The organism is Shinella sp. NM-101 (genome assembly GCF_021401195.1).
Classification (GTDB): Bacteria; Pseudomonadota; Alphaproteobacteria; order Rhizobiales; family Rhizobiaceae; genus Shinella.
This window is the reverse complement of the sequence record NZ_JACBFT010000016.1, coordinates 1-106,226: the sequence shown is the minus strand read 5'-3', so window position 1 is coordinate 106,226 and position 106,226 is coordinate 1. Positions and strand designations below refer to the sequence as shown.

Genomic DNA, 106,226 nt, shown 5'->3' with positions numbered 1-106,226 from the left:
CGGGCCGCCCTCAAAGCGGCCCTTTTGCAATGCAAAAACTATAACGCGGGGTGGAGCAGCCCGGTAGCTCGTCAGGCTCATAACCTGAAGGCCGCAGGTTCAAATCCTGCCCCCGCAACCATCTTTACTTGCGATCCACCCCGCCCACCGGCGGGGTTTTTCGTTTGGGCGGAAATCATAAGGATTCCAGCGAGATCGCCCTGGACGTCGATCTCCACCTTACCTTCGACAGGGGTCAGCAAAATCCTGTCCACGAGAGAGCGCAGGATGTCCGCTGCCTCTATCCGCGTCTCTTCCTCTTCATCCTGCAAGGCCTCGTAGAGCTGCTGGACGCGGTTGCGATATTGCAGCGCCATGGAGGGATGGAGAAGTGGAGGCGGCTCTTCGGCTTCGGCTAGGAACAGCGCCAGCTCCTTCTTCCGGGCTTCCAGCAGGACCATCTTCGCGTTGATCGCATCCGCTGCGCCGCCCTTGAGGATCAGGTTGAGCAGTGTATCGAGCTCCCGGTCGATCCTGGCGACCTCCGCCTCGGCCGCGGCGATCCCCGCGCGGCCTTCCATGCGCAGCCGGTTCATTTCCTGGGTGAACACCTCGCAGAACCGGGCGAACAGTTCGGGATCAACGAGGCGGGTCCGGAGCGCGTTGAGCACCCGTGCTTCGAGTTCCTCGCGCCGGATGTTGACGCGGTTGTCGCAGGTTCCCTTGTTGCGCGCTGTCGAGCAACCGATCAATGTGGCTGAGATCGCCGAATAGCCGCCCCCGCAGCAAGCGCAACGCGTGAGGCCGGAAAAGAGATACCTGGGTCGGCGGCGATAGTTCATCTTGCGGATATCGGCGACACCGCTCTCGTCCCTCTCCGTCCGGTTTTCGCCCTGTCGCGCCTTCACGGCCTTCCAGAGATCGTCGTCGAGTATGCGCAGCTCCGGCGCCTCCTGAACTACCCAATCGGATTCGGGATTGGGGCGAGCCTGGCGCTTGCCTGTATCGGGGTCCTTCACGAAGCGCTGGCGGTTCCAGACGATCTTGCCGACATACATCTCATTGTTGAGGATGCCGTTCCCCCGCTTGGGGTTGCCGTTGATCGTGCTGAAGCCCCAATCTCCGCCGGACGGGGCGGCGATACCCGCCTTGTTCAACGCGAAGGCTATGGTCTTGGCCGACTTGCCGGCGGCATAGTCGCGGAAGATGCGGCGGACGACTTCGGCTTGAGCCTCGTTGATCGTGCGGTCTCCGCGGATCGGTTCGCCGTTGGCGTCGAACCTCTTTACCACGTCATAACCGTAGGAATTGCCGCCGCCCGATTTTCCGGCCTCAACACGGCCACGCTGCCCGCGGCGGGTCTTGTCGGCCAGATCCTTCAGGAAGAGCGCGTTCATCGTGCCCTTGAGCCCGACATGCAACTCGCTGATCTCGCCCTCCGACAGGGTGAGCATCTTCACGTCGGCATAGCGCATGCGCTTGTAGATGCCGGCGATGTCTTCCTGATCCCGGCTGATCCGATCCAGCGCCTCGGCCATGACCAGGTCGAAACGGCCGCGGCTGGAATCCATGATCAGCGCCTGGATGCCAGCGCGCTGGATCATGCTGGAGCCGGAAACGGCGTGGTCAGAGTATTCCTCGACAATGGTCCAACCCTGCTTCTCAGCATGAAGGCGGCACATCCGAAACTGGTCGGCGATGGACGCGTCGCGTTGACTGTCGGACGAATAGCGGGCGTAGATCGCGATCTTCAATGCGCGTCTCCTCTCTGCATCAAGAGGCGCGCTTCCCCCGTCGCCTCGTCGCCTTCACTTCCTCCGCGTAGCATTCCCGCGCAGCTTGCCGCGCCAAAAAGTCCACCAAACGCAAAAGCCGCGGGTCGGGATCGCCACGAGGAGTAAAGGTAAGTTCCGGTTCGTTGAGCAGAAGAGATTCGAGCAGCTCTTCGCGCTCGCTTCTCTTCATTTTCGCCGGAGTATGGGTTGATCGCACGCTCATGCCCGGTAGAGTTTGCCGGATATGAAGTATAAGCAACTGAAAACACGATAGAATGCTCGGCGACTATTGCTGTGTTCCGGCGTATGCTGGCGCGGCGCGGCGTACGTCCGCGCGCTGTGGCATAGCGAAATAACCTGTTCGCTTTTGTCTCCGAACCGACCATCGGTCGCACCGAGATGGCATTTTTCAGATCGCTCAACATGAACGCCATCGTAGCGTATTGCGTTTTACGATACAATCTCTTATCATGCGGTCAAGGAGAAAATTTATGGCCGCCAATGCCGAACGTAAGGAATATCCAATCTCGATGCGACTGCCGGAAGCGGATGTCGCGATGATCGATCGCGCGGCAACGCTGCGTGGGCGCTCGCGAACCGACTTCGTGCGTGACGCTGCGGTGCGTGCGGCCGAAGAAGTCGTCATGGAACAAAGCCTGATCCGCATGAGCCCGCAAGGGTTCGCCGGATTCATAGAGGTTCTCGCCGCCCCGGCAGCTCCGGTTCCCGAAATGGTCGAACTGGCCAGGCGGCCGGCGCCCTGGGAAGCCGGTTATGAGCCCAAGCGGTAAATCGTGGCGCTATCGGCTCCCGAACCACTCACCGCCACGCATGACGTGTCGGAGTTCTCCTGTGGAAACCCGACGCTTGATCACTGGCTGAAGACACGCGCTCTGTCCAATCAGCAGAAGGGTTTCACGGCCGTTCTCGTTGTTCACGAGGCTGGACGTGTCGTCGGCTACTACGGTCTTGCTCCGACCGCCGTTGTCCCGGGAGTGCTGCCGCGCTCGATCCGCACTGGTCAGCCGCCCGATCCGGTCCCCTGCCTTCTTCTCGGCCAGCTTGCCACCGATACGGAATGGTCGGGGCGCGGCATTGGCACGGGCCTGGTAAAGCATGCGCTTCAGCGCTGCGTTCAGGCCGCAAGTCTGATCGGCGGGCGCGCGCTGATGGTCAACGCCGTGGATAATGAAGCCGCGCAGTTCTGGCAACGGCGTGGTTTCCTTCCCACGCGGGACGATCCGCTTGTTCTTTTCCGCTCGATGGCCGCGATCGCAGCCTCACTCGCTGACGCCCAAACCGGCATTTAGCGGATGCGGGGACGCGCACCATCACGGTACTCCGGCGCCAGATCCGCGCGGCCTGCTGCCGAGCCCGTTCCGGGGCCGGACCTTGTCGGACGGTCACGCCAACATCGGCGAGATAACGGTGAAAGGCAAGAATTTCCGGTGAAATCACATTCTGTACTTGTTATCGTTTGAGGTAATATCGCGAAATCGGCTTAATACAGTACATGACGTCAAACCCTCCAACGAAGCATCACTATATTCCAGCGTTTTACCTGAGAAGATGGGCGGGTGGCGACGGCAAGGTCACGGAGTTCACCAAACCGCGTCATGACATCGTCGCGAGAAGGATCATGCCTGATCGCACCGGGTATCAGGAGCGCCTGTATGAACTGAAGGGCTTTGAGCCGAGCCTTGCGCAGCAGGTTGAAGAAAAGTTTTTCAAGCCGCTCGATACCTGGGCGTCCAACGCGCTCACCATGCTCGAACGACACGGCCACCAGGCGCCTTGGGACAGCCATAGCCGCTCGGCGTGGACGAGGTTTCTCCTGTCGCTGCTGCTGCGTTGCCCCGAGGATATCGAGGCTTTCAGGGAATGGTGGCACGAGGATTTCAGCCGCACCGACGCTGACGCTGAAGCGCGCTATCAGGCTGCGCGCGGCGCTGAAGATCCAGAGACCTTTGCCGAGTTCCTCGCCGGCCAACCGCTAGGCATCAAGGAACGCCATCAGTTCCAGGTCTTCTATTCCCTGGTCGACCACGACAGCGTTGGCGGCAAAATCAACGAAATGGACTGGCGCGTGCTGCAATCACCGCCAGCCGCCCCCGCATTCCTGACCTCCGACCGCCCGATAATCAGGACGAATGGCCTCGATCAGGAGGGTGACCATATCGCGCTGCCGATTGGTCCGCGCCTTCTCTTCATCGCCTCCCATGATCGCGGCTTTCTCGATGGAGTCCTGCGCACAAACCAGATCGCTCTCGTGAAGGAATGCAATCGGCAGGTCGTCGAAGGCGCATCGCGGTTCGTCTACGGCATGGATCAGAATCAGGCGCGCTTCATTCAGAACCGCTTCGGCAGGACGCCACAGCCGCGTCTGATGGAAAGCATCGTTCAACGGCGACGAGACGAAGCGGCGCGTCAGGCCAAATAGCGTGTTCGAACTAGGAGTGTCATAATGGGGGGAACAACAAGAATGAATTTCCTGAATCTGGACGACAAGGAACTCGATCAACACATCTATCGCATCATGCCGCAGGAGTACGTTTTCACGCTGTTCAGCGACAGCCAGAACGTCCTGAGCAAGATCAGCAATTGGAAGGATAAGTTTGAGAATTTCCAGCTCAACCTCGGCGGAACGTTGGATGGAGAACGGTTCGATTACGGTTTCAAGGATGATTTCGTCGGCCAATGCTGGACGCGGCACAGCCTCTCGGAAGCGATGTGGGGAATTTATGCGAACGATCCGAGTAAGAGGTATCTGCGTATCCGTTCGACGCCACGCAAACTGCTGACATCGCTTGCCGCAGCTCACCCTCGCATGCCTCAAGACACCTGTTTTGTAGGCGCCGTCAGCTATGAAACCGAGCCGGTCCTGAAGGAATATCTGGCCAACAACGGACGCCTGGAAATCTCGGCACGAGGACTCGTCCGATCGCTTCTTCTCAAGCGTCGGGCCTTCAAGCACGAGGCCGAAATACGCTTGCACCACTTCGGCGATGCGGGCAACTGCGATCCCCGCGGTCTTTATCGGTATCCGGTCGACCCTCACGATATGATCACACAGATCATGGCCGATCCGAACCGGGATCGACGGGGCTGGAAGGCCGACAGGGCGGCAATCGCGAAAGCGACGGGCTTCTCGGGCCAGATCAAACGTTCGAAGATCTACGATCCTCCCGGTTGGGATATCCCCGCCTTCACCTCTTGAAGCCTTCGGCCTGAGGCAGTCGCTGTTTTCATGGCGCCGAAACGGATACCACGGTGGTGCGATTCGCTCCCGTTGATCAGGCGAGCGCCTCAACGCCCCAAATCGAGGTGTCCGGGAACAACCCCTTTTCTGCGATTGCGGCGAGCGCCGCCGGCACGTCCGGCACGAAGAGCACCACGGCAAGATCCGTCATGGCGCGTGAGCAGCATACGTAGAAAAGACGCCGGGTGCGATCGAGGACCGTCTCTTCGCCAGCCTCAATCCGGGCTTGGTCATTCTCAGAAAGCGGTACGTAGCCGAAGTATTTCCCGTAAGAGTATTGGTGGAACGCCGCCTCCTCGTCATCCACCACGACGAGGACCCGCTCGAACTGCGCTCCCTTCACCCCGTGGTGCGTCGCGAACGGCGACTCCTCGGTGAAGTAGCGGCGGTACGCCCAGAGCTCGTTGACGCTACAGGCGAGTAAAGCCTGAACATTTGCGAAGCCGCTGCTACCGTCGTCCACCGGCCCGTCAACGAGATGCGGTCCGAAGCGGTCATCCAGTCGAAGCAGTTCCGTATCGTGGACGTGCCGCATTACCGCGCCGACTGTCGCTTGCGAACCGTCAGCAAGCATCGCTACAAGGTGATCGACCGCATGCTGCAGTCCTGTCAGCACAGCCGCCGCTGGCTGGCCACGCAGGCGATCGGGCTGGAGCTTGGGGCTGGCAAGACGCAGGATCGACATGACCGTAAAGCGGTCGCCTTGCCGAACTGCCGAGACGATCGGCAGGATCTGTTGCGCTATAGGTCGAAGCGGCCAGGCGGAGCCGTCAGCGATTCCTTCGGCAAAGCTGGTCGGGGCGTGATCGTTGAGCGCAGAGTAGAGGCTCGGAAAGCCGAGCCGGACGGCGGCCATCCGGTGAACCAAGACCAGCAGCCTGACATCGCCCTCGGAGACATCGCTCAGCCAAAGCTCGTCTTCGGTTTGCGCTGCGAGCCATGCACGAACCGCGGCGAGGCGAGCGCTTCGCTGATGGTCGGCCGGCAGAACGAACAGGTTGGCCGTGCCAACCACGGGCTGTTCTACTTCGCCGACCTTGATCCGGCGTCCACGTGTCTGGACGAGACCGTCGCCGCCGGCGCGGATGGCGTTGACGACCGCGAGAACTGACGTCGGGCAACGAAAATTCTCCGGCTTGCTGATGTTTGCCCAGCCTTCGTCAAGCGGAACAGCGCCGCTGCCGCTCATATAGATCTTCTGCATCGGATCGCCGAAAAATCCGACACACAATCTAGGCTGCTCGGCTGCGATCGAGCGCAATGCCTCGACAACTTCCGGGTTGGTGTCCTGGCTTTCGTCGACAAAGATGAATGGGAAACGGCTGGCGATCACTCTGCGCAACAGTGGATGCGCGCCGACACAATAGGGCGTCAGTTTGAGGACGTCATCATGACCCAGAATACCTTCGGCATAGCTGCTGCCAGTGCCGTAGGTGAACCTATCCACCGACGCAATCGCGCCCAACTGAGCCTCGAGTTCGGCGATCTCGATCTCTAACCGCGCCTTGGTTCGTGGCTGCGTGCGTGGCTTTTCGTAATGCGCTCGCCGCTCGGCGATCTTCTCCTCGATTCTGACGCCAACCCAGGTTGCAATGTCGCTTTGGAACGGCCGGATCACCGACCACAGGAAGCTATGGATCGTTGAGATGTGGAATAGCGGCGAGACGCCGACATCCTCAGAAATCTCGCCGGCAGCGACTTCTGTATAGGTGATGCAGGCGATCTGCTGCCCCGCGCGACGCAGAGAAGGGCCACGGGTTCGAGCGAGATGGTCAAGGGCCTTGATCAGCGAGGTTGTTTTGCCGGAGCCGGCCCCTGCGACCATCACGAAGGAACGGGGAACTTCTCCATCAAGACAGGCACGAACCTCGACGTCCGCGGGTGTGTCCGGGCTGCCGATGCGACTGGTCATGCGGCAAAACCGTTGCCAGCGGCGGACACGGCGAGGTGGACGGCGCCTTCAGCGCCAGTGTCGCCGTGCTCGCCGTCAGCCCCACCATCGCTGCCTTCGTCTTCGCTCTCGTCCTCGTCATCAGGTTCCGGTTCGGGTGGCGCGATTTCACCCTCCAGCCAACGTAGCCCTTCTGCGATATATTCCGGCACAATCCACTTGGTCGGATCCTCAGCTAGCAACGCCAGAGCAAAGTCGGTCTTGCTGAAACTCTTCGCCTGAACGCGCTTGTGGATACGGCTGACGAGCTCAGCCAGCGTCTTTTCGTCGTTCTTCGCGATCCTCAACTGAAGCAGCCGGCGATCCTTGTGCTGGCACCACTCGAGGTTCTCAAGCGCGAAAGCCTCCTCAAGCGTTCGTCCTGCGAGCGCGGCCGTATCGTGACCCCAACTGACGTCAGTGCGGCATTGATAGGCAACCCGAACAAGCGCGTCATCGTCATTCACACGAGCCTGAGTCTTGTCGTCGGCCGTCGCATCCCAGAGCGCCTCGACGGTCCCGCATTTAGGCAGCCATTGCAGCAACGTCTGATTGGAGGTCGCCGCGCCTGGATGCCCGGCAATGCAGGCCTTGCCCGGCTTGTCGCCCGCCGCTGGCGCCGCCTCTTCGCCTTCATCATCCTCGTCAGCGGCGCCGAGATCGGGCTCCTCCTGTGCGGCAGCCTCACTCTGTTCCGTGGGCCCACCAGCTTGGCCTACGACGGCGTCTTCGCCTTCGGCCAAGACCGCTGGACCGAACACACTGTCAAGGTCGGTTATTATGAGGGTGGTGAGGCCGAGAAATTCGATCAGCGCCTTGAAGCGGTAGCCGAAAGCGCCACCAATCTCTAGAATGGTGAGATATGTCGATTGCAGTCGCGGAGCAGCAGTCTCGATCATTTGCGGCAGCAATAGCCGTTCGACATTGCCCTCAACGAGCACGGCGGCGTCTGCGAAGAACAGATCGCAATGCGCGAGCTTGAGGTAGCGTTCAAGGAAGGTGCGAATATCCGGGGCGGTGCTGTCGTAGAATGCAGAAAGGTTGAGCACGTCGGACGTCGACTCGGCGTTCGCGCGCGAACGCCGAAAATAGCGGATCGGCCGAAAGCCTCGCTCGTAGAGGATATGGGTCGAGTGCGTGGTGACGACGACCTGGCTTGTGTAAGCGGTCCGGTCGACACCCTTGAGCGCGAGGATGTCCATCACCTTGCGAATGAAAGCTTGCTGGAGCTGCGCGTGCAGGTGCGCCTCTGGTTCCTCGATGAAGATCAGATGGACCGGCGGACGGTTTTCTTCGATAGCCAGCCATTGCGCATGGAGGTCGAGCAGTTCAACGACCATAAATATGAGGTTCTTGAACCCTAACCCGTTGTAGCGGTCAGGCAATGTCGGGGGATCGGCCGCACCATCGTCTGGGCCGAGCGCATAGTGGACCAAGGCCGCATCACGGCTGCTCATGATCTGTGCCGGATCGAGCGCGGAGCGGATCATCATGCGAGGGTTGGAGAGTCCGGGATATCCGAGCTTCGATAAGCTCTTCAAGGTCGGCTCAAACACTCTCTCCAGATGCTGGTTGAGCGCGATCTCCGATTGAGCCAATGCGCGAAGCGCCTCGAGGTCGTCACCCTTCTGCTCAAGATTGCGCCCGTAGAAGCGGCTGAGGACTCGCGACAGGTCCTCGGCCCGACCTCCTCCAGCGCTGTCGGACAGGTGACGCTGGGCGTCCAGGAAATCGATGCGCAGGATGCTGTTGAGAATTTCGCGGCCGCTGCGATCCCGACCCGCAAGCGACGAGGGTATGTAGCCGTCCTCGGCGACCATGTCGGTGTCGAACCGCGCCGGATCAAGCACAAAGTAGCGCAGCTCATATTCATCATGCAGAGTATCGCGCAGATAATCACGAAGGTGTCGTGGCGCCGGGTCAAACACCGGAGCGCCGTTCGCATCTTTCTCGACTGCAGCGAGCGCGCGCTCGCGGGCCTCAATGAAACGGTCACGTGTCGCGTCAGGGTCTATCGGCGCATAGGCAACACGCATCCCGACGAGGGTGCTGTCCCAAGCGAGACTAGGCAGCAGGTCAATGGCACGATGAACATCCTCCGCCCCGATTTCCAGCCAAATATCGACTTCCATGGTCGGCAACGCCAGACTGTCGTCGCCCGCACCGAATGCCACGATCCCCGGCCATAAATCCGCGCTGAAATCATGGATGTTGAAACGGCCATGGCCGGTGAAGAGCTGGAGTGCGTGGCCGACGGACGTCTTGCCACTATTATTAGCGCCGACGAAGATGGAAATATCAGATGCGAAGTCGATAACAACATCTTGTAGCCGTCGAAAGTTGCGGACAGCAAGCTTCCTTAAATGCATCGTTCCCGCCCTCCCGATTCGTGCTCGCCGGAATCCAATGTAACTTGATCTAACAGCTATTTGTGCTCTGCTCTATGAGCTTTTAGCAGAAGATCGAGTGCCGACCACGTTCCGGTTCGCCGAAGTTAGAGTAAACAATCGGCCTCTCACATTGGTGGATTTGCGTGCCCACGAGACTTCTCAAATCATAGCAGAGACCGCGTGGCCATTTCGCAGCCGAGCAGCAGCAGGCAAATCAGGAAGCCGCGGCGAAAGGCGAGCGGGCTGATCCGGTTGCGAACGCGCTGCCCCGCCCACATGCCCGCCAGCGCTGGCAAGACTGCGAGCGCCGATAGCGAGAGACGATCGGCCTGGAATGCCCCATGCGCGCCAAGTCCGATGGCGAGCGCGATCGTCGACACGGTAAACGAGAGGCCGAGAGCCTGCACGAGGTCGTCCTTCGACAGACCAAGCGCCTGGAGATAAGGAACTGCCGGGATGACGAAAACGCCGGTTCCCCCCGTCACGGCTCCTGTGATAGCGCCGATCAGCGGTGACAGCCACGGCTCGGTACGGCGCGGAACTCTGATCTGGCGCGCGAACAGTGTATAGGCCGCATAGACGACGAGCGCGATGCCGAGAAACGCTGTCGTAAGCTTTGTGTCGCCGCCGGCGATCCATGTCGATCCGAGCACGGTTCCCGCGACGACAGCCAGCATCATCGGCCAGAGCCGCCGCAGGAGCGGGACGAAGTTCGGGCCGGCCAGGAGCTGCCAGACATTGGTGACAAAGGACGGCACGATCAGCAGGCTTGCGGCCGCTAGCGGCGAGACAAGGGCACCAAGCACGCCCATCGCCACGGTAGGCAACCCCATGCCGGTGACGCCCTTGACGAGGCCGGCCGCGAAGAAGGTCGCAACGACTGCGGCCAGTAACGGTGTGGAAAGATCAAACATTGCCCATGACTGTCGAGCGGACGTCTTCGCGCAATGCGGAAAGACCGATGCGTGACTTCGGCTATGCCGAAGGCAAAAATGCGACTATACGTTCAGCATGCGTTTCGACCTGATTGATCTGCGCCTTTTCCTGGCCGTCGTCGATGCCGGTAGCATCACCCATGGCGCGGCCGATGCAGGGATGTCGCTGCCGGCTGCCAGCGAGCGGTTGCGCGACATGGAGGCCGCAGGCGAGGTCCTGCTGCTCCAGCGCGGCCGGCGGGGCGTCAGTCCGACCGAAGCCGGCGAGGCGCTCGCCCACCATGCGCGCACGATCCTGCATCAGATGGCGCAGATGCGCGGTGAGATATCCCGCTACGCCAAGCGAATGCGCGCAAGCGTCCGCATCTTCGCCAATACGGCGGCGGTTACGGAATTTCTGCCCGCACGGCTCGCGCCCTGGATGGCAGCCCATCCACAGATCGACATCGAACTGAAAGAAAGGCAAAGCTCTGAGATCGCGCGCAGCGTTGCCGCGGGCTTTGCCGAAATCGGTATCCTGTCCAGCGCCGCCGAGATCGCCGACCTCATATCGCACCCCTTCGCCATCGACCGGCTGGTAGCCGTCTTCGCGCTGGACCATGATCTTGCGAAAAAGCCCCAGCTTCGCTTCGCCGATCTGCTCGATCATCCTTTCATCGCCTTGGCGGACGGAGCTTTGCAACAGCACCTAGAGATGCAGGCTGGCCAGCTTGGGACGAAGTTGAAGTTGCGCGTAGCGCTTCGCAGTTTCGAAGGTATCTGCCGAATGGCCAGCGAGGGCGTCGGCGTCGGCATCGTACCGGAAACGGCAGCGCGGCGCTTGAGGCGATCCGCACGTATTGCAATGGCTCGGCTTCAGGACGGCTGGGCGACGCGCGAACTGTCCGTTTGTGTTCGCAGCGAAGCGGAGCTGACCGCGCCCGCGCGCAGTCTGTTCGAGCATCTGACATCGGCAACGCACGCCTGATGGGCCGTGATGGACATCATCTCAAGCCAGGCCCTCCAGCTCGAGCGCCTGCTTCACCGCCAGACGTTCCAGCACCTTGTTCATCAGCTGTGCCCAGTTCGGCCAGCTCGTGTCCATCTCAAGACCGATCCGCCGGCCCCAAAGCCAGAACACGACCAGATAGGCATCGACGACCGTGTATTGGCTGGGCACTGCCCATTCGCGGCCATCGGACAGGATATGGTCGATATGATCGTAGGCGGTGAGGATGTTCTCCATCCCCTTGCTCTTCACTGCCTCATGGAGCGCCGGATCGGCCACGAACCGGTGCGGACGCCAGAGCTGGCCATAGCCGATGCCGTGTAGATCGATCGAGATCCAGCTCAGCCATTCCAGGCATCGGGCTTCACCGGCCGGATCGGCAGGCAGCAGTTTCGCCTCGGGATGGCTTCGAGCAAGAAACAACAGGATGGCGACGGCTTCGGTTAAAAGGTCCGGTGCGCCTCCAGCGCCACCGGGAACGCCTGTCAGCGCCGGCACGCGGCCTTTCGGGTTGAGCGCCAGATAGTCCGCCGTCGTCGTGCCTTCGCCGTTTTTGGCTGAGCGGACCTCGGCCTCGTAAGGCTCGCCAATCTCCTCCAGCACGATGTGGATAGCGAGCGAGCAGGCGCCGGGCGAGTAAAAGAGACGGTGCATGAAAACCTCCCGTTCAAGGATCGATGACGTGGCCGCGCCATGGATTTCGGCCGTCGCGAAGCCACAGAAGCGTCTCCAGCCAGAAGCCGGAGGCATGGCTGTCGTGGAACAGGCCGAAATGTCCGACCGTGTCGCGGCCAAAGTCCGACGGCCGTAGCAGCACCGCGATTCGCTCGGCGCTGCCGGTGTAGTATTTCAACGTCCGGCGAATGGCGGCCGGCGTCCCAAGCTCGTCGTCGGACATGGCCACTGCCAGGATCGGCGCCGTGACGGCAGCCATGCGGTCGAGCGCGCCCCGCCTCACCGCGCGCGGATGGCTATGCTCGAAACGCGGCCGGCGAAAACTCCATTCAAGAGCGACGCCAGCCGGCAGGTCTTCCAGCCAACCCAGCCGGCGGCCGGGAAAATAGCCAAAGGCAAGTGTCAGCGCGGGCATCGCGACATGCCATTTGAGAAACAGGTGGAGCCGCCGATGCAAGGCGTAGTCGCCCCACCAGGCATATTGGGCGCCAACGGTCAGCATGCGCTCGATGCGGCGAGCACTCGCAGCGAGTCCCGGCAGGAAGCCGCCGACGCTGTGCCCGACCACCAGCACTCTGTCATGACGACCCTGCTGCTCTATGAACCTGATGGCGGCTTCAAAATCCAGCTCGCCCCAGTCACGCCAGCGATAGCCGCAGCCATGCAGACGGACGGGCCGCGACAGCCCGATGCCGCGATAATCATAGGTCAGCACGTCGAATCCGTGCTCCACGAGGAAACGGGCATAGCGATGGTAATAGCGCGCGAGCACCCCGGTTGCAGGATTGATAATGACGGTCCCCATAGGGTCCGCTTGCCGGACCCGCCAGAGATGGCCGGCAAGCAGAACACCGTCTGGTGAGGAAAGCTCGACCGGCTGTCCTTCAATAAGAGTGGTGTTTGAAGACGGGTTACGCATGCCGGAAGGATAAACGTGTAGGCCGGTTGAGTATATTCACTAGTCGGTATACATTCGGGCATGGCTAGATCACTGAGACCGACACGCGAGCGCATCATTGAGGCAGCCGGGAAGCTGTTCCACGCGGAAGGCATCCGCGCCGTGAGCGTCGACGCGGTCGCCGAAAAGGTCGGGCTCACGAAGCGAACGCTCTATTATCACTTCCGCAGCAAGGACGACCTGATCGCCGCCTATCTCGAAACGCGCGACCAGCCGAACCTTGCGTTGTTCCAGCACTGGTTCGCCGAGACCGAGGGCAACACGGCGGACAAGGTGCAAGGCATTTTCCGCAATCTGGCGGCGTCTGCGCGGCATCCCAAGTGGAAGGGGTGCGGGTTCCTGCGCACTTCGGTCGAGCTCATCCACCTGCCGGGACATCCGGCGATCCTCGCGGGCCGCGCGCACAAGAAGCGGGTCGAGGACTGGCTCTGCGTCGTGCTGGAGGAAATCCGGGCCCCCGACGAAGCGCGCCGTCTCGCGCGGCAGATCGTTCTTCTTCTCGATGGCGCATTCGCCGTCGTGCTTCTGCACCGGGACACCAGCTATATGGACAGCGCCGGCGAAGCGGCTGCGCAATTGGTCCGCGGCTGATGCGAATGAACGAGTCGCAGGTCCGTCGAGATTGGCCTGCCGACTTGCGGCGATTTGGTCGAGAAGCTACGGCAGGAGGACCTGCGCATCGCTTTTGATCTGCTCATAGACGGGTTGGCGGATGCGGTTTCGGCTTGAGTAACCGTTTTCGGATACCTCGCCTGAAGGGCGTAATTACTGATAGTCGGCTTTGCGTTTTCCCGGGTTTACGATCCGATAGAACTTTGGGGGAAAGTCTTCCCCCTGGCCGGCGCCGAAGTCGCCGGCACACCCCCTTCTGCGGGGAGACCCCGCAACGCCCCCCGAGAGTCAGAGTGCGGACTGGGTTAGCCGTGACGGGTTGAGGGCTGGGAGAGAGGCTCCCGGCGCCCGTCGCGGAGAACCGCGATGTCCAGACATGACCGCACCCCTCGCACCGGCTCCGACCGGACGAACCTTTACGACGAAATCACCGACAAGATCATCGCCGACCTCGAGGCCGGGCGCTTCCCGTGGGTGCAGCCCTGGGGCAAGGCCGAGGCCAAAGCCCCGCTTGGGCTTCCGAACAACGCCAGCACCGGCCGCGCCTATAGCGGCATCAACATTCTCATCCTCTGGGGCGCAGTCGTACAGCATGGCTTTCCCGGTCAGGGCTGGCTCACATACCGTCAGGCGGCCGCGCTTGGCGGAAATGTCCGCAAGGGCGAGCACGGCACCACCGTCGTCTATGCCGACCGCTTCATCCCCGAGGACGAGAAGCGGCGGGCGCGCGAAAGCGGCGAGGAAGCCCAGGCCATACCTTTTCTCAAGCGGTTCACCGTGTTCAACACGGCCCAGTGCGAGGGCCTGCCCGACGACATCACCGTTGCCGCGCCGCTCCCGCCGCCCGGCCTCATCGAACCGACGGTCGAGGCTCTCATCAAGGCGACCGCCATTGACTTCCGCATTGGTGGCGATCGGGCCTTCTACATGCCTACGCTCGACTACGTGGCCGTGCCACCGCCGCAAGCCTATTTCGAGCCGATCAACTGGCACAGGACCGCGCTCCACGAGATCGGCCACGCCAGCGGCCACCACAGCCGGCTGAACCGCGATCTCTCCGGTTCCTTTGGAACCAGGAAGTATGCGTTCGAGGAGCTCGTGGCCGAGATGAGCTCCGCCTTCTGCTGCGCCTCGCTCGGCATCGTCCCGACCGTACGACACGCCGATTATATCGGATCGTGGCTGGAGGTGCTACGCGAGGACAATCGCGCCATCGTCCGCGCCGCCTCGCAGGCCAGCAGAGCGGCCGACTGGATCTTGTCCTTCCTTCCCGAGACCGATGCTCCCGCCGCCGGCGCAATCGACAGAAGGGCGGCGTGATGCGTTTTCGTCGCTGGCATCGGTCCGCACCCTATGGAGACACGTCGCGTAAACGCGCGGCATTTCTCCGCAAGCAGCGCCTCCAACGCGAGGCGCTGCCGCTTTTCGCCGAAGAGATCGCCGCCGGTCAGCTCTCCGTCGACGAGGAAATGGCCCGTCGAGCTGTCTGGTGGGACGAGGCCGAACGCGAGCGCCGCCGTCAGCGCGCTGCCTGGTGGCGCAAGGGCCGCGCTCGGCTCTTCGCGCTTCCGGACACGCTGCGCGCGCGGGTGCGCGAGATCTGGCGGGCCTGCCCGTATCCGGCCGATCCGGCGAGCTTCGCCGATTTCCTCCATCAAATCGCGGTCGGGAAGCTAAACCCCTGGCGGCCACCATGGAAATTCCATGAGGACCGCGAGGCGCGGATCACGCGCGACCCGGCGACGTTCGACCAGGCCTTCCGCCAGATCGGCCGCAGACAGAAAGGCGACGGGCCGAAGACCACACCGGCCGACGAGCTGCTGTTCTGCGGGAATCTCGGCTCAGGCATCATTTTCTTGCGGTCGCGTGTCCGACCGATTGAGCGCCACGAAAGCTTCTACGTCTCCTACAGCCACCGCCCAAGCGTCTCCAACGACAGGGGCGGCCACTTCGTCGAGATCGAGGTGATGGGGGAGTGCTCGGATGCGGAGCTGTCAACAATAAAGCGGATCGCACAGGCCGCCGATACGCGCCTTGTCGTCATCCGTCGTGCAGCGCGCAGGATCCAGGCCACGGAGGGGGGCGGCCACCTCACACCGAGCCCGCCTTAGCCGCCGGAGAGGAAGAGGGGGGATGGGGATTTATGACGGGTTTAGGGCTGAGAGAGAGGCTCTCGGCGCCCGTCACGGAGTAGCCACCATGGCCCGAGCCAAGAAGAAGCCTGCCCTCGAACTGATCGAGTTCTCGCGAGCGCGCGACATTCCCTTCAACCGCATCCGTTTGTCCCACGACAATGTGCGCGAAACCGATGTCGAAGCCGGTCTCGACGATCTCGCCTATGACGTCGAACGACGCGAAGATCTGATCCAGGGCATCAACGTCCGCGCCATCCTCGATGCCGACGGCAACGAGACCGGAGATTTCGAGACGCCGGCCGGCGGCCGCCGTTTCCGCGTCATCGCCCGGCTGGTGGAGAGGGGCCGCTTCCCCGCCGATGGTCTGGTTCCCTGCATCGTCAAGAAAGCCAACGCCAAGACATCGGCCATCGACGACTCGCTCGCCGAGAACACGTTCCGGCTCGCGCTTCATCCGCTCGACCAGTTCAAGGCATTCAAGCGGATGGTCGACGGCGGCATGACCAACGCCGAGGTCGCGAGTGCTTATTTCACCACGGAGCGCTATGTGGATCAGCGCCTTGCACTGGCGAAGGTCTCGCCCACGCTCCATGCCGTCTATACAGAGAACAGCATGACGCTGGCGATGCTCGAGTCGTTCACCGCGCACCCGGATCACGCACGGCAGGAACAGGTCTGGGACGCCGTCCGGCAATCCCACCATCGCGAGCCCTGGCGCATTCGCAACATGCTGACCGAGACCAGCGTTCCCGCATCCGACAAGCGGGTGCTCTTCATCGGCCTCGACACCTATGTGGCGGCCGGCGGGCCGGTTCTGCCGCGTTACCTCTTCGACGATGAGGAAGACGGCTGGCTCGACGATGTGCCGCTTCTCGATCGCCTCGTCGCCGAAAAGCTTAAAGGGGTCGCTGCGGCGGTGGCCGCCGAAGGCTGGAAGTGGGTCTCGGCGGACCTCTATCTTCCATACGGCCATCAGTATGGGCTGCGACCCATCCCGGGCGAAATCGATGATTTGACCGAGGAAGAAAATGCGGCCTTCCTGGCGCTGCGCGACGAACACGCCGACCTCGAAGACAAATATCATGCGGTCGACGAACTGCCGCGCGAAATCGACTATCGTCTTGCGGAGCTTGAAAAGCAGATCGAGGCCTTCGAGCGTCGCCGGGTTATCTACGACCCCGCCGAGATTGCCATCGCCGGCGTCTTCGTCACTGTCGATGAGGATGGCGAGCTCGTTGTCGATCGCGGCTGGGTCCGTCCCGAGGACGAGCCGACCGCGTCCGTCGAGGGCGAAACGCCGGAGATCGAGGGCGACGGGGATGCCGACGGCGTGACCACGTCCGATGTCCAGCACGCCGTGATCACCGTCGGCGGTCAGCCGGTCGAGTTCGACGAGGAAGAGGACATGATCAGGCCTCTTCCCGAGAAGCTCGTCGCCGAGCTGACGGCACACCGCACCGTTGCGTTGAGCGACGCCGTGGCCGCCAATCCGCATATCGCCATGACGGCGCTGCTGCATCGTCTCGTACGCGACCGCTTCAAGCGGTCTCCGAGAGGCGCGACCGTTCAGGTCGAGGTTCAGGAAGTCTACTTCCGCGAACAGGGCATCGATCTCAAGAACAGCCCCTATGCGAAGTCGGTGGCAGAACGGCACGCCGGCTGGAAGGCAGGTATTCCGGCCGATGATGACGCTCTCTGGGATTGGCTCGACGCCCTCGATCTCGATAGCCGGCTGGCTCTTCTCGCTCATTGCGTGTCCTACGGCATCAACGCGCTCTACGAGCGGCCGAATCCGCACAGTGCCACCGGCATTTCTGAATACGACCTTCGCACCCGTATGGCCGAGGCCGACCGCCTTGCCCGCGTCACGGGTCTCGACATGGCGGAGGCCGGCTTCCGTCCTACCGTCACGAACTACCTCGGCCGCGTGACCAAGTCCCGCATCCACGAAGCCGTGCATGAGGCGCTGGGCGAAGAAACAGCGCGTCTCATCGACCACATGAAGAAGGATGAGATGGCGCGTCAGGCCGAACGCCTCCTGGCCGACACCGGCTGGCTGCCGGAACCGCTTCGCCTCTTTGTCGAGGAGCCGGCCGCCGACATGCAGGCAGTAGCCCAGGAAGATGATGTGGCGCTGCCGGAGTTCCTTGCCGGCGATGACAAGGCGGATGCGTCCAACGATCCGGTGGTTCTCGTCGCCGCCGAATGACACCGAACGTCGAGGCGGCTTCGGTCGCCTCGCATTTCATTCTTCCCACTTCACGGCCCGGCCTCTCGCCGGGCCATTTTCGTTTCAGGAGACCATCGTGGCCATTCCCGATCCAGTCCGCACAAACTTCAACACGCTGCTGTGCGCCGCCGGCGACGGCAATCTGGCGCTCACGGAGTGCCTGGACGCCGTCACCCCGTGAGCGTCGCTACGTCCTCTGCGCCGTGGGCCGCGCAGAGGGCGGCCATATCGTCATGACGCCGTTCGGCCATCTCGCCGATGGCAACCCCTTTGATGCTTACCTTCCGCCCGATCCCGACGATCCGAACGGCTTCATCTCAACGCCGGACGGGGGGACTGCGACATGATTACCGTCGAAGAGATACTGGCTGCGGACCTGCGCTGCCCTCCCTCGCAGCGCTCGCTGCCGTGGCCCGAAACCCGCAATGGCGTCACCGTCGTCGTCGAGCCGAAGCCGCATTGGGCTGCTGATATGGCAGCTTTCCGGCTTCAGGATCGGTCCTGGTGCTACTACGCCGACTGGATCGAGAACGGCCCAGCCGCGCGGTTCTTCGATCACCCCGAAACCAGCGGCAGCGACGTGATGACCAATGCTCACGCCATGCTCGCGCGCGAAATCGCGCAGGGGCTCTGGCGCATATGAAGAGGAAGAGAGCGGACGGGCCTGGCTGGTTTCGGACCGGCGAAGAGAGAGCGCTCACCGGACCTGTCTCCATCCTCTCTCAGGAGAACCAGGCCATGACGCTCCAGACCAGCGCACGCCACTTTGCGACCCTTGTACCGTATGATCGTCGCGAAAACTTCCTGCCGACATTGTTCGGTCTCCGGCACCTCATAATCGCGGAAAACGCCGTCTATCATTTCATGGAGCGGCTCAGTCCTTATGACTATGGCGGCGGTTTCTGGGATTTTTTCGAGCTCCGGGGCCGGCCTCTGTTCCTCGCGCCTACGTCCCGCAAGCGCATGCGGATCGAAAGCGGGATCACCGAGTTCCGTGGCGAGGTCTCCGCGGAGGCCGCGGGCATCATCGCGACCCTGTTCGTCCTGTCGCACCTCTCCATCCAATACGAATCCGATCATCTCGCCGAAGGCTATCATCGCCTCCATGACTATCTGGACGGACATCCCGAAGCATCGGCGATCTATCAGGCAATCGATTGAAGGACATCGAGCGTCCCGTCTTCCTGGCGGGGCGCTTTTTTCATGCCGGCCACGGCCGCCATTCGAGAGCGATAGAGGGAGAGGGGTGTCGGTTTGACCGTGACGGGATGATGGGCGGGAGAGAGGCTTCCGCCGCCTGTCACGGAGACTTCACGATGAACAGCTTCAGCATTGCCAACCTCGGCGCGAGAACCTTTCCCGCAGTCGCGGCGCTCACCGCCGCCCGAAAGCTTCCGCTGCGAATAACCTGCCTCGGTGAGGCCCGCTATGCCGGGAACGATCCGGATCTCGATTCCTGCACCCTAATCAGCACGGTCGATCTCTGCCAGTGCAGTTCCCTCGACGACGCGATCGCCTGCGTCGAACGCCTCTCCCGCCGCGATCGCTTCGAGACCGGCGAAGGCGACGCCATGACGTTCAAGCCTCGACTGTTCGTCGTTATCGACGGAGAACAATGCCAGGTTCTCGCTGGCGAGCCTTCGCATCGCAGCGTTCGTTGGTGCGATCCCGTCGCTTCGGATGGCGAAACGCGCCTCGTCGTCGCGAAGGCCAGCAAGCTGCGTGGGGAAGCGTCGTCCGAGGCGCGCCGGGACAATGCCGCTTCCGCCCAGGACCTGCGCTTCCGCGCCAGCATCCTTGAGGGCCGGCTTGTCCATGCCGACTGGCGGCAGACGGTGCGGGCCGCGCTGCTGAGGGCGGCGTGACGCCAGACCCCGGTTTTCCGATCCAGCCCGGCCACCGCGCCGGACACATTCATTTGAGGAGTATCCCAATGCCGAAATTTGTTGTCCGCAAAGGCCACGATGCCTTCGTCTACTACGAGACCGTCGTTGAGGCCGACACGTCCGAAGAGGCGCGAAGCCTCGCCAAAAGTGTCCACTACGATGGCGAATGGCTCGCCACCGGCGACGTGCAGGAGTTCGACGATTACGAAATCGACGAGCACAGCGGCGTGCGCCTGCTCGAACCGCGAGAGACCGTCGAAGCGTTTCACACCATCACCGTGACGGCCCGCGAGCGCGACGCCGTGCTCGCCGGTCTCTCCACCCTTCAGCTTGCTCTTATCAATGGGCCCCTCGATCCGGTGTTCACGGGCGACCTCACCAACAACGGCGCGCACGCCGGCCTCGAACTCCACGAGATCGACGAACTGTACCGACGCTTCAAAGTCTAGGAGGCGGCGGTGTACGCCACCTATCTCCGTCTCGACATTCTGGTCTGGGACAGCGACCGCGCCGTCATCCGGGCGGCGCGGCGCAAGCTGTCCCGCTCAGCCTGGAACGATCCCGAAAAGCGGGACGCGCGAAAGCGCTTCTATCGCGAGATGTTAGGCCACCACGCCGAGGCTCAGCGGACTGTGGCGCACTTCCGCCTCTGACCACGACACCACCGTATCCATCGACCATCGCCCGGCCGTCGCGCCGGGCTTTCTCGTTTTCAGGAGCCCGACATGGCCGACCACTTCACCCATTTCTCATGCCTGCTGGACGTCGGCACACCCGACAATGCCGCCCGCGCGCTTGCGCTTTACAATCAGCTTTCCGAAGACGGCGCATCCGAGGATCCGCCCTCGGACGGTTTCCTCTTGTCGATCCAGCCCGAGCACGGCGGCAGCAAGCTCTGGATGCGCGACGACGTCACCGGCGATCCGGAACGCCTCCTTCAGTTCGTCAGGATCTGCGCCGCGGAGTTTGGCCTGAAAGGCCGCTGGGGCTTCCAGTACGCCAACTCCTGCTCGCAGCCGCGTGTCGACGCCTTCGGCGGCGGCGCGCATGTAGTCGACCTCACCACTGGCAAGACGATCGCATGGACCTACACCGATGGGTGGCTTGCGTGGGTCCTCGGCGGAGGCGATCCCGATGAGTAAGGTGATCGAGACGAAGGTCTATCAACTTGCTGAGCTATCCGACGCCGCCAGGGAGAACGCCCGAGCATGGTATCGAGAGGGCGGCTTCGACTATGACTGGTACGCTACCATCTTCGATGATTTCGAGCAGATTTGCGAAATCCTCGGCGTTCGCCTGAAGGCGCGCGCCGTCCGGCTGATGGGCGGCGGAACCCGGCAGCAGCCACGCATCTACTTCACCGGCTTCTGGTCGCAAGGGGACGGCGCCTGCTTCGAGGCGTTCTATTCCTACCGGAAGAACGCCTCGCGCGACATCCGGGGCCATGCCCCGAAGGACGACCGCCTGCATGCCATCGCCGACGGTTTGCAGACCGTCCAGCGACGGAATTTCTATCAGCTCCGCGCTGATGTCAGCCACCGTGGCCACTACTATCACGCCTATTGCATGGCGATCTCTGTCGAGCGGGACAGTCCGACCTGGCAGGGCATGACCGCCCATGCCGGGGAGATCGTGACCGAGGCGCTGCGCGATCTCGCTGACTGGCTCTACCGGCAGCTCGAACGCGAATACGAATACCTGACCTCGGATGAGTCCGTCGAGGAGACCATCATCGCGAACGAATATACCTTCACCGAAGCCGGCCGTCGCTTCGGCTGACGCTGTCGAGCGTCCCGTCTCCAAGCCGGGACGCTCCTGGCATGGTCGCGTTGGCTCGCCTGGCGGGTCGTTGGGGCCGCGCTACCACTCACCCTTACGCCGGTCCACCGCGTATTCGAAGCGCAGCGCCCACGGCCGGATCGCCAGATTGTCATCCGTCCGCGTCACGCGCAGTCGCGACATTCCCGGCGCGACGGTCGGCGCAGCGTCGAAAACGACGGGGATCGTGTAAACCTCCCGTGCCTGCCGGTTCTGGTAGCGGGCCTCCGCTTTGACAATGACCGCGGGCGCGATGTCCCAGATCTCCGACAGGGCCGCGAGGCCAACCGCGATCGCGATGGTGCAGGCACGGAAGGCGGTCGAGGTCGACCAATGCCCCTCTCCGAAACCCGGCAAATCGGACGTGATCGTCGATGCCGCGAACGCCAGGATGATGAGCCAGTAGAATCTCGGCGCACGCGGAAGCAGCCATGTCCTCACGAGCTTAATCCTTCCAATATCGCGGTTTTTTCGGGATTTGCGCGAGCAAACCTGCGCCAAATCTAGCCCGCTCGATTGTAGATCAAAGCCGTCGTCTCAACGAGGTGACGGCCGGAAACCTCCGGCGGCGAACGGCTGCTCTCGGCGATTTCGCGGAAGCTGTGAGAGGAAGAGAGGGGCCGGGACGGATTTGAGCCGGTGCGGTCGAGAGAGAGCGCTGCGCGGCTCGATCCCGTCCGCTCTCCCGAGGTTCCCCATCATGAACGTTACATCCGCAACCGCGGCCGCCGAGGTCGCCGCATCGCTTCCGCCCGTCGTCGCTTCCGGCATGGCATCGGCGATCGTCGCGGCCGCGCAGCTTCTTCTGCCTCACCTGGAACGCGGTCAGCCTATCAACGCCACCGTGCTGCGCGGCGCGATGGAATCCGCATTCGGCGCTTCCGACACCGCCGGCGCGTGGGACTGGAAAACGGCCTACGAGGCATGCGAGGTCACGACCGTCCTCATGCTGCGCAAATACGGAAAGCCGCTTTTCCGCAAAGCCGGCTCTCCGCAAGCGATCCTGTCGCAACTCTCCAAGATCGCCGGGCTGGTGCCGACGCACACGCGCCGTTCCGACGAGGCGCAGAGCTTCCAGCAGTTCTCGACGCCGATCCCCCTCGGCCTGGCGGCGTCGGTCGCCGCGGCGATTACGCCCGCCGACCGGGTGCTGGAGCCCTCGGCCGGGACCGGGCTTCTCGCTATCCTGGCCGAGATCGCCGGGGGCTCGCTCCTGCTCAACGAGCTTGCCGACACCCGCGCCGATCTTCTCTCACTCCTCTTTCCGGCCCTTTCCATCACGCGCTTCGACGCGGCCCAGATCGACGATCACCTCGACCGGGCTCTCCTCCCGACCGTCATTCTCATGAACCCGCCGTTCTCGGTGTTGGCGAATGTCGAGGGACGCATCGCTGACGCCGCCTTCCGGCATGTCGCCTCGGCGCTGTCGCGCCTCGCGCCCGGCGGCAGGCTCGTGGCGATCACCGGTGCGAACTTCGCGCCCGACTCGCCAGCATGGTCTTCGGCTTATGCCCGTCTGCAGGAACGCGGCCGCGTCGTCTTTTCCGCCGCTATCGACGGCTCGGTCTATGCCAAGCATGGCACGACCATCCCGACGCGGCTGACCGTCATCGACAAGCTTCCGGCTGCCGATCCGTCCGTCCCGGCCGCGCCCGGGGTCGCGCCTGATGTTGCCACGCTTCTTGGATGGCTGGCCGAGCATCTCCCGGCGCGCCTGCCGGTCGATCCGGCGATCGCTGTGCCGGTCGCCGCGCCTGTCGCGGCCCGGACTGTGCGCGCCTACGTCAACCGGGCGGCCAAGGCGGCACCTGCTGTGACGCATTCTCAGCCGGAGGGCGTTCCGCTCGCCTATGAGACCGTTGACTGGAAGCCCGCCGAGGCCGGACGCCTCTCCGACGCGATCTATGAGGAATACGGCCTACAGACCATCCGGATTTCCGGCGCCGCGGCGCATCCCACCCAGCTCGTCCAGTCGGCGTCGATGGCGAGCGTCGCCCCGCCGAAGCCGAGCTATCGCCCGACCCTGCCGGCGAACGTGCTTGGTCTGCTGTCGGACGCGCAGCTCGAAACCGTCATCTATGCCGGCGAAGCACATGCCGACTTCCTCGCCGGCAAATGGACGGTCGACATCACCTTCGACAAGCTGTCCGCCGCCGTCGAGGACGCAAAAGGCGCTGTCCGTCTCCGCCAGGGCTTCATGATCGGGGACGGCACTGGCGTCGGCAAGGGACGCGAGTCGGCCGCGATCATCCTCGACAACTGGCTCCAGGGCCGGCGCAAGGCGGTCTGGATCTCCAAATCCGACAAGCTTATCGAGGACGCGCAGCGCGATTGGAGTGCGCTCGGCATGGAGCGCCTTCTGGTCACGCCGCTATCGCGTTTCCCGCAGGGCAAGCCGATCGCGCTGAACGAAGGCGTCCTATTTTTAACCTACGCCACGCTGCGCTCCGACGACCGCGGAGAGAGGGTTTCGCGGGTCAAGCAAATCGTTGAATGGTTGGGCTCCGACTTCGATGGAGTGGTGATTTTCGACGAGGCGCACCAGATGCAGAACGCCGCGGGCGGTAAGGGAGAACGCGGTGATGTCGCCGCCTCGCAGCAAGGCCGCGCCGGCCTGCGCCTCCAGAATGCGCTTCCGAACGCCCGTATCGTTTATGTCTCCGCCACCGGCGCGACCACCGTCCACAATCTCGCCTATGCGCAGCGGCTCGGGCTATGGGGCGGCGAGGATTTCCCCTTCGCCACGCGCGCCGAGTTCGTCGAGGCGATCGAGGCCGGCGGCGTCGCGGCGATGGAGGTGCTCGCCCGCGATCTGCGCGCCCTCGGCCTCTACACCGCCCGCTCGCTTTCCTTCGCCGGCGTCGAATACGAGCTCGTCGAGCATGAGCTGACGGCCGAGCAGATCCGCATCTACGACGCCTATGCCGCGGCCTTCGCCGTCATCCATAACAATCTCGATGCGGCGATGCAGGCGGCCAACATCACTGGCGGCGGCGAAGGCGGGTCGGGCACGCTGAACAAGCAGGCGAAGTCCGCCGCGCGCTCGGCCTTCGAAAGCGCCAAGCAGCGCTTCTTTGGCCATCTGTTGACTTCAATGAAGACGCCGACCCTGCTGCGCTCGATAGCCGCCGATCTGGAGGCGGGACATTCGGCCGTCATCCAGATCGTCTCGACCGGCGAGGCGCTGATGGAACGGCGGTTGGCGGAGCTACCGACGGAGGAGTGGAACGACGTCCGCGTCGACATCACTCCGCGCGAGTACGTCCTCGATTATCTCGCCCATTCCTTCCCCGTCCAGCTCTACGAGCCGTTCACGGATTCGGAGGGCAATCTGTCGTCTCGACCGGTCTATCGCGACGGCCAGCCGGTCGAAAGCCGGGAGGCCGTCGCCCGCCGCGACGCGCTGATCGCCAAGCTCGCCAACCTGCCGCCGGTTCCCGGCGCGCTCGACCAGCTTGTCCAGTATTTCGGCACGGACACCGTTGCCGAGGTGACGGGCCGGTCGCGACGCATCGTGCGCAAGGGCGGCGGCAGCGTCGCCGTCGACCGCCTTGTCGTCGAGACGCGCGCCGGAGCCGCCAATCTCGCCGAGACCCAATCCTTCATGGACGACGCCAAGCGCGTGCTCGTCTTCTCCGACGCCGGCGGCACCGGGCGCAGCTACCATGCGGAGAAGTCGGCGAAGAACACGCGGCTGCGCATCCACTATCTGCTCGAGGCAGGCTGGAAGGCAGACGCCGCCATCCAGGGCCTTGGCCGCACGCACCGCACCAACCAGGCGCAGCCGCCGCTGTTCCGGCCGATCTCGACCAATGTGAAGGCCGAGAAGCGCTTCCTCTCGACCATCGCCCGCCGCCTCGACACGCTGGGCGCGATCACGCGCGGCCAGCGCCAGACGGGCGGCCAGGGGCTGTTCCGCCCCGAGGACAATCTGGAAAGCCATTACGCCCGCGATGCACTGCGCCAGCTCTACCTTCTGCTGGTGCGCGGCAAGGTCGAGGGTTGCTCGCTCGACCGCTTCGAGCGGGCCACCGGCCTAAAGCTGATGGATTCGACGGGCATTAAGGACGAGCTGCCGCCGATTACGACGTTTCTCAATCGCATGCTCGCTCTCACGATCGAACTTCAGGGCATCCTCTTCACCGCCTTCGAGCAGCTCCTGACCGCCCGGATCGAGGGTGCGATCGCCTCGGGAACCTATGACGCCGGGCTGGAGACGCTGCGCGCCGAGAGCTTCGTCGTCGTCGATCGCCAGACGATCTACACGTATCCGCGCACCGGCGCGGAAACCAGCCTGCTCACGATCAACGAGCGCAGGCGCAACCGGCCGGTGACGCTCGACGCAGCTCTCGCCGAACTCGGCGATCCGCGCGCAAAGCTGCTCGTCAACGAGCGCTCCGGCCGAGCCGCCGTCCAGATCCCGGCGAGCAGCGTCATGCTTGATGATGGCGAGGTCGAACGGCGCGTCCGCCTGATCCGCCCGACCGAGGCCCACAATATCCCGGTGCGCTTCATGGGAGAGACCCACTGGGTCGAAACCGACCGGAACACCTTCGCCTCAGCCTGGAGCGCCGAGATCGCCGAGGTGCCGGAGTTCACCGACGCGACGCTTCACATGGTCACAGGACTGCTTTTGCCGATCTGGAAACGGCTGCCGAACGAATCGACGCGCGTCTACCGGCTCCAGACAGACGAGGGCGAGCGCATCATCGGTCGCAGGGTCTCGCCGAAATGGGCGGCGACCGCCACCACGACCGGCGCGGTAAGGATCACGTCAGACGACGCCTTCACGGCGCTGATGGACGGCCGGACGATCCTCGACCTCGCCGAGGGCCTTCAGCTTCGCCGCGTCCGCGTTATGGGCGCGAACCGCATCGAGCTGTCGGGCTTCGACGACACGATGCGCGAGCGCCTGACGGCCTACGGATTGTTCCACGAGATCATCTCGTGGAAGCTGCGCATGTTCGTGCCGACCGACGCGAATGGCCCGGTCGTGCTTGCCAAAGTGCTCGACCGATTTCCGGTCGAACGCATCGGCGAGCGGGAGGCCGCCTGATGTCCCGTCAAGACGCCTCCGAACTGGCTATCCGCCTCGGCCATCACGCCGAAGCGGTTTGCCGCCAATACTTGTCATCCGGCCGACGCGCCGGGCGGTACTGGCAGGTTGGCGATGCGCGCAACAGCCCCGGACGCTCGATGTTCGTGCGCCTGACCGGGCCTGAAACCGGCAAGGGCGCAGCCGGCAAATGGACCGACGCATCGACCGGGGAACACGGCGATCTCCTCGATGTCATCCGCGAGGCGCTCGGCCTCATCGACTTCAAGGACGTGGCAGAGGAAGCGCGCCGGTTCCTCTCGCTCCCTCATCCCGAGCCGGAGAAGACGGGGACGCCGACCGGCAGCACGTCCAGCCCCGCGCCGTCGGGATCGCCGGAAGCCTCGCGCCGACTTTTCGCGATGTCGCAGCCGATCGGCGGCACGCTTGCGGAAATCTACCTCAACGGGCGGTCGATCACGTCGCTATCCGGCGTCACCGCGCTGCGCTACCATGGTCGGTGCTACTATAAACCGGACGAGCATTCGCCCACCGAGATCTGGCCGGCGATCGTCGCGTCCGTCACCGACCTCAACGGCAGGCAGACCGGCGCGCACCGCACCTGGCTTTCGCCGGACGGTTCGGGCAAGGCGCCCGTCGATTCACCGCGACGGGCGATGGGAGACCTTCTCGGGCACGGCGTCCGGTTCGGCGTCGCGGATGAGGTGCTGGCAGCCGGCGAGGGCATCGAGACCGTGCTGTCGCCCCGTCAGGTCATGCCCCACATGCCCATGATGGCGGCGCTCTCGGCCGCGCACCTCGCCGCCATCCTGTTTCCGCCGACGCTCCGCAGGCTCTATGTCCTCCGCGATCGCGATCCGGCCGGAGATGGCGCACGCGACAGCCTGCTTGCCAGAGCAGCGAGCCTCGGGATCGAGGCGATTTCCCTGTCGCCGAAGCTTGAGGACTTCAACGAGGATCTGCGATGGCGCGGAGTCGACGCCCTCCGGGCGGCCCTGATGGAGCAAATTCATCCTGACGACGTCCGCCGTTTCGTGGACGGCTGAGGCGATCGGCGGGGGATAAGGCGCGGTAAAGGCGTCTTCACCTGCGGTCTCCGTTCATCATCGCAAGCGGCCTTTGCTGTCCGAGAGCCCGCAGCCACGGCCTTCTGAGAGGGCGATCGGCCCACAAACGGCCCGGCCGGGCAATGGCGCGGCGCCCGGCTATTTTCCGCCGGCGGCTGTGCCGCCTTTGCATCGCGAAGCAAAATAGCCGGGCTTGGCCATCGAGGCCCTCGCGAGAGACGAGGGCTGCCAGTCCGGTCCGCCTGTGGGCGTCGACGCCTGCGAAGGCCGCGATGGTCGCGGTCTCCAGACGAAGGACGCTCACGATGACGAACGAAGACGAAACCGCAGGCTACGAGCCGATCCACACCTCGTCCCCCACCGATCATGTCCTCAACGAACTCCAGCTCTACGGCTGGCGGCCGTATCAGGACGAACCCGATCCGAGGCCGCTTCCGGAGGGCAACGCCGTCGCCGCAGCCGTCGCCGATATCTTCGACGCCCTGATCGCCACGCTCGGCGACACGCGCCTCGAACCCGATCTCGAAGAACTGCTCTGGGGAGCCGTTAATCTCTTCCACCGCGCCACCGCTCGGGTGGAGCGCGAGCTGGACGACAACGAGCTTGCGCAGCGTCGCCTCCAGAAAGAACAGGACGGCAGCGAGGTGAAGTCGGTCGAGCTCGAACGCCTCACGGCAGAGGGCCAGACCATGATCGAACGGCGCAACAGCATGGAGCTCTTCCGCGATGTCTCCGCCGAGGCCTTCGAGCACCACACCGGCAGCGCCTGGCGGCCCCGCACCGGCTCGAAGGTCAGCCATCGCAACCTGACAGCCGCGATGATCGACTCCAGAGACTACCTTGCCGCGAAGCGCCGGGCTGAGAAGGAGGTGCTGCTGCCCGCCGGTCCGAAGGTCGCCGTCTCGGGCGGAACCAACTTCAACGACCACACCCTGATCTGGGCCAAACTCGATCAGGTCCATGCGAAGCACGCCGACATGGTGCTCATCCATGGTGGCGCGAAGACGGGCGCAGAGCGCATCGCTGCTCGTTGGGCAGAAAACCGCAAGGTGCCGCAGATCGCCTTCACGCCCGACTTCGAGAAGTATCCGGCGAAACAGGCTCCCTACAAGCGCAACGACACTATGCTGGAGGTGCTGCCGGTCGGCGTCCTCGTCTTCGGCGGCGGCGGCATTCAGGGAAACCTCGCGGACAAGGCTCGCAAGCTCGGCATCCCCACCATGCAATTTGATGGCGGCGCGTAAGCGCCGCCTTCGGGGGGCTGTCCGGCCCCCAAATACTTGACTAAAGGAGAAGTTGATGGCTTTGTTTGCACATCCATGCAGCACCGGCGCAGTAGCATAGTCGCAGGCGGAGCGTATTTGCGGGCAGCCTGTCGTAACCCTCAACCGTTCATCTGGAGGTTTCGATGTCGCTGATCTTGCTTGCTATCTCGTTGACGATAACGCTCTGCATCATCGCCTACAATTTTGCTATCTACGCCTTGCCCTTCATGGTCGGCCTCTCGGCCGCGCAATATGCTTGGGGGGCCGGCGCCGGGCTTTTCCTGTCCGGTCTTGCCGCCATGGGCGCCGCCTTGCTATCGATTGCGCTGGTGATCGTGGTTCTAGGCTTTGCCAGGAATCCGGCCCTGCGCCTGATCGCGCTGGCGATCTTCGCGATTCCGGCCACCATTGCGGGATACTCCCTCGTGCTCGGCGTCACAAAGAACGCGATTGACTCGACGATAGTGCTCAATCTGCTCGGCGGCGCGGGCGGCCTGTTCATCGGCATAGCCGCGATTGTCAACGTCAACGCCCTCGGCGTCTCGGTGTTTTCGCGCTGACCCGCCGACCGCGATCGATCACTGCCATAAGAAAACCAGGGCGGCTTGCGCCGCCGGATGTCCGGCTTTCCCGCTCAGGTCAGGCATGGAGCGTCGATGCTGTGGCCCCGTGCCGCCGTTTCCCGTCAGCATCACCCGGTCGCTCGGGATCGCCCGACCATCGGCATGACTCCCGCAGGCCGTGAACGGCTGTTGCGCCGTCGGTCAGTCCCCTTCGCGCCGTGAAAGCAAGCCGCGATCACCTTCATTCCCACCCCTCGCAATTCTGTCGGATCGCACCTTCCGCCATCGAAGCGGATGCGGCGCCATTCCGTGCCATTCGGCCGACAGCCTTGTTCGTCCTCGTCCCGGACAGCTTCCGCGAGCGAAGAAGCGGGTGGCCGGAAATGGAAGATTCCGGATGCCGCCCTGGGCGGCGCAGACTCATAGGGCCTGCCGTTTCGCTGCTGCCGGCAAGGACGATGGTTCGGCTGTGCGTCTCGGTTCGTATGCGTTCAGAGGCACCAATCCCTCCGACTGACGGATCCCCTAAGTCCGTTCGGTTTCCGGCCGCAACCCACGCGGCTCCGGACCGTGTTGCCGCGCAAGCGCGGCTGCCCGCCCCACTCCGGGCCTTATGGGCGAGCTGCCCGCAAGCAGGCAGTTGCAGGCGTCTCCCGCCGTCCTTGGCCGGGTCTCGTCGGAGGGATGGTCCCTCCGAGAGGCAACGGAGACCTACAATGCAGAACATCGTCATTCTCGCCGGCAACATCGGTCAGGACCCCGAAACCCGCTCCACCCAGGGCGGCACCCGGATCACCCACTTCACGCTGGCCACCTCGCGCCCCCGCTACTCGGAAGGCAAGGTTGTCCGGGATGAGAAGGGCTACCGGGTTCAGGACACCGAGTGGCACCGCATCACCGCCTTCAACGGCCTCGGCAAGACGATCCAGGAATATTGCGAGAAGGGTATGAAGGTTCTGGTTCGCGGCCGCATCCACTACACGAAGTGGACCGATCAGGAGGGCAACGATCGCTACGGCAGCGAGATCATCGCCGAGACGGTCGACTTCCTGAGCCGGGCGCAGCAAAGCGAAAACGGAGCCGGCCAGCGCGATCTCGACGACGACATCCCGTTCTGAGCGGGAAGGCCAGGAGCCCGGCGGCGCAAGCCGCCGGGTTTTCCCGCGTTTCCCGAGGGTCGCGATGTTCAGGATGAGCGAGGGCGAGCGGATCGACCGTTCGTCCTTGCTTATGAGAGGGGGGCAGGCCGCCCCTCTCAAACTCTCCCCGGAAGGGGCAGGGCACGCCCCGCCCCCTCCAGCTCCCCCACCCATGAAGGGGGTGAACCACCCCCTCCAAACCACCCCGGCCCATACGGACGCGGCCCCTGATCGGGGCCGCGGGCTATCTCTCTCTGACTGTCCATTTTACGCCAGCCCATCCGGCCTCAAGGACAGCGCGGCCCCTCCAATTTTCTTTCGCCGGCCCGAGGCCGACGCCACAAAATCGGCTCCTCCGCTTGCCGCGCGGCGGCCGCGTACCGCGGTCCCTGACCCCTCTGGGCTACAGCGTGGACACCTTTCGTCAGAAACGAAAGGAGACTTACAATGTCTGATTTCCACTATGTCGAACTTTACGCGAAGTTCGCAGGATTCCGCCTCATGGCGATGGCCAATCGCCTTGGCTGCAACGACGAATTCAGCCGCGGAGCACACGACGGGCTCGTGGAGCGGCTCGACCAGCTCGTCGATCTTGTGCGCGGTGCGCTTGCCGCGGAACGCGAACTCGCACTGGCACCGAGCGGCCCCGAGGCAGATGATCTGGGCGAGCGGATCTGGTGCGCCGGACAGGAGCTCACGCACTACTGGGGCGAACCCGATGGCATCGACCTTTTGCGCAACGACGTCCACGTCGACTGGTCTACCAACGAATGGTACGACAGCCGCACCGGACGGTGGCATTTCGTCGCTGACTTCCCTGCGCCCCGCGAGGAAGTGAGCGACGACCGCCTGTACGGCCTGTGCGCAATCACTCGCCAGATCGCCGCCGAGACGGGCATATACTTCAACACTTTTACCACAGACCTCTCCATCGAGGGCGAAGAGCCGGACGATGAACGCGAGCGCTACGAAGCGATTGACGGTCTCGTCTGGTGACAGCGATCGGGCGGCAGGCGGCCTTGGCGGCCTGCCGCCTTCACACCATCACGGGAGCGGGCGCGGCCGGATCGACCGGCCTTCCCGGCTATTGGAAAGGGGTGAGCCCCTCTCCAGCTCACCCATGAAGGAAGGGCTGGCGCCCCTCCTTCAAACATCCTCCCAAGGGAAGGGAGACCCCTCCCTCGAACCCTCCCATGGGAAGGAGGCGACGGTTCCCTCGCCCTCCTTCCCAAACCCATCCTCCTCTCCCGGACCGAGGCGATGGCTTGGGGCCACGCTCGCTAGAGCCGCCCCGCCCGAGGCCGGAAGCCGTGTGTGCCAGATCTCCAGCCTGTGCGACCGGCCGCGATTTTTCCGGCCATTTGAGGGCAACCGAATCAGCTACCGAGCTGGGTCGAGAAACGCAGCTATATTAGCGGCTTGAGCCCAAAAATGGGGTGGCTTTCTGCCGTAGGACGACTAAAATAGTCGTAGTTCTGGAGTGCATGCGGGTAGAAGTGGGAGGTGATTATGTATGATCACCGCCCGACAATCACGGGCCGCACGCGCGCTGCTGGGTTGGACACAGGAGACGCTCGCTGACAAGGCCCGAGTATCGCTGACCGCGCTCAAACGCCTCGAATCCGAGAACGGATTCGACGTTTTTGAAACCACGCGAGATGGCGTACGGCGCGCGCTCGAATCGGCCGGGATCGTTCTTCTGTCGACAGAAAAGGGAGAGGGGGTCCTGTTGCTGCATCAAGCTGACCAGCCTGGTTAGCGCTTTGCGCCATCAACAGACGGTTTGCTGACATAAAAGCACTGTATTGCTCTTCGGGACGGTTAACGAAAGTCGTGCACGTGACTATGGTACTCTGATGGGACAGGCGATACCGGCGTTCCTGGACGCGCCACCGTCCAGCGACACGCTTACGACTTACGACCGCGAGCACATGAAGCTCTATCTGCGGCTGCTCGACGCCGAGCGGGAGGGCGCCGACTGGCGTGAGGCTATTCACATCCTCTTCGGCCTCGATCCTCATGACGATCCGATGCGCTGTCGACTGATCCACAATTCCCACCTCGCACGCGCGCACTGGATGACCGAACACGGTTATCGCGAACTGGTTCGTGAAAGTCAGCGGAAGTCTGGATCGTGATGCGCTGAAGGCATCACCTGTTGATTTCAACGTGACTTCCAAAATCCAACCCGAACGGGAATTCTACAACCTCCAAGTCGCAATAGTCGCAGGAGGATCATCATGACGCCTGACGCATCTACATGGCGCTCGTCGGCTGAATACGACCATCTGGACACACTGACGCCATCCGATCTGGCCTGGGAATGGCTGCGCCGCAATGATGCTTACGATGCGGACTACGAAGCATCCGCGACTGAACGCGGCGCTCCGACCTCCGTGAACGAGCAGATCCAGCAGCGCTGGGGACTGCGATTTCCCTGTAGACCCTCTGAAGCCGCCTCCTGAAGCTCCGGTTTTCTGGCTCCCGCTCCATGACACGAGCGTTGTTGTACTGATCGAAGCGCCACTCGACTTCCGTGACACTGAAGATTACCCGCCTCTCCTCCCATGGAGCGACACGGCGCCGATCGGCGACGGTCGCGCCTCGTTCCGTCTTCCTTTGCCGAACGATGAGCGCGTCCAGATTATCGACTACGTCCTCGAGGGCCGCACCACATCGGTAGCCGCCATACCGCTCGGCATTGACGGCTTCGATCGGATAGAGGCGGTTTACCGCCTCCTTTCCGCCCTGCACGGGCGCGCCATCCCGCCCGACACGCGTTTGACGCCCCAGCAGCGGATCCGCCAGCGCAGAATGCTCCGCGCCTTTGACGGACATCGCGCTGGCGCGACACAGCAGGAAATAGCCCACGTCATCCTGAACCAGGAACGTCTCGATCGAGATGACTGGCAGGCGTCTTCTGCCCGCCACGTAATCAAGGCGTTGCTACGCGATGCCCGCAATATGATCGCCGGCGGCTATCGAAAGCTCCTCCGTCACCGCCGGCAATCCTGAGCCTCGCCCCGCCGCGGACGGTGGGCGATTTCGACACCCCCCAACTTCGCCCTGCAACTCGCCGCCTTTTCTCCGCCACCGTGGTCGCCGTCCGCCGCTTTCTCGCAGCGGCCGTCCCCAACACCACGGAGGCCCGACCATGCCACACGAACCCGTCTTTCTCCCGCCGCGCTTCCTGCGCACCAAGGAAGCGGCGGAATTCCTCAGCCTCTCCGCACGCACGCTCGAAAAGCACCGCACCTATGGCACCGGTCCGTCGTATCACAAGCTCGGCGGCCGCGTCGTCTATGCGATCGACGAGCTCGAAAGCTGGGCCGCCCGCGGCGCAGTGACGTCCACCTCGGATCCGCGCGGCTCGATCCTGCCAGCAAAGCGCCAGGCGCCCGTCCGGCCGGTCCACGCCGGCCGCTACGCACGCTGATCGCGGCCGGTTCCGTTCATGGCGGTGCGACGTCGATCCCTCTCGGAGCGCGGGCAGCTCGACCTGTTTCGCGCGCTCCCCGGCGACTTCGCGCCAAGAGACGCACAGGATCTCATGGCCTATCCCTTCTTCTCCCTCTCCAAGACCCATCGCACCGCACCGATCGATTTCGTCGCCGGCAAGGTGACGATCAGGGTCGAGGCCGTTCACGACCACGGCATGGCGACCATCTGGGACGCCGATATCCTGATCTGGGCCGCGAGCCAGATCGTCGAAGCGCGCGACGCCGGGCTTCGCACGTCGCGGCTGATGGCCGCCACCCCTTACGAAATTCTCTCCTATGTCGGTCGCGGCACGAGCGCGCGCGATTATCAGCGGCTGAAGGCGGCCCTCGACCGCCTGCAATCGACCACGGTGTCCACCTCGATCCGCCAGCCGGCCGAAGGCCGTCGGCATCGCTTTTCCTGGATCAACGAGTGGCAAGAACGCACCGGGCGCGACGGCCGCCCCGAAGGCGTCGAGCTGATCGTACCGGACTGGTTCTACAAGGCCGTTCTCGACGACGCTCTCGTGCTCACGATCGACCGCGCCTATTTCGACCTGACGGGCGGCCTTGACCGCTGGCTCTATCGCCTCGTGCGCAAGCACGGTGGCCGCCAGCGACACGGCTGGCGCTTCGACTTCCGCCACCTCCACCAGAAATCGGGGAGTCTGTCGCCGTTCAAGCGCTTCACCTTCGAACTGCGCGACATCGTCCGGCGCCAGCCGCTTCCCGGCTACACGCTGTTCCTCGAAACGGAACCCGGCGGGCGCACGCTGCTTGCCTTCGAGCCCGCGCAGGCCTGTGGACAACCTGTGGACGGCCTCGTGCTATCAGGAACCCGAAGTATCGTGCTATCGGGAACCGGGGGCTCGTGCTATCGGGAACCCAAACCAGACCTAAGTCTCAGCGCAGAAACAAGAAATCGCCCTCTTAACTTAGAGTCTAACCAGGAATCTAACTCTGTAGAGCGCGCGCGCGAGGTGGATAACCTCATTCGCGACGCCGCCAGAAACCTCAGCGTCGCCGCCAGGAAGAGCCTGCCGACGCCACCGGGCCCAGCCCGCGACCGTTCCGCTTCGCCGACATCAGACGACGCCCGAGCGCCGCGTCTCCCTCTCGATCCGCCGGGAGGACGCCGATGATCATCGCGCTCCTCAATCAGAAGGGTGGCGTCGGCAAGACCACACTCGCGCTGCATCTCGCCGGCGAGCTGGCACGCCGCGGCAGGCGCGTCACCCTGATCGACGCCGACCCGCAGGGCTCCGCGCTCGACTGGTCGCAGCAACGCTCGCGGGAAGGCCTGCCGCGCCTGTTCGGCGTCGTCGGCCTGGCGCGCGACACGTTGCACCGCGAAGCGCCCGAGCTCGCCCGTGACGTCGATCACATCGTCATAGACGGCCCGCCGCGCGTCGCAGGCCTCATGCGCTCCGCGCTGCTCGCGGCCGACCTCGTGGTGATCCCCGTACAGCCGTCGCCACTCGACGGCTGGGCCTCGGCCGAGATGCTGTCGCTCCTTGGCGAAGCACGCATCTATCGCCCCGAGCTCGTCGCCCGTTTTGCGCTCAATCGCTGCGGCGCGCGCACCGTCATCGCCCGAGAGACGGCGGAAACACTCGCCAATCACGATCCGCCGGTGCTCGCCAGCACCATCGGCCAGCGCGTCGTCTTCGCTGATGCCGCACAGACCGGGCGGCTTGCGTCGGACATCGACGCGCGATCGCCCGCCGCCCGTGAAGTTGCGGCGCTCGTGACCGAGATCGAGCGGCTGCGCATCGGGAGGGCGACGTCATGATCATCCTTACCAGTGATTGCCGCGAACTCATGCCGTCGCATGGGCCATTCGACATGATCCTCGCCGATCCGCCGTACGGCGAGACGTCGCTCGCCTGGGATCGGCGCGTCGAGGGCTGGATTGCGCTCGCGCGCGCCGCCCTCAAGCCGACCGGCTCGATCTGGGCCTTCGGCTCGCTGCGCAGCTTCGTGGCGACCGCTCAACGGTTCGCTGACGTCGGTCTTCGCCTCGCGCAGGAAATCGTTTGGGAGAAGCAGAACGGCACCGGCTTTCACGCAAATCGCTTCAAGCGGGTGCACGAACTGGCCGTCCAGTGCTATCCCGGCGAAGCGGCCTGGCGCGACATCTACAACGATGTCCAGACTACGCCGGACGCTGCGGCGCGAACGGTGCACCGCAAGCAAAGTCCTCCCCATACCGGCCACATCGACGCCGGTCACTACGTCAGTCATGAAGGCGGACCCCGCCTTATGCGCTCGGTCATCTACGTGCGCAACTGCCATGGGCGTGCCATCCATCCGACCGAAAAACCGTCGGCCCTCCTCGAAATCCTGTTCCGAACGAGTTGCCCCGAAGGTGGCCTGGTGGGCGATTTATTCGCGGAATCGGGCGCGGCCGGGGAAGCCTGCCGGCTGTCCGGCCGGCGCTATCTCGGCTGCGAGATCGACCCGGACATGGCTGCGAAAGCCCGCGCGCGTCTCTCCGAGCTGCCGTCCGACGGCGGAGGCGCGTCATGACGGCGCGCACCGAAAAACGCGGTTTTGCAACGCGGCCGGCCGATCCAGACGGCTGGATCAAGGCCGGCGACACCGCGCCCGCTCGTGGCGCCGCCGCCGTCTATTCTGCCCGACTGACCATCGACGTCACCCCCGCCATGCGCGGCCGCATCAAGGTCGCCGCCTTCAGCCGCGGAATGACCGTCGCAGACATGGTGCGCGATCTGCTCGCGCGCGAATTCCCCCCGACCGAAGGAGACCCTCCATGACCGGCATCGCGGCTACCCGCATGCGCGGCGGCCCGCTGCCGTCCGCCAACCCAACGGATGATCTGACCCGCGTGGAACTCACGTGGGTCGAGAAGAAGATCGAATACTGGATCAGGTTCGGCCGCGAGGCTCACGAGCAGATCCTCGATCGCCGCCGCCGTGTCGTCTGCTTTCGGCCGAACACCGTTTTCGCCTTCGTTCGCTGGGCCGCGAACGACTACGGCACGGTCATCTCGCGCATCGATATCGTGCGTTCGGTCGCTCCGGGCGCACCCTACCAGACACTGCCTTTCGTGCGGCCCGGCGGCGAAATTCTGCTCAAGGTCGAAGGCTGGCCGAAGGTCGAGAACGTGCTGCGTCACGTCGATGGCATCGACGCGCTCGGCATCGATCCGGCCGATGTCGACCCCGACCACTGGCGGCACGTCGCCCACTGGATGAACGCCGGCGAAGCGCCGCGTCCCTACACGTTCGATCGCCATCAGGCATGGCTCCGGCGCCGGGAGATCGTGCGATGACGCGGCTCGATTACCTTGCGCTGACCGCCTTCGGCGTTCTTGGCATCGCCCTCGCCAGCGCCACGCCCTTGCCGATGAAGCTCGTCTGGAACGCGACCGCGAGCGAGCCCGTCGGCTTCTACACCATCGATCCCGTTGGTCGTCTCGAGGTGCCCGACCTTGTCGTCGTGATGCCGCCCGAGCCCGTCGCCTTGTTCATCGTGGAGCGCGGCTACGTCGCTCGTGACGTGCCGCTCCTGAAGCGGGTGCTTGGCCTGCCGGGACAACGCGTCTGCCGCTCCGGGCGTGCAATCAGCGTCGACGACGTTCCGCTTGGCGATGCGCTCGACCGCGACAGCCAGGGCCGCGACCTGCCGGTCTGGCAGGGCTGCCGCCGCATCGGCGACGGAGAGCTGTTCCTGATGAACCACGAGGTCGCAGACAGCCTTGACGGCCGCTACTTCGGCCCGCTTCCCGCCACCGCGGTGATCGGTCGGGCGACACCGCTTCTCACCGACGACGACGGCGAGGGCCGCTTCGTCTGGCGCGCGCCGACGCGGTGACGGCGCGACCAATGCAATCCCGCCGCACAACAGGAGACCACGATCATGGCCAACATCGGACTTTTCACACGTACGGAATCAGGCTTCGAAGGGCGGTTCAGGGCGCTTGGCATCGACGAGGAAATCACCTTCGTCGCCGCCGAGCCTTCGGAGGCCAAGAACGCTCCAGCCTATCGCGTCCTGCTCGGCGACGAGGACGGGCTACCGATCGGCGCCGCCTGGGCGGCCGTCGGAGATCGCGCCGGCGAATTCTTCTCCGTCGAGATCTACAGCCCGTTGTTCGGCGGCACTCTGCGCGCCAACCTCTTCCGCGCCGGTGACGACGGCTCCGCCTGGGGCCTGCACACCAACCTCACTTCCAAGAAGCGGAAGGAGGACTGAATGGCGGCGGTCCAGCACCGCGCCAGCGCCGGCGGCTCGACCGCCGTCCGGCGCTCAGCGCTCCTCCTTCTTCTTTCCGGCCTGACCTTCGCCGCGGCCGAAACGCCCGCTGTTCTGGCGCAGGTTCCGTCCACCGTCGGAGCCGCGTCGGCGCATCCGCACGCCGCGAACATCACCGAGGCGTCGCGACGCTTCGGCGTCCCGGCAGCCTGGATCGTCGCCGTGATGGCTGCCGAAAGCGCGGGCGATGTGCGCGCCGTATCGTCGGCGGGCGCGATGGGCTTGATGCAGCTCATGCCCGACACATGGGCCGAGCTTCGCACTCGCCACGGCCTTGGCCGCGATCCCTATGATCCTCGCGACAACATCCTTGCCGGTACAGCGTACCTGCGCGAAATGTGGGACCGCTACGGCGACGTCGCAGCCATGCTCGCCGCCTACAATGCCGGCCCGGCGCGCTACGACGAGCATCGCTCGAAAGGTCGCCCTTTGCCTGCCGAGACGCGGGCCTACGTCGCTTCGCTTGCGCCCGCGCTGCGAGGCGAGCGGCCCTTGAACGGCGGCTCCATGATCCCGCGACCGCCCAATTGGCGCGAGGCGGGGATCTTCGTCGTGCGCGAGGGTGGCACTTCTGCCGCCAGTCCAGCGCAGGGAGACCGCGCGTCAGACGACGCGCTCCCATCCCTCACGGCGACCCAGGATTCGATCACCGCCTTGCAACGCCAAGAGCTGTTTGTCGCGGGCAATGCAGCGGGAGGCCGGCCATGAGCGGCCCGCCATCAAGGTGCATCCCCTCGGGCTCTGGCGTGCCATGGAGAACGCCGGGGGTGGGGGCAGGCGCAGCGACCGGACGATGGCAGGATAAAAGGGCGCACGGTGCGCGTCCGTCGGTCGGTTGTTTTTGTTCATGTTTTTGGCGCGTTCCGCACCGTGCAGCGTATTCGCGCACCGTGCGCCGCACGCCCATCTTACTGTTTTTGCGTGGTGTTTCGCACCGCGCGGAGATGCGTCATGTCCGATGAACGCGAATTCCGCGTCCGTCCCGGGCGCATCCGATCCACCCGCGCGCAGCAGGCTCGTCCCTTTGTCGCGCAGGCGCTCGCCGCTGCGAAGAAGGCAGGCGGCGGCGTCTCACGGTCCGGCCGCGTCACCTCGGGCAATCGATCCCGCTTCGGCCGTGGCCAGCGCGCCAGCATCCAGGCCAATCGCCTGATCACGTCGCGGACCCGCGGCGCCGTCGTCAAGGCGCGCGTGGTCCGCCACAGCCCACGGTCCGCGCCGCTGGGGACGCATCTCGATTATCTGCGTCGCGACGGTGTGACCCGTGACGGCGAGAAGGCCCGATTGTTCGGGCCCGGAACCGAGGACGCCGATGGGCGAGCCTTCGCCGAGCGCTGCGGAGACGACCGGCATCATTTCCGGTTCATCGTATCGCCTGACGATGCTCCCGACATGTCCGACCTTCGATCGTTCATCCGCGATCTCGTCGGCCAGATGGAAAAAGATCTCGGCACGCGGCTCGACTGGGTGGCCGTCGATCACTGGAATACGCAGCATCCGCATATCCATCTTATCGTGCGGGGCGTGCGGGACGACGGCCAGGACCTCGTGATCTCCCGCGACTACATCAAAGAGGGGATGCGTGACCGCGCGCGCGATCTCATCAGCCATGAGCTGGGGCCACGCACCGACCTTGATATCCGCCGCAGCCTCGAAAGCCAGATCACGGCAGAGCGGTGGACCCAGCTCGATCGGCAACTCGTCCGCGACGCCGGCAAGTCCGGCATCATCGATCTCGCCCCGCTCGCAGATCGCCAGCCTGACGAGTTTCATGCGCTGAAGGTCGGCCGCCTGCGCACGCTCGAAACCCTCGGCGTCGCCGGGCAGGTAGGCCACTCCCAATGGTTCATCAAGCCGGAAGCGGAAACCGTCCTGCGCGAACTCGGCGAACGCGGCGACATCATCAAACGTATGCACCGCGCGCTGACCGAGCGCGGCATCGAACGCGGATCTGCGAGCTACGTGCTGGCCGGCGAAAGCCTCGACGTGCCCGTCGTCGGCCGACTGGTCGAGCGTGGCCTTGACGACGAGCTGAAAGGGTCCGCCTACGCCGTCGTCGACGGTGTGGACGGCCGTACGCATCACATCCGGCTGCCGCACCTCGACGCAGCCGGCGACAGCCCGCCCGGCTCGATCGTCGAGCTGCGCGCCTATGAGGATGCGCAGGGTCAGCGTCGGGTGGCGCTCGCCGTTAGGTCCGATCTCGATCTCGGCGCCCAGGTGAACGCGACCGGCGCCACCTGGCTCGACCGGCAGGCCATCGCCCGTGAGCCGGTCGCGCTTTCCGAAGGTGGCTTTGGCTCGGAAGTCCGCCAGGCCATGGAAGAACGCGCCGAGCATCTGATCGGTGAGGGGCTCGCCGATCGTCAGGGCGGACGCATCGTCTTCGCACGCCGCCTGCTCAACACGCTGCGCGACCGTGAGGTCAATGCGCTCGGAGAAAAGCTCGCCGCCGAGACCGGGCTGCCGTTCGCTCAGGCCGGGACAGGCGAATATGTCGCCGGCTCCTATCGCCAGCGCTTTGCACTCGCCTCCGGCCGCTTCGCCATGATCGACGACGGCCTCGGCTTCCAGCTCGTGCCCTGGTCTCCCTCGCTCGAAAAGCAGATCGGCCGCCACGTCTCCGGCGTCTCGCGCGACGACGGCGGCGTCGACTGGGATTTCGGTCGGAAGCGCGGGCTCGGCCTCTAACCTCAGTCAGAAAGGATTATCGCCATGTCCGCCACCAAAATCCTTTGGGGACAGATCCTGATCGTGTTTGCGATCGTCCTCACCACCGTCTGGGGCGCGACGCAGTATGTCGCGTGGAGCCTCGGCTATCAGGCGCAGCTCGGCGAGCCGTGGTTCACGCTGTTCGGCGTGCCGGTCTACTTTCCGGCCGCCATCATGTGGTGGTGGTATTTCTACGACGCCTACGCCCCAGGCATCTTCGCCGTGGGCGGCGTGATCGCCGCGTCGGGTGGCTTCATTGCGATCGCCGTCGCAATCGGCATGTCGGTCTGGCGTGCGCGCGAGGCGAAGAATGTCGCCACCTACGGCTCGGCGCGCTGGGCGCAGGATCAGGAGATCCGCGACGCCGGCCTGCTCGGTCCGGACGGAGTCGTTCTCGGTCGATACGAGCGCGACTATCTGCGGCACGATGGCGCCGAGCATGTGCTGTGCTTTGCGCCGACCCGTTCGGGCAAGGGCGTCGGCCTCGTCGTGCCCTCGCTTCTCACCTGGCCCGGCTCGGCCATCGTTCACGACATCAAGGGGGAGAACTGGACGCTCACGGCCGGGTTCCGATCCCGGCACGGCAGGGTGCTGCTCTTCGATCCGACCAATCCGGAATCATCGGCATATAACCCGCTGCTCGAGGTCAGGCGCGGTGAATGGGAGGTTCGCGATGTCCAGAACATCGCCGACATCCTGGTCGATCCCGAGGGTAGCCTGGACAAACGGAACCACTGGGAAAAAACCAGCCATTCGCTTCTGGTCGGCGCGATCCTTCACGTCCTATATGCCGAGCCGGAAAAGACCCTCGCGGGCGTCGCCAACTTCCTTTCCGACCCAAAGCGGCCTGTCGAGTCGACGCTGAGGTCGATGATGAAGACTGCGCATCTCGGCGAAGCCGGTCCGCACCCCGTCGTCGCCAGCGCGGCGCGCGAGCTACTGAACAAATCCGACAACGAGCGTTCGGGCGTGCTCTCGACGGCGATGTCCTTCCTCGGCCTCTATCGTGACCCGGTGGTCGCTGCGGTGACGCGCCGCTGCGACTGGCGGATCAGCGACATCGTGGGCGGCGAGCATCCCACGACGCTCTACCTCGTCGTGCCGCCCTCCGACATCAATCGCACCAAGCCGTTGATCCGGTTGTTGCTCAACCAGATCGGGCGGCGCCTAACCGAGGACCTGCAGGCCAAGGTCGGGCGGCATCGTCTCTTGCTGATGCTCGACGAGTTTCCAGCCCTCGGCAGGCTCGACTTCTTCGAAAGCGCGCTGGCCTTCATGGCGGGCTACGGACTCAAAGCGTTCCTGATCGCGCAGAGCCTCAACCAGATCGAAAAGGCCTATGGCCCGAACAACTCGATCCTCGACAATTGCCATGTCCGGGTCAGCTTCGCCACGAACGACGAACGCACCGCCAAGCGCGTCTCGGACGCGCTGGGCACAGCCACCGAAATGAAGGCCATGAAGAACTACGCCGGCCACCGCCTGTCGCCGTGGTTAGGCCATCTGATGGTGTCGCGCTCGGAGACCGCCCGTCAGTTGCTGACGCCAGGCGAGATCATGCAGCTTCCGCCGACCGACGAGATCGTCATGGTCGCCGGCATCCCGCCGATCCGGGCGAAGAAGGCGCGCTATTACGAGGATGCCCGCTTCAAGGAGCGGGTGCTGGCGCCGCCGGAGCCGAAACGACCTGACAGCACCGGCCCGGACGACTGGAGCAGCCTGCCGATACCACCGCGCCCGGAAGAGATCGCGACGACCGCGGCCTCCTCGGACGATGAGGACACCACCAGTTCCGAACGTCGGCTGCAACCCGAGCTGAGCCGCGTAAAGCCGGTTGAGAAAAAGGCGCCCATCGAAAACGAATTCGAGATCGACCTCCCGGATGACGCCGAAGAGGAGGCCGTGGGGAACCGTCGCATGATCCGGCAGATGCAGGGCATCGCACGGCAGGTCTCTCTTGATCCCAACGACGGCATGGAGCTGTAGCCACCATGACCGTTCGCCGAAAAAAGAGAAAGACAACGATCTATCTCGACCCCGAGGTCGAAAAGACGCTGGCAGATTTCGCCGCACGCCGCGAGCAATCACAGTCCATGATCGCCGAGGCAGCCATCGCGTCCTTCCTCTCGCCGGACGACGCCGAACGGCGCGAAGCCATCTTTTCAAAACGCCTCGACCAGCTCGATCGTCGAATGACACGCCTCGAACGCGATGTCGGCATCGCGGTGGAGACCCTGGCGGTGTTCATCCGCTTCTGGATCACCACGACGCCCGCCCTCCCGGAGCCGGCGGCGCAGGCGGCGCGAGCGAAATCCAGCGAGCGTTACGAAGCGTTCATTACGGCGCTGGGTCGACGCTTGGCGCAGGGGCCGAAGCTGCGGCAGGAGATTTCGGAGGATAAGCCCGAATCGGACACCTGACCTCCTCGCGCGCGGCATCTGGGGGCGGGATCGACAAGTTCAAGAATAGGGCCGCGCCGCCGTTCTCCTGTATTTGCACGCCACACTACTACTACGACCGAAACTTGTTGAATCAGCCTAATTCCGGGCCCTTTTAATCATCCCCGATCCGGGGGTCATCTGTCGCGTCCCCACGAGAAATGGGGACGATATGGCATCCACTCACCAGAGACAGGAAGCGATCCAGCGCGGCGCTCGCATGCTGCGCACCGCGCTCGGACCCGCCATCGCCCGGTTTCTGGAGGAACCGGCCGTGGTCGAGGTCATGCTGAACCCCGATGGCCGCATCTGGGTGGATCGGCTTTCCGAAGGGCTGGCCGATACCGGCGAGACAATGACGCCCGCTGATGGCGAACGCATCGTGCGCCTGGTCGCGCACCATGTCGGCGCCGAAGTGCATGCGCGCTCCCCGCGTGTATCGGCCGAACTGCCCGAAACCGGCGAACGGTTTGAAGGCTTGCTCCCTCCCGTCGTCGCGTCTCCAGCTTTCGCCATCCGTAAGCCCGCCGTCGCCGTGTTCACGCTCGACGACTACGTGGCGGCGGGCATCATGACCGCCGATCAGGCCATCGCGCTGCGAATGGCTGTCGCATCCCGCGCCAACATTCTCGTCGCGGGCGGCACATCGACGGGCAAGACCACACTCACGAACGCACTGCTCGCCGAAGTGGCGAAGGGCGCCGATCGCGTCGTTATCATCGAGGACACGCGCGAGCTGCAATGCGCCGCGCCGAACCTCGTCTCGATGCGGACGAAGGACGGCGTGGCGACGCTCTCGGATCTCGTCCGCTCCTCGCTGCGCCTGCGACCCGATCGTATTCCGATCGGCGAGGTACGGGGCTCCGAAGCCCTCGACCTTCTCAAGGCGTGGGGCACCGGCCACCCCGGCGGCATCGGCACGATCCATGCCGGTTCCGGCATCGGCGCGCTGCGCCGCCTCGAGCAACTCATCCAGGAGGCCGTCGTCACCGTCCCGCGCGCGCTGATCGCCGAGACGATCGATCTCGTCGCCGTCCTCTCCGGTCGTGGTTCCGCCCGCCGGCTGGCCGAGCTCGCCCGCGTCGAAGGGCTCGGCCCGGACGGCGATTACCGCATCACCCCCGCAACCACCCCGAACGGAGAAGCTGAATGAATTCGCCCGCCATTCCGGATGTCACCAACCCGCCCGTCCTGTCCACGATCCCCGCCCATCGGGAGCCGCCGGTCGGCTCGCTCATGCGCGGTGCCTACAAGCGTCTCTCCGCATCGACTGCGCTCCTCACCATCATGATGCTGGCCGCCACGTCGCCAGCCTATGCCTCCGGCTCATCGATGCCCTGGGAGCAACCCCTTCAGCAGATCCTCCAGTCGATCGAAGGGCCGGTCGCCAAGATCGTCGCGGTGATCATCATCATCGCGACGGGCCTTGCGCTCGCCTTTGGCGATACGAGTGGCGGCTTCCGTAGGCTGATCCAGATCGTCTTCGGCCTCTCGATCGCATTCGCCGCGTCGAGCTTCTTCCTGTCGTTCTTCTCCTTTGGCGGCGGAGCGCTCGTCTGATGGCGGTCGCGTTCGAACAATTGGACGAGGTGCCGGGTTACACGGTGCCGGTCCACCGCGCTCTGACCGAGCACATCCTGCTCGGCGGCGCCCCGCGATCGATCGCCATCATGAACGGCACGCTGGCCGGAGCGGTCGGCTTGGGCCTGCGGCTCTGGCTGGTCGGGATCGCAATCTGGGCAATCGGCCATTTCATCGCCGTCTGGGCCGCCCGCCGTGACCCGCTCTTTGTCGAGGTCGGCCGCAGGCACCTGCGCATCCCGGCTTTCCTCGCGGTCTGAGGGAGGCGCTGCCGATGATGAACCTTGCCGAATATCGCGGCTCAGCATCGCGTCTTGCGGACTATCTGCCCTGGGTCGCGCTCGTTGCTACAGGCGTCGTGCTCAACAAGGACGGATCGTTCCAGCGCACCGCGAAGTTCCGCGGTCCCGATCTTGATTCCGCCGTCGCGGCCGAGCTGGTCGCCGTCGCCAGCCGTATCAACAACGCCTTCCGTAGGCTTGGCTTGGGCTGGAGCATCTTCGTCGAAGCGCAGCGTCACGAAGCCGACACCTATCCGGACAGCAGTTTCCCCGATCCGGCTTCCGGCCTGGTCGATGCCGAGCGCAAGGCGGGGTTCGAGGAAGCGGGCGCCCATTTCGTCTCCAGCTACTTCCTGACCTTCTTGTTCCTTCCGCCAGCGGAGGAAGCCGCACGCACCGAGTCCTGGCTGTACGAAGGCCGCGAACGTTCGGGCATCGATCCGCACGAGATCCTGCGGGCCTTCACCGATCGCACCGACCGCGTGCTGGCGCTTCTCGACGGCTTCATGCCGTCCTGCCGCTGGCTCGATGATGGCGAGACGCTGACCTACCTGCATTCGACGATTTCGACGAAGCGTCACCGCGTCCGCGTCCCCGAAACCCCGGTCTACCTCGATGCGCTTCTGGCCGACCAGCCGCTGACCGGCGGGCTGGAACCGCGCCTTGGCGACCAGAACCTGCGCATTCTAACTATCATCGGGTTCCCGACGGCAACGACGCCCGGGTTGCTCGACGACCTCAACCGGCTGGCCTTTCCATATCGCTGGTCGACGCGCGCGATCCTGCTCGACAAGACCGACGCGACGAAACTCCTGACCAAGATCCGCCGGCAGTGGTTCGCCAAGCGCAAGAGCATTGCGGCGATCCTGAAGGAAGTGATGACCAACGAGCGGTCCGTGCTCGTGGACACTGACGCGGCGAACAAGGCGGCGGACGCCGATCTCGCGCTACAGGAGCTCGGCGCCGACGTGGCCGGGCTGGCCTACGTCACGGCGACCATCACCGTCTGGGACGCCGACGCGCGCCTTGCCGACGAGAAACTGCGGCTGGTCGAGAAGGTCATTCAGGGTCGCGACTTCACGGCCATGATCGAGACCGTGAACGCCGTTGACGCATGGCTCGGCAGCTTGCCGGGCCATGCCTACGCCAATGTCCGCCAGCCGCCGATCTCGACACTCAATCTCGCCCACATGATCCCCCTGAGCGCCGTGTGGGCGGGGCCGGAACGGGACGAGCACTTCAATGCGCCCCCCTTGCTTTACGGCAAGACCGAAGGCTCGACCCCGTTCCGGTTGTCTCTGCATGTCGGCGACGTCGGCCATACCCTGGTGGTCGGCCCGACCGGCGCGGGCAAGTCCGTGCTGCTCGCCCTCATGGCTTTGCAGTTCCGCCGCTACCCACGCAGCCAGGTCTTCGCGTTCGATTTCGGCGGGTCGATCCGGGCGGCCGCGCTAGCCATGGGCGGCGACTGGCATGATCTTGGTGGCGGCCTTACCGAAGGCTCCGATGTCTCGGTCTCCCTCCAGCCGCTCGCCCGCATTCATGACACCTATGAGCGCGCCTGGGCCGCCGACTGGATCGTCGCGATCCTGTCCCGTGAGGGCATCACGATTACGCCCGAGGCGAAGGAGCACATCTGGACCGCGTTGACCTCGCTCGCATCCGCGCCGATCGAGGAACGGACGATCACGGGCCTCAACGTTCTGCTCCAGTCGAACGATCTCAAGCAGGCGCTTCGTCCCTATTGCGTCGGCGGCCCCTATGGTCGGCCGCTCGACGCGGAGACCGAACATCTTGGCTCGGCCGACGTGCAGGCGTTCGAGATCGAGGGCCTTGTGGGTACGGGCGCCGCGCCCGCCGTGCTCGCCTACCTGTTCCATCGCATCGGCGACCGGCTGGACGGCCGCCCGACCTTGCTCATCATCGACGAGGGATGGCTTGCCCTCGATGACGAGGGCTTCGCCGGCCAGCTCCGCGAATGGCTGAAGACGCTCAGAAAGAAGAACGCCTCGGTCATCTTCGCTACGCAGTCGCTGTCCGATATCGACAATTCAGACATCGCGCCGGCGATCATCGAGAGCTGCCCGACTCGGCTGCTGCTGCCGAACGAACGAGCCATCGAACCGCAGATCACGGCGATCTACAGGCGGTTCGGCCTCAACGACCGCCAGATCGAGATCCTCGCGCGGGCGACCCCCAAGCGGGACTACTACTGCCAGTCGCGCCGCGGAAATCGCCTGTTCGAGCTCGGCCTTTCCGAACTCGGCCTCGCGCTCTGCGCCGCGTCCTCGAAATCCGACCAGACGCTGATCGCCAACCTCGTCGCCGAACACGGCCGCGACGGCTTTCTCCCCGCATGGCTCGATGCCCGCGACGTCGGCTGGGCCATCGATCTTCTTCCCGGTTTTCAAACGCTCACCCCCCAGCCCGAAAAGGAGCTTTAGCCATGATCGTCCGTCGTCTTCGCAAATCCTCCGCGGTCCTCGCAGCGTCCATGCTGGCGGCTATGCCGCTCGCGATGTCGCCGTTTGCGATGTCGCCGGTCTATGCCTGGAGGATCGTCTACGACCCCACCAACTACGCGCAGAATGTCCTGACTGCCGCGCGTACGCTTGAGCAGATCAACCATCAGATCACCTCGCTTCAGAATGAAGCGACCATGCTCATCAACCAGGCGCGCAATCTCGCGAATCTGCCGTTCTCCTCGCTCCAGACGCTTCAGCAGAATGTTCAGAAGACCCAGCAGCTCCTGAAGCAGGCGCAGAACATCGCCTTCGACGTGCAGAACATCGACCAGATGTTCCAGCAGCAATACGGCACCGTCTCGATGTCGGCGAGCGATCAGCAGCTCGTCAGCGCCGCGCGCAGCCGCTGGCAGAACACCGTCGGAAGCCTGCAGGACGCGATGCGCGTCCAGGCAGGCGTCGTCGGTAACATCGACACCAACCGCACGCAGATGAGCGAACTGGTGAACCAGAGCCAGGGCGCGACCGGCGCGCTTCAGGCGACTCAGGCCGGCAACCAGCTCCTCGCCCTCCAGTCGCAGCAGCTCTCCGATCTCGTCGCGCTGCTCGCAGCCAACGGCCGTTCGGGCGCGCTGACGGAGGCCGAGCGCTCCGCAGCAGCCGAGCAGGGGCGTGAGCAGCGCCGCCGCTTCCTGACGCCCGGTTCCGGCTATCAGGCCGGCAGCGCGCGGATGTTCAACGGCAATTGAGGCCGGAAAGGAGCACCGTCATGGACAGCAAGATGCTGGCCCGGCTGGCCGCTGTGGTCTTCGTCGCCATCGCCATCACGGCGGCGGTCGTCGAGATGACCCGCAAGGATGAGGAGCCGGCGGGACCGTCGGCGCCTATCGTCGAGCCCGCGCGCGATCCGCTGCGCGAGGGCCAGCGCCGGTGCCAGCAGCTTGGGGCAACGGCCGCGAGCGACAGCGAATGCCTGCGCGTCTGGGCCGAGACACGTGATCGCTTCCTCGGCCGTCCGGCTGCGCCTGTATCGCCGTCGTCAGACGACAGGCGGTGATCCATGGGCGGCTCAGGGGTAATCGACAGCTTTCTTGGAACATTCACCCAATACATCGACAGCGGCTTCGGCATGCTCAGCGGCGAGGTGGCCTTCATCGCGACCACGCTGATCGTCATCGATGTCACTCTCGCGGCGCTGTTCTGGAGCTGGGGCGCCGATGACGACATCATCGCACGTCTCGTCAAGAAGACGCTGTTCGTCGGTGTGTTCGCCTATCTGATCTCCAACTGGAACAACCTCGCGAAGATCGTCTTCGACAGCTTTTCAGGTCTTGGCCTCAAAGCCTCCGGCACGGGCTTTACCGCGCAGGATCTCCTCCGCCCCGGCAAGGTGGCGCAGACCGGCCTCGACGCGGCACGGCCGCTGCTCGAATCCATCTCCGATCTGATGGGCTGGATCGCGTTCTTCGAGAATTTTATCCAGATCGCCTGCCTGCTTTTCGCCTGGGCGCTCGTCATTCTCGCCTTCTTCATCCTGTCCGTGCAGCTCTTCGTGACGTTGATCGAGTTCAAATTATCCACGTTGGCCGGCTTTGTTCTGATCCCGTTCGGCCTGTTCGGAAAGACCGCCTTCATGGCCGAGCGCGTGCTCGGCAACGTGATCTCCAGCGGCATCAAGGTCCTCGTCCTCGCCGTCATCGTCGGCATCGGCTCGACGCTCTTTAGCCAGTTCACGCAGGGGTTCGGTGGGCAGACACCGAGCATCGACGACGCCATGGCGGTCGTGCTCGCCGCGCTCTCGCTCGTTGGCCTCGGTATCTTTGGACCCGGCATCGCGTCCGGCCTCGTCAGTGGCGGTCCGCAGCTTGGCGCAGGCGCCGCAGTCGGCACGGGTCTCGCCGTGGGCGGCGCCGCGCTCGCCGTTGGCGGCGGTGCGATGCTTGCCGCGAAGGGAGGAGCAGCCCTCCTTTCCGGTGGGGCCGCGGTAGCCCGTGGCGGAGCAGCGGCCGCCGGGGCGGCATCGTCGGCCTATACGCTCGGTTCCATGGGGCAGTCCGGTGCATCGGGCGTGGCGTCCGGCGTCGCACGCGCGGCCGGTTCAGGCGCCACATCACCCTTGCGTCGCGCCGCCTCGCGCGCGTCCGAGAGCATGAAATCCAGTTTTTCCGACGGCGCCCGCGCCGGGCTCAGTGCCACCGGCGGCACGTCCACGATGGGGTCGGCCGGCGGCGAGGCAGAGCCTTCTTCCGTCGCGCCCGCGACGACGACCGAACAGCCCCCCGCATGGGCCCAGCGCATGAAGCGCGGCCGCCATGTCTCTCACGGCGTCAGCGCCGCCGCGCATGCCGTCCGTTCCGGCGACAGCCACGGATCCGGAGCATCCGTCAATCTCTCTGAAAGTGACCGTTCATGAATCTCTTCAAAAGGCCCGCCGTTCATTACGGCAAGACACCCCAACCAGAAACACCGTACCAGAGGGCGAGCCAAGTCTGGGACGAGCGTATCGGCTCGGCCCGCGTGCAGGCGAAGAACTGGCGCACCATGGCGTTCGGCTCGCTCATCCTGTCGGCCGGCTTTGCCGCCGCCCTGGTCTACCAATCGGCGCGAGGAACCGTCGTGCCATGGGTTGTTCAGGTGGACAATCTCGGCCAGGCGCAGGCGGTCGCGCCCGCCACAGCCGATTTCCGCCCGACCGATCCGCAAGTCGCCTGGCACCTCGCGCGTTTCATCGAACAGACGCGGAGCATTCCGGCCGACCCGATCATCGTCCGGCAGAACTGGCTTCGAGCATACGAATGGACGACGGATCGCGGCGCTGCGGCACTCAATGACTACGCCCGCGCCAACGACCCATTCACAAAGGTAGGCAAGCAGCAGATCGCCGTCGAGGTCTCCAGCGTCATACGCGCATCGCCCGACAGCTTCCGTGTCGCCTGGACAGAGAGGCATTTCGAGAACGGCCAGCTCTCCACGACCCAGCGATGGACAGCGATCCTGACCATCGTGATCCAGCCACCGCGCGACGCCGAGCGGATCAAGGTCAATCCGCTGGGAATCTACGTCAACGCCATCAACTGGTCGCGGGAGATGAGCCAATGAAATCGGCTTTCCGCAAATGCGCCATTCCGTCTTTTCGTAAATCCGTGCTTCCGGTTCTGCTTCTTTCCGCCACTATGTTGGCCGGCTGCGCGACGCCACAGAAGCCGCCCGAAATCACTTACGACCGCGACGTGCCCGCGTTGCCGGCCGTGCCCGTGGCTGTCACCGACGATCGACCGCGCCCGATCCATACCCCTCCGGGCTGGACACCGGCAAAAGGCGGCACGGCCGCCACCACGCCGACGGCCCGCGTCGAGAACGCCAACGCCGCAGCGCGGGTGCAGCCGCGCCGGGAGGGCTACTTCAACGCCATCCAGGTCTACCCATGGTCCGAAGGCGCCCTCTATCAGGTCTATGCCGCGCCTGGACAGATCACCAACATCGCGCTGGAGCCTGGCGAGAGTCTGACCGACGCTGGCCCGATCGCGGCCGGTGATACCGCGCGCTGGATCATCGGCGACACCGAGAGCGGCAGCGGCCCGACCCGACGCGTCCACATCCTCGTGAAACCGAGCCGCGTCGACATATCGACGAACCTTGTCGTAACGACCGATCGCCGCGTCTACATGATCGAGCTGCGCTCAGGCGCCAAGCCCTACATGCCTTCGGTGGCGTGGGCATACCCGCAGCCACGAGGCGGACAGGGGCAGACCGTTCCGGCAACGCCGGTCATTCCAGCCGTCGCCTCCCGCAACTACCGCTACGGCCTGAGCGGCGGCAACCCGCCCTGGAAGCCCGTCTCCGTCTATGACGACGGTCGGCGCGTTTACATCGACTTTCCGCGTGGCATCGTCCAAGGCGAGATGCCACCGATCTTCGTGATCGGGCCGGAGGGCGAGGCCCAGATCGTCAACACCCGCGTCCACCGACACATCCTGATCGTCGATCGTCTGTTCGGCGCGGCTGAATTGCGCCTCGGAAGCGGTGATAAGCAGCAAACGGTGAGGATTGTCCGTACCGACGGGAGGCCCGCGTCATGAGCGAGGCAAACAGCAATACGAGCGCTCCAATGCGCCTGCGGGCGGAGCCGCCGCGCGTAACCCGGCTGTCGCGCAAGGTGCTTGCGAGCGTCACGGCCGTCGCTCTGGTCGGCATAGGCGGCGCCCTGATTTACGCACTCCAGACCCGGAACGCCGGCCGCGACGGAGAGGAGCTTTACTCGACAGCCAACCGCCAGACCGCGGATGGTCTTGCCGGATTGCCGCGAGACTACACCGGCCCTGTTCTTGGCCCGCCCTTACCAGGCGATCTCGGACGACCCATTCTGGACGCGCAGAACCGAGGCCAGCCCGTCGTTCCTCCGACGATCACGACGCCGGCGGTCGACCAAGCCGAACAACGCCGCATCGCGGAGGAAGAGGCCGCGCGCACGTCGCGCGTCTTCTTCCAGACCCAGCCGGGCACGACCCCGGCAGCGCCGGGAGGTTCAACCACACCCGGCCTTGCCGGTGTCGATCTCGCCGGGCTCGCGGGTCAAGCCGGCCAGCAAACCGCGCAGGATCGACAGAGCGCTTTCCTCAATGGGCCGGTCGATCGCCGCACAACCTCGTTGGATCGCGTCATGGCACCAGCTTCGCCCTTCGTGCTCCAGGCCGGTGCGGTTATCCCGGTAGCACTTATCACCGGGATACGCTCCGATCTTCCAGGCCAAATCACAGCCCAGGTGACGGAAAATATCTACGACAGTCCGACCGGTCGCAGCCTTCTCGTTCCGCAGGGGACGAGGATCATCGGTCAGTACGACAACAATGTCCAGTTTGGCCAAAGGCGGGTCCTGCTGGTCTGGAACCGCCTGATCTTCCCGAACGGCCGATCTATGGTCCTCGAACGCCAGCCCGGCGCCGACACGCAGGGCTATGCCGGGCTTGAGGATGGCGTCGATTATCACTGGTGGGATCTGATGAAGGCGGCCGGGCTGTCCACGCTACTCGGCATCGGAACCGAATTGGCGACCGACGACGAGGACCGCCTCATCCGAGCCATCCGAGACGGGGCGCAGGACACCATCAATCAGGCCGGACAGCAGATCGTCCAGCGTCAGCTTCAGGTCGCACCGACACTGACCATCCGGCCCGGCTTCCCGGTCCGGGTTATCGTTACCCGCGACCTTGTGCTCGAACCCTACAGGAGTTGAACATGACAAAGCTCAAACTCGGTCCCCTGGCCGACGACAAGCCGGTGAAGGTGGCCATAGAGCTTCCCGCCCAGCTTCACCGCGACCTCACTGCTTATGCCGAGATCCTCTCTCGTGTAACTGGCCAATCCGTCTCCGATCCAGCAAAGCTAATCGTTCCTATGCTGGAACGCTTCATCGCGACGGATCGCGCCTTCGTAAAGCTCCGGCGTCATACTACTTAGATCGGAAGGTATCCAACGATCGATAAGCACGCGACAAACGATCGTGACATTTTCCTGGCCATGCTGAGGAGGCGTCGTAGAGCTGGATTATCATTCCTCCTGGACCACACCGCGCTGAACGGAAGGATGTCGTTGAGGATTGGACGGTAGGTGATACCGGGCATCTGAGCAGCAACCATCGCTTCGCTGACGATCGTCAAACCCTGCCCGATCGCCACAAGAGACAGGAGATTGTCTCGACCTACATATTGCGCTTGAATATCTGGATGATAGCCAAGAGTTGCCAACCGCCGTACCAGATAATCCCGTATCTCTGGGCCAGGGGCCGCATCGCTTACTACAAACGATTCGAATACCAAATCAGGCCATTCTAAACTCTCTCGTCCTGAAAGGTTATGGCCGACCGGCAACACTGCAAAAACACGCTCCGACCAGAAATGAGTGGTCTCGCACTCAGGCCAATCCTGAGTGCCGGTAAGAAAAGCGACGTCCATCTCGAACTTGCGGATAGCGGTTACGTGTTGCTCGGGGTGGCCTTCGACGAACTCTATTTTAACTTTGGCGTGGCTTTTGTCGTAGGCACTGACCAGTTCGGCCAGGAATCCCGATGCGATCGACGAGAATATTCCTATCCTCAGCCGCCCATTCTCCGCACGCCCGATATTACCCAAATCTTCGACGCTCTGCCGAATGAACCTAAGCACTCTGCGTGCTTGAGGCAGAAATCGTTCTCCCGCAAACGTGAGAGTAATGCCAAAATTATGACGGTGGAATAGTGACGTCCCTATATGATCTTCCAGATCACGGACGCACCTGCTGATGGTTGATTCCTGTATTTCTAACGATTTACCCGCCTTTCGAAAACTCCCTTGCTCCGCTGATGCAACAAAGTAACGCAAATGACGGATTTCAATCCAAGATTCATAGATTTTTCTAGCTTTATTGACCATGTATCCTATTTATAGGTGAGTGGAGCGGCGATAGATTTTTTAATACTATTCCAAGCAATCGTTTCTTATGACATTTTGATGTAGTCGCCTGGCGCGTCTGCAAGCGGCGTAATGACCGTGCTGGCGTTCAAGTGTCGCGCGGATGCGTCGCGCGCTTGAGACCTCTCGGCCATCCAATCCGCCCATTCCGGCCACCAAGATCCTGGCTTGACGGGCGTATTCTCCACCCAATCGTCGGGAGAGACATAGGTATCGCCGCGCGCTCGCCTACTGACCTGATACTGGCGCCGCGGGCGGCCCGGCTCACTGACGATTCCTGCATTGTGACCTCCATTCGTCAGAGCGAAGGTGACCTCCGTCGCTGTGAGAAGATGCAGTTTGTAGACAGAGCGCCATGGCGCAACGTGATCGGTGGTTGTGCCGACGCAGAATATCGGGAGGTTGATATCCCCAAGCGAAATAGGCTTGCCCCCCACCTGATATCGGCCGGATGCCAGGTCGTTCTGCAGGTAGAGACGACGAAGATATTGTGAATGCATCTTCGCGGGCAGACGTGTGCCGTCGGCATTCCAGGCCATCAGATCGTTCATCGGTCTGCGGTCACCCAAGAGATACTCATTGATGATGCGCGACCAAAACAGGTCGTACGAGCGTAGCAACTGGAAGGCCGCCGTCATCTGCTCGGCATGCAGGTAGCCGACTTCGGCCATCTGCGCTTCGAGGAGCGCGATCTGGCTTTCGTCGATGAGCAGACCGAGCTCGCCTGGCTCGCTGAAATCCGTCTGGGCTGCGAGCAGGCTCACGGATGCCAGCCTGTCGTCGAGGTCGCGGGCCATGGCGGCCGCAGCGATGGAAAGCAGCGTACCGCCGAGGCAATAGCCAGCCGCATGCACTCTGGCGCCGGCCGCAATCGTGTTGACTGTGGAGAGCGCAGCGTGGAAACCAAGGTCGAGATACTCGGCCATGCCCATGTCGCGGTCGCCGGGATCCGGGTTTTTCCAGGAGATGCAGAAGACGGTGAAACCCTGATCGACAAGGTAGCGGATCAGGGAATTGTGGGGCGACAGATCAAGAATGTAGTATTTCATGATCCATGCAGGAACGATCAGGATCGGTTCCGGATGGACCACTTCCGTGGTGGGCTCGTACTGGATGAGCTCGATCAGCCGGTTCCTGAACACGACCTTGCCCGGCGTGGCGGCGACGTCCTTTCCTACGACAAAATTCTCCGTCCCGGCCGGGGGCTGATTGGCCATTCGGCGCGCGATGTCGTCGAACAGGTTGGAGAGGCCACGCGCCAGATTGGCTCCGTTTTCATCGAGGCTTTTCCTGATGACGACTGGATTAAGCATCGCGAGATTACTGGGCGAAAGCATCTCCATCCACTGCTCCACACCGAAGGCGACGAGACGCTGATGATGCGGGTCAACGCCCCAGACATCGCGCGTGGCCTCTCCCCACCAGCGACGTTGCATTTCGAAGGACTGTCCGAACAGGTTGAACGGCCATTGGCCCCATGAGGGGTCGGCGAACCGCCGGTCCGACAAAGGTGGCAAGGCGCCAGCACTCTGACCATCGTCACTCTGGGAAAGTCCTGCCTTGATGATGGTCTGGATTCGCTCCAGTTGATCAAGCGCCAATCGCGAGAGTTCGGCGCGCTTACCCGGACTTGTCGCGAGATGGCTTGCCCAGTCCATCCACGCGAGCAAGGGCGATTCCGGTGAAATCGAAGACCATGCACGCGACCACGCTGCGTGCGCCTCTTCGTCCAGTTCCTTGCTCGATTTTTCTTCTTTTCTTGATTCCATCTCAGTCACTTCCACCCGCCGCGACCATCGGCGGGCCCGGCAAACATTTCGGTTCCTAGTTAGTTGAGGCCGCCCGAAGCTCGGGTCACGTCCTCTGGGGGCGTCCACGCCTCGGAGGAGATTTCGCTTCAGATGTGCCGGCGGCCGGCGCTTGCGTCGCCTGGGGGGACGGCGCGGCAGGTTCCGAACCCGTCACTGGCGGCGTTTCGGCCTCAACCGCTTTTGCCTGCCGGGCTTTCTCCGCTGCGCGCCCGAACATCTCCGTCACCTGCGCAAGGGCCGCATTGCCCGCATCCGGGAGCGTGTCGCCGCCAGCGTGCGCCAGTTCCGAGATGATCATTGCGACCCTGTCGATCTCGTCGGCGTCCGACCCTTCGAGCAGCGCAGGGAGCGCTTCGATGGTCGCATCGCCCTTATAGGCAAGCAGCAGGGCCTGTTCGCGCACGAGCCGCCGGAAGAAGCCGGGATCGAAACCGGAATGAGCACCGTCGTTCCAGAACCGGGCAGCGTGGTGGTAGAGACGTTCGTCGATGCTGCCCTGGTGATGGAGGACATGGAACAGGGCGCGAAGGGAGGCCTCCAGCAGCCCGCCCTTGTGCAACTGGTCGTCCAAGCGGGCGACCATCTGCCGGACCATCTCGCGGTGCTCGGGGGTATCACCTGGATGGGGCCGGGCCGGACGCGCGTCGTCCATCGTCTGTCCGGCGAGAGCCTTCAGTCCCGGCGAGCCGTACAGGACATCGAACCACATCGCGTAGATCTGGTCCCGGTGGTCGCGATATCGATCCAAGAAATGCTCGACTGCACGCGACAGGTCCTGCTGCATGACGAGGAACGGATTGTCGGAAGGCACCGGCTGACGGTTCTGGCGAACCTCGCTGGCGAGCTCGCTCACGGTGCTCGCCAGCGGATGGTCGCTCGACCATAGTTCGAACGATGCCCGCAGCGGATGAAGCGCCTGCAGCCATCGGGCGGAGTAGGACGTCGAGAAGGCCCGTATCCAGGGCTGCAGCGTGTTGCGGTAGAGAGCCAGGTTGATGTCGGAGACCCGGGCGGCCGCGGCGAAGCGGCAGTCCGATTCCGGATCCGGACGGACAATGTCGCGAACTTCCCCGATGCTGCTGCGCCTGACCGACATCAGGTGGGAGTCGGCGAAGTCGCGGACGTCCTGGGGCGTGGCGTCGACCGTCGCCCGATAGATGCCCGCGGGGAAGAGGTCGATCTGGTCGATCATGCTCGCGAACTTGCGGTGCTCCTTCTTGCCGACGCTGCTGGAGACGAAGATGCCGAGATGGCCGATGCTGTCATGCGTGGTGTAGAGGATGGTCTGGTCGTGGCTGAGCACCTCGTCGTCATCGCGATAAAGGTCGGTGATCCAGCCCAGGGCCTGCGCAGGCGGGGTGATGTTGTCGCCGTATGAGCAGAAGACGACGATCGGCGAGCGGATGTTGCGCAGGTCGATGCGCAAGCCGTCGGAGGTCATGAGTTGCGCGGTCGAGAGCTTGTTGCCGATGAACAGGTTGTCGACGATGTACTGCATCTCGACGTCGTTGAGGAAGACGTAGCCGCCCCAGTATTTCTCGAAACCGATATAGCGCTCGGCCTCGGTGTCGGCGCTTGCGTAGACGTTGTACTGCTTCGACCAGAGCGTGTTGGCGGGATCGAGGTTCTCGAAGTTCTGCACGAGCCATGCGCCGTCGAATCGGCCGGCGCCTATGTCGCCGGTCAGCGCGGTCAGCCAGCTCCCACCGAGCAGGCCGCCGGCATAGCGCATCGGATTGTTGCCCGCCCAGTAGGACAGCGGCGTGCCGGCTACGATCAGCGGCCCGAACAGGTCTGGCCAGACCGCCGCCGCCATCAGCAATTGCCAGCCGGCCTGACAATTACCGATCACCGCCGGCTTGCCCTTGCTTCCGGGATGCAACCCGCCGACTCGCTCGACGAAGGCCGAGAAGGTGCGCATGACATCCTCGATGGTCTGGCCGGGAACGGGATCGGGCAGGAAGCCCACGAAGTAGCACGGGTGACCAGCCTTGATCGCGGCGCCGATCTCGCTGTCGGGCTTAAAGCCGCCGATGCCGGGCCCATGCCCGGCGCGCGGGTCGATTACGATGAACGGGCGCCGCGTCTCGTCGGCCTTCTGGCCGCCGGACGGTACGATCCGCACGAGCGCATAGTTGGTCGGTCGCGGCAGGTCCGCCCCCGACATGACGGATTCGAAGGGGAAGTTGAGGACGCCGGGACTGCCGTCCCGCAGCTTGTCGCGATACTGGTCGCCCACCTGTCTCTCAATATCCGCATACAGGATCGAGCGCTGCCATGCATCGATCCCATAGGCATAGGCCGCTTGCAGCAGCGCCAAAGGATCGCCATGCAAATCCGACCATTGCGTTTTTGAGGTTGTTGGCTCGGACATGGGTTTCCTCCGATGCATCGCCATTTGACAAGGACAGGACGAAGGCTCGCGCCTCAACCTGACGGTTCAGTTCGCCTCCAGCGCCAGAGCCACGCCCTGTCCACCACCGATGCACAGCGTCGCCAGACCTTTCCGCGCGCCACGTCGTTGCATCTCATGAATGAGCGTCACAAGGATGCGCGCCCCCGAGGCGCCGATGGGATGCCCGAGCGCGATCGCGCCGCCGTTGACGTTGACCTTCGAAGTATCCCAGCCGAGCTCCTTGTTCACAGCCAGCGCCTGTGCCGCGAAAGCCTCGTTGGCCTCGATGAGATCGAGATCGCCGATGGTCCAGCCGGCCCGCTTGAGCGTGCGCTGCGTGGCGCTGACCGGGCCAATGCCCATGATGGCGGGATCTACGCCGGCGCTGGAATATCCTCTGATCCAACCCAGCACGGGCAGCCCGAGGGTCTTCGCCTTGGCCGCGCTGGCGAGTACGAGCAGGGCGGCGCCGTCGTTGATCGTCGAGGCATTGCCAGCGGTCACCGTGCCGTCCTTCCTAAAGGGCGGCTTGAGCTTGGCGAGTCCTTCTGCCGTCGTGTCCGCGCGCGGTTGCTCGTCGGTGTCGAAAACGACCGGGTCACCCCTGCGCTGTGGAATGGTGATCGGTGTGATCTCGTCGCGGAAACGGCCGGAAGCGCTCGCGGTGACGGCCTTGTTCTGCGAGGCGGCGGCAAACGCATCCTGATCCTCACGCGTGATCGAATAGCGCTCCGCGAGGTTCTCGGCCGTGATGCCCATGTGACAATCGTTGAAGGCGTCCCAGAGACCGTCCCGGATCAGGCTGTCCTCGATCTGTGCATGGCCGAGCCGAAGTCCCGTGCGGGCCCTGGGCAGCAGATAGGGGGCAAGCGACATGTTCTCCTGGCCGCCGGCCAGAACGAGATCGGCGTCCCGGGCGCGGATCGCCTGAGCCGCAAGATGGACCGCCTTCAGGCCCGAGCCGCAGACCTTGTTCAACGTGAGTGCCGGCACCGCATGGGGGAGGCCGGCCTTGAGGGCGGCCTGGCGCGCCGGATTCTGTCCGCCTCCGGCCGAAACGACCTGCCCGAGAATGACCTCATCGATTTCTTCGGGGGCGATTCCCGTCTCCTCGAGCACGCTGCGGATCAGCGCGGCACCGAGATCGGAGGCCGGCAGGTTGGCAAGGCTGCCCTGGAAGGCACCGATGCCGGTCCGTGTTGCTGCCAGTACGGCGACGTCCTTCGTCATTCTCAACTCCTTAAGTCGCCGGCACGCACGGGACGACGCGGGACCTTTCGCCCCGTGCGTGCCGGCGCGGCGTCAGTACATGTGCTGGCCGCCGTTCATCGCGATGTTGCTGCCGGTCATGTAGGCGGCGGCGTCACTTGCGATGAAGGCGACGAGCGCCGCGATTTCGTCGGGTTCACCGAGGCGCCCGACCGGGATGGCGCCGACGATCTTGGCGAGAACATCCTCGGGGACCGCTGTCACCATCTTGGTGGCGAGATAGCCGGGCGAGACCGTGTTGACGGTAATTCCCTTCCTGGCAACTTCCTGAGCCAACGCCTTGGTGAAGCCATGGATACCTGCCTTCGCGGCAGAGTAGTTAGTTTGCCCGAACTGGCCTTTGCTCCCGTTGATCGATGAGATGTTGATGATCCGCCCCCAGCCGCGTTCGAGCATACCGTCGATGAGAGGCTTGGTGACGTTGAACAGCGAGTCGAGATTGACCCGCAGGACCGCGTCCCAGTTTTCCTTCTCGAGCTTGCGGAACGTGGCGTCGCGGGTGATGCCCGCGTTGTTGACGAGAATGTCGACCCGATGGCCGTCGGTGCCGATGCGCTCGGCCATGCGCAGACATGACTTGAAATCGGCGACATTCACGTCGTAGGAAACGAAACTGTAGCCTTTGGCTTTCTCGGCGGATAGCCATTCGCGGGCGGAACCCTCGTCGCGTGCATGGGTCACGAGCACCTTGTGGCCTGCGTCGTGTAGAGCCCGGGCGATTGCCTCGCCCAGGCCTCCCATGCCACCGGTCACCAAAGCAGTCCTTGGTTCAGTCGACATCGTTCACGCGCCAGCGGATTTTTCAGAAGTCTTCACGCCCGGAACAGGCCAGAGGTTGGCCCACTGCTTGAAGATGTCCCGGATCGGTTGCGCCGAACCCACGCCGCCCACAGTCTCGCTGACAGCTTTCTGCCAGGTTTCGATCGCCTCCTGGAGGCCACTGGTGAACGCCGCCTGATTGCTGATCGCCACTTGGGTAAGCTCTTGCGTATCTCCGACACGCTGCTGTAACTGCCGCCAGAACGATTCGCCTGGCAGTGTCGCGAGGCTTTGCCAGTTCTCGGCTTTGCGAAGGCCTTCGATCTCGGCCTTGACCTCGGCGATGCCTTCGGCGCTCGCCTGGGAAGCAACATCGACCCACCGCTTGCCGCCCTCCTGGAGGAGGCGGTTGATCTGAATCTGCAATTCAAGGTTGGCTTTGTGCAATTTAAGGGGCACGACGTCGACACTCATGGAAACCTTCCTTCGGTTTTGATTTGCCCGGGGGCGGGATTTTAGACCATCGCTTCGATCGCCCGGCGGAGTCGCTTGCATCTCGCATCGGCGAAGCCGAAAATGGGATGCTGCGGCGAGGCATGTGGGACGAGCTGCCGCGTGATCTTTTGGCTGGACCTGTATTTGGCTCCCAGCAAACCTGCTTTTTGTCGAGATCGTGACAGAAATCTGCGGCTGGCATGTACCAGTCCGGATGAGGGAATGCCCACAAGCTCCTCCAAACGGGCCAGAGACAGACCTAAGTCTGCAGCGCTAAGGGTAGCGAGCCGGGAACAAAAGTTCTATATTTAATTAAGCCCATAAGACTTGTATTACTCGCCGTAGTTCGGAATATGTTTCAATATTAATCGCCTTGATGCTCATGCATGACTCCAGATTCTAAGAACAACTTTAAACTATAGTTACGATCAATTAGATGCCGTTCTTTATCATCGGTAGATGACGACTCAATCATCAGCTGATGACAGTGCGCGAACCATATGTAAATCGGGTTCGGCTTGTCAATAGCGTTCAAAACAATGACCGCTTGCGCATCGGGCGCCGTCGATCCGGGATCGCGGATCGAGGCGGATCAACGAACATTTCGGCGGAGTTAACAGGGTAATCCGTCGACCCGTTACGTTTGACACCAGCTACGACCTCCTACGAGCTTGATCGCGGCGAGGCGGTTTTGTGCGTGCCTGTCGTGCTTGGTTGCGATTCGTCCAAAGCTTTTGATGCGATTGGAAAAGCGCTCGACGAGATCTCGCTGGCGGTAGCGCGGTGCGAGAGGGCATAGGTGACCTTGCTGTTTGCCTTGAGGGGGAAAACGAAATCAGCAAAGGAGGACATTCAGATCGTCAGAATCGTGGAAACTGAAGACGTCCGTCGGGTTAAATCACCATAGTTTCAGCGGCCCTGCATCAGTTTATCACGAGTTATCGATGCTCCGCGCCAATGGGTCTTCGGCTATTTCTCAGGCTAGCGGGGACCTCTGTTCATCAGCGCCGCCGCCGAGATGATTTCCAGCCTCTTTCTGGCGACCGGGAAGGCTGCTCTCAGGGAATGAAACCTAAGGGGCATTGGTGCGAAGGAGGGACCGACTAACCGCCTCCGAACAACCGATCCTGTTGATTTCGACGCCGGAGCGCGATGCAAATATCAGGTGACATACCCGCAGCATCAGCTATCGTCATCAGTCGTTGACCATTGGGTGTTAGAAATATACCGTGCGGTCAGTCGTTCACTCGCGAGTTGTATCGCCAGTGATATTTGCGCAGATCGCTTCCAGTTCTTAAGTCCCAACACGATCTCGCGCTTAGCAACGTGGATGCAACAAGGAACATTATGTCGCTTGATACCAGAAAATTATCGCTAATCGATCGCTACTGGCGTGCGGCCAATTATTTATCCGTTGGCCAGATTTATCTGATGGACAATCCGTTACTCCGCGAACCGCTGAAACCGGAGCATGTCAAACCGCGCCTCCTTGGGCATTGGGGAACGACCCCGGGGCTCAACTTCATCTATGCGCATTTGAATCGGATCATCACCGAGCGCGACGCGGACATCCTCTATGTCTGCGGGCCTGGGCACGGTGGCCCCGGCATGGTTGCGAATACCTGGCTGGAAGGCGTCTATTCCGAAACCTATCCCGAGATAGGTGATGATGAGCCCGGAATGAGACGGCTGTTCAAGCAATTCTCATTTCCAGGCGGCGTTCCGAGCCACGTTGCGCCGGAGACGCCAGGCTCGATCCATGAAGGCGGTGAGCTGGGTTATGCGCTGGTTCATGCCTACGGCGCCGCGCTAGACAATCCCGATTTGGTGGTGGCTTGCGTGGTAGGCGACGGCGAGGCAGAAACCGGACCGCTCGCGGCCGCATGGCATTCTAACAAATTTGTCAATCCGGCCCGTGACGGAATGGTTCTGCCCATCCTGCACCTCAACGGCTACAAGATCGCCAACCCCACCGTTCTTGCGCGGCTTTCCGACGACGAGTTGCAGCATCTTTTCATCGGCTACGGCTATGAGCCGTTCTTTGTCGAGGGTAGCGAGCCCGCTGAAATGCACCAGCAGATGGCCGGAGTGTTCGACACTGTCTTCGATCGGCTCGCTGCGATCCGAGGGAAGGCATCCTCGTCATCGGTGCGCCCGCAGTGGCCTATGATCATTCTGCGCAGCCCCAAGGGCTGGACAGGACCTAAGGTCGTGGACGGCAAGATGGTGGAGAACCACTGGCGCTCTCATCAAGTGCCGGTCGCGAATTGCCGCGAGGACGAAGGACACCGCGCTATCCTCGAGGAATGGCTGCGGAGCTACGGCCCGGAGGACTTGTTCGATGAAAGGGGCGCACTGAAGGCAGAGCTCAAGGCCTTGGCACCCAAGGGTCCGCGGCGCATGGGCGCCAATCCGCATGCCAACGGCGGCCTTCTGCGCAAGGAACTGCGTACACCCGACTTCCGCAGCTATGCCGTGGAGGTCGGCCGGCCCGGCGCGGCGGAAGCGCAGGCGACGAAAGTTCTCGGCGATTATCTACGCGACGTCCTACGGCTCAACGATGACGAGCGGAACTTCCGTGTGTTCGGGCCGGACGAGACGGCTTCCAACCGGCTCGGCAGCGTGTTCGAAGCGACGGACCGGGTCTGGATGGCCGAAACGCTCGAAACTGACGATCATCTGTCGCCCGACGGGCGCGTTATGGAAGTACTGTCCGAGCATCTGTGCCAGGGATGGCTTGAAGGCTACCTGCTCACTGGCCGCCATGGGTTCTTCTCTTGCTACGAGGCGTTCATCCACATTGTGGACTCCATGTTCAGCCAGCACGCCAAATGGCTGAAGGTTTCGCGCGAACTGGAATGGCGCAAGCCGATCTCCTCGCTAAACTATCTTCTGACTTCTCATGTATGGCGGCAGGATCATAACGGGTTCAGCCATCAGGATCCCGGCTTCATCGATCTCGTTGCAAACAAAAGCGCCGACATCGTCCGCGTCTATCTGCCCCCGGATGCGAATACCCTGTTGTGGGTCGGCGATCATTGCCTCAAGACGTGGGATCGGGTGAATGTCATTGTCGCTGGCAAACAGCCCGCGCCTCAATGGTTGACCATGACGGAGGCCGAGCAGCACTGCGAGGCGGGCCTTGGAATATGGGACTGGGCTGGAACCGAGGACGGATTGGAGCCAGACATCGTGATGGCCTGCGCCGGCGACGTGCCGACCATGGAAACGCTCGCCGCTGTCGACCTCTTGCGGCAGGCTCTGCCACATCTGCGCATCCGAGTCGTGAACGTCGTGGACCTGATGGCGCTGCAATCGCCGCAACACCACCCGCATGGTATTTCTAACGAGAAGTTCGACAGCATCTTCACACGCGACCGACCGGTGGTCTTTGCGTATCACGGCTATTCTTACCTTATCCATCGCCTTGTCTACAAACGCGCCAACCATCCAAATTTCCATGTGCGCGGCTTTATCGAAGAGGGGACCACGACGACGCCCTTCGATATGGCCGTCCTCAACGAGTTGGACCGGTTTCATCTGGCCATCGAGGCGATCGAGCGTCTTCCCGTCCTGAAGGAGAAGGGAGCGGAGATCGTTGCAGCACTCCAGGAGAAGCTCGTCCTGCACAAGGCGTATGTGTATGAACATGGAGAAGATATGCCCGAAATCCGGGACTGGACGTGGCCTTAACGCTGACGAAATCATCTCAGGAACCGGAGAATGCTGATACTGTTCGGTGCCTTACCTTGCATCGCTTCCAAGCCGGGGCGGATCATTCGTGTAGCCACTTGTGCGGCTTGATGACAGGTCGTCACCTGTCTCGATGACATTCTTCCCCACTCGGATGGGCTAAAACGCTCCTTGTGGGCATGAGGTCGATGTCTCCCCAGCAGGCCCGCTGATCAATTGGTTGGTGCCTGCCTGGAAACGAGACATGGAGAGATCACAGAAGGGACTGCTGAATGAAGGGCGACGGAAATCCCTGCGGTCGCGCCCCGCAGACACCGGATGACTACTCGCTCCGCGTCGCGGAGGAAGTCGTAGACAAACTCGCCAGTGACGCCCAGCGCGGTCTGACAAGAACGGAAGCAGCACGCCGGCTGGCAGAAAATGGTCCCAACGAACTGCGTGCGGTGCCGCCGATTCCTATCTGGCAGCGCCTGCTTTCCCAGTTCCGGGATCCACTCGTGTATCTGCTGCTCGGAGCAATTATTATCGCCCTCGCGGCATGGGCTATTGACGGGCATGCGGGCTGGCCTATCGACGCAGTCGTGATAGCCATGGTGGTCCTGGCGAATGCAGCTCTTGGCTTCGTGCAGGAAACAAGAGCTGCTGATGCCGTGGCCGCGCTGGCGCGAATGACCGCCGTTACCTCCTCCGTTCTGAGGGACGGCGAGCGAATCCGCATTCCCTGCGCCGAGCTTGTGCCGGGCGACATCCTGCTGCTTGAGGAGGGTGACGCCGTCGGAGCCGATGCAAGGTTGCTTAGCGCAGCAAGCCTTCGCGTGCAGGAAGCCTCGCTCACCGGCGAAAGCGAGGCCATCCTCAAGGATGCAGCCATTCTGCATCATCCTGCCCCGCTGGCCGAGCGTTTCTGCATGGTGTTCAAAGGGACCGCGGTGGTTCAGGGAACTGGTCGTGCAATTGTCACCGGAACCGCAATGCGGACCGAAATCGGCACCATTGCGCAGATGCTGGACGCCAGCAAGGAGGAAACGACACCCTTGCAGAAGGAGGTCGCCCGGGTCGGCCGCGCGCTCGGGATTGCCGTTGTCGCCATCGCCATCGTCGTGGTCGCGACAGTGCTTTTGGTTTCCGACATCCACGGCCCTTCCGACGTAATTTCCGTTTTGCTGATGGGCGTTTCGCTGGCCGTCGCCGCAGTCCCGGAAGGCCTCCCCGCCATATTGTCCCTGGTGCTCGCGCTTGGCGTCCAACGCATGGCGGGACGAAAAGCCGTGGTCAAGACGCTCTCGTCGGTCGAGACGCTCGGCTCGGCTTCCGTCATCTGTTCGGACAAGACAGGAACGCTGACCCGATCCGAAATGACGGTCGAGCGCATCGTAACGGCGTCCGGCAGCAGCCGTGTCACTGGCGTCGGGTATGCGCCTGTCGGCAATCTGGAAGTTGAGGGCGGTGGAGGTTTCAAGGGGCCTCTGCGCGCCGAGCAGATCGTGGTTCTGAGCGGCGGCAGTCTGGCTGGCAATGCTGCCCTGCGCCAGGCGGAGAACGGAGTCTGGGAAATTCAGGGCGATCCCACTGAGGCCGCTTTTCTGGTTGCCGAGCGTAAGCTCGAAATTGACGACCGCCGCAGGCGACGCTTCGAACGCATCAACGAAATTCCGTTCAGTTCAGACCGCAAGATGATGTCGACCATCGAGATCGACCATGAGCATGGCAGCGAGCGGATTCTCGTTACCAAGGGAGCACCGGATGTTCTGATGGCTCGTTGTACGCATGTACGGATCGGTATGGATGTCGTTCCATTCGACGCCGGACAGCGCGCGCATGCCGCCGCCGAAGTTGAACGGCTCTCCGACGACGCCTTGCGCACTCTGTCGGTCGCCTATCGGCCGCTGGCCGATGGCGAAGACACGGAGGAGGGCGAAGACCTTGAACATGATCTGATCTTTGTCGGCACGGTCGGGATCATCGATCCGCCTCGGCAAGAAGCGGCCGTCGCCATATCGAAAGCCCGCCGGGCCGGAATACGCGTGATGATGATCACCGGCGACCATCCGCGTACGGCATCGCGCATAGCCGCTTTGCTTGGCATCGTCGATCGCGGCGCGAAGGCTTTGACCGGGGCCGATCTCGACGCAATGGACGATGCCGCGTTCGCGGCGGCAGTTCGCACGATTTCGGTCTATGCCCGCGTCGCTCCCGTGCACAAGCTGCGCATCGTCGATGCTCTGCAGGCCGATGGCAATGTCGTGGCGATGACGGGCGACGGCGTCAACGACGCGCCGGCGTTGAAGGCGGCGGATATCGGCATCGCAATGGGAATCAACGGGACGGAAGTTACCAAGGAAGCGGCCAATATGGTGCTGGCCGACGACAATTTCGCCACGATCGTCGACGCCGTGCAGGAAGGACGCGGAATCTTCGACAATATACGCAAATTCCTGCGCTATCTCTTGTCTTCCAATATGGGCGAGGTGCTGACCGTCTTCCTCGGCGTCATCGGAGCGGGCATGATAGGATTGGCTGACGCCGGCGGTGGCGAACTGGTTCTTCCGCTGCTGGCAACTCAAATCCTTTGGATCAATCTGATCACGGACTCCGGCCCTGCTCTTGCCATGGGTATCGATCCGGAAACGGACGACGTGATGGCGCGACCGCCTCGCAAATCCAACGAGCACGCAATCGACGCGCAAATGTGGCGGAGCGTTATCGCGCTCGGCCTGGTGATGGCGCTGGCAGCGCTTCTGACCATGGATTTCTATCTGCCCGGCGGGCTCATCGAAGGGTCTCAGAGCCTGGAACGAGCACGCACGGCGGGGTTCACCGTGTTGGTTTTCTCCCAACTGTTCAATTGCTTCAGCGCCCGATCAGAATCCAGCAGCGCGTTCAGCTATTTGTTCGCGAACAGGTGGCTTTGGGCGGCGGTCGGCTTGTCTGTTGTCCTGCAGATAGCAGTCGTCAATGTGAGCTTTCTCAACGCCGCGTTCGGAACGGTGCCTTTGTCACTTGATCAATGGTTGCTCTGCCTTGCGATGAGCAGCAGCGTCCTTTGGTTCAGCGAAATCCGGAAGTGGATCACCCGACGTTACAACAAGAAGCGGGACTTCGTTGCCGCCTGAGACAGCCGGTGGCACTAGGGCATCTTCGATAGAGAAACTAATGATCGTAACAGGCTTCGCATGACGCCCCGATAGCTCGCGTTCCACCCCCTGACGGTCCACGGCGAGGAATCCACATGACTATAAGCCCTTGCCGGATATCCAACGGCTCCTTGGGCTCGGCTTCTCACTATCGAAACCGTGCCCGCGGAGCACGACGTGGATCTTCTCAGGTTCGATGCCTGCGGTATGCTTCAAAGATGAGCATGGCTAGGAACGATCATGATGTCACACTGGACCTCATGGAGAATATTGCCTGCCACACTGTCGATAAACAGGTTCAGGATCGTGCTCCTGCTTTCTGTGCCGGCAATCACCAGATCAATATCGTTATCGTCGACATATTCAGCCAGTTGCCCCGCTGGATCGCCCTCCAGCGTGACGACTTGAACCTGGCAAGCTCCGCCTGTCATCAGAGATTGATCCAGGGTGTCTCTGGCTCGTTGGGCGATATCTTTTGAGAACTGGTGACTATAAGCCTCTTTGTTCTCGACCCAGTTCTTGAACGGAGGATCGAATGCATGGAACAGAATAAGGGTTTCAGGTCGGAAGAACCTGACAGTGGTTTCGAGCACGGCAGACGCAGCCGGGGAAACATCTGTCGCTACGACAATCCGGTCGCCTGTATCGACCGACTTCTTTTTCACCACAAGCACGGGCAGTCCGCTCTCTCGCAATAGAGACGTCGTCGTGCTGCCCAATAAGGACCGACCATCGGTTTCGTTGCGCGATATTCCCGTGACGATCAGATCAGCTTTATCCCATAAAGCGATCTCCTTGATCTCGACGAGTGGACGGCCTCGTCTGACGACGACGGCGCTTATGAGCCCATCAATACCTGTAAGCTCTTCACGCAGGCGTATAGCGTTGCGCGAAACGGCGCGCGGAACAGAGCTCATCTCAGGCTGCTCAAGGAAGTCGTCTTCGTCTTCGATCACATGAACCACCGTCAGACGCGCCTGCCACTGAAGAGCCAACTGAATGGCGCGCTCCTGTGACCTGTCGCAACGGGCCGAGAAATCCGTTGCGAAAAGTATATGTCTCGGGGGGCATGTTCTCCATGCCGTCCTCACCTTCAGTTCGCGGAGCGCTCGGTCGTCAGCTATCAATGGGAGGGACGCCCGTAGGCATGCCCTGTTCGGCAGAACGAATGTGCGAAGGCCGAAATATGATATCCGGCCGGTCTTCGACTGAAACGAAGCCCTCCGAGGCGTGGAGCCATTCCTGTATCATCAAGTCGATGACTTCCTTGCGCGGAAGGGCGAGGATCTCCGCCACAGCGTCGACCGCCATGGCAAGGTCGTGGTCGAAGGTGACCTCGCCGGTATTCCATGCGTGAGCGGCAGCAATGAACAAGGCTTCCCGCATTTCCCGCGGCACGACCAGTGCGACCGCCTGGTCAAGCCCAGCTATCGCAGTTTCAGAATCCAGCACATCTCACTCCTCAGTAATGCAGAACACGGCCGTACGCATATATTGTGCGACGCAAACGCAAGAGCGGGCCTGTCGAAACGCCGCCAATGAATACTTGCGATATCAGCTCGCTTGATTGATCGCCTGAAGCGTCACCAACGTGCCTTGCCGCCCTTCCAGAATCCCGCGCGCATCTTCAAGCCGGCCTATTCCAGCAATCCCGCCCGCGTTCGCAAAATCGCACGCCGCTTCGACTTTCGGTCGCATGGACCCGGCCGCGAACACGTCGCTGGTCAACTCGGCAGGCGTTACTTTGCGGATCGGCCGCCTATCGACCGTTCCCCACCCCTCATAAACAGCGTCCACGTCGGTCAGCATCAGGAAAGCGTCGGCCCCGAGCGCCTTGGCGAGAAGCCCGGCTGCTCTGTCCTTGTCGATCACCGCTTCCAGTCCCCGAAGCGTCCCATCGGCTTCGCGCATGACCGGGATACCTCCACCGCCGGCGCAGATGACAGTGACGCCAGCCTCGACAAGGAGCCTGATCGTCTCGATCTGGGTAATATGCTGAGGTAGTGGTGACGGGACGACCCGGCGCCAGCGGCCCTGCGCTTCTTCTACCACAGGCCAGCCATGTGCCTCTTTCGCCTTTAGCGCCTCGTTCTGCGTGTAGACCGGACCTATCGGCTTTTCCGCGCGAGCGAAGGCGGGATCGTCCCGGTCCACCTCTATCTGGGTCAGCAGTGTCGCGATCCTTGAACCCGCAGGCATCGCATTGGTCAGCTCCTGCTCGACCAGATAGCCGATCATGCCGACGCTCTCTGCACCCAGGACATCGAGCGGATAGGGGTCGACGTCTTTGTAGGCCGCCGCCTGTAAGGCGAGGAGACCGACCTGTGGTCCGTTTCCATGGGCGACCACGATGTCATGGTCGCGCGCCAGATCGGCCATCGCTGCGGCCGCCTTGCGAACGTTGGTGCGTTGCGCATCGGCCGTCATTGGCTCGCCGCGCTTGAGGAGCGCATTGCCGCCCAGTGCTATCACGACCCTCATGTCACGACCCCAAGGTTGCGACCAGCAGGGCCTTGATCGTGTGCATTCGGTTTTCCGCCTGGTCGAAGACGATGGACGCTTCGGACTCGAAGACCTCTTCGGTCACTTCCATGCTGTCGATGCCGTATTGCTGGAAGATCTTCTCGCCGACCTCGGTCTCGCGATTGTGGAACGCGGGCAGGCAGTGCATGAATTTCGCATGCGGATTGCCCGTCGCCGCCATGATGCCAGCGGTGACACGATAGGGTGTGAGCAGTTCAATGCGTTCCTTCCAGACCGAGTCCGGCTCCCCCATTGACACCCACACATCGGTGTAGACGAAATCGCAGCCGTTGACGGCCTCGTAAGGATCTTCGGTCAGGGCGATCTTCGCACCGGTCCTGGCTGCGATCTCCTGGCACTGACGCACCAAATGGTCCTCAGGCCAGCAGGCTTTCGGCGCGCCGAGGCGCACATCCATGCCGATCTGCGCGGCGCCTGCCAGCAGCGAGTTGCCCATGTTGTTTCCGGCGTCACCGAGGAAGGCGAAACTTACCTGGGACAGGTGCTTGCGCGTGTATTCCCGCATGGTCAGGAAATCGGCGAGAATCTGCGTCGGATGGAACTCGTCGGTCAGTCCGTTGTAGACCGGAACGCCGGCATAGGCCGCCAAGGTTTCCGCCTGTTCCTGTCCGAAGCCGCGATACTCGATGCCGTCATACATCCGCCCGAGAACGCGGGCGGTATCCTTCATCGACTCCTTCTTGCCGATCTGGGTGCCGGTTGGCCCGAGATAGGTAACGTGGGCGCCCTGGTCATAGGCGGCCACCTCGAAACCCGTGCGTGTGCGCGTCGAATCCTTCTCGAAGATCAGCGCGACGTTCTTGCCTTTCAGGCGTTGCTCCTCGTAGCCGCCATATTTCGCCTGCTTGAGCGAAGCTGACAGTTTGAGCAGGAAACGGATCTCGTCCGGCGTGAAATCGAGCAGCTTCAGGACACTGCGACCTCTCAGGTTAACGGGCATGATAGACCTCCTTTAAACCGGATCCCGGATGAGGGGGCACGTCATGCAATGACCGCCACCCCTGCCGCGGCCGAGTTCGGCGCCCGGCACGGTGATGACCTCTACGCCTGCCTTGCGCAGTTGGGTGTTGGTGTAGGTGTTGCGGTCGTAAGCGACGACGACGCCAGGCTCGAGCGCCACGACGTTGTTGCCGTCATCCCATTGCTCGCGTTCAGCGACATAGGCATCGCCGCCCGTCTCGACCACGCGCAACTGCTTCAGCCCCAGCACCTCGGCCGCGACCTCTACGAGCGGCCGCTCTTCCTTGCGTACATCGATCGTGCCTTCGCGCTCGCCCGGACGAATGGAATAGGGCTCGATCTTGTGGGCGACATCCGCAAACAGCGTCACGAGATCGCGGTCGCAGAAGCTGAAGACGGTGTCGAGGTGCATGGAGGCGCGCTCGATAGGCAGTTTGCAGGCGATCACTCTTTCCGCGCCGCCCTGTGCGAACAGCGACCGCGCGAGCTGACCGACGGCCTGTGGTGTCGTCCGCTCGCCCATGCCCACAAGAACCGTTCCGTTGCCGATCGGCATGACGTCGCCCCCCTCGAGAGTGGCAAGGCCGTGGTCCTTGTCGGGATCGCCCCACCAGACCGGGAAGCCCATGTCGCGGAAATCCGGGTGGAAGCGATAGATGGCGGCGATGTTGACGGTCTCGAGCTTGCGCGCGTTCCAGCGCATCGGATTGAGCGTGACGCCGCCATAGATCCAGCAGGTCGTGTCACGGGTAAAGAGGTGATTGGGAAGCGGCGGCAGGACAAAATCCTCCGGCCGCAGCGTTTCGGCGAGAAGGCCGGCGCTTTTGATCGGTAACTCCGTCTTGCTCAGTCCGCCCAGCAGGATCAGGGAAAGGGCGTCCGCCTCGATCTCCATCAGATGCGCCCTGAGATCATCGGCGAAGCCGACGCCAACCGTGTCGTCATTGACCCGCCGTTCAAGAAGCCATCGGCGAGCCTCGGGAATCTGTAGCGTTTCTACCAGCATCTCGCGCAGAAACACGACCTCGACGCCGCGATGGCGCATGGCGTCCACGAAGGTCAGATGCTCGACGCGGGCCTGCTTGACCCAGATGACGTCGTCGAAGAGCAGTTCGTGGCAATTCGACGGGGTGAGCCGGGCAAGCGCTGCCCCAGGTCGATGGACCAGAACGCGCCGAAGCTTGCCGACCTCGGAATGGACTCCGTAGGCGTGGGGCATGACAATCTCCTTCAGACGATGATGGCGGCGATGCTGAGGCTCGCCATGATGATGACGGTGAGGATCACGAGAAGCGGCCACATGAAGCGCAGCCACCGTTCGTATGGGATGCGACCTATGGCGAGCGCACCCATGACCACGGCGAAGGTCGGATTAATGAGATTCACGATGCCATTCGCCGACTGATAGGCAGTGACCACCAGATCGCGGCCCACGCCGGCAAAATCGGCGACCGGGGCCATGATCGGCATCGACAGGACTGCAAGACCCGACGACGACGGCACGAAGAACGACAGCAGGATCTGAAGCCAGTACATCACGTTGATAAAGGCGACCTTGCCGAGGCCTGCGACCGAACCTTCGGCCCAATGCAGTATGGTGTCGGTAATCTTGCCCTCATCCATGATGACAACGATGCCGCGCGCCAGACCTATGATCAGGGCAACACCGAGAAGGTCGCGTGCTCCGTTAACGAAGGCATCCGTGAAGTTCTTCTCACCCGTTCGCGCAATGACGCCTATGACAATGGCGGAGGCGAGGAAGAGACCGCTCATCTCGCCCATCCACCAGCCGCCCTTGAGCACACCCCAGATCATCACCACGAAGGTGATGCCGAAGACCGCAAGCACGACCTTGTGTACCAGGGTGAAGTCGATCGTCCCCTCGTGATGAGCGCTGAGGAAAAGCTTCTCGTTGTCGGCTTTCATGTCGTAGACGAGCGATTTGCTCGGATCGAGCCGAACCCGTTCCGCATACCGCATGACGTAGGCAACGCAGGCGAGCCAGCTCAGCCCGAGAATGACGACGCGCAAAACCAGCCCTTGCGTGAACGGCACGCCGGCCGCGTCAGAGGCGATAACGGTGGCAAATGCGTTGACCGTGGACCCCAAGACACCAACGCCTGCTCCAAGGAGGATGATGGCGACGGCGGTAACCGCGTCATATCGCGCGGCGATCATAATCGGGATCAGCAGCATATAGAAAGCGAGCGTTTCTTCGGCCATTCCATAGGTGGTGCCGCCGAAGGCAAACAGCGCCATCAGGAACGGGATCATCCACTTTTCCCGTCCCTTGAGCTTGGCCATAGCGCGCTCGATTCCGGCATTTATCGCGCCTGTCGAGGTGACGACCCCGATGAACCCGCCAATCACCAGGACGAAAAGAGCGACATCGATGGCGTTTGCGGTGCCGGCTGCGGGGTCGTAGAACCCGCGGATTGGCGCCATGATGATGTCGACTATCCCCTGCGGCGCCGGCTCAGCGACCGCATAGGTCCCGGCGACGGGCACTTGCTTGTTCAGGGCCGCATTCTGAACACGGTCGTACTGCCCGGCCGGTATGATCCATGTGAGTGCGGCGACTAGAACGATCAAGCCAAAGAGGATGGTGAATGCGGTTGGGAACTGAAAACGTCGTTCCTCCGGTGCTTCAGAAACAGTGCTCATACCCCCTCCCAGGAAATAGTTGACAAGCTAAGCTGGCATCTGACCGCAAGCGAATGCTCCGGAACAGAGAAAGGCTTCTCCATCGAGCCAAAGTGACCATTGCTTATTTTCTAGGCCAGGGAATTGATCTGAGTCAACAGATGATGACTAGTAGAATTCAACGCTATGGCACTTTCCCGAAGGCTGATTCCTGGGCTGTTGTGTTCAACCAAGGCGTCGGTCAACGATCTCGCGCTGCATTGTCTGCTTGCTGACCGAATTCTGGGAAAGGAGCCGCGCTTCGATATCCGGCGCAGTCAGGTAAGGTATACCGGATGCCAAGCGTAGATATCGATCAACATCGGTTTGGGCGAAGACAATATCAAGTCGGTTTGCCGGAGAAGCTCGCACCCGGTATGCCCTCGATGACACATTTCACGGCCCGGAGTTGAAGATCTGTCAAATGTACTCCGGTGACCGCGACCGTCCCGCCGTGCACGTCGATCTTCAGCCTTTCCGGATCAAATCCGAGGTCATTGCGGATACGCGCCGAAGCTGCAAGCCTGATACCTTCGTCTCCACGCGCAATGTGTTCGATACCCGAAAAGGAGGTCGCCTTTAAAAGGTCGCGGCGGCTGACGATCCCGATAACCGCACGGTCGGACGTTACCGGAATACGCTTGATGTTGCGGCTCAGCATCATCTCGGTCACCGTCGCCAAGGAGGTGGTATCAGCTACTGTCACAACTTCCGGGGACATGACATCACCAACGCGCCAGCTGTTGCAATGAATGTAATTTTTAAGATCGTTCTCATCGGTCATCGGATGGTCCTGCCGATCGAGCAAAGACCTTCCGATCTCCTTGCGGGACATCAGATCGCCTTCCGTAATGATCCCAACGAGCTTTCCGTCGCTATCCGTCACCGGCAGACCGCTGACGCCACGCTCCAGCATGACTGAAACAGCGTGACGCACATGAGCATCCACACTGATCGTGGCAACGTCCCGCGTCATGATGTCGGATGTGATCATGTCTAACCCCTTTTCAAAAACCGCAGCGCCAAACTGATCAGGCTGCCTTGCCTGTCATGTCGAGAACCACACGGCCGTCGACGCGGCCGGCTTTCAGCTCCTGAAATATCCGGTTGATGTCCTCAAGCGGCGCCGGCGTGACCTGAGCCTTGATTTTGCCTTCGGCAAAAAAGGCGATGGCCTCGTCAAGATCCCGGCGCGTGCCGACGATTGAGCCCCGCACGGTTATGCGCTTCAGGACGACATCGAAAATAGGGGTCGCGAATTCGCCTGGCGGCAATCCGACCAAAGCAACGGTGCCTTTTCGTCGAACGAGCTGGAGCGCCTGCGAGAACGCCGGAGGCGATACCGCGGTGACGAGCACTCCGTGTGCTCCGCCGCCTGTTGCTTCGAGGGCCTCGGCGATGGCGTCCGGGGACCGCGCGTCAAGCGCCAGATCGGCTCCGGTTCTTCTGGCCAATGTGAGCTTCTCAGACGCCAAATCCAGTGCAACGACCTTCAGTCCCATTGCTTTGGCGTATTGGATGGCTACCTGGCCCAGGCCGCCGATGCCGGAGATTGCGACCCATTGCCCGGGTCGCGCTTCGGTTTCCTTGAGCCCTTTGTAAGTCGTGACCCCGGCGCAGAGAATAGGCGCGACCGCCGCGAAATCAACGTCGTCAGGCAGTCTTGCGGCGAATGCAGCATTGGCAATCGCGTATTCCGCGAAGCCTCCATCGCAGCTGTAGCCCGTATTGTGTTGATGCTTGCAAAGCGTCTCCCAGCCGGTTTCGCAATGTTCGCACCGCATGCAGGCGTCATGGAGCCATGCGATGCCGACGGCATCGCCGATTACAAAGTCCGTGACACCTGGACCGAGTGCCGCGACGGTGCCTGCTACCTCATGGCCGGGAATGAAGGGCAGGGATGGCTTGACCGGCCAGTCGCCGGAGGCGGCATGCAGATCGGTGTGGCACACGCCACAGGCGGCCACTTTCACCAGCAGTTCGCCCGGGCCGGGTACGGGTATCGGAACGTTTTCGATCAACAGTGGCTTTCCGAATTCATGAACAATTGCAGCTTTCATAAGTCCTTGCATGACGACAAACCTCCCGTTCGAATAAATCGCTGCTGTATTTCGATCGATTACCTGGATAAGGCTGCGCGGATCACCGCGGCCTCACTTATTGCAAGAAGGTTCGGAAGCGGCGGAGCGCAAACACAAAGAGCGCCGCGCCGATCAGCACGAGAGCCAGCAGCTGTGGCCAGACCACATCGAGGCCCGCGCCGCGAAACAGGATCGATTGTGCAAGGATCACGAAGTGGGTGTTTGGCGCCGCGAGCATGATGTCCTGAATGATCTGCGGCATGCTTTCGCGCGGTGTGAGGCCGCCCGAAAGGACCTGAAGAGGAAGCAGGACCAGCATCAGCAGCAGGCCGAACTGCGGCATCGAGCCGGCGATGGTGGCAAGGAAAATTCCCATGCATGTGGTGGCGATGAGCTGCAACGCTGCACCCGCCAGAAAAAGGCCGACGGAACCCTGGATCGGCACCTGAAGAACCCCCTGCACGACGAACACGATCGACACGGCGCAGGCAACAAGCACGACCAGCCCCATCGACCATATTTTGCTCAGCATGATCTCTGTCGGCGTCACCGGCATCACGAGAAGATGCTCGATGGTGCCATGCTCGCGTTCACGTATGAGCGCCGCGCCCGTGAGCACGATCGAAAGCATCGTGATCGATGAGATCACATTGGAAATGGCGCCGAACCAACCCTTGTTGAGCTCCTGGTTGAAGCGAGAACGCAGAGCGAGATCCACAGGAACCTCGGTGGTTCCACGGTAGCGGTCGAGATACTCGTTGACTTCGCTGGAAACGATGGACTGGATATAGCCGCCGCCGCTGAAGGCCTGCGACATGCGGGTGGCGTCGACATTGAGCTGGATCGTCGGCGTTCGACCGGCAAGCAGATCACGCTGGAAATTCGGGGGAATGTCGAGGGCGAAGGTGTCGAGCCCCGCATCCATGCGACTGTCCATCTCATGCTGCGATATGATCTTGGGAATGGAAAAATAAGGCGGATAGAACGCGGTCAGGATCCGGGAGGAGACAGGCGACTGGTCCTCGTCGACGACGGCGATGGCTGCCTTGTTGAGCGTCTCGGGCATCGAGGTCGAGGCCGTGTAGATCGACAGGGTGAAGGCATAGAGGATAAGGACGACAAGCATAGGGTCCCGGGCGAGACCGCGTAGCTCCTTGACGCCGAGTTGAAGGATATTGGCCAAGCGCATGGATCACCCCGCCTGTTTCTTGAGGAGCGCCGCGCTGCTGGCGAGAAGAACCGGGACAGCGATCAGGAGCGGGATGAAGGACGCTGCGAGATCGCGGAACTCCAGCGCTTTGGAGAACGTACCGCGGGCGATTGTGACGAAGTAGGTCGCCGGATAGATCTGTCCGATAAATGCGCCGGCCCCCTCTAGGGAGGAGACCGGATCGATCATTCCGGAATACTGGACGGCCGGAATGAGTGTGATCAGCGCGGTCCCGAAGATCGCAGCGATCTGGCTGCTCATGAAGGTGGAAATGAGAAGTCCCAGCCCGGTCGCCGCCGTGACGTAGAGAAGTGCAGCACCGGTCAGCGTCAGGAAGCTGCCTGTCACCGGCACCCGGAACACGAAGATCGCGAAGGCCGTCAACATGAAGAAGTTGAGCATGGCAAGCGCGGTATAGGGTAACTGCTTGCCGAGGAGGAACTCCACCCGAGTGACGGGCGTCACGTAGAAATTGATGATAGAGCCGAGTTCCTTTTCGCGCACGACGCTCAGAACGGCGAGCATGGCGGGGATCATCATCAACAGCATCGGGATGACGGCCGGCACCATGGCCTTGAGGCTCTCGACGCTCGGATTGTAGCGGTATCGAAGGGCGATCTGGAAGGTGCCGGTGGTTGCCGCGTCGCCATAGAGTTCACGTGCCTTCTGGGTGAGCCATGTCTGATGCATGCCTTGCACATAACCCCGCACAGTCTCGGCCCGCGAAGGCATTGCACCGTCGATCCAGGCGCCGATTTCGACCTTGGTGCCCCGCGCGACATCGCGCCCGAAGCCTGGCGGGATCTCCAGTGCGAGGCTGAGTTCGCCATTGCGCATGCGTCGATCGAGGTCGTTGTAATCGACGATCGGCGCCTTCTCCGTGAAATAGCGGGATCCGGCGATCTGGAGTGTGTAGTCGCGGCTGATCGTGGTGTCGTCCCGGTCGAGCACGGCAAAGGACAGGTTCTCGATATCCATGTTGATGCCGAAGCCCACGACGAACATCAAAATGACGCTGCCGAGAATGGCGAGCGTCGCGCGGATCGGATCCCGGCGCAATTCGAGCGATTCCCGCCGCGTATAGGCGAGCATACGGCGTAGGTTGAAAGTCGAGCTGGCGGATGAAGCCGGCGGGGGCGCGGCGGCTTCATCCGCCTCTTCACGCTGCGCGATTGGGGCGGACGCAGGTGAAGTCTTGTCGCCGATAGCCTCCTCCAGATAGGAAATGAAGGCTTCCTCCAGCGTCCCAGCTGAACGCTTTTCGATGATGCCGCGTGGCGTGTCGCTGACAAGCACTTTGCCGGCATGCATGAGTGAAATACGGTCGCAAAGCTCGGCTTCGTTCATGAAATGGGTCGAAACGAAGATCGTCACGCCATCCTTGCGCGACAGGTCGGAGAGGATCTGCCAGAACCCGTCGCGCGCCACCGGATCGACGCCCGATGTTGGTTCGTCCAGGATCAGAATGTCGGGCGCGTGGATCATCGCTACGGCGAGCGACAATCTCTGCCGGATGCCGAGCGGCAACGCATCCGGCAACGTATCCATGATTTCATTGAGGTCGAAGCGCTCGGCCATGTCCGCAATGCGCGCCGGGATTTTATCGGGCGGCAGGCTGAACAGCCTGGCGTGCAGGTCGAGGTTCTGGCGGACCGTAAGCTCGGTGTAGAGCGAGAAAGCCTGGCTCATATAGCCGACCTTCCGTCTGACCTCGATATCTTTCGGATCGACCTCGTGGCCGAACAGCTTTGCGGTTCCCTCGGTCGCCGGCAGGAGGCCGGTAAGCATCTTCATGGTCGTGGTCTTGCCGCAGCCGTTCGAGCCGAGGAAGCCGAAGATTTCGCCGCGCGGAATCTGGAAGCTGACATTGTCGACGGCGGTGAAGTCGCCGAACCGCATGGTCAGGTGTTCGGCTTCGATGGCGAAGTCCGCCCGCCCCTCGTCGGATCGGGGCGGTATGACCACCTCGTGGTGACCGGAACGTCTCTCTTCCGGAAGAAGGGCGACGAACGCGGCATCGAGGTTGGCCGCTCCGGTGCGCGCGAGCAACTCCTGCGGCGTTCCGGTCGCAAGGATCTTGCCGTCATCCATCGCCACCAGCCAGTCGAAGCGCTGCGCCTCCTCCATATAGGCGGTCGCGACAACCACACTCATCGACGGGCGGTCGCGGCGGATATCGTCGATCAGCTCCCAGAATTGCCTGCGTGACAGGGGATCAACGCCTGTGGTCGGTTCGTCGAGGATCAGCAGATCCGGGTCATGGATCAGGGCGCAGCAAAGTCCAACCTTCTGCTTCATTCCGCCCGACAATTTACCGGCAGGGCGATCGGGGAAGGGGGCTAACCCGGTGCGCCGGAGCAGGTCGCCGATGCGGATCTCACGCTCACGCTTGTCCTGGCCGAACAGGCGCGCAAAGAACTCGATATTCTCGAACACCGACAGCGTCGGGTAGAGGTTTTTTCCGAGGCCCTGGGGCATGTAAGCGATCTGCGGGCAGGTCCGGTCGCGGTGCTTCTTGTCGGCGATGTCGCCGCCCAGCACCTCGATATGGCCGTCCTGAACCTTGTGCGCGCCCGCAATCAGGCTGAGCAGACTGGATTTTCCGACGCCGTCGGGACCTATCAGCCCGACCATGATGCCGGCGGGAATGTTGAGGCTGACAGCATCAAGCGCGCGAGTCTTGCCGTAAGACAGGCTGACATCCCTGATTTTGACGACGGCGGAAGGAGATCCCTGCGCGTCGTTCTCTCCCGGCGATAAACTGCTCATTTCACCAGGGCCTCGGTGAAATGTGCAGGCCATTCGGCATCCTGCGCAATGCGGACATAGGCCATACCGGGGAGCCCAGTCTTGACGTACTGAATATGCTCGCGCAGCAGTTCAGGCGATATTTTCGCCCTGATGCGGAACATCAGTTTTTGCCGCTCCTCCTCGGTCTCGACGGTCTTGGGTGTGAATTGTGCGACGTCCGCCACGAAGCTTGCCGTAGCGGGGATGACGTATTGAGGGGCGGCGTCGAGAACCAGACGAACCTCGGATCCCATCTGAATGCGGCCCGCCTGTTCGGTCGGCAGGAAGAAGGTCATGTAAACGTCGCTGAGATCGACGATATTGAGGACGCGGCCACCAGACGACAGCACTTCGCCAGGCTGGGCAACGCGGTACTGTACGCGCCCTTCGCGGGGTGATCTCAGCGTGCTGTCATTGATATCCGCAACGATGCTTTCGATGGCCGCCTGCGCAGCCACGACGGAGGCCTCCGCATCGATGATCTGGGCCTTGGCGGCGCCGATGGCGGCCTCGGACGCGGAAAGCGACGCCTTCGCAGCCGCGACAGCTGCCCGTGCTCTCTGTGCCGATGCCCGGTCATCGTCAAGTGTTTGCAGGGATGTCGTATTGGTTCTGATCAGTTGCTCGGTGCGTGCGAGTTTGCGCTCTGCGGCATCCTGTTCAGCTTCGCGCTGGCCGATCACCGCTGCGGCAGCTTCCCGCTCCGCCTCGCGCTGGGACTGAAGGCTTCTCGCGGTGTCGACGCTGATGATAGCGCGCTGCAACGAGGCTTCGGCCTGCTTCCGCTGCGCTTCCAGTTGCTGGGTATCCATGATGGCCAGCACCTGGCCGGCGCTGACGAACGCGCCTTCGTCGACCAAAATCTCCTTGATGCGTCCGGGGGTCTTCGTGGAAATGTCGATTTCGGTGGCCTCGATCCTACCGTTTCCGCCGGCGATCCCGGCCGGAAGCCCGGATCCGTCATAAATGCGCAAGCCGTAATAAGCGCCGGCGACGCCGGCAAGGACGACGATCGCGACAATCCAGTTCTTGAGAGATTTCATGCGCGGACCTCCCCTCGCGGAGCGGCCGCACGAGCGTACCGCGGATGGCTATGGAGATTATCTGAGGTCATCATGCGAAATGTCATTGCCATGGAAAAGAGCCTGTGTTGGTCACGGAAAGCCGCGCTCGGGCAAATACGAGACGGTCCCGCTTCCCTCCCCGGTTGCGAACGAGTGGTTGATTGCGCGCGATAATCGAGAGAGCGAGGAAGTCGGGCGAGAATGAGTCGTCGCAGCGATCTGCTGCCTTCGCACGGCTTGCAACTAATCTGCCTTGTGGTCTCGAGATTCAAACCTAATAGAAAGCTCGCCGTAGACGGGTTTTTTTGCACGTTCTTCATGGTTCACCAGAGTGTTTGCGTGAAGAACTGCTATTTGCCCCAGCCTCATCAACGCTTGTCTTGAAATCGCGAGCATATCATCACTCGATGACTAAAATGTCAACGGTGGACGCCGATTTGTCTTGAGCGGATGGTTCGGGCGTAGGATTGCGAGCGCCGCCGCCGCGGCGGCGAGGGATGGCCAGGTGACTGGTGGCTCAACCTGATGCCAGATCGCCAGCATCGTCCAGATCGATACCGACACGACGACGAGGACCAGCAAGGCGCCGCCGACACGCGAGCGTGAGCGGCTGTCGGTCGGGAGGGCGAGGCCCGGCCTAATGCGGTCGTGCATTCCCGTCTCCATGGCACGCGCCCTCCCAAAAGGTGGCAAAAGAAACTCAAGCGGGTGACTGTGGTCGCCGTCTCAGCGCAAAGGCAAAAATGATCATGGCCAAGCCGTTGAAAAGGAGATCGAACGCCAGCAGCGCCCCGATCAGCCACAGGCTGTTGACAGGCCATCCGGCAATAACGATCGCCCCGGCGACGAATGCAATAATACCCGCCAGCACGAGCCAGCCCCATCCTTGCGCGGGTCGCAACGCAAAGCCGGTAACGATACGCATAGCGCCCGCCGTGATGATGCTCAGAGAAAAAAGCAGCGTCAGGATCGTCGAGGCGAAAAGCGGGTTGGCAAATGCGAACAGACCGGCGACGATGTAAAAGGCACCGATCAGCAGCCAGCCGGCGAACTGTCTCCAACCTTTGACGTTGAAGGCGCAGATGACCTGCACGGAGCCTCCGACGAGCATCATCGCACCGACGAAGAAAACTGACGCCACAGTGGCCATAAGGACATTGGCGAGAGCCAGTACTCCAACTGCCGCAAGGGCGATGCCTGCGCCGACCAGCACCCCCATCTCGATCGCAGACGTTCGAGATCGTCCCGAGTGAGCTTTAATGAGTTCAATGCTGCCATGCAGCTCTCCTTATGTCTGTGCAGCGCAGAGCGATTCGCGGTCGCCGCACCCCACCCTAAAACCCTAGATGCAAACCGGTTGAGATTCCCCGCTAAACAGAGTAAACGACACCGTATCGTTTAACAAGCCAACTCGTCAAGGAACGCCAACTGAAGGAGTGTTCCGTCTCCGGGGGCATTCCCTGCCAATCCCTGTGACGTCAGAAAGGGCCGACTTTGCCCGCAAGCCCCTCCGTTCATAAGGCAACGTTGCAGAAAGCGCTTCAATGACGCGGACCGACAAGATCAATCACGCGCGTGTGGCGAGCCACCACGGCGGACGGCCGACACCGGCGGAGTCTGAACGCATATCGGCCCGGATCATGGCGGCTGCGCGCAAGCTGTTCCTGCGAGACGGGTTTGCGCAGACGAGCATGGACGCGATCGCCGCGGAAATTGGAATTTCCAAGCGGACTCTTTATTCGCGCCATCCAGGCAAGGCCGCACTTTTCGAAGCGATTGTCCTCGATGTTGTAAACACGGGCCTATCGAATATCGTCACGGAGCAGTTGTCGGGCAAGACTCCGCGGGACAAGCTGCTGGCTTTGTCGTTGCGCATTCTAGAAGTAGCGACTGATCCGCTCATCATTTCCCTGGAAAGAGTTGTTGTTGGCGAGTCGTGGCAGTTTCCGAAGTTGGCGAGTCTCGTCGGCCAGTATGGAATGCCGCCGATCCGCGAGGAGGTAATGGCCGTGCTGCGCGACCACGGTGCAAGTGAACCCGGTCTGGCCCGTGATGCGGAGATATTCCTGTCCATCACGATGATACCGCAACTGCGGCAGGCCGTTCTTCAGCGGACGCCGCCGGGGATCGCGGGGATAGACCGGGCCGCCCTTGAACGCACCATCGATATCTTCGTCCGAGGAATTGAGATGGAACTATGAGTGGCATCCACACGATCGGAAAACGCCGCGCAATAACACGCTGGCTGCCTGTTTCGGACTGTGCTTCCCGATCTCAGGACACAATGGTTCCGAGCAGAGCCACGGTTGAAGGCGTCACGCAGGTGGGTGCGCTGGGGGCGGCGACGAGACACGCGAGCATCGATGCCGACGTTGGTCTGGGGGACCACCTCGGGGCGGGGGCGATGCAAGCAGCGCAGACCGTCGGCGTAGCGGCGAGCGTGGCCGTCAGTGCGCCGATCACTGTTTTCGAATCGACTATGCGGCGCAGCATCGGCGAGCAGGTCGAAAGACTTGGCCGCGCGGCAGGTAACGCGCTCGGATCGGCAGTAAGCCGATGACCCGAGCCTCTTCTGCAAACGCATGGAATCGAAAGGCCACCACTGGAATGGGTTGTCTGCGCACGCTTAGGGATGGTCCCGCCAGAAATCAATCAATGGAAGTCCGCCGAAAAAGATGATTCAAGTTAGCCCCTTTCTATCTTTCACGATTGCGGTCCTGCTCCTCATCGTGGGCAAGATCTTGACGATGAACATCGCGGTGCTGCGAAAGTACTCGATACCGGAGCCTGTTGTCGGCGGCATTTTGTGCGCCTTGCTAGTGGCTTTGGCCTACTGGATTGCGGGCTGGAGAATCCAGTTCGAACTCGGCGTGCGTGACCACCTGCTGCTGCTGTTCTTCGCCAGCATCGGTCTGAAGTCGGATACGGCCACCCTTTTGCAGGGCGGCAGGCCGCTCATCGTGCTGCTCGCGCTCGCAACCGCGTTCATGCTCATCCAGAACGTCACGGGGATGGGGATCGCCGCATTGTTCGGGCTCGATCCGAAGGCCGGCCTGATGGTCGGGTCCGTCTCGCTGACGGGCGGGGTCGGCACCACGGTCGCCTGGGCGCCGATCTTCGTCGGGGACCTCGGGATCGCCAACGCGATGGAGCTCGGCATCGCCAGCAACACGGTCGGGCTGATCGCGGCATGTGTGATCGGCGGCCCCATGGCCGCCCTGCTGATCCGCCGCAATGGAATCGTCACCTCGGGCGACGCAGATATCGACGTCGGCGCCGCCCATGAGGAGCCGGAGCCGAAGATGGACTATTTCTGCCTGCTCTGGGCGATCCTGGCGCTCAATGTCGCGGTCATGCTCGGCATGGCGCTCGACTCCCTGATCGCGCTGACGGGCTTCAGACTCCCGACCTTCGTCAGTTGCCTGCTGGCCGGCATTGCAATCCGCAATCTGATGCCGCTGGCAGCCGGGGCGGCCATCACCCGCATCTGGCCCGGCGTGCGACAAGGATTGTCGCTTCTGTCCGACCTCTCTCTCGGCCTGTTCCTGACGATGGCGCTGATGGGCCTGCAACTGTGGCAGTTGAGCGGCGTCTTCACCTTTGTCGTCGCCGCGCTCGCGGTGCAGATCGCGCTCACGATCGTCTACACGGTTTTCATCGTCTTTCCCGCCATGGGGCGTGACTACGAAGCGGCCGTGATATCTGCCAGCTTCGGAGGCATCACGCTCGGATCCACTGCCACTGCCATCGCCAACATGACGGCCGTCACCCAGCAATATGGCGCGGCGCACAGGGCCTTCATCGTCGTGCCGCTCGTCTGCGGCTTCTTCATCGACCTCGTCAATGCGGTCGTGATCGCCATATTCGCAGGATAGCGCCGGCTACGTTTCGTCCGAACCCCAAGAGAAAAAAATGGATGATAAGAACCAACATGACCTGCCGACAGGCTCTTCTGAGGACAGGCCCGCCGACCGTGCCCCCGAAGCGTTGGCTGACGCTCCGGTCGAGGCGGGGCCGACCAGGACGGGAGTCCGGGTCGGCGTGCTCGTTATCGGGCTCATGGTCGCCTTCGTAGCCTGGTACGCCGTTTCCGACAAGCTCGCCCCCTATACCGACCGCGGCACGGTCAGCGGCTACATTGCCCGACTAGCGCCCCGTGTTTCAGGCCCGGTAATCAGCGTCCACGTTGAGGACAATACGATTGTCCAGGAGGGCGATCTTCTTTACGTGGTCGACCCGCGCCCGTTCGAGATCGCGGTCCAGCAGGCGGAAGTCGAACTCGAACAGGCGACCCAGTCAATCAACGCCTCGTCGGCGGCGCTGATCGCTGCACAGGCCAAGGTGTCGCAGGCCAGGGCCAAATTCGAAAACGCCAAGACCTCGAACGCCAGGACGCAAAGCCTTGTCCAGCGTGGTGTTGCCGCGCGGAAGCAGGAGGAAGCATCTCGCGCGGAACTCGAGGTCGCGCAGGCGGAGGTCGATGCGGCGGAGGCTGATCTGTCTAGCGCGGAAGCCGAGTTGGGGGCGGCGGGCGCCAGCAATCCGCGCATCAAGGCCGCTCGACTCAAGCTGGAAAGGGCGCAGCTCGACCTGATCTACACACGGGTCGTGGCACCGACGCTCGGCGTGGTCACGAATCTCGATCTAGCAGTCGGCCAGTACGTGAGCGCGGGTTCGGCCGCTCTCACCTTCATCGACGGAAGGGGAGCCTGGATCACGGCCGATATGCGCGAGAACCAGCTCGCCAATATCGAGCCGGGCAACAAGGTGGGCCTGCTTTTCGATGCCTTGCCGGGGCAGATTTTTACCGGGACCGTACACAGCGTCGGCTGGGGCATCGATACCGGACGGACCGCATCCAGCGGTCTGGTGCAGAACGAGCCGGAAACGCGCTGGTTCGAGCCGGCCCGCCGGTTTCCCGTGCGCATTGAACTCGATCGAGCGCTTTCGGAATGGCCTCGCACCGTCAGGGTGGGCGCGAAGGCCACCGTCGTGGTCTACGCCGCAGGCGAAAGCAATCCGTCAGCGTGGATCGCAATGGCCCTGCACCGCGCCCAGTCGCTTCTGTCCTATCTGTATTGAGGTGGGGCCATGTATGTTTCGCCCCGGCCGAGCTTTCGCGACGACCCAAATTTTCCTTTGCGCATGGCGCTGCTTGCGGTGATCTCGGTGGGCGCGATACCCTTTGTCATGCCCTCTATGCCGGCGCTGATGGCGGCCCTGCCGTTTGGCCTGATGGCCGGCATGCGCAAGGCCTTCGATCCGAAGAAAGCCATAGGAGGTCCTCTGGCGCTCATCATGATGATTTGGTTGGCAAGCGGCGTGCTCACCCTTCTCATGTCTTGGCCGGTGGCGTTCCTGATCGCGGTCGGCAGCCTCTATTTCGTCGCGTTCTATCTCATCCAGAGCACCGGCAACCCGATGGGGATGCTGATCCTGGTGTCCGTTGGCCTCGCCTCTATCCTGGGTATGAACTCCATCACTGCGCTCGACGCCCTAAGTGATTCGGTGGTCGAGGCGGGCATCCTCGCATTGATCGCGATTCCGGTCCTTTACCTCCTCATTCCGCCGGCTACCCAGGAGAAAATGATCGACGAATATACGCCCGCACCGGGCAATCACGTGCGATCGGCGCTCATCCGGGCGGTCGTCCTGCTCGGGCTCAGCTTCTGGCTCTACAGCTTCATCGATATGTCCAACATGATGATGGCGATCGCCGCGATATTCGTGCTGTGTTTCCCGACACGCGAGCAGTTGTTTGCAGAGGCCCGGGAACGGATCTTTGCGACGGTGCTAGGTGCATCCGCAGCGGGTGTCGCCCTGTTCCTGATGACCCTGAACGCCCATTTCTTCATGCTGGTCGGTCTGGTCTTTCTCACGGTGCTATATTTCGCCACCATGATGATGATCGGCCGCCATCCTCCGATGGTCTACCAGTTCAGCGCATCGGCCGCTCTGTCACTGATCGTTGGTGCCCTTACCACGCAGGAACCTTCCTATGCAGCGTTAACCCGCCTGGCACTGACCTTCGTCGGAACCGCAGTCGCAGCGCTGATGACGGCGACGCTCGAAAGCATGGCCAATGCGTGGGAACGACCAACCCTGCGGCGCTGAACGAAAGCAAGGGTTTGAACATTTTAAATGACTCGCGATCAAGCGCTCCTCTCTCAAGGTAATTTGGCGCGATTACTCCGAGTTTGTGAAAAAACGCGAAACGAAGAGCACATCACAGCGTCGGTCATCGGCTGTTGACTGCCTTTCGTTGCGCCGATAGACTGGACAACCGTTTATTTGGAGAAATTATGCCCAACCGAATGATCCGGCCCGTCCCGGAAGACACCACCCGTGAGCGCATCCTGAAAGCCGCGATACTTCGCTTCTCCACCCACTCCTATGAGGAAACCGGGTTGCGAGACATTGCCGCCGATGTCGGTGTCGACATGGCCTATGTTCATCGTTCCTTCGGTTCGAAGGAAGAGCTGTTCCGGGCAGCAGTCAAGGCGATACTTCAACCGGAGGCCTGGCTCGTCGGCGAGGCGAGCGAGTTGCATATGACGCTCGCGCAAGACATCCTCGCTGAGAAGGGCGCCAACGAAATCCGGCCTTTTGACATCCTCGCGCGATCTTTTTCCAGTCCAGAGGCATCGCGTGTTTTTCGTGAGCTCATCGACGACGGGTTCGTCAAGCCGTTCGCTTCCAAATGCCCGCTCATGTCCGAGCGGCGCGCGTCAATGGTCGCCGCGTTTCTGGCCGGGGTCAGTATTCTTCGTGACGTCATCGGCACACCAGCCCTCCAGAAGAGCGGAAGTGATCGTGAACTGATGGCTCTGGTCTCCCAGATTGTCGAGTTCATCATGAACGAAGACAAGGAATGCCAGACCATGAGGGCCACCGTGCCGATCAGTCGGGAGACATAATGAATGATTTGAGCAGGTCAGGAATGAGGGCGGCAGATGTCCCTCACGATACTCTCGGCACGGAGGCCTTCCGCGCCATTGATCGGATGCGCGAAGCCTGGAGCGCGCGGATCACCGGCGGGCTTTCGCCCGCGGCGCTGGCGCTAGCATTGTTCGACTGGTCGATTCATCTGGCCTCGGCGCCGGGGAAGCGTCTGGAGCTTATCGACAAGGGGGTGCGGAAAAGCGCCCGGCTGTCGGGCTATCTCTGCGCCGCCAGTCTCGGTGACGACACTCCATCCTGCATCGAGTCCTTGCCGGGCGACTACCGCTTCACCGGGGAGGCGTGGAAGGGACTCCCCTTTGCGGCCTATGCCCAGGCGTTCCTGCTCGCCCAGCAGTGGTGGCACAATGCGACGCGGGAGGTGCCGGGCGTCGCTCCTCACCACGAGGACGTGGTCTCCTTCGCCGCGCGGCAAGTGCTCGACATGTTCTCGCCCTCCAACAACCCGTTCACTAATCCCGAGGTGATCAACAAAACCATCACCACTGGAGGGGCAAACTTCCTCTCGGGGTTCCAGAACTGGTTCGAAGATGTGAACAGGCTTGCAGGCGGCCGCCCGCCCGTCGGTGCGGAAGGGTTCGCACCGGGCCGGGATGTCGCGATCACTCCCGGCAAGGTCATCTTCCGAAACCATCTGATCGAACTGATCCAGTACAGCCCCACGACCAACACCGTGGTGGCGGAGCCGGTGCTGATCGTGCCGGCCTGGATCATGAAATACTACATCCTTGACCTGTCGCCGGAGAACTCCCTGGTACGCTATCTGGTCGGGCAGGGGCACACGGTGTTTGCCGTTTCCTGGCGAAACCCTGGGGCAGACGATCGCGATCTGACGCTGGACGATTATCGCCGTTTGGGTGTCATGGCCGCGCTCGACGTGATCGCCGCCATCGTTCCCGACAGCAAGATCCACGCCACTGGCTATTGTCTAGGCGGTACGCTTCTCGCGATGGCGGCGGCTGCGATGGGGCGCGCCGGCGACGGGAGGCTGGCAACGCTCACCCTTTTCGCAGCCCAGACGGATTTTTCCGAACCCGGCGAACTGGCGCTGTTCATCGATCCGAGCCAGATGCATTTTCTTGAAAGCATGATGTGGGATCGGGGCTATCTGTCGGCGAGCCAGATGGCCGGCGCCTTTCAAATCCTGAAGAGCAATGACCTCGTCTGGTCGCGACTGGTCCACGACTATCTCATGGGCGAACGCACGCCGATGAACGACCTTATGGCCTGGAATGCCGATTCCACGCGCATGCCTTACCGCATGCATGCCGAATACCTCCAGCGTCTCTACCTGGACAACGAGCTTGCATCCGGCCGCTTCATCATCGATGGCCGTCCGGCGGCGCTGCAGAATATCCGCGTGCCGATGTTCGTCGTGGGAACGGAACGCGATCATGTCGCGCCATGGAGATCGGTCTACAAGATCCACCAGCTAGCCGATACCGATGTTACCTTCGTTCTCGCCAGCGGCGGGCACAACGCAGGCATTGTCAGCGAGCCGGGCCATCGCGGTCGCCGCTATCGCATCGCGACCAGGCTGGCAGCCGACATCTGCCTCGGACCCGACGAATGGGCAGCAGAGGCAGAGGAGAGGGGCGGTTCCTGGTGGGAGGCGTGGCTGCCGTGGCTGGCTACACATTCAGGCAAGGTTCGTGTAGCCCCGCCTCAGCTTGGTGCCGCCGAGAGGGGTTTTCCTGCCATTGCAGAAGCGCCCGGTGCCTACGTGTTCCAGAAGTGAGAGTGCGATGGCGGAAAAATTACTGACAAATCATACCTTCGCCGATTTACAGGTCGGCGATACCGCAAGCCTCACACGGGTGGCAGGTGATACCGACATCGATCTGCTGGCAGCGATGCTCGGCAAAAGGCCGGCAGTTGGTGACGGGGCAGCGGAGGCAACGACGTTCTTCAACGATATCGTTGCCAACGGGCTTTGGACAGGCGCGCTGGTCTCTCTGGTGATCGGCACAAGGCTTCCGGGGCCAGGGACGATCTATCTGGGACAGGATTTCCGTTTCGTGAAGCCGGTCGCCGCCGGCGACACGATCACGGCAACCGTGCGGGTGGTGCAGAAAAACCCGGACAATCGCACTGTTGCACTGGAGACGATCTGCGCAAATCAGAAAGCGGAACTTGTCCTGACCGGTAAGGCCATGGTGATCGCGCCCGACAAGTCGGTCGAATGGACCGCAACACCCTCCTCCGTCGCATTGCAGGATACAGGGCGAGCAAGCCGATATGAGGCTTTTGTTGCCGAAGCTCGTAGTCTCCCCCCGGTTCGGGCCGCCATTGTACACCCGTGCTCCGCCGGAGCAATCCTGGCTGCGGTCGAGGTCCGCCAACAGGGCCTGTTCGACCCGCTGCTGGTCGGGCCGGAGGCGAAGATTCGCGCAGCCGCCGAAGCCTCAGGGATCGATCTCGGCGACATGGCGATCGAGGACGTTGCGCACAGCCATGCGGCAGCCGCGCGCGCCGTGGAACTCGCGGTCGGCGGTACGGTTTCGGTTCTGGTCAAGGGCAGCCTGCATACCGACGAGCTTCTGGGCGCCGTCCTCGCCACCGGGTCCGGTCTCAGAACGGAGCGGCGCGTCAGCCACGTCTTCGCCTTCGACGTCCCGGCCTATGGCAAGCCGCTGATCGTCACCGACGCTGCGATCAACATCCAGCCGACGCTCGACCAGAAACGCGACATCTGCCAGAACGCTATCGACCTTCTTCTAGCTCTTGGCGTCAAAGAGCCGCGCGTGGCGGTGCTCGCAGCAGTCGAGACCGTCAACGCGAAGATGCCATCCACCCTTGACGCCGCGGCGCTGACCGTCATGGCGGCGCGTGGCCAGATCATCGGTGGACGTGTCGATGGCCCGCTTGCCTTCGACAATGCCATCGATCTCGATGCGGCGAAGACGAAGGGCATTGTCTCTCCCGTCGCGGGCGAGGCCGACATCCTGCTCGTGCCGGACCTTGAGGCTGGCAACATGCTCGCCAAGCAACTGATTTATTTCGCGGGGGCGACCGCGGCCGGCATCGTGCTCGGCGCGCGCGTGCCGATCGTGCTGACCAGCCGCTCCGATCCGCTTTCGGCGCGCATCGCCTCGGCAACGCTCGCAAGACTGCTCGTCGCCCGCAATCAGGTACCCGGAACGGGGGCCATCTCATGAGCCAGCAACTGCTTGTCACCTTCAATGCCGGCTCCTCCACGGTCAAGATCGGCCTGTTCGCCGTTGAAGGCGGTGGCCTCACGCGAATCGGCAAGGGAATGATCGATTTCCGCAAGGCCCCGTTGCGCTTCGAGCTTTCCGAAGGCCCGGATCGCTTCGATGTTGAGCTGGAAGCCAAAGCGGAGGAAGAACTGGACGAGGTCTTGCGCGAAGCGTTCGACCGGCTGTCCTGGCACTATGATTTATCCGGCATCGCCGCTATCGGCCACCGCGTTGTGCACGGCGGTGACCTGTTTGACGGACCGGTGCTCATCAACGATCAGGCGATGTCGCAGATGGAAGCGCTGATACCGCTTGCGCCGCTTCATCAGCCCCAGGCGCTGCGCCTTGTCCGGGCGATCGCGCGCCTTCGGCCAGAAATCAGGCAGACCGCCTCCTTCGACACGGCTTTCCACCGCTCGCATGCCGACGTCGTCCGCCGCTTCGCCCTGCCGCGGCAGCTCTACGAAGAGGGTATCAAACGCTATGGCTTCCACGGCCTTTCTTATCGATCGATTGCCAACCAGCTTATCAGCAAATGGCCGGAGCAGGCGGCGGGCAAGGTCATCGTCGCCCATCTCGGTTCCGGCGCCAGTCTTTGCGCGATGCACAACTGCGTCAGCCGCGACACCAGCATGGGTTTCTCAACGCTGGACGGCGTACCGATGGCGACGCGCTGCGGGGCGCTCGACGCCGGCGTGGTCATACACCTCTTAAAGGCCGGGCGAGATCCTGGCGAAATCGAGGATCTCCTCTATCACCGTTCGGGTCTGCTGGGCGCTTCCGGCATCAGCGCCGACAGCCGCGTGCTTCTGGAGAGTGATGAGCAGCAAGCCAAGGAAGCAATCGAGCTGTTCACCTTCAGGGTCGCCGGTGAGATTGCCCGGCTTGCCTCGACGCTGGGCGGCCTCGACACTCTCGTATTCACCGCCGGGATCGGCGAGCATCAGCCGACGATCAGAGCTGATATCTGCACCCGGCTGATGTGGCTCGGCATTGATCTCGATCCTGGAGCGAACGCCGGGAGCGGTCCCGTCATCAGCAGTCCTGCCAGTCGTCTTACCGTCCTTGTCATCCCGACCGATGAGGAGCAGGTGATCGCCACTGACGCCTTGAGAATCTCGGGAGGCTGAGCGATGGCTGCGATCGTTGATATATTCGGAAGACGTGGCCTCGTCGTCGGCATCGCCAACGATTCCTCCATCGCAGCCGGCTGTGCAACCGCGTTCAAGGCTGCCGGCGCCGATCTGGCGGTCACCTATCTCAACGATAAGGCTGTCCCGTTCGTACGCCCGGTCGCCGATGCCCTGGGCGCGTCGCTGTTCATGCCCTGTGACGTTCGCATTGATGGGCAGCTCGAGGCGGTTTTCGACACCATAGCAAATGAATGGGGCCGCCTCGATTTCTTGCTTCATTCGATCGCCTTCGCGCCACGACAGGACTTGCAGACGAGCATCGTCAACTGCTCCGCTGACGGTTTCGCGCAGGCCATGGATATATCGTGCCATTCCTTTATCCGAATGGCGCGGCTCGCCGCCCCGCTGATGAAGGAAGGCGGATCCTTGATAACCGTCAGCTTTTTCGGGGCTGAGCGCGTCGTCGACAACTACAATCTGATGGGACCGGTGAAGGCGGCCCTGGAAGCAAGCGTACGCTACCTGGCCGCCGATCTCGCAGCGCGGGACATCCGCGTCCATTGCCTGTCCACCGGGCCGATCGCCACCAGGGCAGCTTCCGGAATCGAGCGTTTCGATGAGCTCATCGACACGGTGCGTGAGAGAACACCATCGCGACGCCTCGTGAGCATCGCTGAGGTTGGGCGTATCGCCGCATTCCTGGCAAGCGAGGCGGCAACGCCTCTGTCGGGGTCGGTGGTATACGCCGACAACGGTTTCCACATCACGGCCTAGCCAGAAGGCGGGCTGATGCAAACTAAGTCGGGGTCGCCGCTCGCGCGGCGACAGGGTGAACTCTGTCATATCGAGAGCGCGATGCTTCGAATGCATAAGTAAGAAATCGGTTCAGTCAATGCGTGAATTCAGTCTACGCCTTACGCTACTTCTTCTCACAAGCCTGCTTGCAGCCTGTGCCGGCCGCCCCGGCCCGGAACTGCTCGCCCAGAGGGCCGAAGCCGTTCCGGGGGCCAAGCTCACGACGGTTTATGTGGCGACCACGCGCAAGCGTGATGAGAACGGTATCTACACGTCGGGTCGTAGCCGCGAGGTTAGCTATATCCGCTACAGGGTCTCCATCCCGCCAGGTCACAAGACGGGCAATGTCGAATGGCCGAAATCGAAGCCGAACCCGAAGACGGATTTTGTCACCGTCGACCAGCACATTCTCGACGCGGCGACATTCGAGGCGGAAGTCACGCGTAAACACAACGGCAAACCGCCGAGTGTCGGCGTGTTCGTGCATGGCTACAACACCAATTTCACCGAGGCCGTGTATCGCATAGCCCAGATGACAGCTGACGCCGGCGTCGATGCCGCCCCGATCCTGTTTGCCTGGCCGTCCGAAGGCGCTTTGAGCGGCTACGTCGCCGACAAGGACGCGGTGACGTTCTCGCGGGACCAGTTGGCGGATCTGCTCAGCACCCTGGCGCGCAAACAGACCCAGGGTCCCATCACGCTCGTCGGCCACAGCATGGGGGGATGGCTGACGACGGAAGCCGTGCGCCAACTGCGGCTTACCGGCAAGGACGCGGCGATCCGTCGACTGCAGGTCGTGCTTGCGGCGCCCGATATCGATGTCGACGTGTTCCAGGCACAGCTTGCGACGATCGGGACACTGAACCCGCCGATGACAATCCTTGTTTCCAAGGATGACAGGGCGCTGAAGGTCTCGGAATTTCTATCCACAGAACGTCAGCGCCTGGGCAGGATTGACGTGACGGATCCGAAAATCGAGGAGGCGGCGCGCAGGGCGAATGTGCAGGTGATCGATATATCGGATATCGAGGCCTCAGACAGCTTCCGCCACAATCGTTTCGTCGGTCTCGCTGCCTACTATCCGAAGCTTTCGGGCCGGGATGGAACGAGCGACCCCCGAAATCTCAGGCAAGCCGGAGCGTTTGTATTCAATTCGGCTGGCGCGGTCCTTTCCAGCCCGTTTGTCCTTGCCGGCAAGATCGTCGGCGGAAACTGACACGACGCGAAGCAGCTTTCTTCACGCAACTATCGCAGGAGAATACTTATGATATTCAATTACACCGCAAGCCTCGACGCCGCCGACCTGCAACTGTTGCGATCGCGATGGCGATGGCTGCTGGTCGCCGGCATCGTGCTCGTGTTGATAGCTCTTGTCGCCCTCTCCAACCTGTTGCTGGCCACGGTCGTTTCCGTCCTCTTTGTCGGTGTCACGATGCTACTGGCGGGTGCGGCGCATATCGTCTTCGCATTTCAGATGAAGCGATGGGGCCAAACTGTCGGTTTGCTCGTTGTCGGTGTGCTTTATGTCGCGGCCGGTGTGATGACATTCTGGAACCCGGTCCTGGCATCCACTTTCCTGACACTACTGATGGCTCTCAGCATGCTCGTCGCAGGCATTGTCAGGACTGCCGCCGGTCTGGCGATCCGCCCGGCTTCCGGTTGGCTATGGCTCGCGGCGGCCGGCGCCGCGACGGTGCTTGTTGCACTTGTCATCCTTGCGGGCTGGCCGGTCAACAGTTTGTGGATCATCGGCGCACTGCTGGCGATCGACGTCATGGTGACCGGCTGTGCCCTGAGCGCATTGGCGCTCGCGCTGCGACGGTCCCTCAGGATCGACCGCAATCACGAATAAGAACCGGAGGTTGGAAACGACAATGAAGCAAACAACACCGTTCACCGTGGAGGTCCGAAAGAAACGCCGGATGCAACAGCACGAACTCTCTCCAAGCCGCGCCCTGAAAAAGACAGACGAGACCAGATCCGCGCCGGAAGGGGAAAACACAGCCCCGAATGAAATCACGCCTCAGAACGACCCTGCGGCCCACCGTCCCCGCACACGGTAAGGCTGAACGCTGGCCCGCCGGACTCCCTGACACAATCGTGAGGCACAAGAAAAAGGATTTTCGCCCTCTCAATCATCAGCTGTTGACTCACGGAGTATGTTCATTAGGGTAAAGCTGATGTTTGGTGACGAGGGGGGGAATGAAGACGCCAAAAGATATTGTCGTTTATATCGATACAGCCGATGTTTCTGTTTGTCGGGTTTATATTGATTATGCTGTCTCACTCGCAAGCGCATGGGATGCGCATGTCGTTGTGGCCTTCGTGCCGGAAGATTTAATCGCCACTCCCTCCCATGGCTTCGCCCGAGGGCAGGCGATCAACAGCATGATAACCTCCTTCGAAGGGCGCCGGCATGACGCCGAAGAGCAGCTGCGGGGGCTCCTTTCGGATGTAGCGTCCGCTACCGGCGTGAATTGCGAGCTTCGCATATGTTCCGGTGAAACGGGCGAGGCGCTGATGCTGCACGCCCGCCACGCAGCCTTGGCGATCGTCGGAACGGGGCGTGACCCGGACCGCGCTGAGACGGCTCTCACCGTCTCGGAGGATATCATCTTCGCCTCCGGTCGCCCTTCGATCCTTTTGCCCACATTCTGGCAAAGCGATGGCGCCGTGCCCGAGACGATCGTGGTTGGATGGAATGCCAGCCGGGAAGCGGCCCGCGCCATTGCCGATTCGATGGCGTTCCTGGCCACCGCTCGCGCCGTCCACGTCGTCGTTGTTCCCGAGCCCAAGGTCGCGCGGCTTCTGGGGGAGGACCCCGGAAGCGATATCTCTCTCCATCTCGCGCGCCATGGGATCAGGGTGACGCTTGACCGCCTGGAAGGCAGCAATGCCGGTGATCTGATCCTGTCGCGCGCGGAAGAGGTTGGCGCCGACCTGGTGGTCATGGGCGCCTATGGGCAGTCCCGGATCACCGAGTTCGTTTTCGGCAGCGCAACACGCACCATTCTGGCCAATCCGAAAATCCCGATCTTTCTTTCGCGATAAGACGTGATCGTCCAACAGGGTGGGTGGGCCCCGCAGGCCGTCGGCAAAAAGAGATTACAACACAGGAGAAGAAAACATGTCCGATCTGGTCGTCGTCGGTTTCGATACGGTTGATGAAGCCGACAAGGTGCTTCTCAAGCTCGCTGCTCTCAGAAAAGAATATCTGGTCGATCTGGAAGATGCCGTCGTCGTCGTTCGTGACGGCGAAGGCAAGGTCCATCTCAAGCAGAGCCTTAACCTGGCGGCTCTCGGCGCCACATCGGGCCTTCTCTCGGGAACGATCTGGGGCGGCCTTGTGGGCCTGCTCTTTCTCAATCCGCTTGCCGGCATCGCCATTGGCGGCCTGACGGGAGCGGGTGTCGGCGCCTTGTCCGGCTCCCTTGCCGACTATGGCATCGACGATACGTTCATCAAGTCTCTGGGCGAGACCATTCCAAGCAATTCGTCTGCGCTGTTCGTTCTTGTCCGCAAGGTCCAGCCGGAAAAGGTGCTGGCGGAGTTCGAAGGCCTGCGTGGTCGAGTTCTCAAGACGTCCCTGTCGCCAGAGCAGGAAGAGAAGCTGAGGATCGCCTTGTCCGAAAATGTAACCGGGTCAGGCAACGCCTAGGTGGCCACGCCCGGTTGATGTCCGATCGGGAAGGGAAACGTCCAGCATCGCTTACGTGGGAGGGGTATTTTTTGCAGGTACATATCAGGGGCGGGATCGATCTTCGATGGGAAGGCAAGCCGATAGACACGATTGAAGATGCGGTCGTGGCTCGCTCGGTTGCGCTTATGGGAGAAGATTACCCGCGCCTGCGCCCGGTTATCGATGTCGCGATCGGACAAGCCGTGCGAGCCGGCGAGCGGCTGTTTACGGATCGTCACCGCCCTCATCTGACGTTTACAGCCCCTGTTGCTGGAACAATCCGCGCAATCTCGCGCGGCGCGCGTAGAAGCCTCGATTCCATTATTATCGACGTCGAGGACGAAGCCGCCGTCGAATTCGACAGGCCCTCACGGCCAGATCGCATGACCATGCAGTCGCTCCTGCTCCAAAGCGGTTGCTGGCAGTCATTTCGCACCCGGCCATTCGGTCGGCTCGCCGATCCCCGGCAGGCTCCTGATGCGATTTTCGTAACAGCCACCGATACCGCGCCGCTCGCAGGTGATCCGGCCCCCGTCATAAGGCGCTTCGAATCATGGTTTCGTCTCGGCGCGGAGGCGCTGCGTCACCTGACCGACGGTCCCGTTTACGTCTGTCACGGGGCCGATGCCTCCCCGGCCGTTCCCGAAGCCGTCAAGGCTGTCTGTTTCGCGGGCAGGCATCCGGCGGGTCTGGTTGGAACCCATATCCATCATCTCAATCCTGTCGGTGTAAACAGGATGGTTTGGCACATCGGCTATCAGGACGTAATCGCGCTGGGATGCCTGCTCGATACGGGCCGGATATGGACACGGCGCGTCGTTGCGCTGACCGGACCGGGGACGTGCAGTCCGCGCCTCGTTGTCGCTCCCGCAGGCGCGAATCTGAAAGATCTTTTCGGCGCCTCGCTCACCGGTCCCTCGGTTCAGTTGCTTTCGGGCTCTCCGCTCGGCGGAACGGTCGAGCATTTCCTGCGGCGTTATGACGTGCAGGCCACCGCCATCCCACACAGGCATCCGCTCCGGCGCTCCTTTCTCATGCGCTACCTGACCTCATTCAACGAGCAATTTCCGGCGCCGCTCATTCCCAATGCCGTTCATGAACGGGCCGCGCCTTGCGGGATCCTGCCCGCGCCGTTCCTGCGCGCCATCAGCACGGGCGATGTGGAAACCGCCGCGAAACTTGGTGCGCTGGAACTTGTGGAAGAGGATCTGGCGCTCCTGAGCCATGTCGACGGGTCGGGCACGGATTATGGCGCCCTGTTGCGTGCGACGCTCGATGAGTTGGAGGAAGCGATATGATCGCCTTCTTCCATGACCTGCAGGCGGGCCGCGTCGGCCGCACCTTGTTGTCCGACAGCGCCACGCCCGCGCTGCTCGGCGTGATCGTCCCGGTCGTGTCCGCGCTTGTCGCAGATACGGAACAGTTCGCAGCGCGGCTGCTGATCTCTGTCAGCCTGACCCTTGCGTGGCAGCATGTCTTCACACGTGTCCGGGGTCTCAGGCCGGGACTTGACGGTATTGTCGCCGCCACGCTGATCGCCCTTCTTGTCCCGGCCGATGCGCCGCTCTGGCAGCTCGCTTTGGGCGTCAGCTTCGGCGTGGTGATCGCCGAACAGGTGTTCGGTGGGCGCGGGCGCAATTTCGTGCATCCTGCCGTCGCCGCCCTTGCCTTCGTGATGTTCTCCTTCACTGAAATCGACTATCGAGCCGGGCCAAACATTCCTCTGGCGGCATTGCTTCCGGCTTTGGTTCTCCTGCTCCTCAGCGGCCAGGCGTCATGGCGATTGCTGCTTGCGGCCTACTGCACGATGGCCCTCATGGTTTGGGCGCAGGGAAGCGATCCGTCGGTCAACCTGCTTTCGGGTGCGATCGGCTGCGCGATCCTCTTTCTGGCGGCAGATCCTGTATGTTCCTGCACGACAAATCCAGGTCGTTTTGCACAGGGCATTCTGACCGGCGTGCTCATCGGCCTGTTCTCGCAGGCCGGATCGACTTTTGGAGCCGCGATCTTCGCGATCCTGATGAGCAGCATTTTCGCACCATTGATCGATTACGTGGTCGTGGCGATCCATGTAAGGCGGAGGGCAAGGCGACATGGCTGACGCTCGTCCTCCCAGCCCGCGCCCGGGCATGTGGCGCCGCTTTCTGAACCGTCCGAACACCGATGGCGTCAAGACGATCGGCATGTCGCTTCTGGTGGCCATTGGCTGCGGCTTTACCGTCTCCATCGCAGCGGTCGTCCTGCGGCCGATCCAGCAGGCCAATATCGTCGCCCAGCAACAGGGCCGCATGGTGCAGATGCTGGAAAACGTTCCGGGCATCGGGGAGATATTGAAGGAATCTGGCGCAAGCGGCGTCGAAACGCTCGTCATCGACCTCGCAAGCGGAACGGTCGCCGCCGATGTCGATCCGGGAAGCTTCGATCAGCGAGCGGCGGCGGCGGACGCAGAGCGAAGTTCGGCCCTGCCGCGCGCTGACGACCTCGCTGGTCTCAGCCGCCGCGAAAACCACGCGCTTGTCTATCTTCTGCGCCGCGGCGAGGAACTGGCGCTCGTTGTGCTTCCGGTCCGCGGCGCCGGCTACCAGTCGACCATCCGGGCCTATCTGGCGCTGGAGGCCGATCTCGACACCGTTGCCGCCTTCACGGTTTATGAGCAGGGTGAGACGCCCGGCCTCGGCGCCCGCGTCGCCGAGGACGGTTGGCAGGCGCAATGGGCAGGCAAGCGCATCTTCGACGATGGCGATTTCGCCATTTCCGTGGTGCGCGGCAATGCCAGCGGCCCCAATGAAGTCGACGGCATCTCCGGCGCCAGCGTCACGAGCTATGCGATCTCGGACATGCTCGAATTCTGGATGGGCGAGCACGGCTTCGGGCCGTTTCTCGACAGGCTGAAGAAAGGCGAGATCGAATGACTATCCCTTTCCGCAACCTGACAGATCCGCTCATCGACAAGAACCCCGTCACCGTCCATATCCTCGGCATCTGCTCGGCACTGGCGGTCACGACATCGATGTCCACCGCTCTCACCATGTCGATCGCCCTGACCGTCGTGCTCGGCCTGTCGGCAGGCGTCATCAGCGCCATCCGCCGACACATCCCGTCCTCCGTGCGCATCATCCTGCAGATCACCATCATCGCCTCGCTGGTCATCGTCGCCGACCAGATGTTGCAGGCTTTTGCCTATGAGATGAGCCAGCGGCTGACGGTGTTTGTCTCGTTGATTGCCACGAACTGCATCGTGCTCGGGCGCACCGAAGCCTATGCGCTGCACAATCCGGTCGTTCCCAGCATCGTGGATGGCGTCGGCAATGCACTCGGCTACAGCCTGGTGCTGCTCACTGTCGCCGCCATCCGCGAGTTGTTCGGCGCCGGAAGCCTGTTCGGCGTCGGCCTGCTGCCACTCGTGGCCGACGGTGGCTGGTACCAGCCACTCCGTCTTATGCTGCTCGCGCCGAGCGCATTCATCATCCTTGGCCTTCTGGTCTGGGCTGTTCGCAGCCTGCGCCGGGGCCAGAGGGAAGCGCCTGAATTCGAGTTGCGCGAGCAGCAAAGGACGACTGAGACATGATCGAACTGTTCCAGCGCTCCATTTTCGAAGAAAACCTCGCGCTGTCCTTCTTCCTCGGCATGTGCACCTTCCTCGCCGTCTCCAAGCGCGTGGAAACAGCCTTCGGCGTGGGTGTTGCGATGATCGTCGTGCAATCGCTCAGCGTGCCGGTGAACTACCTGCTGCACGCCTATATCCTGAGTGCCGGGGCGCTCGCGTGGATGGGGCTGCCGGATGTCGATCTCGGTTTCATGCGGCTGATCACCTTCATCGGCATCGTCGCGGCGATGGTGCAGATCATCGAGATGCTGCTCGATCGTTACGTGCCCGCCCTCTACGGCGCGCTTGGCATCTACCTGCCGCTGCTCGCCATCAACTGCGCCATTATCGGCGGCAGTCTGTTCATGGTCGAGCGGCAATATGATCTCACTGAAAGCACGGTCTATGGGATCGGCACCGGGATCGGCTGGGCGCTGGCCATCGTCGCGCTCGCGGCGATCCGCGAGAGGCTGCGCTATGCCAATGTCCCCGAAGGATTGCAGGGCCTCGGCATTGCTTTCATCGTCACCGGTCTCCTGTCCATGGCGTTCTCCGCCTTTGTGGGAGTGCGCGTGCTATGACGGAGATCCTGCTCGGCATCGGCTTCATTTCCTTGCTGCTCGTCGCGCTGGCAGCCGTTGTCCATAAGGTTCGGGAGTATCTGCTGCCGTCGCGACCCGTGGCGGTCACCGTTAACGGCGGGCGTGAGATTGGCGCTCTGGCGAATTTCAAGCTTCTCGATATTTTGAATTCCAACGGCATCGCCGTGCCCTCGGGCTGCGCCGGCGCGGGAACGTGCGGCCTGTGCCGCGTCAGCGGCGTCACGGGTACGGGAGAGCCGTTGCCGACGGAACGCGCCCGGCTTTCTCCTGCCGACGTTCGGGCTGGAATGCGGCTCGCCTGCCAGATCGTGGTGCGAAACGACCTCGCCGTCACCGTCCCGGACGAGGTGCTCGGCATCACCACGATGAACTGCCGCGTGGCATCGTCGCGCAGTGTCACGCCTTTGATCAAGGAAATCGTGCTCGCCTTGCCGGAGGGCGCGGAATTCGACTTTCGTGCGGGCAATTTCGTGCAGGTCACCGCACCGGCCTATCGTCTCGACTTCTCCGGCATCGCGCTTGAACCGCAGCATGCCGCCGAATGGAAAAAACTCGGAATTGACAAGCTCTCGTCGCAAAGCCCTCAGCCCGTCTCTCGCGCCTATTCGGTTGCCAGCCGACCCAAGGATGTCGGCATGATCGTGCTCAACATCCGTCTGGCCACGCCACCGCCAGCCAAACCGCATGCACCTCCCGGCATCGTCTCGTCATGGCTGTTCGGTCTGCGCGAGGGCGACCCGATCGAAGTGGCGGGCCCGTATGGTCACTTCGGGGCGCAGGATACCGGGCGCGAGATGGTGTTTATCGGCGGCGGCGTCGGCATGGCGCCCTTGCGCGCCATCATAACGGACATGCTCGAGCGTCAGGGAAGCCGCCGCAAGATCAGCTTCTGGTACGGCGCGCGAAGCCGTGGCGAACTGTTCTACGCCGACGAATTCGACGAGCTTGCCCGGCGTCATGAGAACTTCCGCTGGGTGCCAGCCCTCTCCGAACCAGCCAGAAACGACCCCTGGGACGGTGAGTTAGGCTTTGTCCATGATGTCGTCTTCCGCGCCTATCTGAAGGATCACCCGGCGCCGGAGGACTGCGAATATTATCTGTGCGGCCCTCCGCTCATGATCGAGGCCATCTACGCGATGCTCGATGAATGCGGTGTGGAGAGCGAGAGCATCTTCAATGACGATTTCGGGATCTAGGAGCATGACGACAAGGCGCGAGATCGTATTTGGACTGGGAGCCCTGGCCGGACTGATGTCCTTGCCGTCTTTGGCCCGAGCCGGTGCCGATGATCTCACGCGCATCTCCGGGCGCGCTTTCGGCACACGATGGCAGGTCACCGTTCCGGCCGATGCCGATGCCCGCAAGATTGGCGCGGATCTCCGGCACTTACTGGCCGGGATCGATCATTCGATGAGCCCGTTTCGTGCGGGTTCGGAGCTTTCGCGCTTCAACAGCCGTTCGGAAATCACACCGTTCGCAGCCTCCGAGCCGCTTCGGACGGTTGCTAGCAAGGCACTCGAGATTGCGCGATTGACCGGCGGCGCGTTCGATCCGGCCGTCGGGCCCGCTGTCCATCGTTACGGTTTCGGGCCGATCGCTGCCGGGCGGTCCGGTCGCTACACCGCTTTTGCCGTCAGTGCCGAAGGCCTCTCCAAAGCAGAGCCGGAACTTTCGCTCGATCTGTGCGGCATAGCCAAGGGCTACGCCGTCGACCGGCTTGCAGGACACCTGAGAGATCAAGGGCTGCCGAGTTTCCTGATCGAGGTGGGTGGCGAAGTCTATGGTTTCGGTGCGCGCCCTGACGGCCGTCCATGGCGCGTCGGCATTGCGGACCCGCTTCGCACCGGTGTCCACACGACGCTTCCCCTGACAGGCGTGGCGATGGCGACCTCGGGCGATGCGATCAATGCCTATGAGATCGCGGGCCGCCGCTACAGTCATACGATCGATCCCGCAACCGGAGAGCCGGTTCGCAACAGCGTCGCCTCGGTTTCCGTTCTGGCCCCGACAGCGCTGGAGGCCGACGCGTTTGCGACCGCCCTTCTGGTAATGGGTCCTGAAGGCGGCCTTGCATTCGCCTCCGCCAACCGTCTGCCCGCGCTTTATCTGCTTCGCGAGGCGGGAGGTCTTAAGGCCAGAGCCAACAGGTTGTTCATCGACCAGGGGAGGGCATAAAGCCATGCAGACCATTTTCGCCGCTGTTCTTCTGACCGGGCTTGCCATGCTCGCGCTGGCCGCCGGCCTTTTTGCCGGCCGCGCACCGCTCAAGGGATCGTGCGGCGGCGCGGCCTGCGGCGGCAAATGCCATGCTTGCGAACGATCCGAAGGAAGCGGGACATGAAACTCGACACGGTCGCCGATCATATGCGCACGGACCTGATCACGCTAACGCCGGACATGGAGATAGTACGGGCCGTGTCCGTGCTCATGCAAAACGGCGTGTCGGGTGCATGCGTCATCGACGGCGCCGGCGATCTCGTCGGCGTTCTGTCCAAACGCGATTGCCTGAAGGCCGCACTCAACGCCTCCTACTACAAACAATGGGGTGGCAGTGTCGCCGACTATATGAGCACCGAACTCGAGACGCTCGATGCGGGTATCGACATCGTCGAAGCGTGTGAGCGCTTTGTCGCAAGCTCGTACCGGCGGTTCCCCGTCACCCGCCATGGCCGACTTGTCGGCCAGATCAGCCGTACCGACGTCCTCAACGCCCTTTCACGGCAGTGGACATAACAAAGCCCCGGAAAAGAAAAGGACCGATATCATGACACGACAGCTCTCCAGAAGATTGTTTCTCGCAGGAACCAGTGCGGCAGCGTCCGCAGGTATCGTCGGGACAGCCAATGCGCAGGTGGCCTCCGGCGGCGCTGCAACCGTCTCCGTGCAGGAAGCCCTGAAACAGCGCCGCTCTACCAAGCGCTTCGGGCGTGGTGACGTTGCGCGCGAAAAGGTGCTCGAAGCACTGTGGGCGGCCAATGGTGTCAACCGCGCGGACGGTGATGGACGCACAGCGCCCGCCTGGCACGGTGCGAAGAACGTCGATATCTACGTCGCGCTGGAAGATGGCGTCAGTCTCTACGACCCCGTGGCAAACGCTCTCAACAAAGTGGCCGATACAGATATTCGCGCGGATGTCAGCCCCACGGCTTTCGTACGCAGGGCGCCCGTGGTGCTGATCTATGTCTCTGATGCCGAGAAACTTGCCGCTGCCGCCGGTGACCTGGCCAAGTCTGCGCCCGAAGAACTGGTTATCGCCGCACGCGTCAACTCAGCCATCATGGCCCAGAACGTCTATCTGTTCTGCGCTGCCGAAGGGCTCGGCACATGCCTCCTCGGTACGGTGGACCGCGAAGCTATTAAAACAGCGCTGAAGTTCCCGGATCATCTTTCGGTGACATATATCCAGCCCTTAGGCGAAATCGGCTGATCCGGAGCGTGGTCATAGAGCGGCATGCAGGCCTTGCCGCATATCCGGTGCTTCTGCAGAGACACAAGCCTTGACGGCCGCAATTCTCTGGTGCGCGCTTGGCCTCCTCGCTTTGGTCGGCGGAGCGGATATACTGGTGCGCAGCGGGTCGACGCTCGCGCGCCGGCTGAGCATATCCCCGCTCGTCATCGGGCTCACATTTGTTGCGATCGGGACAAGCACACCTGAGCTGGCGGTGGGCATCAATGCCGCGTTGACGGGAGAAGGAGGGTTGGTCGTCGGGAACATCGCCGGCACCAACACCTTCGGTCTGCTGTTCATCCTTGGACTATGTGCTATCGCTCGGCCCGTTGTTTTGGAACCGGTCTCCGTTGGGCTTGAACTCCCTGCAATGATAGCCGCCGCACTGGCGTTCTGGGTGTTTGCAGCTGATGGTTATCTGTCGAGAGCCGAGGGCCTTGTGTTCCTGCTTGGTGGTATCGGCTATATCGTCCTGGTCGTTCGAAGCGCGCGCTTAAGAAGTTCGCCACCCGACAAAGAGTTGCCAGTCCTGCCACGCCCGATGCGCGACGCTCCGCGGAGCGGATGGTTGAACGTCGCCGTCATGATTGGTGGTATTGCGGTCATCACAATAGGCGCGGATTGGCTCGTATGGGGATCCTCCGATCTTGCTCGCAGGTTGGAGGTCTCCGAAGCTCTTATCGGACTGACCATAGTTGCAATCGGCACATCGAGCCCTGAACTGATCACGACAATCGTCTCGACCGTACGCAATGAGCGCGAGATCGCGGTAGGCAATCTTTTGGGCAGCAGTGTCTATAATATTGCAGTCATTCTTGGGCTGACGATGCTGGTTCCGAGCGAAGCGATCACCGTGGAAAGAACGCTCATCGCCGTCGACATTCCTGTTATGGCTGCGGCAACTGTGCTTTGCGTTCCAGCCTTCCTCACGGGCAGAACTCTGTCGCGGGCCGAAGGGGCAGCATTTGTCGGTTGCTACATAGCTTACTTCGCCTACCTTATGCTCGCTCGGACTTAACTCTGGCGCAGGCAGGGTAATGAAACTGGACGCATCGATTTGCTCCGCGAAGGTTGTCGCTTCCGTTCGAAAAATTGACGGATACAGCGCGCAATAGGTCACCCACGAGTAGGTTATGCAGCTGTTTCGAAGAGCAAGTTATGATGGCTGCCCGTCCCCGCAACCATCTTTACTTGCTCGGGCAGCAAGTAAAGATTAGATCCTGCCCCCGCAACCAGAATTTACGATATTTATCAAATAGAAAGCCCTCTCCCGCGAGAGGGCTTTCTTGCGTTTGGAGCCTAGCACAAGGGCAGCGTTGACCTTGCCCCTGACCTTGTGACCTTTGCCCCGCTAGAATGACTCTGCCCCGTTGGAATAATCCATTTTGAAGTAAGCTCTGGCCCATTGAGAGGACCAGGGAATGAAGCGCCACCGTTTCACAGGCGACAGATCATCGGGATTCTGAAGGAGCACGGTAAGCGGTGTTTTGCACCCACCTTCCGGATCACGGCGTGATTGACGATGTTGAGCCGAATGAGGGCTTGGACATATGTCGATTTCAGAGCTTACGCTTACATCCAGCGATAAAGAGCCGG

General features: G+C 62.5%; 100 protein-coding genes, 1 tRNA gene and 2 pseudogenes. 76 read left to right on the top strand and 27 right to left on the bottom strand.

Annotation, left to right across the window (positions count from 1 at the left end; genetic code table 11):
- Nucleotides 1-44 precede the first annotated feature (44 nt).
- Nucleotides 45-121 (top strand) — tRNA-Met (locus L0976_RS23260).
- Here L0976_RS23260 and L0976_RS23255 read toward each other — a convergent pair.
- A complete protein-coding gene (locus tag L0976_RS23255; RefSeq protein ID WP_084438349.1) occupies nt 78-1,733 on the bottom strand; it encodes a recombinase family protein in 1,656 nt (551 codons plus the stop codon). The genes L0976_RS23260 and L0976_RS23255 overlap by 44 nt on opposite strands.
- 512 nt (nt 1,734-2,245) lie before the next feature.
- Between L0976_RS23255 and L0976_RS23250 the strand changes: the two genes are divergently transcribed.
- From L0976_RS23250 to L0976_RS23235, 4 genes are all read left to right on the top strand, one after another.
- Entirely contained in the window at nt 2,246-2,545 is a 300-nt protein-coding gene (locus L0976_RS23250; RefSeq protein WP_064332035.1) for a DUF1778 domain-containing protein, read from the top strand.
- A 3-nt stretch (nt 2,546-2,548) separates the two neighbouring features.
- Nucleotides 2,549-3,064 carry a GNAT family N-acetyltransferase gene (locus L0976_RS23245; RefSeq protein WP_064332036.1) on the top strand — a complete coding sequence of 172 codons (516 nt, stop codon included), beginning with the start codon at nt 2,549-2,551 and terminating at the stop codon, nt 3,062-3,064.
- 203 nt (nt 3,065-3,267) lie between these two features.
- Nucleotides 3,268-4,194 carry a DUF4238 domain-containing protein gene (locus L0976_RS23240; protein WP_064332037.1) on the top strand — a complete coding sequence of 309 codons (927 nt, stop codon included), beginning with the start codon at nt 3,268-3,270 and terminating at the stop codon, nt 4,192-4,194.
- A gap of 42 nt (nt 4,195-4,236) precedes the next feature.
- Entirely contained in the window at nt 4,237-4,971 is a 735-nt protein-coding gene (locus tag L0976_RS23235) for a hypothetical protein (RefSeq protein WP_094543306.1), read from the top strand.
- A gap of 76 nt (nt 4,972-5,047) precedes the next feature.
- On the opposite strand, the gene L0976_RS23230 is transcribed toward L0976_RS23235, so the two are convergent.
- From L0976_RS23230 to L0976_RS23220, 3 genes are all read right to left on the bottom strand, one after another.
- Entirely contained in the window at nt 5,048-6,925 is a 1,878-nt protein-coding gene (locus L0976_RS23230) for a UvrD-helicase domain-containing protein (protein WP_094543304.1), read from the bottom strand.
- Nucleotides 6,922-9,312 carry an AAA family ATPase gene (locus L0976_RS23225; RefSeq protein ID WP_094543303.1) on the bottom strand — a complete coding sequence of 797 codons (2,391 nt, stop codon included), beginning with the start codon at nt 9,310-9,312 and terminating at the stop codon, nt 6,922-6,924. Before L0976_RS23225 ends, L0976_RS23230 begins: the two co-directional genes overlap by 4 nt.
- A 185-nt stretch (nt 9,313-9,497) precedes the next feature.
- Complete coding sequence (locus L0976_RS23220; protein ID WP_203316580.1) at nt 9,498-10,247, bottom strand: sulfite exporter TauE/SafE family protein; 750 nt, start codon at nt 10,245-10,247, stop codon at nt 9,498-9,500.
- A 97-nt stretch (nt 10,248-10,344) separates the two neighbouring features.
- On the opposite strand from L0976_RS23220, the gene L0976_RS23215 reads away from it, so the two are divergent.
- A complete protein-coding gene (locus tag L0976_RS23215) occupies nt 10,345-11,235 on the top strand; it encodes a LysR family transcriptional regulator (protein WP_094543298.1) in 891 nt (296 codons plus the stop codon).
- A gap of 21 nt (nt 11,236-11,256) precedes the next feature.
- Here the strand turns inward: L0976_RS23215 and L0976_RS23210 are convergent, their stop codons facing one another.
- Nucleotides 11,257-11,910, bottom strand: a complete 654-nt coding sequence (locus tag L0976_RS23210; RefSeq protein ID WP_179253463.1) for a glutathione binding-like protein — start codon at nt 11,908-11,910, stop codon at nt 11,257-11,259.
- A 13-nt stretch (nt 11,911-11,923) separates the two neighbouring features.
- On the bottom strand, nt 11,924-12,850 hold the full coding sequence (locus L0976_RS23205; RefSeq protein ID WP_094543294.1) for an alpha/beta fold hydrolase: 927 nt from the start codon (nt 12,848-12,850) through the stop codon (nt 11,924-11,926).
- Nucleotides 12,851-12,910: 60 nt separating this feature from the next.
- Here L0976_RS23205 and L0976_RS23200 point away from each other — a divergent pair, with 60 nt between their 5' ends.
- From L0976_RS23200 to L0976_RS23145, 12 genes and pseudogenes are all read left to right on the top strand, one after another.
- Nucleotides 12,911-13,480 carry a TetR/AcrR family transcriptional regulator gene (locus L0976_RS23200; protein ID WP_094543292.1) on the top strand — a complete coding sequence of 190 codons (570 nt, stop codon included), beginning with the start codon at nt 12,911-12,913 and terminating at the stop codon, nt 13,478-13,480.
- Between the two features lie 387 nt (nt 13,481-13,867).
- Entirely contained in the window at nt 13,868-14,821 is a 954-nt protein-coding gene (locus L0976_RS23195; RefSeq protein WP_094543291.1) for an ArdC family protein, read from the top strand.
- Complete coding sequence (locus L0976_RS23190; protein ID WP_094543289.1) at nt 14,821-15,612, top strand: hypothetical protein; 792 nt, start codon at nt 14,821-14,823, stop codon at nt 15,610-15,612. The genes L0976_RS23195 and L0976_RS23190 overlap by 1 nt, the downstream gene beginning before the upstream one ends.
- A gap of 88 nt (nt 15,613-15,700) precedes the next feature.
- Nucleotides 15,701-17,845 carry a chromosome partitioning protein ParB gene (locus L0976_RS23185; protein WP_094543287.1) on the top strand — a complete coding sequence of 715 codons (2,145 nt, stop codon included), beginning with the start codon at nt 15,701-15,703 and terminating at the stop codon, nt 17,843-17,845.
- 97 nt (nt 17,846-17,942) lie between these two features.
- Nucleotides 17,943-18,213: pseudogene (locus tag L0976_RS23180) on the top strand (DUF6117 family protein).
- Nucleotides 18,210-18,509 (top strand): hypothetical protein, encoded by a 300-nt coding sequence (locus L0976_RS23175; protein ID WP_094543285.1) that lies wholly within the window; start codon nt 18,210-18,212, stop codon nt 18,507-18,509. The pseudogene L0976_RS23180 and the gene L0976_RS23175 overlap by 4 nt, the downstream one beginning before the upstream one ends.
- 95 nt (nt 18,510-18,604) lie before the next feature.
- Nucleotides 18,605-19,027 (top strand): antirestriction protein, encoded by a 423-nt coding sequence (locus L0976_RS23170; protein WP_094543282.1) that lies wholly within the window; start codon nt 18,605-18,607, stop codon nt 19,025-19,027.
- A 155-nt stretch (nt 19,028-19,182) separates the two neighbouring features.
- Nucleotides 19,183-19,731: a hypothetical protein gene (locus L0976_RS23165; protein ID WP_094543279.1), complete on the top strand. Its 549-nt coding sequence runs from the start codon at nt 19,183-19,185 to the stop codon at nt 19,729-19,731.
- Between the two features lie 68 nt (nt 19,732-19,799).
- Nucleotides 19,800-20,201, top strand: a complete 402-nt coding sequence (locus L0976_RS23160) for a hypothetical protein (RefSeq protein WP_094543276.1) — start codon at nt 19,800-19,802, stop codon at nt 20,199-20,201.
- Between the two features lie 9 nt (nt 20,202-20,210).
- Nucleotides 20,211-20,405 (top strand): hypothetical protein, encoded by a 195-nt coding sequence (locus L0976_RS23155; RefSeq protein ID WP_094543274.1) that lies wholly within the window; start codon nt 20,211-20,213, stop codon nt 20,403-20,405.
- A 72-nt stretch (nt 20,406-20,477) separates the two neighbouring features.
- Nucleotides 20,478-20,894, top strand: a complete 417-nt coding sequence (locus L0976_RS23150) for a hypothetical protein (RefSeq protein ID WP_094543271.1) — start codon at nt 20,478-20,480, stop codon at nt 20,892-20,894.
- Nucleotides 20,887-21,531 carry an antitoxin of toxin-antitoxin stability system gene (locus L0976_RS23145; protein WP_094543269.1) on the top strand — a complete coding sequence of 215 codons (645 nt, stop codon included), beginning with the start codon at nt 20,887-20,889 and terminating at the stop codon, nt 21,529-21,531. Before L0976_RS23150 ends, L0976_RS23145 begins: the two co-directional genes overlap by 8 nt.
- Nucleotides 21,532-21,612: 81 nt before the next feature.
- Here the strand turns inward: L0976_RS23145 and L0976_RS23140 are convergent, their stop codons facing one another.
- Nucleotides 21,613-22,011, bottom strand: a complete 399-nt coding sequence (locus tag L0976_RS23140) for a hypothetical protein (protein ID WP_143853304.1) — start codon at nt 22,009-22,011, stop codon at nt 21,613-21,615.
- A gap of 259 nt (nt 22,012-22,270) precedes the next feature.
- Here L0976_RS23140 and L0976_RS23135 point away from each other — a divergent pair, with 259 nt between their 5' ends.
- The 33 genes from L0976_RS23135 to L0976_RS22975 all read left to right on the top strand — a co-directional run bounded on the left by L0976_RS23135 (nt 22,271) and on the right by L0976_RS22975 (nt 53,351).
- A complete protein-coding gene (locus L0976_RS23135; RefSeq protein WP_094543264.1) occupies nt 22,271-26,626 on the top strand; it encodes a strawberry notch family protein in 4,356 nt (1,451 codons plus the stop codon).
- A complete protein-coding gene (locus L0976_RS23130) occupies nt 26,626-27,672 on the top strand; it encodes a toprim domain-containing protein (protein WP_094543262.1) in 1,047 nt (348 codons plus the stop codon). The genes L0976_RS23135 and L0976_RS23130 overlap by 1 nt, the downstream gene beginning before the upstream one ends.
- 326 nt (nt 27,673-27,998) lie before the next feature.
- The gene (locus tag L0976_RS23125; protein ID WP_094543259.1) at nt 27,999-28,937 is read left to right on the top strand and encodes a DUF2493 domain-containing protein; all 939 of its coding nucleotides are present in this window, start codon (nt 27,999-28,001) and stop codon (nt 28,935-28,937) included.
- A gap of 164 nt (nt 28,938-29,101) precedes the next feature.
- Nucleotides 29,102-29,518 carry a hypothetical protein gene (locus L0976_RS23120; RefSeq protein WP_094543256.1) on the top strand — a complete coding sequence of 139 codons (417 nt, stop codon included), beginning with the start codon at nt 29,102-29,104 and terminating at the stop codon, nt 29,516-29,518.
- 719 nt (nt 29,519-30,237) lie between these two features.
- On the top strand, nt 30,238-30,639 hold the full coding sequence (locus tag L0976_RS23115; RefSeq protein WP_094543254.1) for a single-stranded DNA-binding protein: 402 nt from the start codon (nt 30,238-30,240) through the stop codon (nt 30,637-30,639).
- A 468-nt stretch (nt 30,640-31,107) separates the two neighbouring features.
- Nucleotides 31,108-31,656: a hypothetical protein gene (locus L0976_RS23110; RefSeq protein WP_094543454.1), complete on the top strand. Its 549-nt coding sequence runs from the start codon at nt 31,108-31,110 to the stop codon at nt 31,654-31,656.
- A gap of 517 nt (nt 31,657-32,173) precedes the next feature.
- The gene (locus tag L0976_RS23105) at nt 32,174-32,419 is read left to right on the top strand and encodes a helix-turn-helix transcriptional regulator (protein ID WP_094543451.1); all 246 of its coding nucleotides are present in this window, start codon (nt 32,174-32,176) and stop codon (nt 32,417-32,419) included.
- A 97-nt stretch (nt 32,420-32,516) separates the two neighbouring features.
- Entirely contained in the window at nt 32,517-32,798 is a 282-nt protein-coding gene (locus L0976_RS23100) for a DNA -binding domain-containing protein (protein WP_094543449.1), read from the top strand.
- A gap of 102 nt (nt 32,799-32,900) precedes the next feature.
- Nucleotides 32,901-33,125 (top strand): transcriptional regulator domain-containing protein, encoded by a 225-nt coding sequence (locus L0976_RS23095; RefSeq protein ID WP_094543446.1) that lies wholly within the window; start codon nt 32,901-32,903, stop codon nt 33,123-33,125.
- A gap of 154 nt (nt 33,126-33,279) precedes the next feature.
- A complete protein-coding gene (locus L0976_RS23090) occupies nt 33,280-33,675 on the top strand; it encodes a DUF2285 domain-containing protein (RefSeq protein WP_233290650.1) in 396 nt (131 codons plus the stop codon).
- A 139-nt stretch (nt 33,676-33,814) separates the two neighbouring features.
- Nucleotides 33,815-34,096 carry an AlpA family transcriptional regulator gene (locus tag L0976_RS23085; protein WP_094543441.1) on the top strand — a complete coding sequence of 94 codons (282 nt, stop codon included), beginning with the start codon at nt 33,815-33,817 and terminating at the stop codon, nt 34,094-34,096.
- An 18-nt stretch (nt 34,097-34,114) separates the two neighbouring features.
- Complete coding sequence (locus tag L0976_RS23080) at nt 34,115-35,281, top strand: replication initiator protein A (protein WP_094543438.1); 1,167 nt, start codon at nt 34,115-34,117, stop codon at nt 35,279-35,281.
- The gene (gene parA, locus L0976_RS23075) at nt 35,278-35,931 is read left to right on the top strand and encodes a ParA family partition ATPase (protein ID WP_094543436.1); all 654 of its coding nucleotides are present in this window, start codon (nt 35,278-35,280) and stop codon (nt 35,929-35,931) included. The genes L0976_RS23080 and parA overlap by 4 nt, the downstream gene beginning before the upstream one ends.
- Nucleotides 35,928-36,668: a site-specific DNA-methyltransferase gene (locus L0976_RS23070; RefSeq protein ID WP_094543434.1), complete on the top strand. Its 741-nt coding sequence runs from the start codon at nt 35,928-35,930 to the stop codon at nt 36,666-36,668. Before parA ends, L0976_RS23070 begins: the two co-directional genes overlap by 4 nt.
- Entirely contained in the window at nt 36,665-36,916 is a 252-nt protein-coding gene (locus L0976_RS23065) for a hypothetical protein (RefSeq protein ID WP_094543433.1), read from the top strand. The genes L0976_RS23070 and L0976_RS23065 overlap by 4 nt, the downstream gene beginning before the upstream one ends.
- On the top strand, nt 36,913-37,434 hold the full coding sequence (locus L0976_RS23060) for a DUF2840 domain-containing protein (RefSeq protein ID WP_094543431.1): 522 nt from the start codon (nt 36,913-36,915) through the stop codon (nt 37,432-37,434). The genes L0976_RS23065 and L0976_RS23060 overlap by 4 nt, the downstream gene beginning before the upstream one ends.
- Nucleotides 37,431-37,976: a S26 family signal peptidase gene (locus L0976_RS23055; RefSeq protein WP_094543429.1), complete on the top strand. Its 546-nt coding sequence runs from the start codon at nt 37,431-37,433 to the stop codon at nt 37,974-37,976. The genes L0976_RS23060 and L0976_RS23055 overlap by 4 nt, the downstream gene beginning before the upstream one ends.
- 45 nt (nt 37,977-38,021) lie before the next feature.
- Nucleotides 38,022-38,357, top strand: coding sequence for a DUF736 domain-containing protein (locus L0976_RS23050; RefSeq protein WP_094543428.1), 336 nt, complete (start codon nt 38,022-38,024; stop codon nt 38,355-38,357).
- On the top strand, nt 38,358-39,125 hold the full coding sequence (locus tag L0976_RS23045) for a lytic transglycosylase domain-containing protein (RefSeq protein ID WP_094543426.1): 768 nt from the start codon (nt 38,358-38,360) through the stop codon (nt 39,123-39,125). It abuts the gene before it with no gap.
- 243 nt (nt 39,126-39,368) lie between these two features.
- On the top strand, nt 39,369-41,108 hold the full coding sequence (locus tag L0976_RS23040; RefSeq protein ID WP_094543425.1) for a VirD2 family relaxase/mobilization nuclease: 1,740 nt from the start codon (nt 39,369-39,371) through the stop codon (nt 41,106-41,108).
- Nucleotides 41,109-41,132: 24 nt separating this feature from the next.
- A complete protein-coding gene (locus L0976_RS23035) occupies nt 41,133-43,115 on the top strand; it encodes a conjugal transfer protein TraG (protein WP_203316578.1) in 1,983 nt (660 codons plus the stop codon).
- A gap of 5 nt (nt 43,116-43,120) precedes the next feature.
- Nucleotides 43,121-43,549: a CopG family transcriptional regulator gene (locus tag L0976_RS23030; protein ID WP_094543422.1), complete on the top strand. Its 429-nt coding sequence runs from the start codon at nt 43,121-43,123 to the stop codon at nt 43,547-43,549.
- Nucleotides 43,550-43,739: 190 nt separating this feature from the next.
- The gene (trbB, locus tag L0976_RS23025) at nt 43,740-44,720 is read left to right on the top strand and encodes a P-type conjugative transfer ATPase TrbB (protein WP_094543421.1); all 981 of its coding nucleotides are present in this window, start codon (nt 43,740-43,742) and stop codon (nt 44,718-44,720) included.
- Nucleotides 44,721-44,803: 83 nt separating this feature from the next.
- Complete coding sequence (locus L0976_RS23020; protein ID WP_094543461.1) at nt 44,804-45,127, top strand: TrbC/VirB2 family protein; 324 nt, start codon at nt 44,804-44,806, stop codon at nt 45,125-45,127.
- Complete coding sequence (locus L0976_RS23015) at nt 45,127-45,408, top strand: VirB3 family type IV secretion system protein (protein ID WP_035224601.1); 282 nt, start codon at nt 45,127-45,129, stop codon at nt 45,406-45,408. The genes L0976_RS23020 and L0976_RS23015 overlap by 1 nt, the downstream gene beginning before the upstream one ends.
- Before the next feature lie 14 nt (nt 45,409-45,422).
- Nucleotides 45,423-47,873 (top strand): conjugal transfer protein TrbE, encoded by a 2,451-nt coding sequence (gene trbE, locus L0976_RS23010; RefSeq protein WP_094543419.1) that lies wholly within the window; start codon nt 45,423-45,425, stop codon nt 47,871-47,873.
- A gap of 2 nt (nt 47,874-47,875) precedes the next feature.
- Nucleotides 47,876-48,643 (top strand): P-type conjugative transfer protein TrbJ, encoded by a 768-nt coding sequence (gene trbJ, locus L0976_RS23005; protein ID WP_179253468.1) that lies wholly within the window; start codon nt 47,876-47,878, stop codon nt 48,641-48,643.
- A 20-nt stretch (nt 48,644-48,663) separates the two neighbouring features.
- Nucleotides 48,664-48,951: a putative entry exclusion protein TrbK-alt gene (gene trbK-alt, locus L0976_RS23000; protein ID WP_094543417.1), complete on the top strand. Its 288-nt coding sequence runs from the start codon at nt 48,664-48,666 to the stop codon at nt 48,949-48,951.
- Nucleotides 48,952-48,954: 3 nt separating this feature from the next.
- Nucleotides 48,955-50,307, top strand: coding sequence for a P-type conjugative transfer protein TrbL (gene trbL, locus L0976_RS22995; protein ID WP_094543416.1), 1,353 nt, complete (start codon nt 48,955-48,957; stop codon nt 50,305-50,307).
- Entirely contained in the window at nt 50,304-50,993 is a 690-nt protein-coding gene (trbF, locus tag L0976_RS22990; protein ID WP_094543414.1) for a conjugal transfer protein TrbF, read from the top strand. The genes trbL and trbF overlap by 4 nt, the downstream gene beginning before the upstream one ends.
- Nucleotides 50,990-51,973 (top strand): P-type conjugative transfer protein TrbG, encoded by a 984-nt coding sequence (trbG, locus tag L0976_RS22985; protein ID WP_203316577.1) that lies wholly within the window; start codon nt 50,990-50,992, stop codon nt 51,971-51,973. Before trbF ends, trbG begins: the two co-directional genes overlap by 4 nt.
- Nucleotides 51,970-53,127 (top strand): TrbI/VirB10 family protein, encoded by a 1,158-nt coding sequence (locus L0976_RS22980; protein ID WP_094543413.1) that lies wholly within the window; start codon nt 51,970-51,972, stop codon nt 53,125-53,127. The genes trbG and L0976_RS22980 overlap by 4 nt, the downstream gene beginning before the upstream one ends.
- A gap of 2 nt (nt 53,128-53,129) precedes the next feature.
- The gene (locus L0976_RS22975; protein ID WP_094543411.1) at nt 53,130-53,351 is read left to right on the top strand and encodes a DUF2274 domain-containing protein; all 222 of its coding nucleotides are present in this window, start codon (nt 53,130-53,132) and stop codon (nt 53,349-53,351) included.
- Here L0976_RS22975 and L0976_RS22970 read toward each other — a convergent pair.
- The 7 genes and pseudogenes from L0976_RS22970 to L0976_RS22940 all read right to left on the bottom strand — a co-directional run.
- Nucleotides 53,348-54,301, bottom strand: a complete 954-nt coding sequence (locus L0976_RS22970) for a LysR family transcriptional regulator (RefSeq protein ID WP_094543410.1) — start codon at nt 54,299-54,301, stop codon at nt 53,348-53,350. The genes L0976_RS22975 and L0976_RS22970 overlap by 4 nt on opposite strands.
- 65 nt (nt 54,302-54,366) lie before the next feature.
- Entirely contained in the window at nt 54,367-56,109 is a 1,743-nt protein-coding gene (locus L0976_RS22965; protein WP_064332039.1) for an alpha/beta hydrolase, read from the bottom strand.
- An 85-nt stretch (nt 56,110-56,194) separates the two neighbouring features.
- A complete protein-coding gene (locus L0976_RS22960; RefSeq protein ID WP_084438198.1) occupies nt 56,195-58,525 on the bottom strand; it encodes a DUF3141 domain-containing protein in 2,331 nt (776 codons plus the stop codon).
- Nucleotides 58,526-58,591: 66 nt separating this feature from the next.
- A complete protein-coding gene (locus tag L0976_RS22955; protein ID WP_064332041.1) occupies nt 58,592-59,776 on the bottom strand; it encodes an acetyl-CoA C-acetyltransferase in 1,185 nt (394 codons plus the stop codon).
- A gap of 72 nt (nt 59,777-59,848) precedes the next feature.
- A complete protein-coding gene (gene phbB / locus L0976_RS22950; protein ID WP_064332042.1) occupies nt 59,849-60,595 on the bottom strand; it encodes an acetoacetyl-CoA reductase in 747 nt (248 codons plus the stop codon).
- Nucleotides 60,596-60,598: 3 nt separating this feature from the next.
- Nucleotides 60,599-61,048 carry a phasin family protein gene (locus L0976_RS22945; RefSeq protein ID WP_064332043.1) on the bottom strand — a complete coding sequence of 150 codons (450 nt, stop codon included), beginning with the start codon at nt 61,046-61,048 and terminating at the stop codon, nt 60,599-60,601.
- Between the two features lie 658 nt (nt 61,049-61,706).
- A pseudogene (locus tag L0976_RS22940) lies at nt 61,707-61,850 on the bottom strand (IS5/IS1182 family transposase); the annotation flags it as partial.
- Nucleotides 61,851-62,395: 545 nt separating this feature from the next.
- On the opposite strand from L0976_RS22940, the gene L0976_RS22935 reads away from it, so the two are divergent.
- Both L0976_RS22935 and L0976_RS22930 read left to right on the top strand, forming a co-directional pair.
- Nucleotides 62,396-64,762, top strand: coding sequence for a phosphoketolase (locus L0976_RS22935; protein WP_255619448.1), 2,367 nt, complete (start codon nt 62,396-62,398; stop codon nt 64,760-64,762).
- 272 nt (nt 64,763-65,034) lie between these two features.
- Complete coding sequence (locus L0976_RS22930; protein ID WP_064332045.1) at nt 65,035-67,875, top strand: cation-translocating P-type ATPase; 2,841 nt, start codon at nt 65,035-65,037, stop codon at nt 67,873-67,875.
- Between the two features lie 233 nt (nt 67,876-68,108).
- Here L0976_RS22930 and L0976_RS22925 read toward each other — a convergent pair whose 3' ends face one another.
- From L0976_RS22925 to L0976_RS22865, 13 genes are all read right to left on the bottom strand, one after another.
- Entirely contained in the window at nt 68,109-68,987 is an 879-nt protein-coding gene (locus L0976_RS22925) for a universal stress protein (RefSeq protein ID WP_234189395.1), read from the bottom strand.
- A 25-nt stretch (nt 68,988-69,012) separates the two neighbouring features.
- Nucleotides 69,013-69,348, bottom strand: coding sequence for a hypothetical protein (locus L0976_RS22920; RefSeq protein WP_064332046.1), 336 nt, complete (start codon nt 69,346-69,348; stop codon nt 69,013-69,015).
- A 102-nt stretch (nt 69,349-69,450) separates the two neighbouring features.
- The gene (gene arcC / locus L0976_RS22915) at nt 69,451-70,377 is read right to left on the bottom strand and encodes a carbamate kinase (RefSeq protein ID WP_064332047.1); all 927 of its coding nucleotides are present in this window, start codon (nt 70,375-70,377) and stop codon (nt 69,451-69,453) included.
- A 1-nt stretch (nt 70,378) separates the two neighbouring features.
- Nucleotides 70,379-71,380, bottom strand: a complete 1,002-nt coding sequence (argF, locus tag L0976_RS22910) for an ornithine carbamoyltransferase (RefSeq protein ID WP_009450513.1) — start codon at nt 71,378-71,380, stop codon at nt 70,379-70,381.
- Nucleotides 71,381-71,392: 12 nt separating this feature from the next.
- Nucleotides 71,393-72,619, bottom strand: a complete 1,227-nt coding sequence (gene arcA, locus L0976_RS22905) for an arginine deiminase (protein WP_009450512.1) — start codon at nt 72,617-72,619, stop codon at nt 71,393-71,395.
- Nucleotides 72,620-72,630: 11 nt separating this feature from the next.
- Entirely contained in the window at nt 72,631-74,064 is a 1,434-nt protein-coding gene (locus L0976_RS22900; RefSeq protein ID WP_009450511.1) for a YfcC family protein, read from the bottom strand.
- A 361-nt stretch (nt 74,065-74,425) separates the two neighbouring features.
- Entirely contained in the window at nt 74,426-75,076 is a 651-nt protein-coding gene (locus L0976_RS22895) for a CBS domain-containing protein (protein ID WP_009450508.1), read from the bottom strand.
- A 37-nt stretch (nt 75,077-75,113) separates the two neighbouring features.
- Nucleotides 75,114-76,154 carry an alcohol dehydrogenase AdhP gene (gene adhP, locus L0976_RS22890; protein ID WP_040672457.1) on the bottom strand — a complete coding sequence of 347 codons (1,041 nt, stop codon included), beginning with the start codon at nt 76,152-76,154 and terminating at the stop codon, nt 75,114-75,116.
- Between the two features lie 85 nt (nt 76,155-76,239).
- Nucleotides 76,240-77,352, bottom strand: a complete 1,113-nt coding sequence (locus L0976_RS22885; protein WP_009450506.1) for an ABC transporter permease — start codon at nt 77,350-77,352, stop codon at nt 76,240-76,242.
- 3 nt (nt 77,353-77,355) lie between these two features.
- Nucleotides 77,356-80,142, bottom strand: a complete 2,787-nt coding sequence (rbbA, locus tag L0976_RS22880; RefSeq protein WP_064332048.1) for a ribosome-associated ATPase/putative transporter RbbA — start codon at nt 80,140-80,142, stop codon at nt 77,356-77,358.
- Entirely contained in the window at nt 80,139-81,206 is a 1,068-nt protein-coding gene (locus tag L0976_RS22875) for an HlyD family secretion protein (protein WP_064332049.1), read from the bottom strand. Before L0976_RS22875 ends, rbbA begins: the two co-directional genes overlap by 4 nt.
- A gap of 432 nt (nt 81,207-81,638) precedes the next feature.
- Nucleotides 81,639-81,881: a hypothetical protein gene (locus tag L0976_RS22870; RefSeq protein ID WP_191856007.1), complete on the bottom strand. Its 243-nt coding sequence runs from the start codon at nt 81,879-81,881 to the stop codon at nt 81,639-81,641.
- 46 nt (nt 81,882-81,927) lie between these two features.
- Nucleotides 81,928-82,446 (bottom strand): HdeD family acid-resistance protein, encoded by a 519-nt coding sequence (locus L0976_RS22865; protein WP_064332051.1) that lies wholly within the window; start codon nt 82,444-82,446, stop codon nt 81,928-81,930.
- Between the two features lie 325 nt (nt 82,447-82,771).
- Between L0976_RS22865 and L0976_RS22860 the strand changes: the two genes are divergently transcribed.
- The 23 genes from L0976_RS22860 to L0976_RS22750 all read left to right on the top strand — a co-directional run bounded on the left by L0976_RS22860 (nt 82,772) and on the right by L0976_RS22750 (nt 105,648).
- On the top strand, nt 82,772-83,428 hold the full coding sequence (locus L0976_RS22860; protein ID WP_064332052.1) for a TetR/AcrR family transcriptional regulator: 657 nt from the start codon (nt 82,772-82,774) through the stop codon (nt 83,426-83,428).
- Between the two features lie 477 nt (nt 83,429-83,905).
- On the top strand, nt 83,906-85,102 hold the full coding sequence (gene gltS / locus L0976_RS22855; protein ID WP_035224722.1) for a sodium/glutamate symporter: 1,197 nt from the start codon (nt 83,906-83,908) through the stop codon (nt 85,100-85,102).
- A 37-nt stretch (nt 85,103-85,139) separates the two neighbouring features.
- Nucleotides 85,140-86,309 (top strand): HlyD family secretion protein, encoded by a 1,170-nt coding sequence (locus L0976_RS22850; RefSeq protein WP_009450498.1) that lies wholly within the window; start codon nt 85,140-85,142, stop codon nt 86,307-86,309.
- A 9-nt stretch (nt 86,310-86,318) separates the two neighbouring features.
- Nucleotides 86,319-87,341, top strand: coding sequence for an FUSC family protein (locus L0976_RS22845; protein WP_009450497.1), 1,023 nt, complete (start codon nt 86,319-86,321; stop codon nt 87,339-87,341).
- 188 nt (nt 87,342-87,529) lie between these two features.
- Entirely contained in the window at nt 87,530-88,144 is a 615-nt protein-coding gene (locus tag L0976_RS22840; protein WP_233290649.1) for a TetR family transcriptional regulator, read from the top strand.
- Nucleotides 88,144-89,925 carry an alpha/beta hydrolase gene (locus L0976_RS22835; RefSeq protein ID WP_064332054.1) on the top strand — a complete coding sequence of 594 codons (1,782 nt, stop codon included), beginning with the start codon at nt 88,144-88,146 and terminating at the stop codon, nt 89,923-89,925. Before L0976_RS22840 ends, L0976_RS22835 begins: the two co-directional genes overlap by 1 nt.
- Before the next feature lie 7 nt (nt 89,926-89,932).
- Nucleotides 89,933-91,345 carry a bifunctional enoyl-CoA hydratase/phosphate acetyltransferase gene (locus tag L0976_RS22830; protein WP_064332055.1) on the top strand — a complete coding sequence of 471 codons (1,413 nt, stop codon included), beginning with the start codon at nt 89,933-89,935 and terminating at the stop codon, nt 91,343-91,345.
- Complete coding sequence (locus L0976_RS22825; RefSeq protein ID WP_064332056.1) at nt 91,342-92,517, top strand: acetate/propionate family kinase; 1,176 nt, start codon at nt 91,342-91,344, stop codon at nt 92,515-92,517. The genes L0976_RS22830 and L0976_RS22825 overlap by 4 nt, the downstream gene beginning before the upstream one ends.
- Nucleotides 92,518-92,520: 3 nt before the next feature.
- A complete protein-coding gene (gene fabI, locus L0976_RS22820; RefSeq protein ID WP_009450492.1) occupies nt 92,521-93,294 on the top strand; it encodes an enoyl-ACP reductase FabI in 774 nt (257 codons plus the stop codon).
- A 118-nt stretch (nt 93,295-93,412) separates the two neighbouring features.
- A complete protein-coding gene (locus tag L0976_RS22815; RefSeq protein WP_009450491.1) occupies nt 93,413-94,531 on the top strand; it encodes an alpha/beta hydrolase in 1,119 nt (372 codons plus the stop codon).
- A gap of 48 nt (nt 94,532-94,579) precedes the next feature.
- Nucleotides 94,580-95,167: an HdeD family acid-resistance protein gene (locus L0976_RS22810; protein ID WP_009450490.1), complete on the top strand. Its 588-nt coding sequence runs from the start codon at nt 94,580-94,582 to the stop codon at nt 95,165-95,167.
- Nucleotides 95,168-95,517: 350 nt separating this feature from the next.
- A complete protein-coding gene (locus tag L0976_RS22805; protein ID WP_009450489.1) occupies nt 95,518-96,366 on the top strand; it encodes a universal stress protein in 849 nt (282 codons plus the stop codon).
- A 76-nt stretch (nt 96,367-96,442) separates the two neighbouring features.
- Entirely contained in the window at nt 96,443-96,973 is a 531-nt protein-coding gene (locus L0976_RS22800) for a DUF1269 domain-containing protein (protein WP_009450488.1), read from the top strand.
- A 71-nt stretch (nt 96,974-97,044) separates the two neighbouring features.
- Entirely contained in the window at nt 97,045-98,292 is a 1,248-nt protein-coding gene (locus L0976_RS22795) for a Na+-translocating NADH-quinone reductase subunit A (protein WP_009450487.1), read from the top strand.
- On the top strand, nt 98,289-99,095 hold the full coding sequence (locus L0976_RS22790) for an RnfABCDGE type electron transport complex subunit D (protein WP_009450486.1): 807 nt from the start codon (nt 98,289-98,291) through the stop codon (nt 99,093-99,095). Before L0976_RS22795 ends, L0976_RS22790 begins: the two co-directional genes overlap by 4 nt.
- On the top strand, nt 99,088-99,906 hold the full coding sequence (gene nqrC / locus L0976_RS22785; RefSeq protein WP_009450485.1) for an NADH:ubiquinone reductase (Na(+)-transporting) subunit C: 819 nt from the start codon (nt 99,088-99,090) through the stop codon (nt 99,904-99,906). Before L0976_RS22790 ends, nqrC begins: the two co-directional genes overlap by 8 nt.
- Nucleotides 99,903-100,562, top strand: coding sequence for an NADH:ubiquinone reductase (Na(+)-transporting) subunit D (locus L0976_RS22780; protein WP_009450484.1), 660 nt, complete (start codon nt 99,903-99,905; stop codon nt 100,560-100,562). Before nqrC ends, L0976_RS22780 begins: the two co-directional genes overlap by 4 nt.
- A complete protein-coding gene (nqrE, locus tag L0976_RS22775) occupies nt 100,559-101,161 on the top strand; it encodes an NADH:ubiquinone reductase (Na(+)-transporting) subunit E (protein ID WP_009450483.1) in 603 nt (200 codons plus the stop codon). The genes L0976_RS22780 and nqrE overlap by 4 nt, the downstream gene beginning before the upstream one ends.
- Nucleotides 101,158-102,378, top strand: coding sequence for an NADH:ubiquinone reductase (Na(+)-transporting) subunit F (nqrF, locus tag L0976_RS22770; protein WP_009450482.1), 1,221 nt, complete (start codon nt 101,158-101,160; stop codon nt 102,376-102,378). The genes nqrE and nqrF overlap by 4 nt, the downstream gene beginning before the upstream one ends.
- Before the next feature lie 4 nt (nt 102,379-102,382).
- Nucleotides 102,383-103,357 carry an FAD:protein FMN transferase gene (locus L0976_RS22765; RefSeq protein ID WP_009450481.1) on the top strand — a complete coding sequence of 325 codons (975 nt, stop codon included), beginning with the start codon at nt 102,383-102,385 and terminating at the stop codon, nt 103,355-103,357.
- A 162-nt stretch (nt 103,358-103,519) separates the two neighbouring features.
- Nucleotides 103,520-103,915, top strand: coding sequence for a CBS domain-containing protein (locus L0976_RS22760; RefSeq protein WP_009450480.1), 396 nt, complete (start codon nt 103,520-103,522; stop codon nt 103,913-103,915).
- Nucleotides 103,916-103,946: 31 nt separating this feature from the next.
- Nucleotides 103,947-104,609 carry a nitroreductase family protein gene (locus L0976_RS22755; RefSeq protein WP_009450479.1) on the top strand — a complete coding sequence of 221 codons (663 nt, stop codon included), beginning with the start codon at nt 103,947-103,949 and terminating at the stop codon, nt 104,607-104,609.
- Nucleotides 104,610-104,679: 70 nt separating this feature from the next.
- A complete protein-coding gene (locus L0976_RS22750) occupies nt 104,680-105,648 on the top strand; it encodes a calcium/sodium antiporter (RefSeq protein WP_009450478.1) in 969 nt (322 codons plus the stop codon).
- Nucleotides 105,649-106,226: the final 578 nt, after the last annotated feature.

Bases quoted from the DNA above. Each gene is read 5' to 3' on its own strand.
- L0976_RS22960 (WP_084438198.1), bottom strand. From the start codon at position 58,525: ATGTCCGAGCCAACAACCTCAAAAACGCAATGGTCGGATTTGCATGGC.
- L0976_RS23015 (WP_035224601.1), top strand. From the start codon at position 45,127: ATGGCGGTCGCGTTCGAACAATTGGACGAGGTGCCGGGTTACACGGTG.
- trbG (WP_203316577.1), top strand. From the start codon at position 50,990: ATGAAATCGGCTTTCCGCAAATGCGCCATTCCGTCTTTTCGTAAATCC.
- L0976_RS22860 (WP_064332052.1), top strand. From the start codon at position 82,772: ATGACGCGGACCGACAAGATCAATCACGCGCGTGTGGCGAGCCACCAC.
- L0976_RS23080 (WP_094543438.1), top strand. From the start codon at position 34,115: ATGGCGGTGCGACGTCGATCCCTCTCGGAGCGCGGGCAGCTCGACCTG.
- L0976_RS22970 (WP_094543410.1), bottom strand. From the start codon at position 54,301: ATGGTCAATAAAGCTAGAAAAATCTATGAATCTTGGATTGAAATCCGT.
- trbF (WP_094543414.1), top strand. From the start codon at position 50,304: ATGAATCTCTTCAAAAGGCCCGCCGTTCATTACGGCAAGACACCCCAA.
- L0976_RS23055 (WP_094543429.1), top strand. From the start codon at position 37,431: ATGACGCGGCTCGATTACCTTGCGCTGACCGCCTTCGGCGTTCTTGGC.
- nqrF (WP_009450482.1), top strand. From the start codon at position 101,158: ATGACGGAGATCCTGCTCGGCATCGGCTTCATTTCCTTGCTGCTCGTC.
- L0976_RS23050 (WP_094543428.1), top strand. From the start codon at position 38,022: ATGGCCAACATCGGACTTTTCACACGTACGGAATCAGGCTTCGAAGGG.
- L0976_RS22825 (WP_064332056.1), top strand. From the start codon at position 91,342: ATGAGCCAGCAACTGCTTGTCACCTTCAATGCCGGCTCCTCCACGGTC.
- L0976_RS22760 (WP_009450480.1), top strand. From the start codon at position 103,520: ATGAAACTCGACACGGTCGCCGATCATATGCGCACGGACCTGATCACG.
- arcC (WP_064332047.1), bottom strand. From the start codon at position 70,377: ATGAGGGTCGTGATAGCACTGGGCGGCAATGCGCTCCTCAAGCGCGGC.
- adhP (WP_040672457.1), bottom strand. From the start codon at position 76,154: ATGCAAGGACTTATGAAAGCTGCAATTGTTCATGAATTCGGAAAGCCA.
- argF (WP_009450513.1), bottom strand. From the start codon at position 71,380: ATGCCCGTTAACCTGAGAGGTCGCAGTGTCCTGAAGCTGCTCGATTTC.
- L0976_RS22885 (WP_009450506.1), bottom strand. From the start codon at position 77,352: ATGCGCTTGGCCAATATCCTTCAACTCGGCGTCAAGGAGCTACGCGGT.
- L0976_RS22830 (WP_064332055.1), top strand. From the start codon at position 89,933: ATGGCGGAAAAATTACTGACAAATCATACCTTCGCCGATTTACAGGTC.
- L0976_RS23035 (WP_203316578.1), top strand. From the start codon at position 41,133: ATGTCCGCCACCAAAATCCTTTGGGGACAGATCCTGATCGTGTTTGCG.
- L0976_RS23145 (WP_094543269.1), top strand. From the start codon at position 20,887: ATGAGTAAGGTGATCGAGACGAAGGTCTATCAACTTGCTGAGCTATCC.
- L0976_RS23040 (WP_094543425.1), top strand. From the start codon at position 39,369: ATGTCCGATGAACGCGAATTCCGCGTCCGTCCCGGGCGCATCCGATCC.
- L0976_RS23045 (WP_094543426.1), top strand. From the start codon at position 38,358: ATGGCGGCGGTCCAGCACCGCGCCAGCGCCGGCGGCTCGACCGCCGTC.
- nqrE (WP_009450483.1), top strand. From the start codon at position 100,559: ATGATCGAACTGTTCCAGCGCTCCATTTTCGAAGAAAACCTCGCGCTG.
- L0976_RS23020 (WP_094543461.1), top strand. From the start codon at position 44,804: ATGCGCGGTGCCTACAAGCGTCTCTCCGCATCGACTGCGCTCCTCACC.
- L0976_RS23070 (WP_094543434.1), top strand. From the start codon at position 35,928: ATGATCATCCTTACCAGTGATTGCCGCGAACTCATGCCGTCGCATGGG.
- L0976_RS23185 (WP_094543287.1), top strand. From the start codon at position 15,701: ATGGCCCGAGCCAAGAAGAAGCCTGCCCTCGAACTGATCGAGTTCTCG.
- L0976_RS23235 (WP_094543306.1), top strand. From the start codon at position 4,237: ATGAATTTCCTGAATCTGGACGACAAGGAACTCGATCAACACATCTAT.
- L0976_RS23125 (WP_094543259.1), top strand. From the start codon at position 27,999: ATGACGAACGAAGACGAAACCGCAGGCTACGAGCCGATCCACACCTCG.
- L0976_RS23225 (WP_094543303.1), bottom strand. From the start codon at position 9,312: ATGCATTTAAGGAAGCTTGCTGTCCGCAACTTTCGACGGCTACAAGAT.
- L0976_RS22895 (WP_009450508.1), bottom strand. From the start codon at position 75,076: ATGATCACATCCGACATCATGACGCGGGACGTTGCCACGATCAGTGTG.
- L0976_RS23240 (WP_064332037.1), top strand. From the start codon at position 3,268: ATGACGTCAAACCCTCCAACGAAGCATCACTATATTCCAGCGTTTTAC.
- arcA (WP_009450512.1), bottom strand. From the start codon at position 72,619: ATGCCCCACGCCTACGGAGTCCATTCCGAGGTCGGCAAGCTTCGGCGC.
- L0976_RS23210 (WP_179253463.1), bottom strand. From the start codon at position 11,910: ATGCACCGTCTCTTTTACTCGCCCGGCGCCTGCTCGCTCGCTATCCAC.
- L0976_RS22765 (WP_009450481.1), top strand. From the start codon at position 102,383: ATGACGACAAGGCGCGAGATCGTATTTGGACTGGGAGCCCTGGCCGGA.
- L0976_RS22865 (WP_064332051.1), bottom strand. From the start codon at position 82,446: ATGGGGGTGCTGGTCGGCGCAGGCATCGCCCTTGCGGCAGTTGGAGTA.
- L0976_RS22930 (WP_064332045.1), top strand. From the start codon at position 65,035: ATGAAGGGCGACGGAAATCCCTGCGGTCGCGCCCCGCAGACACCGGAT.
- L0976_RS23205 (WP_094543294.1), bottom strand. From the start codon at position 12,850: ATGCGTAACCCGTCTTCAAACACCACTCTTATTGAAGGACAGCCGGTC.
- L0976_RS22965 (WP_064332039.1), bottom strand. From the start codon at position 56,109: ATGGAATCAAGAAAAGAAGAAAAATCGAGCAAGGAACTGGACGAAGAG.
- L0976_RS23120 (WP_094543256.1), top strand. From the start codon at position 29,102: ATGTCGCTGATCTTGCTTGCTATCTCGTTGACGATAACGCTCTGCATC.
- L0976_RS23135 (WP_094543264.1), top strand. From the start codon at position 22,271: ATGAACGTTACATCCGCAACCGCGGCCGCCGAGGTCGCCGCATCGCTT.
- L0976_RS22835 (WP_064332054.1), top strand. From the start codon at position 88,144: ATGAATGATTTGAGCAGGTCAGGAATGAGGGCGGCAGATGTCCCTCAC.
- L0976_RS22815 (WP_009450491.1), top strand. From the start codon at position 93,413: ATGCGTGAATTCAGTCTACGCCTTACGCTACTTCTTCTCACAAGCCTG.
- L0976_RS23130 (WP_094543262.1), top strand. From the start codon at position 26,626: ATGTCCCGTCAAGACGCCTCCGAACTGGCTATCCGCCTCGGCCATCAC.
- L0976_RS22850 (WP_009450498.1), top strand. From the start codon at position 85,140: ATGGATGATAAGAACCAACATGACCTGCCGACAGGCTCTTCTGAGGAC.
- L0976_RS23110 (WP_094543454.1), top strand. From the start codon at position 31,108: ATGTCTGATTTCCACTATGTCGAACTTTACGCGAAGTTCGCAGGATTC.
- L0976_RS23190 (WP_094543289.1), top strand. From the start codon at position 14,821: ATGCGTTTTCGTCGCTGGCATCGGTCCGCACCCTATGGAGACACGTCG.
- L0976_RS23105 (WP_094543451.1), top strand. From the start codon at position 32,174: ATGATCACCGCCCGACAATCACGGGCCGCACGCGCGCTGCTGGGTTGG.
- trbB (WP_094543421.1), top strand. From the start codon at position 43,740: ATGGCATCCACTCACCAGAGACAGGAAGCGATCCAGCGCGGCGCTCGC.
- L0976_RS22845 (WP_009450497.1), top strand. From the start codon at position 86,319: ATGTATGTTTCGCCCCGGCCGAGCTTTCGCGACGACCCAAATTTTCCT.
- L0976_RS22870 (WP_191856007.1), bottom strand. From the start codon at position 81,881: ATGCACGACCGCATTAGGCCGGGCCTCGCCCTCCCGACCGACAGCCGC.
- L0976_RS22755 (WP_009450479.1), top strand. From the start codon at position 103,947: ATGACACGACAGCTCTCCAGAAGATTGTTTCTCGCAGGAACCAGTGCG.
- L0976_RS23250 (WP_064332035.1), top strand. From the start codon at position 2,246: ATGGCCGCCAATGCCGAACGTAAGGAATATCCAATCTCGATGCGACTG.
- L0976_RS23060 (WP_094543431.1), top strand. From the start codon at position 36,913: ATGACCGGCATCGCGGCTACCCGCATGCGCGGCGGCCCGCTGCCGTCC.
- L0976_RS23100 (WP_094543449.1), top strand. From the start codon at position 32,517: ATGGGACAGGCGATACCGGCGTTCCTGGACGCGCCACCGTCCAGCGAC.
- L0976_RS22955 (WP_064332041.1), bottom strand. From the start codon at position 59,776: ATGACGAAGGACGTCGCCGTACTGGCAGCAACACGGACCGGCATCGGT.
- L0976_RS23170 (WP_094543282.1), top strand. From the start codon at position 18,605: ATGACGCTCCAGACCAGCGCACGCCACTTTGCGACCCTTGTACCGTAT.
- L0976_RS23095 (WP_094543446.1), top strand. From the start codon at position 32,901: ATGACGCCTGACGCATCTACATGGCGCTCGTCGGCTGAATACGACCAT.
- phbB (WP_064332042.1), bottom strand. From the start codon at position 60,595: ATGTCGACTGAACCAAGGACTGCTTTGGTGACCGGTGGCATGGGAGGC.
- L0976_RS23165 (WP_094543279.1), top strand. From the start codon at position 19,183: ATGAACAGCTTCAGCATTGCCAACCTCGGCGCGAGAACCTTTCCCGCA.
- parA (WP_094543436.1), top strand. From the start codon at position 35,278: ATGATCATCGCGCTCCTCAATCAGAAGGGTGGCGTCGGCAAGACCACA.
- L0976_RS23195 (WP_094543291.1), top strand. From the start codon at position 13,868: ATGTCCAGACATGACCGCACCCCTCGCACCGGCTCCGACCGGACGAAC.
- L0976_RS22805 (WP_009450489.1), top strand. From the start codon at position 95,518: ATGAAGACGCCAAAAGATATTGTCGTTTATATCGATACAGCCGATGTT.
- L0976_RS23085 (WP_094543441.1), top strand. From the start codon at position 33,815: ATGCCACACGAACCCGTCTTTCTCCCGCCGCGCTTCCTGCGCACCAAG.
- trbK-alt (WP_094543417.1), top strand. From the start codon at position 48,664: ATGGACAGCAAGATGCTGGCCCGGCTGGCCGCTGTGGTCTTCGTCGCC.
- L0976_RS22840 (WP_233290649.1), top strand. From the start codon at position 87,530: ATGCCCAACCGAATGATCCGGCCCGTCCCGGAAGACACCACCCGTGAG.
- L0976_RS22875 (WP_064332049.1), bottom strand. From the start codon at position 81,206: ATGAAATCTCTCAAGAACTGGATTGTCGCGATCGTCGTCCTTGCCGGC.
- L0976_RS23115 (WP_094543254.1), top strand. From the start codon at position 30,238: ATGCAGAACATCGTCATTCTCGCCGGCAACATCGGTCAGGACCCCGAA.
- L0976_RS23200 (WP_094543292.1), top strand. From the start codon at position 12,911: ATGGCTAGATCACTGAGACCGACACGCGAGCGCATCATTGAGGCAGCC.
- L0976_RS22900 (WP_009450511.1), bottom strand. From the start codon at position 74,064: ATGAGCACTGTTTCTGAAGCACCGGAGGAACGACGTTTTCAGTTCCCA.
- trbL (WP_094543416.1), top strand. From the start codon at position 48,955: ATGGGCGGCTCAGGGGTAATCGACAGCTTTCTTGGAACATTCACCCAA.
- L0976_RS23030 (WP_094543422.1), top strand. From the start codon at position 43,121: ATGACCGTTCGCCGAAAAAAGAGAAAGACAACGATCTATCTCGACCCC.
- L0976_RS23065 (WP_094543433.1), top strand. From the start codon at position 36,665: ATGACGGCGCGCACCGAAAAACGCGGTTTTGCAACGCGGCCGGCCGAT.
- L0976_RS22980 (WP_094543413.1), top strand. From the start codon at position 51,970: ATGAGCGAGGCAAACAGCAATACGAGCGCTCCAATGCGCCTGCGGGCG.
- L0976_RS22790 (WP_009450486.1), top strand. From the start codon at position 98,289: ATGATCGCCTTCTTCCATGACCTGCAGGCGGGCCGCGTCGGCCGCACC.
- nqrC (WP_009450485.1), top strand. From the start codon at position 99,088: ATGGCTGACGCTCGTCCTCCCAGCCCGCGCCCGGGCATGTGGCGCCGC.
- L0976_RS22945 (WP_064332043.1), bottom strand. From the start codon at position 61,048: ATGAGTGTCGACGTCGTGCCCCTTAAATTGCACAAAGCCAACCTTGAA.
- fabI (WP_009450492.1), top strand. From the start codon at position 92,521: ATGGCTGCGATCGTTGATATATTCGGAAGACGTGGCCTCGTCGTCGGC.
- L0976_RS23175 (WP_094543285.1), top strand. From the start codon at position 18,210: ATGATTACCGTCGAAGAGATACTGGCTGCGGACCTGCGCTGCCCTCCC.
- trbE (WP_094543419.1), top strand. From the start codon at position 45,423: ATGATGAACCTTGCCGAATATCGCGGCTCAGCATCGCGTCTTGCGGAC.
- L0976_RS22810 (WP_009450490.1), top strand. From the start codon at position 94,580: ATGATATTCAATTACACCGCAAGCCTCGACGCCGCCGACCTGCAACTG.
- L0976_RS22780 (WP_009450484.1), top strand. From the start codon at position 99,903: ATGACTATCCCTTTCCGCAACCTGACAGATCCGCTCATCGACAAGAAC.
- L0976_RS22975 (WP_094543411.1), top strand. From the start codon at position 53,130: ATGACAAAGCTCAAACTCGGTCCCCTGGCCGACGACAAGCCGGTGAAG.
- L0976_RS23220 (WP_203316580.1), bottom strand. From the start codon at position 10,247: ATGTTTGATCTTTCCACACCGTTACTGGCCGCAGTCGTTGCGACCTTC.
- L0976_RS23160 (WP_094543276.1), top strand. From the start codon at position 19,800: ATGCCGAAATTTGTTGTCCGCAAAGGCCACGATGCCTTCGTCTACTAC.
- trbJ (WP_179253468.1), top strand. From the start codon at position 47,876: ATGATCGTCCGTCGTCTTCGCAAATCCTCCGCGGTCCTCGCAGCGTCC.
- L0976_RS23150 (WP_094543271.1), top strand. From the start codon at position 20,478: ATGGCCGACCACTTCACCCATTTCTCATGCCTGCTGGACGTCGGCACA.
- rbbA (WP_064332048.1), bottom strand. From the start codon at position 80,142: ATGAGCAGTTTATCGCCGGGAGAGAACGACGCGCAGGGATCTCCTTCC.
- L0976_RS22800 (WP_009450488.1), top strand. From the start codon at position 96,443: ATGTCCGATCTGGTCGTCGTCGGTTTCGATACGGTTGATGAAGCCGAC.
- L0976_RS23230 (WP_094543304.1), bottom strand. From the start codon at position 6,925: ATGACCAGTCGCATCGGCAGCCCGGACACACCCGCGGACGTCGAGGTT.
- L0976_RS23215 (WP_094543298.1), top strand. From the start codon at position 10,345: ATGCGTTTCGACCTGATTGATCTGCGCCTTTTCCTGGCCGTCGTCGAT.